107 protein-coding genes, 4 tRNA genes and 1 riboswitch (1 of these 112 running past the window's edge) are annotated in these 115343 nt (G+C 59.3%); of the genes, 43 read left to right on the forward strand and 68 right to left on the reverse strand.

Annotation, left to right across the window (positions count from 1 at the left end; all coding sequences use genetic code 11):
• The first annotated feature begins 126 nt into the window (after positions 1-126).
• Both panC and ABF757_RS01595 read left to right on the forward strand, forming a co-directional pair.
• Positions 127-975: a pantoate--beta-alanine ligase gene (gene panC, locus ABF757_RS01590; RefSeq protein ID WP_415480661.1), complete on the forward strand. Its 849-nt coding sequence runs from the start codon at positions 127-129 to the stop codon at positions 973-975.
• A gap of 50 nt (positions 976-1025) precedes the next feature.
• Positions 1026-1388 (forward strand): RidA family protein, encoded by a 363-nt coding sequence (locus tag ABF757_RS01595; protein ID WP_415480662.1) that lies wholly within the window; start codon positions 1026-1028, stop codon positions 1386-1388.
• A gap of 25 nt (positions 1389-1413) precedes the next feature.
• Here ABF757_RS01595 and ABF757_RS01600 read toward each other — a convergent pair.
• A tRNA-Asn gene (locus ABF757_RS01600) sits at positions 1414-1489 on the reverse strand.
• A gap of 118 nt (positions 1490-1607) precedes the next feature.
• On the opposite strand from ABF757_RS01600, the gene ABF757_RS01605 reads away from it, so the two are divergent.
• Both ABF757_RS01605 and ABF757_RS01610 read left to right on the forward strand, forming a co-directional pair.
• Positions 1608-2648: an ABC transporter substrate-binding protein gene (locus ABF757_RS01605; protein ID WP_415480663.1), complete on the forward strand. Its 1041-nt coding sequence runs from the start codon at positions 1608-1610 to the stop codon at positions 2646-2648.
• 281 nt (positions 2649-2929) lie between these two features.
• The gene (locus tag ABF757_RS01610) at positions 2930-3976 is read left to right on the forward strand and encodes a GGDEF domain-containing protein (protein WP_415480664.1); all 1047 of its coding nucleotides are present in this window, start codon (positions 2930-2932) and stop codon (positions 3974-3976) included.
• A 47-nt stretch (positions 3977-4023) separates the two neighbouring features.
• Here ABF757_RS01610 and ABF757_RS01615 read toward each other — a convergent pair whose 3' ends face one another.
• From ABF757_RS01615 to gluQRS, 5 genes are all read right to left on the reverse strand, one after another.
• Complete coding sequence (locus tag ABF757_RS01615; RefSeq protein WP_415480665.1) at positions 4024-4266, reverse strand: EamA family transporter; 243 nt, start codon at positions 4264-4266, stop codon at positions 4024-4026.
• Positions 4248-4919: a DMT family transporter gene (locus ABF757_RS01620; protein ID WP_415480668.1), complete on the reverse strand. Its 672-nt coding sequence runs from the start codon at positions 4917-4919 to the stop codon at positions 4248-4250. Before ABF757_RS01620 ends, ABF757_RS01615 begins: the two co-directional genes overlap by 19 nt.
• Before the next feature lie 14 nt (positions 4920-4933).
• Positions 4934-6139 (reverse strand): pyridoxal phosphate-dependent aminotransferase, encoded by a 1206-nt coding sequence (locus tag ABF757_RS01625; RefSeq protein WP_415480669.1) that lies wholly within the window; start codon positions 6137-6139, stop codon positions 4934-4936.
• Positions 6140-6143: 4 nt separating this feature from the next.
• Positions 6144-7346, reverse strand: a complete 1203-nt coding sequence (locus ABF757_RS01630) for a pyridoxal phosphate-dependent aminotransferase (RefSeq protein WP_025860293.1) — start codon at positions 7344-7346, stop codon at positions 6144-6146.
• Positions 7347-7543: 197 nt separating this feature from the next.
• The gene (gene gluQRS / locus ABF757_RS01635; RefSeq protein ID WP_415480670.1) at positions 7544-8506 is read right to left on the reverse strand and encodes a tRNA glutamyl-Q(34) synthetase GluQRS; all 963 of its coding nucleotides are present in this window, start codon (positions 8504-8506) and stop codon (positions 7544-7546) included.
• Between the two features lie 194 nt (positions 8507-8700).
• Here gluQRS and ABF757_RS01640 point away from each other — a divergent pair, with 194 nt between their 5' ends.
• Positions 8701-9264 (forward strand): HNH endonuclease, encoded by a 564-nt coding sequence (locus ABF757_RS01640; RefSeq protein WP_025860291.1) that lies wholly within the window; start codon positions 8701-8703, stop codon positions 9262-9264.
• A 48-nt stretch (positions 9265-9312) separates the two neighbouring features.
• Here ABF757_RS01640 and ABF757_RS01645 read toward each other — a convergent pair whose 3' ends face one another.
• Positions 9313-9609: a hypothetical protein gene (locus ABF757_RS01645; protein ID WP_025860290.1), complete on the reverse strand. Its 297-nt coding sequence runs from the start codon at positions 9607-9609 to the stop codon at positions 9313-9315.
• Between the two features lie 147 nt (positions 9610-9756).
• Complete coding sequence (locus ABF757_RS01650) at positions 9757-9969, reverse strand: heavy-metal-associated domain-containing protein (protein WP_415480671.1); 213 nt, start codon at positions 9967-9969, stop codon at positions 9757-9759.
• 138 nt (positions 9970-10107) lie between these two features.
• On the opposite strand from ABF757_RS01650, the gene ABF757_RS01655 reads away from it, so the two are divergent.
• Positions 10108-10758, forward strand: a complete 651-nt coding sequence (locus ABF757_RS01655; RefSeq protein ID WP_415480672.1) for a hypothetical protein — start codon at positions 10108-10110, stop codon at positions 10756-10758.
• 33 nt (positions 10759-10791) lie between these two features.
• On the opposite strand, the gene hpnR is transcribed toward ABF757_RS01655, so the two are convergent.
• Both hpnR and ndk read right to left on the reverse strand, forming a co-directional pair.
• Positions 10792-12333 carry a hopanoid C-3 methylase HpnR gene (hpnR, locus tag ABF757_RS01660; protein WP_025860287.1) on the reverse strand — a complete coding sequence of 514 codons (1542 nt, stop codon included), beginning with the start codon at positions 12331-12333 and terminating at the stop codon, positions 10792-10794.
• A 307-nt stretch (positions 12334-12640) separates the two neighbouring features.
• Complete coding sequence (ndk, locus tag ABF757_RS01665; RefSeq protein ID WP_025860286.1) at positions 12641-13063, reverse strand: nucleoside-diphosphate kinase; 423 nt, start codon at positions 13061-13063, stop codon at positions 12641-12643.
• A 134-nt stretch (positions 13064-13197) separates the two neighbouring features.
• Between ndk and ABF757_RS01670 the strand changes: the two genes are divergently transcribed.
• Positions 13198-15114 (forward strand): ABC-F family ATP-binding cassette domain-containing protein, encoded by a 1917-nt coding sequence (locus ABF757_RS01670; protein WP_415480673.1) that lies wholly within the window; start codon positions 13198-13200, stop codon positions 15112-15114.
• A 154-nt stretch (positions 15115-15268) separates the two neighbouring features.
• Here the strand turns inward: ABF757_RS01670 and ABF757_RS01675 are convergent, their stop codons facing one another.
• Entirely contained in the window at positions 15269-16471 is a 1203-nt protein-coding gene (locus ABF757_RS01675) for an MFS transporter (protein WP_199897830.1), read from the reverse strand.
• A gap of 151 nt (positions 16472-16622) precedes the next feature.
• On the opposite strand from ABF757_RS01675, the gene ABF757_RS01680 reads away from it, so the two are divergent.
• The 3 genes from ABF757_RS01680 to ABF757_RS01690 all read left to right on the forward strand — a co-directional run bounded on the left by ABF757_RS01680 (position 16623) and on the right by ABF757_RS01690 (position 19403).
• Positions 16623-17789: an AI-2E family transporter gene (locus tag ABF757_RS01680; protein ID WP_415480674.1), complete on the forward strand. Its 1167-nt coding sequence runs from the start codon at positions 16623-16625 to the stop codon at positions 17787-17789.
• A gap of 72 nt (positions 17790-17861) precedes the next feature.
• A complete protein-coding gene (locus tag ABF757_RS01685; protein ID WP_025860284.1) occupies positions 17862-18560 on the forward strand; it encodes a response regulator transcription factor in 699 nt (232 codons plus the stop codon).
• A 78-nt stretch (positions 18561-18638) separates the two neighbouring features.
• The gene (locus tag ABF757_RS01690; protein ID WP_415480675.1) at positions 18639-19403 is read left to right on the forward strand and encodes an SIMPL domain-containing protein; all 765 of its coding nucleotides are present in this window, start codon (positions 18639-18641) and stop codon (positions 19401-19403) included.
• 109 nt (positions 19404-19512) lie between these two features.
• Here the strand turns inward: ABF757_RS01690 and infC are convergent, their stop codons facing one another.
• The 4 genes from infC to ABF757_RS01710 form a co-directional block, all read right to left on the reverse strand.
• Positions 19513-20049, reverse strand: coding sequence for a translation initiation factor IF-3 (gene infC / locus ABF757_RS01695; protein WP_035370517.1), 537 nt, complete (start codon positions 20047-20049; stop codon positions 19513-19515).
• A gap of 154 nt (positions 20050-20203) precedes the next feature.
• Positions 20204-22144: a threonine--tRNA ligase gene (thrS, locus tag ABF757_RS01700; RefSeq protein ID WP_415480676.1), complete on the reverse strand. Its 1941-nt coding sequence runs from the start codon at positions 22142-22144 to the stop codon at positions 20204-20206.
• A gap of 70 nt (positions 22145-22214) precedes the next feature.
• Positions 22215-23180, reverse strand: a complete 966-nt coding sequence (locus tag ABF757_RS01705; RefSeq protein ID WP_415480751.1) for a glycosyltransferase family 9 protein — start codon at positions 23178-23180, stop codon at positions 22215-22217.
• Complete coding sequence (locus ABF757_RS01710) at positions 23180-24016, reverse strand: tetratricopeptide repeat protein (protein WP_415480677.1); 837 nt, start codon at positions 24014-24016, stop codon at positions 23180-23182. The genes ABF757_RS01705 and ABF757_RS01710 overlap by 1 nt, the downstream gene beginning before the upstream one ends.
• A 124-nt stretch (positions 24017-24140) precedes the next feature.
• Here ABF757_RS01710 and ABF757_RS01715 point away from each other — a divergent pair, with 124 nt between their 5' ends.
• From ABF757_RS01715 to ABF757_RS01725, 3 genes are all read left to right on the forward strand, one after another.
• Positions 24141-25349, forward strand: coding sequence for a glycosyltransferase family 4 protein (locus ABF757_RS01715; RefSeq protein ID WP_415480678.1), 1209 nt, complete (start codon positions 24141-24143; stop codon positions 25347-25349).
• On the forward strand, positions 25346-26152 hold the full coding sequence (locus tag ABF757_RS01720; protein WP_025860281.1) for an NAD kinase: 807 nt from the start codon (positions 25346-25348) through the stop codon (positions 26150-26152). Before ABF757_RS01715 ends, ABF757_RS01720 begins: the two co-directional genes overlap by 4 nt.
• A gap of 104 nt (positions 26153-26256) precedes the next feature.
• On the forward strand, positions 26257-27075 hold the full coding sequence (locus ABF757_RS01725; protein WP_415480679.1) for an OmpA family protein: 819 nt from the start codon (positions 26257-26259) through the stop codon (positions 27073-27075).
• Positions 27076-27104: 29 nt separating this feature from the next.
• Here ABF757_RS01725 and rnhA read toward each other — a convergent pair whose 3' ends face one another.
• From rnhA to ispH, 3 genes are read right to left on the reverse strand one after another with little or no spacing between them, the layout of a single operon-like run.
• Positions 27105-27587 carry a ribonuclease HI gene (gene rnhA, locus ABF757_RS01730; protein WP_415480752.1) on the reverse strand — a complete coding sequence of 161 codons (483 nt, stop codon included), beginning with the start codon at positions 27585-27587 and terminating at the stop codon, positions 27105-27107.
• A 13-nt stretch (positions 27588-27600) separates the two neighbouring features.
• The gene (locus ABF757_RS01735; RefSeq protein WP_415480680.1) at positions 27601-28575 is read right to left on the reverse strand and encodes a homoserine kinase; all 975 of its coding nucleotides are present in this window, start codon (positions 28573-28575) and stop codon (positions 27601-27603) included.
• A 10-nt stretch (positions 28576-28585) separates the two neighbouring features.
• Complete coding sequence (gene ispH / locus ABF757_RS01740) at positions 28586-29587, reverse strand: 4-hydroxy-3-methylbut-2-enyl diphosphate reductase (RefSeq protein WP_415480681.1); 1002 nt, start codon at positions 29585-29587, stop codon at positions 28586-28588.
• Positions 29588-29833: 246 nt separating this feature from the next.
• On the opposite strand from ispH, the gene ABF757_RS01745 reads away from it, so the two are divergent.
• The gene (locus tag ABF757_RS01745) at positions 29834-30424 is read left to right on the forward strand and encodes a hypothetical protein (protein ID WP_025860277.1); all 591 of its coding nucleotides are present in this window, start codon (positions 29834-29836) and stop codon (positions 30422-30424) included.
• A 51-nt stretch (positions 30425-30475) separates the two neighbouring features.
• On the opposite strand, the gene ABF757_RS01750 is transcribed toward ABF757_RS01745, so the two are convergent.
• The 5 genes from ABF757_RS01750 to ABF757_RS01770 form a co-directional block, all read right to left on the reverse strand.
• On the reverse strand, positions 30476-31840 hold the full coding sequence (locus ABF757_RS01750) for an ABC1 kinase family protein (RefSeq protein ID WP_415480682.1): 1365 nt from the start codon (positions 31838-31840) through the stop codon (positions 30476-30478).
• Positions 31841-31842: 2 nt separating this feature from the next.
• Positions 31843-33711 (reverse strand): M3 family oligoendopeptidase, encoded by a 1869-nt coding sequence (locus ABF757_RS01755; RefSeq protein WP_415480683.1) that lies wholly within the window; start codon positions 33709-33711, stop codon positions 31843-31845.
• Between the two features lie 147 nt (positions 33712-33858).
• Positions 33859-38406 carry a glutamate synthase large subunit gene (gene gltB, locus ABF757_RS01760; RefSeq protein WP_415480684.1) on the reverse strand — a complete coding sequence of 1516 codons (4548 nt, stop codon included), beginning with the start codon at positions 38404-38406 and terminating at the stop codon, positions 33859-33861.
• Complete coding sequence (locus ABF757_RS01765; RefSeq protein ID WP_415480685.1) at positions 38406-39854, reverse strand: NAD(P)-dependent oxidoreductase; 1449 nt, start codon at positions 39852-39854, stop codon at positions 38406-38408. The genes gltB and ABF757_RS01765 overlap by 1 nt, the downstream gene beginning before the upstream one ends.
• A gap of 173 nt (positions 39855-40027) precedes the next feature.
• Positions 40028-40990: a complex I NDUFA9 subunit family protein gene (locus ABF757_RS01770; protein ID WP_415480686.1), complete on the reverse strand. Its 963-nt coding sequence runs from the start codon at positions 40988-40990 to the stop codon at positions 40028-40030.
• Between the two features lie 281 nt (positions 40991-41271).
• Here ABF757_RS01770 and ABF757_RS01775 point away from each other — a divergent pair.
• Both ABF757_RS01775 and ABF757_RS01780 read left to right on the forward strand, forming a co-directional pair.
• Positions 41272-41358: transfer RNA gene (locus tag ABF757_RS01775), tRNA-Leu, on the forward strand.
• Between the two features lie 199 nt (positions 41359-41557).
• Positions 41558-41644, forward strand: a tRNA-Leu gene (locus ABF757_RS01780).
• 25 nt (positions 41645-41669) lie between these two features.
• Here ABF757_RS01780 and ABF757_RS01785 read toward each other — a convergent pair.
• Positions 41670-42449, reverse strand: a complete 780-nt coding sequence (locus ABF757_RS01785) for an N-acetylmuramoyl-L-alanine amidase family protein (RefSeq protein ID WP_415480753.1) — start codon at positions 42447-42449, stop codon at positions 41670-41672.
• A gap of 682 nt (positions 42450-43131) precedes the next feature.
• Here ABF757_RS01785 and ABF757_RS01790 point away from each other — a divergent pair.
• From ABF757_RS01790 to ABF757_RS01845, 12 genes are all read left to right on the forward strand, one after another.
• Complete coding sequence (locus ABF757_RS01790; protein WP_415480687.1) at positions 43132-45960, forward strand: ribonuclease E/G; 2829 nt, start codon at positions 43132-43134, stop codon at positions 45958-45960.
• 259 nt (positions 45961-46219) lie between these two features.
• Positions 46220-46963, forward strand: coding sequence for an ATP phosphoribosyltransferase (hisG, locus tag ABF757_RS01795; RefSeq protein WP_415480688.1), 744 nt, complete (start codon positions 46220-46222; stop codon positions 46961-46963).
• Positions 46964-46978: 15 nt separating this feature from the next.
• Positions 46979-48292, forward strand: a complete 1314-nt coding sequence (gene hisD / locus ABF757_RS01800) for a histidinol dehydrogenase (RefSeq protein WP_415480689.1) — start codon at positions 46979-46981, stop codon at positions 48290-48292.
• A gap of 101 nt (positions 48293-48393) precedes the next feature.
• Complete coding sequence (gene infA, locus ABF757_RS01805) at positions 48394-48612, forward strand: translation initiation factor IF-1 (RefSeq protein WP_025860133.1); 219 nt, start codon at positions 48394-48396, stop codon at positions 48610-48612.
• A gap of 49 nt (positions 48613-48661) precedes the next feature.
• Positions 48662-49273 carry a Maf family protein gene (locus ABF757_RS01810; protein ID WP_415480690.1) on the forward strand — a complete coding sequence of 204 codons (612 nt, stop codon included), beginning with the start codon at positions 48662-48664 and terminating at the stop codon, positions 49271-49273.
• Between the two features lie 35 nt (positions 49274-49308).
• Complete coding sequence (locus ABF757_RS01815) at positions 49309-50379, forward strand: ribonuclease E/G (RefSeq protein WP_415480754.1); 1071 nt, start codon at positions 49309-49311, stop codon at positions 50377-50379.
• A complete protein-coding gene (gene yacG / locus ABF757_RS01820; RefSeq protein WP_415480691.1) occupies positions 50376-50579 on the forward strand; it encodes a DNA gyrase inhibitor YacG in 204 nt (67 codons plus the stop codon). The genes ABF757_RS01815 and yacG overlap by 4 nt, the downstream gene beginning before the upstream one ends.
• Before the next feature lie 55 nt (positions 50580-50634).
• A tRNA-Phe gene (locus ABF757_RS01825) sits at positions 50635-50710 on the forward strand.
• A gap of 254 nt (positions 50711-50964) precedes the next feature.
• Entirely contained in the window at positions 50965-53163 is a 2199-nt protein-coding gene (locus tag ABF757_RS01830; protein WP_415480693.1) for a methyl-accepting chemotaxis protein, read from the forward strand.
• A 144-nt stretch (positions 53164-53307) separates the two neighbouring features.
• Entirely contained in the window at positions 53308-54618 is a 1311-nt protein-coding gene (locus ABF757_RS01835) for an Nramp family divalent metal transporter (RefSeq protein WP_415480755.1), read from the forward strand.
• Positions 54619-54793: 175 nt separating this feature from the next.
• Entirely contained in the window at positions 54794-56158 is a 1365-nt protein-coding gene (locus tag ABF757_RS01840) for a GGDEF domain-containing protein (RefSeq protein WP_415480694.1), read from the forward strand.
• 60 nt (positions 56159-56218) lie between these two features.
• Positions 56219-56420, forward strand: a riboswitch (cobalamin riboswitch).
• Positions 56421-56541: 121 nt separating this feature from the next.
• Positions 56542-58719: a TonB-dependent receptor gene (locus tag ABF757_RS01845; RefSeq protein ID WP_415480695.1), complete on the forward strand. Its 2178-nt coding sequence runs from the start codon at positions 56542-56544 to the stop codon at positions 58717-58719.
• Positions 58720-58813: 94 nt separating this feature from the next.
• Here ABF757_RS01845 and ABF757_RS01850 read toward each other — a convergent pair whose 3' ends face one another.
• From ABF757_RS01850 to flgF, 3 genes are all read right to left on the reverse strand, one after another.
• Entirely contained in the window at positions 58814-59896 is a 1083-nt protein-coding gene (locus ABF757_RS01850; protein WP_415480696.1) for a flagellin, read from the reverse strand.
• 21 nt (positions 59897-59917) lie between these two features.
• Entirely contained in the window at positions 59918-61498 is a 1581-nt protein-coding gene (flgK, locus tag ABF757_RS01855) for a flagellar hook-associated protein FlgK (RefSeq protein ID WP_415480697.1), read from the reverse strand.
• A 160-nt stretch (positions 61499-61658) separates the two neighbouring features.
• Entirely contained in the window at positions 61659-62408 is a 750-nt protein-coding gene (flgF, locus tag ABF757_RS01860) for a flagellar basal-body rod protein FlgF (protein ID WP_025860138.1), read from the reverse strand.
• Between the two features lie 333 nt (positions 62409-62741).
• Here flgF and flgG point away from each other — a divergent pair, with 333 nt between their 5' ends.
• From flgG to flgH, 3 genes are read left to right on the forward strand one after another with little or no spacing between them, the layout of a single operon-like run.
• The gene (gene flgG / locus ABF757_RS01865; RefSeq protein WP_035370459.1) at positions 62742-63530 is read left to right on the forward strand and encodes a flagellar basal-body rod protein FlgG; all 789 of its coding nucleotides are present in this window, start codon (positions 62742-62744) and stop codon (positions 63528-63530) included.
• Between the two features lie 4 nt (positions 63531-63534).
• Positions 63535-64533, forward strand: a complete 999-nt coding sequence (gene flgA / locus ABF757_RS01870; protein WP_415480698.1) for a flagellar basal body P-ring formation chaperone FlgA — start codon at positions 63535-63537, stop codon at positions 64531-64533.
• Between the two features lie 52 nt (positions 64534-64585).
• Complete coding sequence (gene flgH, locus ABF757_RS01875; protein WP_408735022.1) at positions 64586-65308, forward strand: flagellar basal body L-ring protein FlgH; 723 nt, start codon at positions 64586-64588, stop codon at positions 65306-65308.
• A gap of 74 nt (positions 65309-65382) precedes the next feature.
• On the opposite strand, the gene ABF757_RS01880 is transcribed toward flgH, so the two are convergent.
• The 4 genes from ABF757_RS01880 to ABF757_RS01895 all read right to left on the reverse strand — a co-directional run bounded on the left by ABF757_RS01880 (position 65383) and on the right by ABF757_RS01895 (position 68479).
• On the reverse strand, positions 65383-66963 hold the full coding sequence (locus ABF757_RS01880) for a tetratricopeptide repeat protein (protein ID WP_415480699.1): 1581 nt from the start codon (positions 66961-66963) through the stop codon (positions 65383-65385).
• Between the two features lie 62 nt (positions 66964-67025).
• Entirely contained in the window at positions 67026-67523 is a 498-nt protein-coding gene (locus ABF757_RS01885; protein WP_415480700.1) for a chemotaxis protein CheW, read from the reverse strand.
• 124 nt (positions 67524-67647) lie between these two features.
• Positions 67648-68055 (reverse strand): flagellar basal body rod protein FlgC, encoded by a 408-nt coding sequence (flgC, locus tag ABF757_RS01890; protein ID WP_025860142.1) that lies wholly within the window; start codon positions 68053-68055, stop codon positions 67648-67650.
• A gap of 10 nt (positions 68056-68065) precedes the next feature.
• Positions 68066-68479 carry a flagellar basal body rod protein FlgB gene (locus ABF757_RS01895; RefSeq protein WP_051542881.1) on the reverse strand — a complete coding sequence of 138 codons (414 nt, stop codon included), beginning with the start codon at positions 68477-68479 and terminating at the stop codon, positions 68066-68068.
• A 185-nt stretch (positions 68480-68664) separates the two neighbouring features.
• On the opposite strand from ABF757_RS01895, the gene ABF757_RS01900 reads away from it, so the two are divergent.
• Positions 68665-69474: a prepilin peptidase gene (locus ABF757_RS01900; protein ID WP_415480701.1), complete on the forward strand. Its 810-nt coding sequence runs from the start codon at positions 68665-68667 to the stop codon at positions 69472-69474.
• A gap of 18 nt (positions 69475-69492) precedes the next feature.
• Here ABF757_RS01900 and ABF757_RS01905 read toward each other — a convergent pair whose 3' ends face one another.
• On the reverse strand, positions 69493-71970 hold the full coding sequence (locus ABF757_RS01905) for a tetratricopeptide repeat protein (RefSeq protein WP_415480702.1): 2478 nt from the start codon (positions 71968-71970) through the stop codon (positions 69493-69495).
• 308 nt (positions 71971-72278) lie between these two features.
• Positions 72279-72527, reverse strand: a complete 249-nt coding sequence (locus ABF757_RS01910; protein WP_025860148.1) for a hypothetical protein — start codon at positions 72525-72527, stop codon at positions 72279-72281.
• Positions 72528-73025: 498 nt separating this feature from the next.
• On the opposite strand from ABF757_RS01910, the gene ABF757_RS01915 reads away from it, so the two are divergent.
• Positions 73026-73733 (forward strand): response regulator transcription factor, encoded by a 708-nt coding sequence (locus ABF757_RS01915; RefSeq protein WP_234394963.1) that lies wholly within the window; start codon positions 73026-73028, stop codon positions 73731-73733.
• Between the two features lie 79 nt (positions 73734-73812).
• Here ABF757_RS01915 and ABF757_RS01920 read toward each other — a convergent pair whose 3' ends face one another.
• Positions 73813-74481 (reverse strand): flagellar hook assembly protein FlgD, encoded by a 669-nt coding sequence (locus tag ABF757_RS01920; protein WP_415480756.1) that lies wholly within the window; start codon positions 74479-74481, stop codon positions 73813-73815.
• On the opposite strand from ABF757_RS01920, the gene ABF757_RS01925 reads away from it, so the two are divergent.
• Positions 74462-74659, forward strand: a complete 198-nt coding sequence (locus ABF757_RS01925; RefSeq protein ID WP_415480759.1) for a hypothetical protein — start codon at positions 74462-74464, stop codon at positions 74657-74659. The genes ABF757_RS01920 and ABF757_RS01925 overlap by 20 nt on opposite strands.
• Here ABF757_RS01925 and ABF757_RS01930 read toward each other — a convergent pair.
• The 9 genes from ABF757_RS01930 to flhA form a co-directional block, all read right to left on the reverse strand.
• A complete protein-coding gene (locus tag ABF757_RS01930; RefSeq protein WP_415480703.1) occupies positions 74649-76478 on the reverse strand; it encodes a hypothetical protein in 1830 nt (609 codons plus the stop codon). The genes ABF757_RS01925 and ABF757_RS01930 overlap by 11 nt on opposite strands.
• A 36-nt stretch (positions 76479-76514) precedes the next feature.
• Positions 76515-77405, reverse strand: coding sequence for a flagellar motor stator protein MotA (gene motA / locus ABF757_RS01935; protein ID WP_025860152.1), 891 nt, complete (start codon positions 77403-77405; stop codon positions 76515-76517).
• 117 nt (positions 77406-77522) lie between these two features.
• A complete protein-coding gene (locus ABF757_RS01940; protein ID WP_415480704.1) occupies positions 77523-78686 on the reverse strand; it encodes a flagellar motor protein MotB in 1164 nt (387 codons plus the stop codon).
• An 18-nt stretch (positions 78687-78704) separates the two neighbouring features.
• Positions 78705-79457, reverse strand: a complete 753-nt coding sequence (locus ABF757_RS01945; protein ID WP_025860154.1) for a hypothetical protein — start codon at positions 79455-79457, stop codon at positions 78705-78707.
• 173 nt (positions 79458-79630) lie between these two features.
• The gene (fliJ, locus tag ABF757_RS01950; protein ID WP_415480705.1) at positions 79631-80056 is read right to left on the reverse strand and encodes a flagellar export protein FliJ; all 426 of its coding nucleotides are present in this window, start codon (positions 80054-80056) and stop codon (positions 79631-79633) included.
• On the reverse strand, positions 80053-81513 hold the full coding sequence (gene fliI / locus ABF757_RS01955; RefSeq protein ID WP_415480706.1) for a flagellar protein export ATPase FliI: 1461 nt from the start codon (positions 81511-81513) through the stop codon (positions 80053-80055). Before fliI ends, fliJ begins: the two co-directional genes overlap by 4 nt.
• A gap of 40 nt (positions 81514-81553) precedes the next feature.
• Positions 81554-83308, reverse strand: coding sequence for a DUF1217 domain-containing protein (locus ABF757_RS01960; RefSeq protein ID WP_415480707.1), 1755 nt, complete (start codon positions 83306-83308; stop codon positions 81554-81556).
• 171 nt (positions 83309-83479) lie between these two features.
• On the reverse strand, positions 83480-84367 hold the full coding sequence (locus ABF757_RS01965) for a hypothetical protein (protein ID WP_415480708.1): 888 nt from the start codon (positions 84365-84367) through the stop codon (positions 83480-83482).
• A gap of 15 nt (positions 84368-84382) precedes the next feature.
• Positions 84383-86470 (reverse strand): flagellar biosynthesis protein FlhA, encoded by a 2088-nt coding sequence (flhA, locus tag ABF757_RS01970; RefSeq protein ID WP_408735023.1) that lies wholly within the window; start codon positions 86468-86470, stop codon positions 84383-84385.
• A gap of 383 nt (positions 86471-86853) precedes the next feature.
• Here flhA and ABF757_RS01975 point away from each other — a divergent pair, with 383 nt between their 5' ends.
• Positions 86854-88416, forward strand: a complete 1563-nt coding sequence (locus ABF757_RS01975) for a glycosyltransferase family 9 protein (RefSeq protein WP_415480709.1) — start codon at positions 86854-86856, stop codon at positions 88414-88416.
• A gap of 40 nt (positions 88417-88456) precedes the next feature.
• Here the strand turns inward: ABF757_RS01975 and ABF757_RS01980 are convergent, their stop codons facing one another.
• Positions 88457-89326 carry a transglycosylase SLT domain-containing protein gene (locus tag ABF757_RS01980; RefSeq protein ID WP_415480710.1) on the reverse strand — a complete coding sequence of 290 codons (870 nt, stop codon included), beginning with the start codon at positions 89324-89326 and terminating at the stop codon, positions 88457-88459.
• 208 nt (positions 89327-89534) lie between these two features.
• Between ABF757_RS01980 and ABF757_RS01985 the strand changes: the two genes are divergently transcribed.
• Genes ABF757_RS01985 through ABF757_RS02005 form a run of 5 tightly spaced genes read left to right on the forward strand, consistent with a single transcriptional unit; the run spans position 89535 to position 92782 of the window.
• Positions 89535-90743 (forward strand): flagellar basal body P-ring protein FlgI, encoded by a 1209-nt coding sequence (locus ABF757_RS01985; protein ID WP_415480711.1) that lies wholly within the window; start codon positions 89535-89537, stop codon positions 90741-90743.
• A gap of 3 nt (positions 90744-90746) precedes the next feature.
• Positions 90747-91067, forward strand: coding sequence for a rod-binding protein (locus ABF757_RS01990; protein ID WP_025860160.1), 321 nt, complete (start codon positions 90747-90749; stop codon positions 91065-91067).
• Entirely contained in the window at positions 91064-91492 is a 429-nt protein-coding gene (locus ABF757_RS01995; protein ID WP_025860161.1) for a flagellar protein FlgN, read from the forward strand. The genes ABF757_RS01990 and ABF757_RS01995 overlap by 4 nt, the downstream gene beginning before the upstream one ends.
• Before the next feature lie 51 nt (positions 91493-91543).
• The gene (locus ABF757_RS02000; RefSeq protein WP_415480712.1) at positions 91544-92254 is read left to right on the forward strand and encodes a glycosyltransferase family 25 protein; all 711 of its coding nucleotides are present in this window, start codon (positions 91544-91546) and stop codon (positions 92252-92254) included.
• Between the two features lie 18 nt (positions 92255-92272).
• Positions 92273-92782: a hypothetical protein gene (locus ABF757_RS02005; protein WP_415480713.1), complete on the forward strand. Its 510-nt coding sequence runs from the start codon at positions 92273-92275 to the stop codon at positions 92780-92782.
• Between the two features lie 59 nt (positions 92783-92841).
• Here the strand turns inward: ABF757_RS02005 and ABF757_RS02010 are convergent, their stop codons facing one another.
• From ABF757_RS02010 to ABF757_RS02045, 8 genes are all read right to left on the reverse strand, one after another.
• A complete protein-coding gene (locus ABF757_RS02010) occupies positions 92842-93597 on the reverse strand; it encodes a DUF6468 domain-containing protein (protein ID WP_415480714.1) in 756 nt (251 codons plus the stop codon).
• A gap of 77 nt (positions 93598-93674) precedes the next feature.
• The gene (gene fliM / locus ABF757_RS02015) at positions 93675-94892 is read right to left on the reverse strand and encodes a flagellar motor switch protein FliM (protein WP_415480715.1); all 1218 of its coding nucleotides are present in this window, start codon (positions 94890-94892) and stop codon (positions 93675-93677) included.
• Positions 94893-94966: 74 nt separating this feature from the next.
• The gene (locus tag ABF757_RS02020; protein ID WP_415480716.1) at positions 94967-95482 is read right to left on the reverse strand and encodes a flagellar basal body-associated FliL family protein; all 516 of its coding nucleotides are present in this window, start codon (positions 95480-95482) and stop codon (positions 94967-94969) included.
• Positions 95483-95734: 252 nt separating this feature from the next.
• Complete coding sequence (locus tag ABF757_RS02025; protein ID WP_025860164.1) at positions 95735-97432, reverse strand: flagellar hook-basal body complex protein; 1698 nt, start codon at positions 97430-97432, stop codon at positions 95735-95737.
• Positions 97433-97692: 260 nt separating this feature from the next.
• Positions 97693-98781 (reverse strand): EscU/YscU/HrcU family type III secretion system export apparatus switch protein, encoded by a 1089-nt coding sequence (locus ABF757_RS02030; RefSeq protein WP_025860165.1) that lies wholly within the window; start codon positions 98779-98781, stop codon positions 97693-97695.
• 12 nt (positions 98782-98793) lie between these two features.
• Positions 98794-99606, reverse strand: coding sequence for a flagellar biosynthetic protein FliR (locus ABF757_RS02035; RefSeq protein ID WP_025860166.1), 813 nt, complete (start codon positions 99604-99606; stop codon positions 98794-98796).
• 34 nt (positions 99607-99640) lie between these two features.
• A complete protein-coding gene (locus ABF757_RS02040) occupies positions 99641-99916 on the reverse strand; it encodes a flagellar biosynthetic protein FliQ (protein ID WP_025860167.1) in 276 nt (91 codons plus the stop codon).
• Between the two features lie 11 nt (positions 99917-99927).
• Positions 99928-100275, reverse strand: coding sequence for a flagellar hook-basal body complex protein FliE (locus tag ABF757_RS02045; RefSeq protein ID WP_415480717.1), 348 nt, complete (start codon positions 100273-100275; stop codon positions 99928-99930).
• 361 nt (positions 100276-100636) lie between these two features.
• Here ABF757_RS02045 and ABF757_RS02050 point away from each other — a divergent pair, with 361 nt between their 5' ends.
• The 3 genes from ABF757_RS02050 (at position 100637) to ABF757_RS02060 (ending at position 103041) form a co-directional block, all read left to right on the forward strand.
• A complete protein-coding gene (locus ABF757_RS02050; RefSeq protein WP_415480718.1) occupies positions 100637-101311 on the forward strand; it encodes a hypothetical protein in 675 nt (224 codons plus the stop codon).
• A gap of 163 nt (positions 101312-101474) precedes the next feature.
• Entirely contained in the window at positions 101475-102461 is a 987-nt protein-coding gene (locus ABF757_RS02055; RefSeq protein WP_025860170.1) for a flagellin, read from the forward strand.
• Positions 102462-102645: 184 nt separating this feature from the next.
• The gene (locus ABF757_RS02060; protein WP_025860171.1) at positions 102646-103041 is read left to right on the forward strand and encodes a flagellar biosynthesis regulator FlaF; all 396 of its coding nucleotides are present in this window, start codon (positions 102646-102648) and stop codon (positions 103039-103041) included.
• A gap of 61 nt (positions 103042-103102) precedes the next feature.
• Here the strand turns inward: ABF757_RS02060 and ABF757_RS02065 are convergent, their stop codons facing one another.
• From ABF757_RS02065 to fliF, 16 genes are all read right to left on the reverse strand, one after another.
• Positions 103103-103483, reverse strand: coding sequence for a hypothetical protein (locus ABF757_RS02065; protein ID WP_415480719.1), 381 nt, complete (start codon positions 103481-103483; stop codon positions 103103-103105).
• Positions 103484-103512: 29 nt separating this feature from the next.
• A complete protein-coding gene (locus tag ABF757_RS02070; RefSeq protein ID WP_415480720.1) occupies positions 103513-103935 on the reverse strand; it encodes a chemotaxis protein CheD in 423 nt (140 codons plus the stop codon).
• Between the two features lie 134 nt (positions 103936-104069).
• Positions 104070-104459: a response regulator gene (locus ABF757_RS02075; protein ID WP_025860173.1), complete on the reverse strand. Its 390-nt coding sequence runs from the start codon at positions 104457-104459 to the stop codon at positions 104070-104072.
• 83 nt (positions 104460-104542) lie between these two features.
• Positions 104543-105592 (reverse strand): protein-glutamate methylesterase/protein-glutamine glutaminase, encoded by a 1050-nt coding sequence (locus ABF757_RS02080; protein ID WP_415480721.1) that lies wholly within the window; start codon positions 105590-105592, stop codon positions 104543-104545.
• A gap of 3 nt (positions 105593-105595) precedes the next feature.
• Positions 105596-106438, reverse strand: coding sequence for a CheR family methyltransferase (locus ABF757_RS02085; RefSeq protein WP_415480722.1), 843 nt, complete (start codon positions 106436-106438; stop codon positions 105596-105598).
• Positions 106435-106902, reverse strand: a complete 468-nt coding sequence (locus ABF757_RS02090) for a chemotaxis protein CheW (protein ID WP_415480723.1) — start codon at positions 106900-106902, stop codon at positions 106435-106437. Before ABF757_RS02090 ends, ABF757_RS02085 begins: the two co-directional genes overlap by 4 nt.
• A gap of 47 nt (positions 106903-106949) precedes the next feature.
• On the reverse strand, positions 106950-109193 hold the full coding sequence (locus ABF757_RS02095) for a chemotaxis protein CheA (protein WP_415480724.1): 2244 nt from the start codon (positions 109191-109193) through the stop codon (positions 106950-106952).
• A 16-nt stretch (positions 109194-109209) separates the two neighbouring features.
• Positions 109210-109593: a response regulator gene (locus tag ABF757_RS02100; protein ID WP_207853509.1), complete on the reverse strand. Its 384-nt coding sequence runs from the start codon at positions 109591-109593 to the stop codon at positions 109210-109212.
• A gap of 3 nt (positions 109594-109596) precedes the next feature.
• On the reverse strand, positions 109597-109896 hold the full coding sequence (locus ABF757_RS02105) for an STAS domain-containing protein (RefSeq protein WP_415480725.1): 300 nt from the start codon (positions 109894-109896) through the stop codon (positions 109597-109599).
• The gene (locus ABF757_RS02110; protein WP_415480726.1) at positions 109896-111422 is read right to left on the reverse strand and encodes a methyl-accepting chemotaxis protein; all 1527 of its coding nucleotides are present in this window, start codon (positions 111420-111422) and stop codon (positions 109896-109898) included. The genes ABF757_RS02105 and ABF757_RS02110 overlap by 1 nt, the downstream gene beginning before the upstream one ends.
• 510 nt (positions 111423-111932) lie before the next feature.
• Positions 111933-112628: a flagellar type III secretion system pore protein FliP gene (fliP, locus tag ABF757_RS02115; protein WP_051542896.1), complete on the reverse strand. Its 696-nt coding sequence runs from the start codon at positions 112626-112628 to the stop codon at positions 111933-111935.
• 106 nt (positions 112629-112734) lie between these two features.
• A complete protein-coding gene (locus tag ABF757_RS02120) occupies positions 112735-113100 on the reverse strand; it encodes a flagellar biosynthetic protein FliO (RefSeq protein WP_415480727.1) in 366 nt (121 codons plus the stop codon).
• 10 nt (positions 113101-113110) lie between these two features.
• A complete protein-coding gene (fliN, locus tag ABF757_RS02125; protein ID WP_025860180.1) occupies positions 113111-113479 on the reverse strand; it encodes a flagellar motor switch protein FliN in 369 nt (122 codons plus the stop codon).
• Between the two features lie 18 nt (positions 113480-113497).
• Positions 113498-114253 carry a FliH/SctL family protein gene (locus ABF757_RS02130; protein ID WP_415480728.1) on the reverse strand — a complete coding sequence of 252 codons (756 nt, stop codon included), beginning with the start codon at positions 114251-114253 and terminating at the stop codon, positions 113498-113500.
• Entirely contained in the window at positions 114250-115296 is a 1047-nt protein-coding gene (fliG, locus tag ABF757_RS02135; protein WP_267879915.1) for a flagellar motor switch protein FliG, read from the reverse strand. Before fliG ends, ABF757_RS02130 begins: the two co-directional genes overlap by 4 nt.
• A gap of 18 nt (positions 115297-115314) precedes the next feature.
• Positions 115315-115343, reverse strand: partial view of a flagellar basal-body MS-ring/collar protein FliF gene (fliF, locus tag ABF757_RS02140; protein ID WP_415480729.1) — the 3' end only. Its footprint extends 1627 nt past the window's final position; 29 of the gene's 1656 nt are visible here — the last part of the coding sequence; the start codon falls outside the window, past its right edge; its stop codon occupies positions 115315-115317.

Below are 115343 nucleotides of genomic sequence, written 5' to 3' on the forward strand. Positions count from 1 at the left end.
CACCCGAACCGGCACATCACTCAACCCCACTCAGCCCTCTGGCTGGCCCTGCGGGCAGGCTGGAGCTAGACTGCCCGCCCGCGCTCTCTACCGCGCAGCTTGGTGTGATTGTTTTCAGGATTTTTCATGCATATCGTCCAGACCAGAAAAGACCTGCGCGCCCTTGTTGGGCAATGGCGCGATGCGGGAGAAACCATTGGTGTTGTGCCTACCATGGGGGCCCTGCACGATGGACATATGGCGCTGGTCAAAGCTCTTGACGGCAGGGTTACCCGGCGGATCGTGACCATTTTCGTCAACCCCATCCAGTTCAACAACCCCAAGGATTTTCAGCTCTACCCGCGTGGGGTGGAGGCCGATGCCGCCCTGCTGGCCGCCACAGGCAAAGTGGACGTGTTGTACAACCCGTCCGAGCAGGAAATGTATCCACCGGGCTTTGCCTCGCGTGTCATGGTTTCGGGGCTGGATTCCATGCTGTGTGGGGGGGACCGCCCCGGCCATTTTGATGGCGTGGCCACGGTTGTCAGCAAACTGTTCAACCAGACTGGTGCACAGGTCGCGGCTTTTGGCGAAAAAGACTACCAGCAACTCTGCATTATCCGCAGGCTGGTGAGCGACATGGATATACCGGTGGATATTCTGCCCGTTGCCACCGTGCGCGAGGCCGATGGACTGGCCCTGTCCTCACGCAATCGCAGGCTTAGCCCTGCCCTACGCCAACAGGCGGCCCTGCTACCCGCAGCCCTCAACACCGCCCTTGCTGCCATGCAGGCAGGCCAGCCGAGTGCCGCTGCTCTGGCGGATTGCACGACAACCCTACAGGCCGGGGGCTTTACGGTGCATTATCTGGAACTGCGCGCGCAGCAAACGCTGCAACCCGTCACGCAGGCTGAACCCGGTGCCCGCCTGTTTGTAGCCGCCACCCTTGGCGATGTCAGGCTGATCGACAACATGCCTGTGCTGGTATCCGCGTAAACCGCCCCGTGAGACACCATCAGCAAACCAAACACAAAGGAAAAACCTCCATGACCAGCCCTACCCCACTAACCCGCCTAGCCCCGGAAGAGCGCCTGAGCGGTGCGGTCATTCATAACGGCCTGATCTATCTGGCTGGACAGATAGCAGATGATTCCAGCCTTGATGCGCAGGGGCAGATGACCGACATTCTGCAACAGGTAGATGCGCTACTGGCCGCAGCCGGAACGGACAAAAGCCGCCTGATTTCCGTACAGATTTTTCTGGCTGACATGGCCGATATGGACGGCATGAACCGCGCATGGGACCTCTGGCTGGACCCCACGAACAAACCCGCCCGCGCAACGGTTGAAGCCAAGTTGGCTGACCCACGCTGGAAGGTGGAACTGACAGGCATTGCCGCTCTGCCGTAATAGATTTTTTGGAAAATATTAAGGCTGGCTCCCGAAGTAGGACTCGAACCTACGACCCAGCGATTAACAGTCGCTTGCTCTACCAACTGAGCTATTCGGGATCAGCGAGGCATCGTATAGCCGCCCTTTTGGTACGCGTAAACCCCCTTGCTGATGTTTTTTTTGCATTTTTTTGACTTCGCCGCCGACAGCCCGCCTAACTCGTAGTAAGCAGGGAGAATGAGTAACCAAGGTCTTTCTTCCGTCTCGCGTCGTGCCCTGCTTGGCGGAGCAGCAATTGCCACAACCGCCACAGCCGCGGGTCTGTTGCTTGCCCCGCAATTTCGCCACAGACACCCACGCCTGCAACCGGATGGGACTTACCGCAAGCTACGTCTGGGCTGGGCCGGGGCAGAACACTGCCCGGTTTTTGCGGCGGCGCAGCAGAAAGGCTTTTTTGCTCATTACAACCTCGATATCGAGGTTGTTTCTTCCAGCGCCAACGGCCATGAAACGCTCGACGCCATGCAGAACAAGGCGTTTGATTACGCCGTAGCCTCAGCCCTGATCTGGATCCAGTATCTTAACAACGGCATGCCTGCCCGGCTGGTTCTGGGTGTTCAGCCCGGCAACTTCCGCCTGCTGGTACGCCGCAGCAGCGGCATTACCCGGCTTGATCAGCTCATGGGCCGCACAGTGGCCATTCCCGACCGCAATGCGGCGGACAAGCTGTTTTTTGCGGTGATGATGCGCCGCAAGGGGCTGGACGCCATGAACCGGATTACATGGCAGGACATGCCTTTCGAGCAGATCAGCGAGGCCGCACAGGCACAGAAGATCGAAGCCGTGGCTGCACATGACCCTTATGCCTGGCAGCTCCTGCACGACCACCCGGACCTGTTTACCGAACTGGTTGGCAGCAATACCGGCCATTATGCCGAACGCACCAGCCTTGTAATGGGCGTGAGTGACGCAGCACTGGCCGAAGACCCGGCAGCCGCCACCGCACTGGTGCTGGCCCTGATGGATGCCGCCCACTGGGCCGATACCCACCGCGATGAAGCCGCCACACTTATTGCCGACGACACCCCGGCCCTGAGCAGCGATAGTGCTCGGGCCATGCTACATAGCGAGCCACTCATACGCCCGGTTACGGGCAGCGCCTTTCGCGACCAGATCGCCCAGTATTGCGATGAACTACAACTGATCGGCCTTATGCCTGATCTTGAGGATTCCGCCGCACTCGCACACAATTTCACCCGCAACGTGCTGCACGCCTGATCACGCCCCCCCCGAAAGAGCACACTCCCTGCCCGGCCATCAGAACCAAGACGCAAACAGGGTTTCCTACCTGCACATCAAACCATTACTCTTCACCTGTGAGTTATCCTGCCCAATGCAATCTTGTGACCCTCGGTAGATTACGGGCAATCTCTCATGCATGCCGCAAAATAACTGCGGTGGAGAAAAGTTTCACAGAACCCTAACCCCGTCCTGAAATTATGATGTATATAGGCTCTACGGTCTAAAATCAGGAGCACTGGGAAAGTATAAGGTATTGTATGGAATTTTTTTTAAAATTCAAAAACATACTCAGTCTGGAAATAATATCTTTTATCTCCGCCTGTCTGGCTTTTCTGGGAGCTTTACACGAGCGGAGCAATCATGCCTCCACGCCCGCCAGTAAAATTATAAAGGCCAGCATACCCTGTTTTATGGCAACAAGTGTATGGATTATACACCATGTTGTGCTCGTTAAAATTTTTGGCCTTTCCAGCGAAAATTTCAATATCCCTCATTCCATTCTATCTTACGCTTTCCTTGTTTGTGGGTTTTATTTCGCTTTAAAGATTATAGATTTTGGTTTTCATTTTTCAAATTATATAGCCGGAGCAACTATCGGTATATTTATTTGCATTTATCACATTTCAGATAAATATTTTCTCATTCACCACTCCGTTGCCCGCCCCTTTAAGGCGGAAATGAATGCAAATTCTGTTTTTTTGATTTTATCATTTATTATTCTCTGGTCATCTATTGTTGGTTATTTAACGGATTATTACAAAAACCGCGAACAAATATCCTATCTAAAGAAAATTGCCTATACCGACAATCTGACAAGCCTATCCAACAGAAACGCGCTGAATGACCACTTCAAAAATATACTTTCAAAAAGCACCGAAACAGGTAGCCAATTTGCCTGTATGATCATTGATCTGAATAACTTCAAAGATATCAATGATAATTACGGCCACCTGATTGGAGATGAAATTCTCACACTCATTGGTGGCAAGCTTAAAGCAGCTTTCAAGAACACAAATCATTTCCTCGGCCGCCTCGGGGGCGATGAATTTATTGTTCTGGCGCATTATCAGAATCTGTCTGAAATCGAAGCCATTGCAGATAAAATCTACAACACTGTTGTTGAAGGTAATCGCATAGGGAATGACCTGCTCAAGGTCGGGTGCTGCATAGGCATTTCCCTATTCCCGGAAAATGGCACAACGCAAAAAATACTTATGAACCTTGCAGATGTCAGTCTTTATAAAATGAAAAAACAGCGTCTGAATGGCGTATGTTTTTATAGCAGCAGCGCTACAGAGGACTAAAATAGACAGCCATCCACGCCCGGTCAGCCGGATCGTGTAACAAAAACCTAACCGGGGTTTTTGTCAGCTGCTTTCTTGCCCAACCGCATCTCACTCACCAGAACACCCAGCACAACCAGCCCGGCACCGGCCAGAGCACGCGCTGGTAGCGCCTCGCCCGCCAGCCAGCCCACAAGCCCGGCCCAGACAGGCTCACCCGCATAAATAACCGTTGCCCGGGTGGGAGAAACCGTCTGCTGCGCCCAGTTCATGGCCGTATAAATCGCGGCACTTAAACCGCCCAGCCCCATGAAAATGCAGGCGCAGCCTCATGAGCCAGCGGCATACCGCAGAGTGCAAGCACCCCCACCACCAGAAGCTGCACCACGGTCATGCGGAAACTATCAAGACCGGGGCGGGCAAAATACCCGACCAGAACAATTTCAAGCGCGATCATTGCCGCTGCTATCAACGTACCAACTTCGCCAGCGCCCAATTGCAGGCTGACAATCTGCCGCCACCCTGTCAGCAGCACCAGACCACAAAATGCGCAGCCTATACCCAACCATCCGGCAAGACGCGGCGCACGCCCGCTGAACAGCCACTGCACAAACGGCACCACCGGCACATACATACCGGTAATAAAGGCGGACTGACTGCTGGAAATGCTGCGCAACCCCCATGTCTGCAAGGTATAGGCGCCAAACATAACCACGCCGATCACACCACCCGCTACGCATTCCGCCCGGTTGAGGCCTCGCATGATCCGGGCAAAAAGCAGGCAGGTAAGCGCGCCGGCTGTCATAAACCGCGCGGCAACAAAAAACAGCGTGCCTGTGTGCTGCTCCGCGCGCTGAACCACCAGAAAGGTGGCTCCCCATAAAGCCGCAGTAATAACCAGAACTAGTTCGGGCAGAAAAGAGCCAGAACGCGGCGTGTCAGCCCCCGCCCTGGCCTCTGCCATTACCGATGCATCGTTCAGCATAAGCCACTGACAAACCGGCTGATCCGCGCGCAGGCCTCGGCCAGTGCCTCGTCAGAGGTCGCGCAAGACAACCGCAGATAGGGCGAAGCCCCGAATGCGCTGCCCGGCACCGTGGCCACATATTCCTCTTCCAGCAGGGCCTGAGCAAAATCGAGATCACTCTCCAGTAGTCTTCCGCCCGCCGTGCGGCGACCCAGACAACCCGCCACACCGGGATAGGCATAAAAAGCCCCGGCTGGCAGGGCGCAGGTCAGCCCTGGCACAGCCTGCAGGGCTTCCACCACCATGCGCCGCCTGCGGCCATAAACCTCCACCATGGCCGAAACCAGATCAGCCGGGCCATCCAGCGCCGCCGTCGCCGCCGCCTGCGCAATGGTGCAGACACCTGATGTCGCATTGCCCTGCACGCCGCGCATGGCCGCGATAAGGTCTGTCGGCCCACCTGCAAACCCCACGCGCCAGCCTGTCATGGCATAGGCCTTGGACACACCATTGAGCGTAACGGTACGGTCTTTCAGGTCGGGCGCAACTGCTGCGATCGAGGGTGCATGCGCGCCGTCAAACACTAGGTGTTCGTAAATTTCGTCTGACAGAATCCACGCATCGGGATAGGCGCGCAGCACTTCCGCAATAGCCTCGAGATCCTCCACCGTGCACACGGCCCCGGTCGGGTTGGAGGGGAAGTTCAGCACCAGCCAGCGTGTACGCGGTGTCATAGCCGCGGCCAGCGCATCGGCCCGGAGGCGAAATCCGTCTTCCTCCCGACAGGGCACGAATACCGGCTTCGCCCCGAACATACGGGCAATAAGCGGGTAGCTGACCCAGTATGGCGCGGGCACCACCACCTCATCCCCCGGATTGAGCGTGGCCATGAACGCATTGAAAATGACCTGCTTGCCCCCGTTGGACACCATGATGTCCGATAGCGCGTAATCCAGCCCGTTATCGCGGGCAAACTTGCGCGCGACCGCAGCCTTGAGGGCGGGCGTGCCATCCACGGGCGGGTATTTGGTCTGCCCGGCAAGGGCTGCTTCATGCGCAGCCTGCACAACGGCTGGAGGCGTTGCAAAATCCGGCTCGCCCAGCGCCAGAGAAATGACCGGCGCGCCCTCGACCCGCAGCGCGCGGGCCCGGGCGGCCATTTCTATGGTCGCGGGGGCAGGCAGGCCCTTGAGGCGGTCAGCAAAAACCCGCGCCATGCGCCTAGTTCACACCCGCGCAGAAACGCTGGATACGCGTGCAGGCTTCACGCAGGCTTTCCGTATCCGTTGCGTAGGAAATACGCAGATACCCCGGATACATGAAGGCCGAACCATGCACGGCGGCCACGCCTTCCTCTTCCAGCAGGGCCCCCACAAAATCTTCATCCGTGGTCATCAGGCGGCCACCGGGCGAGGTCTTGCCCAGACAATCCTCGATATTGGGGAACACATAGAACGCACCCTGCGGTGTATCACACTGCATGCCCTGCGCCTGATTGAGCATGGACACCACCAGATCGCGCCGCGCCTGATAAACGGACACCATCTCGCCAATAAAGTCCTGCGGGCCGGTCAGGGCTTCGAGTGCTGCCGCCTGCGCGATGGAGCACGGGTTGGAGGTGGACTGCCCCTGCAGGGTGTTCATGGCCTTGGTAACGGCCACAGGCGCACCCGAGAAACCAATGCGCCAGCCTGTCATGGCATAGGCCTTGGATACGCCATTCATGGTGACCGTGCGCTCACGCAGGCGGGGCTCCACCTCCACGAAGGTGGCGGGGCGGAAGCCGTCATAAACCAGCTTGGCGTAAATATCGTCGGTAAAGACCCACACATGCGGGTGGCGCAGCAGCACGTCACAGAGCGGCCGCAGGTCTTCAGCCGAATAGGCCACACCCGTGGGGTTGCAGGGAGAGTTGAGGAAAAACCACTTGGTGCGCGGCGTAATGGCAGCCTCAAGCTCCTCGGCCGTCAGGCGGAAACCGTTTTCACGGCGGCAGGGCACGATAACGGGCACCCCTTCGGCCAGCGTGACGATATCGGGATAGGACACCCAGCACGGTGCTGGAATAATGGCTTCGTCTCCCGGGTTGAGGGTCGCCATCATGGCATTGTAGATCACCTGCTTGCCGCCGGTGGACACGATGATTTCCTCGGGCTTGTAATCCAGCCCGCTATCGAGCCTGAACCGCTCGGCAACGGCACGGCGCAGTTCGGGCGTGCCTGCCACATCGGTATAGCGTGTCTGCCCGGCCTCGATCGCGGTGATAGCCGCGCTGGCAATATTCTGGGGCGTACGGAAGTCAGGCTCGCCCGCCGACAGGCTGATAATGTCGCGGCCCTCGGCTTTCAACGCGCGGGCACGCGTTGAAATAACGATGGTCTGGCTCGGGCTGATCCTGGTCATGCGGTCAGCGACAATGCTCATGGCTTCCTACTTTCCAACACGTTTACCTCAGGCCCGCGGGGTGGAGCATCCACGCTCCCGGTTATCCCTGCGGTCTGTTATGACTGCGGCACACTAATCGTGTTCGCGAGCGCGCGGAATATACGATTTCAGCCCGCAGGCGCTTTTTTCGACTACACGCACTGATTTTACCACAGCCCTTTTCGGCAACGCCCCTTTTACCATGCTCCCGGCCCCACTCTGCTTTCCTTCGCACTGGCTGGCAGCATATCTGCCATACCGGCAAGGGCCCTCACCGCCTCGGGGCTCAGCCCCACCTCACGCATGGCACGAATGGAGCGCGCGCCTGCGCGTTTGGCCAGCCGGTGTCCCTGTGCATCGCACAGCAGGGGGTGGAAACAATAGGCAGGAGTTGGCCAACCCATCAGCACCTGTATCAGCCGGTGCAGGTCAGTTGCCGGGCGCAGATCCTCCCCGCGCGTGACCAGCGTAATCCCCTGTGCGGCGTCATCATGGCAGACACACAGGTGATAGGATGCCGGAACATCGCGCCGCGCCAGCACCACATCGCCAAACAGTTCCGGGATGCAGGTCACACTGCCGCGTTCGAGGTCGTGATAGCTCAGGGGCCATTCAGCCCCACCATGCTGTCGCACCTGTTCCAGCGCCCGCGCCATATCAAGGCGCAGCACGTAAGGGTGCCCGGCCTCGATACGCCTCAGGCGCTCCGCGGCTGACAGGTGCCGACAGGTGCCGGGATAAACCACGCTGCCATCCGGAGCTGCATGGGGGGCGGACAGCATGCCTGCGCGCTCACGCTGGATATCAGAGCGTGTGCAAAAACACGGATACAGCACACCCAGCGCCTGCAAATGCGCCAGCGTTTGCCCATACTCCGCCATTCGCTCGGACTGACGCAGCACCGGCGCGCCGGAATGCAGGCCTAACCATGCCAGATCTTCCAGCAGGGCGGTTGAAAATTCAGGCCTGCACCGTTGGGGGTCTATGTCCTCCAACCTGACCAGCCACAGGCCGCCAGCACGGGCATATCGCCAGCCGAACAGGGCCGCGGCCACATGGCCCAAATGCAAAAATCCGGTGGGGCTGGGTGCGAACCGCGTGCGCCAGCCCACAGAGGGCGCATCAGGTGTAACACCATTGTAATGTAATGGAAAATTCATGGTTTTTATACCGAAAAACACCAGTACACAGCCTATATACCCCGTCGGTTTCTTTACGCTTTCTTGCCACACACCCGAAGCTCTGCAATACTGCGTGCAGTAATTATCTCGACGACGCATTGCCTGAATGGCCGTTCCCCGAGTTTTACGGCCCATCTCTGGCGGCGTTCCCGAGCATGATAGGGAGACGCGTCTTGGCGGATGGCAGTACTCTGAATTTTCCGGCCCTTGTCCTCAATGCCGATTTTAGGCCTCTCTCCTACTTTCCACTTTCCCTATGGTCCTGGCAGGATGCCATAAAGGCTGTATGCCTCGACCGTGTTTCGGTTCTGAACGAATACGATGTGGAAGTACGCTCACCCCGGCAGACATTCCGCCTGCCCAGTGTCATCGCCCTGAAAGACTTTATTCCCGCAGCGCGCAAACCGGCTTTTACGCGGTTTAATGTCTTTTTGCGCGACAATTTTTCCTGCCAGTATTGTGGCGAGCGCTACCCTACTCAGGAACTGACATTCGACCACGTTATTCCACGCTGCAAGGGTGGGCGCACAAGCTGGGAAAACGTAGTGACGGCCTGCGGTTGCTGCAACCTGCGCAAAGGCCCGCACATGCCCCAGAAAATCGGCATGATTCCGCGCCGCCCTCCGGCCCGCCCCACCTCATGGGAGCTACAGGAAAACGGCCGCGCCTTTCCGCCTAACTACCTGCATAAAAGCTGGTGCGACTATCTCTACTGGGATACCGAACTGGATAGCTGAGCCCGCACAACAAAACCCTTGAGCGCAGGCTCAGGCTCGAGCTGGCAGTCAGGGTGTGTAGCTGTAGCCGTGTTCCTGCGCGAGCTTTTGCAGGTCGGGCGCCCCTTTCAGGTTAAGGGGAATAAGCTTGGCGTCTTTCTCACCCAGCACAAAACCATGGTTGGTCAGGCGCTGGCAGGTATTGGCCGCCAGAGGAAAGCTGAGAAACATCGGTGGGGCCATCTGCTTACGCAGGCAGGATACATCGGTATCAGAGGGCAGACGCCCGATTTCGGACGAACAGCCGCCCAGCAGAATACCGCCCACGGCCAGAACGCTCAGGCCCAGTGTTGTCGTCTTACGCATTGTGGCCCTTGTCCGCCCTGTTATGCCCTATATCCCGTCTGCCCCACAGCGTGGCCGGTTGCTGCTTATGGTGGCATGTCCACCCGCTTACCGCCAGCCACAGGAGGCTTGCACCATGCCACGCCAGCGCATGGCACGGCGGCGTTTTCAGCCTACCTCGTAACCCGCGCCACGAATGGCGTTGCGCAGGGAGGAAATGCCAGCCCGCGCCGGATCATAGGTAACCGTCACTTCGCTGGTGGCCAGATTCACATCCGTGGACTCAACACCTTCAATGGCGGCAAGAGCGCGCTTCACGGCGGACACGCACCCGTCGCAGGTCATGCCCTCAACCATGAAACTTGTCGTGCTGGAACTCATTGCACCCATTTCCCTTCTAAAAATAAACGAAGTATAACCATTCAGGTCATTCGTATCCTTACCATAGCCCAATTTCCCTCCGGCAGGAAACAGGGAACGCCCCCTGCGCACCGGATGCGGACATGGTATGCTCCACCAATGACCCAGCCACCGCCCACCCTGCCCGATACCCTGACCGACAGGCTTTATCTGTCCACCCTGATCGCCCGGCTTGAAAACGCCCTGCTGGCGTCCCCCAGTGCAACCCGTGCGCTGGAAGAGTGGATAGCGCTGGCCCCTGAGCGCATAGCCGCCCCCCTGCTGGTGGAAAGAACGCACGAACCGGCTACGCCCTGCCCGGCGGCCTTCGCCCCCCTGCTGGGCGAGGCCCCGCTGCACTACCGCAAAATCCGCATGACCTGCGGGCCGCTTGTCCTGTCCGAAGCTGAAAACTGGTACAGACCCGACCTACTGGATACGGACATGCAGCAGGCACTGGACACAACCGACATACCCTTTGGCCGCGCTGTGCATGCGCTCGGTTTTTTCCGCCAGACCCTTGCGCGCGAAAGCCTGTGGTGGCCCCTGCCACAGGAAACCCTGTCTCGCGCGCAGCTTCAAACCCTGCGGGCTGGAACGGACAGGCAAACCGCCGCACAGGAAAATCTGCCCGCCTCCCCCCCCAGCGGAATTGCCCTGCCTGCGCATCTGTTCCGCCATACGGCACTGTTACGCACACAGGCAGGCAGGCCGTTCAGTCTGGTGGCTGAAACCTATACAGCCCAGAGCCTGTGGCCTTTTCTGGGCTGAAATACCGGATAAGCAGGCCAGACCTGCCTGAAATCAGACCTCCTCACCCATGCGCGTGGTATCGACAAATTTTTCGGTAGCATCATCCAGCGCGCGGGTTTTGCGCCCCCCCGGCCCATGCACATACAGGTCGGAGCGGGAAATATTGTCCACCGCATCGGGCTGGATCGGCATAAGGTAACGCGCCGGGCGCTGGTGATCCGCAAGCTGCAGGGCCGGATTGAAAACGGAATTGAACTTCCACAGCATCTTTACAAAATTCGTCTGCCCCTGCCGCAACAGGCGCACGGCTATACCCGCCGTATCTTTCAGCGCTTCCCAACCCATATGCTTGGTGTTGAGCACCTGCTGGGTCTTGACCAGTTCTTCGTAAAACTCAGGCAGCGGCAGGGTTGTGGGCAACACGGCATGCTGGATATCGAACAGGCGGTAATCGCGCGTGGTCAGGCGGCGCGCTTCCTTGTGCCAGATTTCCGTGCCCGGATAGGGCGTGGTTACGGAAATATTGACGATATCAGGAATTTCCAGACACCACTGGCGCACGGTTTCAAAGCGTTTTTTGTCCCATGAGGGATCAGCAATAATGTTGATTGCGACAATCAGCCCCAGAGAGCGGGCATATTCCAGCGCTTCGAAATTCTTGTCGAGCGATACGCGCTTGCGGAACTGTTTCAGTCCTTCCTCATCCACCGCTTCCAGCCCGATAAAGATGTAGGAAAGGCCAATCTCACTCCAGACCTTGAATACCTCCTTGTTGCGCAGCAGCACATCGGCACGGGTTTCAAGGTAATATTCCTTTTTGATACCGCGCTTCTTGATCTCGTTGGCAATGGCCATGCCGTGCTCTTCATGCACGAAGGCCACATCATCAACGATAAAAATACCCGGCTCCTTGATCTCTTCCAGTTCATCCGCAATCACCTGCGGGCTGGCCGTGCGGTAGGAGCGCCCATAGAACGTCCAGGCGGAACAGAACGTACAGTCCCACGGACAGCCACGCGCAAACTCGATAGACGCGGCGGGGTCCAGCGTGCCGATAAAATACTTGTTGCGGTGCCTGAGCAGATCGCGCGCGGGGCGCACATCATCCAACGATTTGACAAAAACCGGTGGCGGGCCTTCGCCTTTGATCGTGACGACCCCCGGCACCTCCATAAGATCCTGCCCGTCACGCATGGCGTTGAGCAGCAGCCCGATGGTGGCATCTCCCTCGCCCTTGAGGATACAGGTCACTGTCCCTTCGGCAAGGTCGAGCACATCCTTGGCAATAAACGAGACGGAATGCCCGCCTATGATCTGCACCGTGGACGGATTACGGTAATGCACCGCCCGGCACAGATCGAGAATTTCAGGCACATTGGCCAGATAATTACCCGAGTAGCAGACCGCATCAGGCTGGAAGTCATCCATAATCTTCCAGAAATCATCATGCGTTTCCACCTGCAGGTCGATAATGCGCACATCGTGACCCGCCGCGCGGGCCGCGCCCGCCACCAGTTCCAGCCCCAGAGGCTCCAGCCTGAGGAAAACCCGCGTGTACATGAGTGCGCTCGGATGAACGGCCAGAAGTTTCATGACATCCCTCTCTGCCGGTCTGACAATGGCGCGCAGTCAGGGCTGCCCGATGTCAGGCCAAAGTTTTTTCCGTATCCGGTAGTATAGAAACGATCTGTCTAGCTTGTCGTGCCTGTCAGGCAGGCACCACCCATGCGTGTGCGACCGGCTTTTAGCTGCCATGCGCCAGAGCTTTACCTGAAGCTATGCAAGCGCCCGCACCCATCGTGCGAAACTGTCCCATAAACGCAAAACGGGCGCTCCCAGCATGGCTGGAGAGCGCCCGTTTTCAAATCATCCCGCCGGGACTTGCCCGGCAGAAAAGATCTTACGGAAGGATTTCGGTTTCCGCGAAGAAGAAGCGGATTTCGTTAGCGGCGTTTTCGGCGCTGTCGGAACCGTGAACGGAGTTTGCTTCAATGCTTTCAGCAAACTGCGCGCGGACGGTGTGGGCTTCGGCCTTCTTGGGGTCGGTCGCACCCATGACGTCGCGGTTCTTGGCAACAGCGTTCTCGCCTTCGAGCACCTGCAGCACGACGGGGCCGGAAATCATGAAGGACACCAGATCGTTATAGAAGGGGCGTTCCTTGTGCACGGCATAGAAAGCACCAGCCTGCGCGGGGGTGAGCTGGACGCGCTTCTGCGCAACGATGCTCAGGCCCGCATCTTCGAACACGGCGTTGATCTTGCCCGTCAGGTTACGGCGGGTTGCATCGGGCTTGATAATGGAAAGCGTGCGTTCCTTGGCCATGGGCCTTACTCCTGTCTTGCTGTACGATCCGCCCTCAAAGCGGCTTTCACGCCCCCATCTAGAGCATATCGGCCAAGGCTGGTAGGTACCACACAGAATGTAATGTACGATTCCATCAAATAACGGGAACCGCGTTGAGCCTTCTTGTCATCTCCGAGCTATCCTTACGCATGGCAGGCCGCCTGCTGCTGGATAACGCCAGTCTATCCGTTGAACCGGGCCGCAAAATAGGGCTTGTCGGCCGCAACGGCGCGGGAAAGTCTACCCTGCTGGCCGCCATAGCGGGAGATATAACCCCCGATGGGGGCGAAATCCGCCTTTCCGCCCGCGCCCGTATGGCCCGCGTCAAGCAGGAAGCCCCGGCCGACCTTGGCTCCCTGCTGCAAACCGTTCTGGCGGGGGATGAGGAACGCACGGCTCTGCTGGCCGAGGCCGAACACGCGACAGACCCGCAGCGCATTGCCGAAATTCATGAGAGACTCCGCGCCATTCAGGCCGACAGCGCCCCGGCTCGCGCGGCTTCCGTGCTGGCCGGACTCGGGTTTGACACCGAAGCGCAGGCCCGCCCCGTTTCGGACTTTTCCGGCGGGTGGCGCATGCGCGTCTCGCTGGCCACGGCTCTGTTTCTCGAACCTGACCTGTTGCTGCTCGACGAGCCCACCAACCATCTCGACCTTGAAGCAACACTCTGGCTGGAAGACTGGCTGCGCCGATTCGCCGGGGCCGCGCTAATTGTCAGCCACGACCGCGGCCTGCTCGATTCGTGCGTGGATGCCATTGCCCATCTGGACCGTGGCAAGCTGAGCCTGACACCGGGCGGCTACGAAAATTTCGTACGCATCCGCACCGAGCAAGCCCTGCAACAGGCCCGGCAGGCTGAAAAAATCGCCACACAGCGCGCGCATATGCAGTCCTTTGTGGACCGCTTTCGCGCCAAGGCCACCAAGGCCCGGCAGGCACAGGCCCGGCTGAAAGCGCTCGAAAAGCTGCCCGTCATCGAAAGCGTGGTGGAAGACACCCCCACACGCTTCGCTTTTCCCGAACCCGAAGGGCTGCCGCCGCCTATCCTGAACATGAGCCGCGCCAGCGTGGGCTATGACGGGCGCCCCATTCTGTCTGGCCTGTCACTGCGGCTGGATATGGAAGACCGCATTGCCCTGCTGGGTGCCAACGGCAACGGCAAGTCTACGCTGGTCAAGCTGCTGGCGGGCAGGCTGGAGCCGATCAGCGGCACGGTGGAGCGCAATCCCCGGTTGAAAGTCGGCTATTTTGCCCAGCATCAGGCCGAGGAACTCCGGCTGGATGAAAACGCCATCGACCATATGAGCCGCGCACTGCCCAAGGCCACACCGCCTGCCGTGCGCGCCCAGCTTGCCCGCTTCGGGCTAGATGTGGACCGGGCCGAAACCCCCGTGCGCGATCTGTCGGGTGGCGAAAAAGCGCGCCTGCTACTGGCGCTGGCCACGCGCGACGCCCCGCAGCTTCTGCTGCTGGACGAACCCACCAACCATCTCGACCTCGATGCGCGTGACGCGCTGATCAGGGCACTCTCCGCCTTTGAAGGCGCGGTCGTACTGATCAGCCATGACCCGCATCTGGTCGAACTGGTGGCGGACCGGCTCTGGCTGGTTGCCGATGGCAAGGTAACACCCTTTGAGGGCGACATGGCGGAATACCGCACATGGCTGGCCGAACGCGCCCGCGCCGCCAACAAAGGCCGCACCACCCAGCGCCCCGATGCCGACAGCGCGGCCACACAAAGCAACCGTAAGGAAGACCGGCGCGAACGTGCTGAAGCCCGCAAGGCGCAGGCTCCCTTGCGCAAGATCATCAAGGATGCGGAAACAAAACTGGCCAAGCTGGAAGAAGAGCGCACCAAACTGGAAAGCGCACTGGCCGACCCCGCTTTGTATGCCGAAGGCAAGGCCGCCGAAGTAACAAAACTCAATACCCGTCTGGCCGCCCTGCAACGTGAGCAGGATGAAACCGAAGAGCGCTGGCTGAGCGCACAAACCGAAATGGAAGAAGCCGCGAACAGCCCCGAAACCTGAACCTGCGCGACACAGGCCCACAAAAGGCACAGACCTTGCGGGTTAGCCCTCCGGCGGATCGGAACAGTCCGCCGGGGGCTGCCAGTTCCAGCCCGCTACGGGGCCAGAAGACAGGGCGCAGGGCCAATAAAAACAGGCCCTGCATCATACAGGGTTAACCCGCCAGAGCGGCGGCCCGGTTGTTATCGCGCCGCTCCGCTGCCAAAGACAGCACGAACAACACAAGCCCGATCACTGACAGCACCATGCCCGCCCAGCCCGTAGCAGCGGAGCCAAAACCTGCTGTCAGCACCAGACCACCCAACCATGCCCCCAGCGCGTTCGCCAGATTAAAGGCGGCATGATTCATGGAGGCGGCCAGAGTCTGTGCATCCGCCGCCACGTCCATCAACCTGACCTGCATGGCTGGCCCCACCGCAATACCACCACCGAGCATGAAAACCGCCAGTGCAGTCAGCCACATATGGGTGGCCACGAGGGAAAACAGCCCAAGTGCGAGCGCATTCCACACAAACGCACCAATAGCCGTCCATTTCAGGCTCTTGTCCATCAGGTGGCCACCGGCCCATGCGCCAGTGCACATGCCTACACCCCACACAGCCTGAAACAGCGGCACGCCCCATACCGGCACGCCAGTCACCTCCTGCAACGTCACCGAGAAATAGGTGTACACACAAAACATGCCACCGCAGCCCACCGCCACGGTGCCCATGACGTACCAGACCTGCTTGCGCGTGAACGCCTGAAGTTCGGAAAGGGCCGAGCGCGCCTTGTTCGGCGGGTCATAGGGCACCCATGCCATAACCATCAGGCAGCAGAGTGCTCCCACAAGCCCGATCAGCACATAAGACAGACGCCAGCCGAAATAGGAGCCCGCATAAGTGGCAAAAGGTGCCCCCACCACATTGGCAATCGTCAGGCCAGAAAAAACACGCCCAACCGCGCGGCCGCGATAGCCCCTGTCCACCAGCCCGGCCGCCACAAGGGCAGCTACCCCCATGAACGCCCCATGGGGCAGGCCAGTTACAAACCGCGCCAGATCAAGCATGCCCAGTGTGGCAGCCAGAGTACCCAGACAGTTGGTAACGGCAAACCAGCCCATGAGTACGGCCAGCAACGTACGCCGCGAGAGTGTCGCCCCAAAAACCGCGATAAGGGGAGCCCCCACGACCACACCCATCGCATAGGCCGAAATGGCCTCACCCGTTCTGGGAATCGTAGCCTGCACGCCCTGCGCCATCTGGGGCAGAAGCCCCATGGCGGCAAACTCACCCGTACCAATCGCGAAAGTGCCCACCGCAAGGGCAAAAATAGCCTTGGAGGCCGCCGCGAGGCTTCCTTCTTTTACACCGGACATTCCTGGTGTTTACTCCCGTTTCACAAGATTCTTTCTCGACTGCGGATACGCGGCAACAAGAATTTAGAGAAAAAATTACGATATGGCGCTACCACAAACCGTATCAGACTGCCGTTACACAGACCCGCGCCTTTCCGAAAGAGCTTTTTGCATGTCTTCAGAACACCCTTCGGGACCGTCAGAACAGGTTTCCGCTCCGTCACATGCTGCGACACCGGATGAAACGGCGCCGCACGGCGCAAGCCACGGCACGCCATCCGCCACTGCCATCGTCGGCAAACAGGTAGATGCCCTGCGCATGCTGCGTATCAGCCTGAGCACCGTGGCCGCAGGCATGCTGATCTGGCTGCTAGGTGATGTGATGATGGTCATCTTTGCCTCCGTGCTGTGCGCGGTGGTGCTGCATGGCCTGTCCGCCCTGCTGGTGCGCCACCTGCGCCTTTCCTACGCATGGGCGCTGGCGCTGGTTGTGGTTGCGGTTATCAGCAGTGTGGTGCTGCTAGTGTGGAACAGCGGCCCGTCCATCGCCAACGAAGTCATGCGTCTGCAAGAAGCCCTGCGCCAGCAGGAAACCGCTCTGCGCCAGACCATGCAGAACAGCCCCACGGGCCAGCTTATTGCCAAATACCTGCCCTCATCGCTGGGCAACCCACAGGGGGGTGGCGAGAGCAGTCTGGCCTCTCTCGGCTCACGTCTGGCCGGTTCAATGACCGGCATGCTTGGCTCGGCTTTCGGCGCGCTTGGCACCATTCTGGTGGTGCTGATCGCGGGGCTTTATTTTGCCATGTCTCCCAGCACCTACGCCAATGGCCTGCTGCGGCTGGTGCCGCCCCCGCGCCGCCAGCACATGCGCGGGCTGATGATCCGGGCCGGGCGCACCCTGTGGGCATGGGTGGCCGGGCAGTCGCTTGATATGCTTGTGGTGGGCACGCTCTCCGCTCTGGGCCTGTGGTTTATCGGGGTACCGCTCGCGCTCGCACTGGGTGTGCTGGCGGGGCTGTGCAACTTCATTCCTTATATCGGTGCTATCATGGGGGCCGTGCCTGCGCTGCTGCTCGCGCTCTCACTGGGCACGCGCGAGACTGTTATGGTCGCAGCCCTTTACGCCACCATCCAGTTTTTGGAAGGCAACGTGCTGGCCCCCGTCATCCAGCGCCACGCAGTACAGATGCCACCGGCCCTGACCGTGCTTTCACAGACATTGTTCGGTGCAATCCTCGGCTTTCCCGGCCTTATTCTGGCCTCGCCACTCACGGCAGTCCTGCTATCCATTCTGGATGGCGTAACCCCGGCCCTGTCTGAAAAGGATCGCCTGTAGCCCCTATAGGTGACAAGACAGGGTTAATACTGTACCGTTCTTCGGTTTCATGCGAAACACCGAGGAGTGTCCATGCGTGTTCTGCTTGTCGAGGATGACCAGACAGTCCGCAGGTTTATCGCCAAAAGCCTGAGCGAGACAGGTCATCTGGTCGAACAGGCGGAAGACGGCCGTCAGGCGCTACTCCATGCGGGTGCTGCGGTCTTTGATGTCATCATCCTCGACCGGGTGCTGCCTGATACACCCGAGGGCCTGCATGTCCTCACCACCCTGCGCAAAATGGGCAACACTACGCCCGTTCTGCTGCTTTCCGCCCTGTCCGATGTCGAAGACAAGGTGGCGGGCCTGAAAGCGGGTGCTGACGATTACATGACCAAGCCTTTTTCTTTCGCCGAGCTTCTGGCCCGGCTTGAAGCGCTGACACGCCGCAACCGCACCATAGCCCAGCCCGCCACCCATCTTGACGTGGGTGATCTGGCGATAGATCTGCTTTCGCGCACCGTGCACCGCGCTGGACAGAAAATCGACCTCCAGCCCCGCGAATTCCGCCTGCTGGAATTTCTCATGCGCCATGCAGGAGAAGTCGTAACCCGCTCCATGCTGCTCGAAGGTGTATGGGATTACCATTTCGACCCCCAGACCAATGTCATAGACGTTCATATTTCCCGACTGCGGCAAAAAATAGACAAACCGTTCGAACACCCCATGCTGCAGACCGTGCGCAATGCCGGTTACATGCTCGCACGCGAAAGTACGCCCCCCCTGCCATGAACCTGCCGTCATGTGCAGGCGTTATGGAGCGTGATACGCAACAGAGCGCCTGCAGACATGGCGCATGGGAGTGGCTTGATGCCCACATTTTTCCGCCCGACCGGTTTTTATCTCTCCGCACGCCGTGCAGCCACCATTGCGCTGCCCGCTCTCTGCACCGCCCCCCTGCTGCTTGCCGCCACGCAGGCGCAGGCCCAGACAGCGCCCTCCGGCCCGGCCCAGACCAAGCTGACCCTGCGCGCCGAAGGACATGTGCAGACTGCCCCCGATGAACTCACCGCTACATTCCGGGTCGAATCCCGCGACAAAAGCCCCGCCAGCGCTCAGCAGGCCGTCAACAGCCGGATAGGCAAGGCCATGGAACAGGCCGCCAAGGTGGAGGGCGTTACCACAGCGGCACTGGAATACACGGTTTCCGAACAGCATCAGGAAAAAAGCAATACGTCGTTCTGGGTTGCCCAGCAGACCATCACCCTCAAGGCCCATGACAGCAAAATTCTGCTGCCGCTGGTAGGGCAGCTTCAGGCGCAGGGGCTTATTCTCGAACAGCTCGAATGGTCCGTTTCCGAGGAACGCCGTACAGCGCTGACCCTTCAGGCTGAAACCGAAGCCGTAAAGGACCTGCAAAAACAGGCCCACACACTGGCGGAAACACTGGGCCAGCAGGTCTCGCATTTTGAGCGGGTTGATGTTTCCGCCCAACCGCTGCCCCGCCCCATGCCTGTGATGCTCATGGCCGCGCGCATGGGAGCTGATGCAGCAGAGGCACCGGTTCCTTCCAGCACGGGTGAAGCCCAGACCATACGGGCCTCCGCCACAGCCACCGTGCTTCTAACCCCCTAAATAAAATGTACCCTACGCTGAGGGGCGCGCTACATCCCCCTGAAAGCACAAAACCCGCTTCCGACCTGAGGTCTGAAGCGGGTTTTGTAAACAGAGCGGAGCAGACCCTTTAGCGGGGTGCCAGCACCATGATCATCTGCCGGTTTTCAAGACGCGGCATCTGTTCAACCTTGGTGAGTTCGTCCGTTTCGGCGCGAATCCTCTCTAGAACCTTGATCCCCAGTTCCTGATGGGCCATTTCGCGGCCACGGAAGCGCAGCGTGACCTTGACCTTGTCACCATCGCCAATGAAGCTTTTGATCGCGCGCATCTTAACCTGGTAGTCATTTTCATCGATATTCGGACGAACCTTGACTTCCTTGATTTCGATAACCTTCTGCTTCTTCTTGGCTTCGTTGCGCTTTTTCTGCTGTTCGTACTTGAACTTGCCGTAGTCGAGAATCTTGACGACCGGCGGCTCCGCATTGGGGCTGATTTCCAGCAGATCAAGCCCGACACCATAGGCACGCGCCAGAGCGTCACGAACGGTCATGATGCCGATCATTTCGCCGTTTTCATCAATGAGACGCACCTGCGGAACGCGAATCTCTTCGTTCACTCGCGGCCCTTCGCGGCTCGGGGGCGCGGGAAAAGGGGATCTGGCTATGGTCGGCTCCTGTTTTTTGTTACAAATTTTGGCTCAAGCCCCAAGGGGGCTTTTTCGCGGCGGTATTATGTGCGTTCCCAATTTTTTATCAAGCCGCCCATAAGAAAAACCTGTCATTGCAGCCTTGCTGCAACGACAGCCGCTTTCCTTCCTTTTACTCGGGTGTGCGCGCTACCCGCATATCCGGCGGGGTCGCTTCCGCACCCAGCATCTGCAACGCTTCAGCCAGCGTCAGGTTCTGCTGATCCTGACTGCCAAGGCGGCGCATGGCCACGGTGCCTTCCTCCGCCTCGCGGCGGCCTACGACGAGCATGACCGGCACACGGGCCAGACTATGCTCACGCACCTTGGCGTTAATCTTGTCGTTGCGGACATCCGCCTCAGCCACCAGACCCGCATCCCGCAGGGACTGGGCCACTTTTTCGGCATAAGGTGCGGCATCGCTCACGATAGACGCCACCACCACCTGCACCGGCGCCAGCCAGAGCGGGAAGCGACCGGCGTGCTGCTCGATCAGAATACCAAGGAAACGCTCGAACGAACCCAGAATGGCCCGGTGCAGCATGACAGGCCGGTGGCGGGCCGAATCCTCGCCTACATAGCTGGCGTCAAGCCGTTCGGGCAGAACGAGGTCAACCTGCAACGTGCCGCACTGCCAGTCACGGCCGATGGCGTCACGCAGCACGAATTCCAGTTTGGGACCGTAAAACGCACCTTCGCCGGGGTTATGTTCGTAATCCACCCCCGCGACAGCACAGGCTTCTTTCAAAGCGCTTTCCGCCTTGTCCCACACATCCTCGCTGCCCGCGCGCTGCTCTGGCCGGTCAGCAAACTTCACGCGCACATGCTCGAAGCCGAGATCGCCATAGACTTCATGCAGCATCCGCACGAAGCGCACGGTTTCATCCGCAATCTGGTCTTCCGTGCAGAAGATATGCGCATCGTCCTGCGTAAAGCCACGCACGCGCATAAGCCCGTGCAGCGCGCCCGAGGGCTCGTAACGGTGGCAGGCCCCAAATTCCGCCATACGCAGCGGCAGTTCACGGTAGGAGCGCAGGCCATGGCGGAAAATCTGCACATGGCAGGGGCAGTTCATGGGCTTGAGGGCAAGTGTCTTGTCCTCGTCCTCCACGGTCGCCACAAACATGTGGTGGCGGTATTTGTCCCAGTGGCCTGAGGCTTCCCACAGCCCACGGTCAACAAGCTGCGGGGTCCGCACTTCCTGATAGCCGTGGCGGGTCTGCACGCGCCGCATGTAATCCTGCAGCACGCTGTAAATACGCCAGCCCTTGGCGTGCCAGAATACCTGCCCCACAGCTTCTTCCTGAAAATGGAACAGGCCCATTTCCCGGCCAATACGGCGATGGTCGCGCTTTTCGGCTTCCTCAAGCTGGTGCAAATGGGCGTCGAGCTCTTTCTGATCGCGCCATGCTGTGCCGTAAACGCGGGTCAGCATCGGGTTGCGATGATCACCACGCCAGTAGGCACCAGCCACCTTCATCAGCTTGAAGGCCGTACCAACGTCCTTTGTGGTGCGCAGATGCGGCCCACGGCACAGGTCCAGCCACTCGCCCTGACGATAGATGGAAATATCTTCGCTCTCGGGCAGATCGCGGATCAACTGCGCCTTGAAGCTCTCTCCGCGCTCTTCAAAAAAGGCGATGGCGTCATTGCGGTTCCAGACCTCGCGCACGAAGGGCTCTGCTCCCTCCACGATTTCACGCATGCGCTTTTCAATCGCGGCGAAATCATCAGGGGTGAACGGCTCGGCACGGTAGAAATCGTAATAGAACCCGTTTTCAATGGACGGCCCAATGGTCACCTGCGTACCGGGGAACAGGTCCTGCACGGCTTCGGCCAGCACATGGGCGGCATCGTGGCGGATCAGTTCAAGGGCTTCGGGATCTTTGCGGGTAATGAAGCGCAGGGCCGCATCATGGCGGATATCCTCGCGGATATCGCACAGGCGGCCATCCACTTCCATCGCCAGTGCGGCTTTGGCCAGTCCGGGCCCGATCGCTTCCGCCACCGTCGTCCCCGTAACCGGCCCGTCAAAACTGCGAACAGAACCGTCGGGTAGGGTGATAGCGGGCATGTTGATCCAAGCTCCAGTGTGTCGATATGGCTATTCAGGCCGCAATAAGGCGGCCCTGTGCTTAATGGCGCTACCAGAGCGCGGCTGCAACCCTCTGTACCGAAAGTAACGCCATATCACGCACCCACAGCACCCGCACCTGCCCCGGCACAAGCCCCATGGGGGCGGCCAGCGCAGGGTCGCCCTTGCCACAGAACAGGGTCAGGCAGCGGCAGCCTGTCAGTGCGGCAAGATGCATCGGGCCGGTATCGTTACCCACAGCGGCCCATGCGTGGGCCGCCAGCCCCGCTACATCTGCTATGGTCGTCAGGCCTGTCAGATCCAGTGCCGTGGGGCAGAGTGCCTGCACCCCCTGCGCCAGAGGCTTTTCGGCCATGCCCCCCACCACAACAGGTCGAATCCCCCGCTCGGCCAGAATGGTAGCCAGTTCGCCATATCGCCGCAGCGGCCAGCATTTGGCAGGATGGCCGGGCGAAGCCCCCGGCACCAGCAGCCCATAAGGCTGTTCAAGCCCCAGACTGGCAGGGGTCAGCCTGGCCTGTGCCAGCAGCCAGCCAATCTCCGGTTCGGGCACGCTCTCAATCCCGGCCATGCGCAACTGGTCTCGCTGGCGCGCACGGGTGTGCATATCGTTACGCCACGGGTTGCCATGCGCCAGAGCCGAGCACGGCACATGACCCGACCACCCGGCCGGTTTGCCCGCCAGCCGGAAATACCGTGCCGTACGCCCGGATGTTTGAAGATCGTAAACCCTGTCAAACCCGCGCAGGAACTGGCGCAATGCCAGCAGGCGGCGCGGCGTGGCCAGACCGGGGCGCTCATCTTCCACCACCTCATCAAACCATGGGCATGAGCGGGCGAGTTCAAGAAACGGTCTGGTTGTCAGCAGGGTAATACGTGCCTGCTGGTGCGCCTGCCTGATCGCCTGAAACGGCGCGAAGCTGTGAATGAAATCACCCAGCGCGCCAAGACGGATCACAAGCACATCATGCACAGGAGCAGGCGTGCCCTGCCCTGCCCGATGCGGCGTTTGTATCACGGCGAATCCGGGTCCGCCGCCATGACGGCCAGATCCTGCCGGGCCAGATCGGCCTCATGGCTGTCGGGGGCCAGTTCGAGCACCTGCTGCCAGTCCTGTCTGGCGCTGGCGGCATGGCCTTGCTGTTCGCTAATAATCCCGCGTTCCAGCAGGGCCTCGGGGTTGAGCGGATCAAGTGCGAGCGCGCGGCTGACATGGCCCAGAGCCGGGCCAATCTGCCCCATGCGCCGTTCCGCCGTGGCCAGCAGGACATAAGTTTGCGAAGACGCCTGCGGAACCACCGCCAGAAACCCCGTCAGCACATCCCGCGCCGCACCAGTCTCGTTCTGCTCCAGCAATGCCCGTGCCAGCACAATAACCAGCCCCTGATCCTGCTTCTGGCGTGCAAGGCCATATTCCGCACAGGCCTGAGCCCGAGCAGCCTGCCCCAGCGCCAGCCACGCATCCGCCGCCTCACGCGCAAGCTGGGCCTGATCCGCGCTGGATGGCCCATCCGCATGGCCTGTTGGCAGTTTTGCCAGCGCTTCCAGATCGGTCGCGGCGGTTGCCTCATCACCCGTTTCAAGCTGCGCTAACGCACGGCAGTGCCGGGCCTGCCAGCCCGCTCCGGCATGCACGGCATCCTGTGCGTAATCCAGCGCACCGGAGGGGTCTTCTCCCACCATTTTCATGCATGCGGCCACCGACCATGGTGGTGCCTTACCAGCACCCGCCCCATGGCTGCGCGTTGCTGCCACGGCCCACGACCCTGTGGCGAACAACGCCGTACCGGCCAGAACACCCCGCACAGGCAGGGATGAGGAGAGCCGCGATATCCGAAAAGAACGACACATGGTTGTTTTCATAGCAGACACCGGCCAGCACCGGTCAAGCTGAACCCATTCCCCGCTACCCTCCGGGACGCCAGACTCAGGCGCATGGTAGGCGTGCGGGCGCAAAGCATGGTAAGGGGCGAGCATGACCCAAGCCCCTGCCTCTCCCGTTATTATGCAGGTTCTCCCGGCACTTGATCAGGGCGGTGTGGAACGCGGCACGATAGAAATGGCCGAAGCCATTACCCTTGCCGGCGGGCAGGCACTGGTTGTCAGTACCGGAGGGAGGCTGGAAAGCCGCCTGCGCCATGCGGGGGGCACGCATCTCGCCCTCCCCCGTGCCAGCAGCCGCAACCCGCTGCATATCCTGCGTAATGCCCGCGCCCTTGAACGAATTATCCGCGCACATGATGTTGCGCTGGTTCATGCCCGCTCGCGCGCGCCGGCTTGGGCGGCACGGCTGGCCTGCCGCCGGGCAGGTGTTCCGCTTGTCACCACATGGCATGGCGACCACGCAGCCCGCTTTGGCGCCAAAAAGCTCTACAACGCCGTTCTGGCCAGCGGTGACAGGGTTATTGCCATCAGCGCGCATATCGCCCGGCGGCTGGCGGGGGAATACCATGTCGGCCCTGACAGGCTGCGCACCATCCCGCGTGGGGCCGATATCCGGCAGTTCTCTCCCGATTCCGTCAGCGGCCAGCGTGTGCATGATCTGGCCGAACAGTGGCGCGTGCCCCCTGATATTCCCGTCATCCTCATGCCCGGACGCCTGACCGCATGGAAAGGACAGGCCCTTGTGCTGCAGGCACTGGGGCAGATTGCCACAACCCGCCCGGAGCTTAGATGGTGCTGTGTGCTGATCGGCTCGGATTCACAAGGCGGCCAGTATGCCCGCACACTGGCGGAACAGGCTGCACAGGCCGGGGTGAGCGAGCATATCCGCTTTGCAGGACATTGCGATGACATGCCCGCCGCCATGGCCATGGCCTGCATGGTACTGGCCCCTTCACTCCGGCCCGAACCTTTTGGCCGTGTGGTAGTGGAAGCACAGGCACTGGCCAAACCCGTTATTGTTGCGCGCCATGGCGGTGCCATCGAAACCGTGCAGGACGGCGAGACCGGATTGGCCATAACACCCGGCAACGCCACCGAACTGGCCCACGCCATTGAAACCGTGCTGGACAGCCCTGAAGAGGCCCGCGCCTTCATGGGAGACAAGGCCCGGCAGGCCGTGCTTGACCACTACACAACACAGGCCATGCAATACGCCACCCTTGCAGTCTATGATGAACTGCTGGGCACGGCCCTTGCCCCCCATTTTGCGGCTGCCCTTACACCGGAAACACAGCCATGACCGCTCCGGCCCCTCTGTCACCCTTCAGCCAGCCCCCCAGCCGCCTTGCCTTCATGGCCGCACCCAGCGTCGAAGCCCGGCACGAACTGGACAGGCTTGTCGCGCGCTATGGCAACCGCCACCCCGGCGAGGCCGATGTGATTGTCTGCCTCGGGGGCGACGGCTTCATGCTGGAAACATTAAGCGGCGTGCTGGAAGCCGGGCTTGAAACACCCGTTTACGGCATGAACTACGGCTCTGTCGGGTTTCTAATGAACCCAACGGACGAGGAAAATCTGCCAGAGCGCCTGTGGCATGCGCAGGCGGCCACGCTGCACCCGCTGCGCATGAACGCCACCACCGTGCGGGGTGAGCATTTCGAGGCCTTGGCTCTCAACGATGTCTATCTGTTCCGCCAGACCCGACAGGCCGCCAAGCTCCGTATCGATGTAGATGGTCTGGTGCGCCTGCCTGAACTGATCTGCGATGGTGCATTGCTGGCCACACCCGCAGGCTCCACTGCCTATAACCTGTCCGCTCATGGGCCGATCGTGCCGCTCTCGGGCAATCTTCTGCCCCTGACCCCCATCTGCGCCTTTCGCCCCCGGCGCTGGCGCGGCGCGCTGCTGCCCTCCTCCGCCGAGGTCAGCTTTACCGTGCTGGAGCAGGACAAGCGCCCAGTGGCAGCCGTGGCCGATTCGATGGAAATTCGCGAGGTGGCGCATGTCAGCGTGCGTGAAGACCGGAGCCAGAGCGTGACGGTTCTGTTCGACCCCGGCCAGACCCTTTCCGAGCGGATCGCCAGCGAACAGTTCAATGCCTGAGCGGCAGGGCGGGCCAATGCCTGATTATTCGCAAAAGCCACGCCACAGGGCCTGACATTTTGCCCAGTTCACCCTTTTCATTTTGTGGGCTATTCTGCGCGACAATGCAAAACGTGTTCTCTCTTTCCCGCCGGTTTTCCCTGTTCTGTGCCGCAACCCTGCTGTCCCTTCAGGGTGCGCAGGCGCAGATCGTCACCAGCAATTCCGCGCTGGACCAGCTCGGCTCGGCCCCGGAAAAGGCCAGACCAGCCGCCCCAGCCAAACGGGCAAACACGACCACAACGCGCGAAAAGAGCCAGTCCCACGCAGCGGCGCACAAGCCCGCGCAGGAAACCAATACTCACGAAACCGAGGCCACAACTCAGGCTTCCACAACACCGCCAGTGACCTCAGGCACAGGTGCAACCACGGCAACGACTGCCCCAACGCCTGCAGCCACCCATACGCCGGGGCACCCGCCCCCGGCGGCAACCATTCCCGCGGCACCGCCCCCGCCGCCGGTTCTGACCCCCACGCCGGAAATCGCCCTGCACCCCTTCCCCATTCCACCGCAGCCCACTGTGGTGGTCACGGCCACGGGTACGGCCACCCCTATTGCTGGTGGGGTGCGCATCACCTTTGCTCCAGGGTCTGACGAACTGAATCCGGCCACGCATCAGGCTATTCTGACATACGGGCAGTCCTTGGCCGATAAGCCGAATGTCCGTGCCATTGTCATGGCCTATAGCTCAGGGGCACCCAACGACCCGTCCCTGCCACGGCGCATGGCGCTGCTGCGCGGTCTGGCCGCGCGCAGCGTGCTGATGAACAGCGGTATTCCCTCAACGCGGATTTATGTGCGTGTTATTGGCCAGCCTGCGGCAGGCGCACAGGGCGCCCCGCAGGACTATATCGACCTTGCCCAGTCCGACAGCCAACCCTGAGGCAACCAGCCCCTACGGGCTGGCTCCCATCAAAGCGTCTCTTCGATCTTGATCCGGGCTTCGGTGGCGAGCTGGTCCACCCGCTCGTTTTCCGGCACGCCGGAATGGCCCTTAACCCAGTGCCACGAAACATCATGCGGCTTGGCGGCATCCAGCAACCGGCGCCACAGATCCATATTGGCAACCGGGTCGCCCGAGGCGTTGCGCCAGTTGCGCCGCACCCAGCCCGTATGCCAGCGCGTAATGCCGTTACGAACATATTCGCTATCGGTATGCAGGCTGACAACGCACGGGCGCTTGAGTGCTTCAAGCGCCTCGGCAGCGGCTGTCAGCTCCATGCGGTTATTGGTGGTTGCCGTCTCACCGCCTGAGAGTTCACGTTCCTTGCCCTTGCAGCGCAGCAGAACACCCCAGCCACCGGGGCCGGGGTTTGGCTTGCAGCCGCCATCTGTCCAGATTTCAACCACCATTGTGGCAGACTGTTCAGAGGCAGCAGCCTCCCCTTGCGGCATAAGGGCTGAGGGATCAGAATCCGTAGCCACTGGCAGTCTCCGTCGCCATGTGAAAGCGCAACCGGCGGACATAGTCCATCGGGTCCTTGGGAGTAACCAGCGCTCCGTCAGGTGTGTTCAGCCAGTCATATAGCCGGGTCAGCAGGAAACGTAGTGCAGCACCACGTGCCAGCACCGGCATGGCGTTACGCTCAGCCGTTTCAAGCGGGCGCACTTCCTCATACCCCAGCATAATCTGCCGCGCGAAGGTAATGTTAAACGCCCCGCTCTGCTCAAAGCACCAAGCGTTCAGGCAGATGGCGATGTCATAGGCCAGAAAATCGGTGCAGGCGAAATAGAAGTCGATCAGCCCGGACAGGTCGTGGTTGAGAAAGAACACGTTGTCAGGAAACAGGTCGGCATGAATCTGCCCGCGCGGCAAAGCGGGCGTTTGCCCGTGGCCCGGCCATGCAGGCAGTGTCGCGGCCAGAGCGGCATCAAGCTCCGCCGCCAGACCGGGGAATGCGGTCTGCGCTGCGGGGCGGCAGCTTTGCAGCAGGCCGGCCCATGCATCTGGCCCAAGGCTGTTGGCCCGTTCAGGCGTATAGGACCGCCCAGCCAGATGCAGCCGCGCCATGGCGCGGCCCAGCGGGCGGCAATGCTCGCTGCGCACGCTGCGGGGCCATACGCCGGGCAGGAAGGTGGTAATGGCGGCAGGCCGCCCCGCCAGTTCCAGTAGCGTGCGCCCCTGCTGGTCAGCCACGGGCTGCGGGCAGGTTACCCCCTCGCGCGCCAGATGCTGCATCAACCCCAGAAACCACGGCAGTTCCGCGGCATTCACACGTTTTTCGTACAGGGTGAGAATGAAATCGCCTTCTGTCGTACGCAGATGGAAATTACTGTTCTCAACCCCTTCGGCAATACCTCGGAACGAGACCAGCGTGCCTATGGAAAAACCTTCCAGAAACGCACGCAGGTCTTCATCCCCAATGTCCGTATAGACGGCCATGAACCACCCTTTAGCCCAGCGGAGCAGGAAGACGGAAAGTGACGTTTTCCTCCTTCACGATCCGTTCCTCGATGCACAGGGTGTAACGCTTGGCCATTTCGGCCAGCATTTCCTGCACCAGCGCTTCTGGCGCGGATGCACCCGCCGTAATCCCCAGCGTGCTCACGCCTTCCAGCACCGACCAATCCAGAGAATCCAGACGAGGCACCAGCAGTGCGCGCCCGGCCCCCGAACGCTCCGCCACTTCACGCAGGCGCTGGGAGTTGGAGGAATTGGGCGAGCCGATCACGATCACCAGATCGCATTCAGGCGCGATATCCTTCACCGCTTCCTGACGGTTGGTGGTGGCGTAGCAGATATCCTCACGCTTGGGGCCTTCGATCAGGGGAAAGCGCGTACGCAGGATATCGACAATTTCAGCCGTATCATCCACCGAAAGCGTGGTCTGGGTGATGAAGGCAAGCCGCGCGGGGTCTTCAGGCTGAACGGTGCGGGCTTCTTCCGCATCGTTGATCAGCGTCATGGCGCCGGGCGGAAGCTGCCCCATGGTGCCAACCACCTCGGGGTGGCCCGCATGCCCGATCATCAGGATATGGCGGCTATCCGGCCCACCTGCGGCATAATGGCGCTCAGCCTCGCGGTGCACCTTGGACACCAGCGGGCAGGTTGCATCTAGATACAGCAGGTTGCGGCGTTCGGCCTCGACAGGAACCGTCTTGGGCACGCCATGAGCCGAGAACACGACATGGCCGTCTGCCGGCACTTCATCGAGTTCTTCGACAAAAATGGCACCCTGAGCTTCCAGTTCCTCCACGACGGTACGATTATGCACGATCTCATGGCGGACATAGACCGGCGCGCCGTAACGGCGGATGGCTTCCTCCACAACACGGATGGCACGATCCACCCCGGCGCAGAAGCCACGCGGCCCAGCCAGAAGAACCTTGAGAGAGCGGCCCTGCAGGGCATCCGAACCCTGAGGAGCGGCTTTGATTTCAGTTTGATCGGGCATGGTGTTCCCCAAAGTTGCCGCGGACTGTATAGAAGAGAGCTGGCTATGAAGAAGCATATTGAAAACCGGCTATGCCCGGAACCAGAAAAGGTAACAGCAGGTGTGGCCTACGCAAAGGACGCAAGGGATGCAACCCGTTTTGCGGCATATTTACCCCGAAAAGCACCTACGCAGGCATGCGGCCTTCATATGACCAGTGTTTTCCAGCCTGTTTTTCCTGTTTTCCTGTAACGCCGGACTGTCCTCATGTTTCATGATCTCACGCCCATGCGCCATTCCCTGCCCCGCATCGCGGCCACCGGCGGGGCTGCTCTGGCCATGCTGACAACGCTCGCCGGGTGCGGCAACCAGGATGACAAGTCCATGGTGTTTCCGCCCGCATGCCCGATTACGCATATCCCATCCGAGGCGGCGGACTATTATCTTTATGCCAATAATAGCACGAATTTCCGTGATCTGATCGCACGCGCCAGCATTACCAAGCTGCAGGGCGACTGCCTCGCCGCCGGGCCGAAAGACCTCAAGACCCGAATCGTGCTCCGAATCAGCGTCGAACGCGGCCCCGCCTCAACAGCCAGCACGCTGTCCCTGCCCTGGTTCGTAGCTGTGCTGCATGGCGACAAGATCGTGAACAAGCATGTGTTCCACCACACACTGACCTTCCCGCCCAATCTGTCCAATTTCCAGACCGATACCAAGGTTGTCAGCGTCGATCTGCCGATTGTCCCCAAGAACATCGATTCCGACTACCGTTTCGAAATCGGCTTCCAGCTCGACAAGGACCAGCTCGACTACAACAAGGTTCATCTCAAGCGCGCGAACTATCAGGCTTACTGATAAGCCAACGCCTGAAAAGGCCGCTGCTCCCAACAGAGCAGTGGCCTTTTTTTATAGAGCGGGCTGCGCGTCAGCCGGAAAACGCGCCAGTTCCAGCATTCTGGCCTGCCGTTCGGCCAATGCCTTTTCATCAAACCCGTCCACAATTTCGTGGAACAGTGCATTCCAGTTCATTTTCACCTTCAGGCGCATGAACACCGAGCCCAGCCCGATAGCCGAGCGATCCACCAGCACGAATTCACGCGGCAGGCGCACACCGCCTACTTTCTGCAGGCTTTCATGCACCCGGCCCAGAACCTCGCGCCCATGGGCGGGAGCGTTGTCTTCCTGAATGGAGCGTTCGCGGTCATCCATCAGCGGTGTGAACAGCAGACCCGCCCATTCATTGAGCACCTCCACCTTCTCGCGCGTTAGATCCTTGAAGCCCCATGCTTCATACGCATGGGCGGCAAGGTCGATATCGCCCGTTTTCAACGCCGTGTAGAGGTCGATATTCCCCTTGATGAAACTCCGCTTGAAAATACGAATCGCGCCGAAATCAAGCAGGTTCAGCCCGCCATCCTCCCGCACCGTAAAGTTGCCCATATGCGGGTCACCATGCACCACGCCGTACTGGTAAAGCGGCACATACCAAGCCCGGAACAGCGCACGGGCAATGGATTTTTTTCGCTCTTCATCCATACCCGCCTTGATGGCTGTGCCCAGACTTTCGCCCTGCACCCATTCCATGGTCAGCAGACGGCGGGTGCATAGCTCATCAACCGGACGTGGCACCGTAATCTCGGGGCAGTCAGCCAGTATGGCGTGATACAGCCGCATGTTCGCGGCTTCGCGACGGTAGTCGAGTTCTTCACGCAGGCGCTCGCTCAGCTCCTCCACCACATCATCCTGACGGATAGCGTTATCAAGCTTGTGGTAAACCCCGATAGCCATGCGGAACTGCCGCAGATCGGCCTCCACGGCGGTATTCATGTCGGGATATTGCAGCTTGCAGGCCACGCGGCGGCCATCGGCCAGCACGGCCTGATGCACCTGCCCCAGACTGGCGGCAGCCGATGCCTCGCGCCCGAAGGAGCGGAAGTGTTTTTCCCAGCCCGGCCCCAGTTCCGCTGTCATACGGCGGCGGACAAAATTCCAGCCCATGGGCGGTGCATTGGACTGAAGCTCAGCCAGTTCTTCGGCATAGTCCTCAGGCAGGGCACCGGGGATGGTGGCCAGAAGCTGGGCCGCCTTCATCAGCGGGCCTTTCAGCCCGCCCAGAACCGTTTTGAGGTCTTCCGCATGGGCGGCACCCCCGCTGTACAGGCCAATTTTATGCCCGGCCAGCCGGGCCGCAATGCCACCCACGGTACCCGTGGTCTGCACCATGCGCCGGAATTCGCCAAAAACCCCGGAATTATCGAGATCGCGCGCCATGCTCAGTCCCGCTCCAGTTCGTCAATAAAGCCGGAAATCACATCCAGCCCCTTGCGCCAGAAAGCCGGGTCCGATGCATCCAGCCCGAAGGGAGCCAGAAGCTCACGGTGGCGTAGCGTGCCGCCGGCCTCGAGCATGGCAAGGTATTTATCAGCAAAGCCCGGAGCGCCTTCGCTGTAAACACGATAGAGCGCGTTCACCAGACAGTCGCCAAACGCATAGGCATACACATAGAACGGCGAATGAATGAAATGTGGAATATACGCCCAGAACACATCGTAATCCGGCGTGAAGTTAAATACCGGACCGAGGCTTTCCGTCTGCACCGCACGCCAGATTTCACCAATACGCTCGGGCAGCAATTCGCCGCTACGGCGCTCGTCATGCACACGGGTTTCGAAATCATAAAAGGCAATCTGCCGCACCACGGTATTCAGCATGTCCTCCACCTTGCCGGCCAGCAGCAGCCGACGGCGCTGGGGGTCGGTTTCAGCATCCAGCAGGGAGCGGAAGGTCAGCATCTCGCCAAACACGCTGGCGGTTTCCGCCAGTGTCAGCGGCGTATCGGACATCAGATACCCCTGCCGCGCGGCCAGAACCTGATGCACCCCGTGCCCAAGTTCATGGGCCAGCGTCATGACATCACGAATACGCTCGTGATAATTCAGCAGGATATAAGGATGCGCCGAAGGCACGGTGGGGTGTGCAAACGCACCGGGCGATTTTCCGGGCGCGGGTGGCACGTCAATCCACGGATTGCTCAGGAAGGTGCTGATAATGCTGCCCAGACGCGGATCAAATCCGTCATAGGCCTTTTGCACGATGTCCTTGGCCTCGGCCCAAGGAATAGCACGCTCGTCACTACCCGGTAGGGGGGCGTTACGGTCCCAGTGCTCAAGCTTTTCCAGCCCCATCCAGCGGGCCTTGAGTGCATAGTAGCGGTGCGAAAGGCGGGGGTAATCAGTCTTTACGGCTGAAACCAGCGCATCCACCACCTCATCTTCCACCATATTGGACAGATTGCGCGACGAGGTGGGCCGGGCGTAATGCCGCAGCCCATCGGCAATGGACTTGTCCTTGGCCAGCGTGTTGGTAATGAGCGAGAACAGCCGCAGATTGGTGCCAAAAACCTCGCCCACGGCCTTGCCCGCCTGCTCGCGCACGGCGCGCTCGGGGGAGGACAGGCGGTTGAGCGCCTCGCCCACCGTCATCTCGCGACCATCCAGCGTGACACGCAGGGCTGCAATTGTCTCGTCAAACAGGCGGCACCAAGCCTGAGCCCCTGTGACGGATTTTTCCAGAAAGACCTTTTCCACTTCATCGGAAAGCTGGTGCTCACGATACATCCGCACATCGCGCAGGTAAGGCTGCCAGCGCGCCAGTGCGGGGTCTTTCAGCTTTTGAGCAAGGTCGCCCTCTTCCAGCCGGTTCAGCTCAAGGCCGAAAAACAGCAGGTCCGCTGCGATCGTGGTCAGCCGTTCATTCATGGACTGGCTGAAACGGCTGATGGCGGCATCCGACGAATCCGCGGCAAACAGCAAGGAAGAATAAGAGCCAGCACGGCCCAGCTTTTCTTCCACCGCCTCGAATGTTTCGAGGGCTTCGGCCAGTTGCGCGCCGGACAGGGCGGCAAGTTTCCCCTGATAATGCCCGCTGAACGCCCGCGCCTGCTCGGCAGCCTGCGTCAGATCGGCCTCAAGCTTGGGGTCGTCCATCCCCGCATACAGGGCGGAAAGATCCCAGCGCGGCAGGCTCGCCTGTATATCGGCGGCAGCCTGTTCCACCTCGGAGGAATAGGCGGCAGCACCGCAGGAGGGTGCGGCACGCCGCAGGGAAGACATGAAATGGGGGGATGACTTGGTCTGTTCCATACCCCCACTCTAACCTGCAAATTTGCCCGAGGCGAGAGCACTTGCCGGGTGCGGCACGCAGCGCCCCAATACCGCCCCCCAAATACGAAGCGGGCGAAGAGGAAGCCCCTTCGCCCGCTATCGTTCATTCACCTGTTCGCAAAGGGATCAGGCCGTTTTTTCCAGCGCCACTTCGGGAACGGAAAAACCAATCACCTTGGCGTAATCGGTGGGTACGATCTGCCAGAAGCGCGGCAGAACCTCTTCCCACTTGTGCAGCAGCATGGCCGCATAGGCAGAATCGGTTTCTTCCACGTGGCGTTCAACCAGCCGCTTGAGAGTATCGGCCCATTTCGGATCGACAACCCGTGTCCAGATCAGGGATTCGGGGTTGATGCGCTTGTCGAAGGTATTGTGCTCATCCAGCACGAAAGCCATGCCGCCGGTAAAGCCTGCGCCGAAATTGTCGCCCACATCACCCAGCACCACAACGGTGCCGCCGGTCATGTATTCGCACCCGTTCGACCCGCAGCCTTCCACCACGGCCACAGCCCCCGAGTTACGCACCGCAAAGCGCTCACCCGCCTGCCCGGCCGCATACAGCTCACCCGCCGTTGCGCCATACAGCACCGTGTTGCCGATAATGGCGTTCTGGTTGGACACCAGCGTGGAGGACACGGACGGACGCACCGTAATGGTAGCCCCCGAAAGCCCCTTGCCCACGTAATCGTTGGCATCGCCAATGACTTCGAGCTTGAGCCCCTGCACCGCAAACGCCCCGAGCGACTGCCCGGCAGACCCGCGCAGGCGCACCGTCAGGTGACCCGGTGCCAGCGTTGCCATGCCGAACTGACGCACGATCAGCGAAGACATACGCGTGCCAATGGCGCGCTGCGTGTTCTGCACATTGTAATGCAGCTGCATTTTCTCGCCATGCGAGAACAGCGGCTGGGCATCGCCAATCATCTGCGCGTCAAGCGTATCGGGCACCTCGTTACGGCCTTCAAGCGTGCAGTAGCGCGCATACGGGCCGGGGTCCGCCTGAGACAGCAGGGAGTTCAGATCCAGATCATCCAGATCATCCGTGCCACGTGAAACCTGATGCAGCAGATCCGTGCGCCCGATCACCTCATTGAGGGTACGGAAGCCGAGCGATGCCAGAATGTTGCGCACATCTTCGGCAATGAAGGAGAACAGGTTGATCACCTTCTCCGGCGTGCCTTCAAACTTGGCGCGCATGGCCGGGTCCTGCGAACACACGCCCACCGGGCATGTGTTGGAATGGCACTGACGCACCATAATGCAGCCCATGGCCACAAGGCTGGCCGTGCCGATACCGAATTCCTCGGCACCCAGCATGGCGGCAATCACCACATCACGCCCGGTCTTGATCCCGCCATCCGCACGCAGGCGCACACGGTGACGTAGACGGTTGAGCATGAGCACCTGATGCGTTTCCGCCAGACCTAGCTCCCACGGCAGACCCGCATATTTGATGGAGCTGACCGGGCTGGCCCCCGTGCCACCGCAATGGCCGGAAATCAGGATAGCATCGGCCTTGGCCTTGGCCACACCTGCCGCAATGGTGCCGATACCCGAGCGCGCCACCAGCTTGACGGTTACTGTCGCATCCGGGTTGATCTGCTTGAGATCGTAGATGAGCTGCGCCAGATCTTCGATCGAGTAGATATCATGATGCGGCGGGGGCGAAATAAGGGTCACACCCGGCGTTGCATGACGCAGCTTGGCGATCAGCTCCGTAACCTTGAAGCCCGGCAACTGCCCGCCTTCACCCGGCTTGGCACCCTGCGCCACCTTGATTTCAAGCTCGCGGCAATCATTGAGATACTGCGCGGTCACACCAAAACGGCCCGATGCCACCTGCTTGATGGCAGAGGAGGCATTGTCACCATTGGGGCGCGGCTTGGCGCGTGCCGGATCTTCACCACCCTCACCGGAATCGGATTTCGCACCGATACGGTTCATGGCGATAGAGAGCGTCTCATGCGCTTCGGGACTGAGCGCACCCAGAGAAATGGCGGGCGAGATCAGGCGCTTACGCAGCTGCGTAATGCTTTCGACCTCTTCCACCGGAATGGGCGTGCGCCCTTCACGGAAGTCGAGCAGGTCACGCAGCGCCACGGGAGGCTGTGCGCGCACGGCATCGGCATAACGCTTGTAGGTGGTGAAGCTGTCGGTTGCTACGGCGGTCTGGAGCATGTGGATCACCCCGCCGTCGAACGCATGCTGCTCCCCGGTGCGACGCATCTTGTACAGCCCGCCCACCGGCAGGGTCAGAGCGGAAGCCGCCGACCACGCCTGCTTGTGCAGACCCAGCACCTTGCGGGCAATGCCCGACAGGCCAATACCGGAAACGCGCGAGGGCATGCCGGGGAAGAACTCCGCCGCCAGCGCACGGGACAGGCCCACGGCCTCGAAATTGCAGCCGCCACGATACGACGCCACGATGGAAATACCCATCTTGGACATGATCTTGAGCAGACCCTTGTCCACCGCCTTACGATAACGCTCCATGCACTCACGCAGGCTACGCTCGCCAAACAGGCCCCGACGGTGCCGCTCGGCAATGCTTTCCTGCGCCAGATACGGGTTGACCGTGGTCGCACCGACCCCGATCGTCACCGCAATGGCATGCACATCCAGCGCCGTGGCCGTGCGTACGTTCAGCGAGGTAAACGTACGCAGCGAGGTGCGCACCAGATGCGTATGCACCGCCGCCGTAGCCAGAATCATGGGAATGGAAGCGCGTTCGGCGGACTGGTCCTCATCCGTCAGGAACACATGGGTGCAGCCACGGCGCACGCCTTCCTCGGCCTCACGGCGAATACGGGCAATGGCTTCACGCAGGCCGGCCTCGCCATCGGCAGCGGGGAAGGTGCAGTCGATCACACAGCCCGCGTCCTTACAGAACGCGCGCAGGGCTTCATATTCACCCGAAGTCAGCACCGGGCTGGGCAGTTGCAGCATGGCGCACTGCTCGGCCGACTGGTCGAGAATGTTGCCCAGATTGCCCAGCCGCGTCACGAGGCTCATGACACCCGATTCACGCAGGGAATCGATAGGCGGGTTGGTCACCTGGCTGAACATCTGGCGGAAATAATGCGACAGCCCGCGATAGCGTGAGGACAGAACGGCCAGAGGCGTATCATCACCCATGGAGCCGATGGCTTCGCTCGCATCTTCCACCATCGGGTGGAGAATAGCTTCCAGTTCCTCAAGCGTAGTGCCAACCGCAAGCTGGCGGCGGCGCAGTTCGTCGCCCGTATAATGCGCGGGCTCCGTCACATCGGAACGAACCAGATGCCCGACCTTTTGCGTGCGCTTGATCCAGTCCGAGAAATCCTGACGTTCGGACAGCACATCGAGCAGTTCGGCATTGCCGTACAGCCGTGCCTCGTCCAGATCCACGCCAATCATCTCGCCCGGGCCAAGGCGGCCACGGCTGACAATGGCGTTATCAGGCACGCGCACCATACCGGTTTCCGAACCCACGATCAGCAGATTGTCGGTGGTAATGGTGTAGCGCAGCGGACGCAGGCCGGAACGGTCAAGCCCCGCAACGATCCAGCGCCCATCGGTGGCGCACAGAGCGGCCGGACCGTCCCACGGTTCCATAACCGCGTTGCAGTAGGTGAACATATCCCGATGCGCCTGCTTCATGGAGGAGTTACCCCCCACGCTGGCCGGGATCATCAGGGCCTTGGCAGCAGGCGCATCACGCCCGGCAAAGGTCAGCAGTTCAAACACGTTGTCCAGTGTCGCGGTATCGGAGCCACCAGCCTGCACCAGCGGCTTGATATCGTTCATCCACGGATCAAGATCGGGGTGAGAAAGCCGCGTCTCATGGCTTTTCATCCAGTTGACGTTACCCGAAATGGTGTTGATTTCACCATTATGCGCCAGACGGCGGAAAGGCTGCGCCAGCTTCCATGTCGGGAAGGTGTTGGTCGAATAGCGCTGATGATAGATGGCAAAACGGCTGATAAACCGCTCGTCGAGCAGATCAGGATAGAATTCCGTCAGATGCTCGGCCAGGAACATGCCCTTATAGATAAGGGAGCGGCATGAGAGCGAGCAGATATACAGGTCAACCTGTGCTGCGATAGCCGCCTTTTCGATACGCCGACGGATCACGTACAGGTCGCGCTCGAACGTTTCCTCATCCCGGCAAGGCAGGTTGCGGATCAGGATCTGTTCGATTTCAGGCCGGGTCGCATTGGCTTTCTCACCAATGCAGGCCGTGTCAATCGGCACCTGACGCCAGCCGTAAATGCCGTAACCCAGAGCCAGAATTTCGGTTTCGATAATCTGGCGGCACTGTTCCTGCGCGCTCATATCGGTCTTGGGCAGAAAGACCTGCCCCACCGCAATCGGCCCCTTGTCCGGGCTATCACCCGTACGGCGGATGGCATCGGCAAAGAACGCCTGCGGAATTTCAACGTGAATACCAGCGCCATCGCCCGTCTTGCCGTCGGCATCGACAGCGCCACGGTGCCAGATGGCCTTCAGGGCTGCGATACCGGCTTCCACCACCTCGCGACGGCGCTGGCCGTCGAGAGCAGCAATAAGGCCCACACCGCAGGAATCGCGCTCATCAGCCGGGTCGTACAGCCCGTCCAGCGCTGTTACGTTGGCGTCCCACGCGTTCAGGAACTCCGCGCCGCTTTCCATGTTCGGAACCTGTTCCATCGTCATCAACCCTGCTCCTGCGCGGCGGGTGCCGTATTGTTTGCTTCAATCCACTGCTGAATGCTGTCGGCAGCCTCACGCCCGTCCTTGATGGCCCACACCACAAGACTGGCACCGCGCACGATATCGCCCGCGGCAAAAACGCCGGGCACCGTGGTCTGGAAATCCTGCTGGCCAACCTTGAGCGTGCCCCAGCGCGAAACCTCAAGCCCCGGCTGCGCCCAGAGCTGGGGCAGCGGCTCGGGATCAAACCCCAGCGCCTTGATGACCAGATCGGCCTCAAGCGTGAAGGAAGAACCTTCAAGCGCTTCTACGGACTGACGGCCCGAGGCATCAGGCAGACCCAGCTTCATGCGCGTGGCGCGCACACCCGTAACATGACCATCGCCCACGAACGCCTCGGGAGCGGCCAGCCATTCGAACTGCACGCCTTCTTCCTCGGCGTTTTTCACTTCACGGGCGGAGCCGGGCATGTTCGCCTTGTCGCGCCGGTAGAGGCAGCGCACGGATTTGGCACCCTGACGGATGGCGGTGCGCACGCAGTCCATGGCGGTATCGCCACCACCCAGCACCACCACGTTCTTGCCGTTGGCATCCAGCGCCTGCGCGTCATCCGGCAGGGTATCGCCCAGCGAGCGACGGTTGGAAGCAGTCAGGTAATCAAGCGCGCGCTCGATCCCGGCCAGACCTGCACCGGGGCCACCGATTTCGCGCGACTTGTAAACACCCGTGGCAATCAGCACGGCATTGTGGCGCGCACGCAGGGCGTCGAACGACAGTTCGCCTTCCCCGCTACCAATCCCCTGACCGAGGTGGAACGTAACGCCGCTTTCCACCAGCAGGTCATGACGGCGGGCCACGATATGCTTTTCGAGCTTGAAGCCGGGAATACCATAGACCAGCAGACCGCCTACGCGGTCGTAACGGTCATAGACATGCACCTGAAAACCAGCAGCACGCAGGCGCTCGGCCGCGGCAAGCCCGGCAGGGCCTGCGCCAACGATACCCACCGATTCCTCACGCTCCGCGAAAGGACGGGTCGGGCGCACCCAGCCGTTTTCAAAAGCTGTATCGGTGATGTAGCGCTCAACGGCACCAATGGTCACGCTCTCGAACCCCGGTTCGATCACGCAGTTGCCTTCGCACAGCCTGTCCTGCGGGCAGATACGGCCACAGATTTCAGGAAAACTGTTGGTGGCGGAGGACACGCCATAGGCTTCCTCCAGCCGCCCCTGAGCGGTGAGCATCAGCCAGTCGGGAATGTTGTTCCCCAGCGGGCAGTGAACCGAGCAGAACGGCACGCCGCACTGCGAGCAGCGGCTGGACTGTTCCACGGCACCGGCAGGCACGAAATCCGTATAGATTTCGTCAAAATCCGCGCGGCGATCTTCGGCCGTGCGTTTCTCCGGCTGTCTCTGCTGAACGGAGACAAATTTCAGCATCTTGTTTGTCATGCGCAATCCCCGGACGACAGGGCGCGCCAGACAGACCTCGCCCCTTAAATCAAGCGACGCGCACCCTGCCCGTTCCTGCAGGCAATAAAAAGACAGCATTGCTGTCCTTTTTGTGTTTTCTGGCAGTTTTCTGCAGAAAAATCACACATCTTTACCCTAAAAGGCACCCAGCATCACCGCTCGGGAACAAAAATACCCGCGCGACCACCCCCAGCCCGGTAGCGCTCCAGATAAAACGGCACACAGGAGGCCACACTGCGCGGCACCAGCCCGAACGGCTCAAACCCCGATTCGTTCGCGGGCATGACCGTATCACGCGAGAGCATGAGCAACTGGTCGCGCGTTAGCAGCTTGCCCGGCAGTTTTTCCAAAACCCAAGCCTGAAGCCGGGCGAGAGACAACGGCACATGCAGCAGGGATTTGTCGCGCCCAGTTTCTTTCAGCACCAGCCGTGCAATCTCGCGCATGGACATAACCTGTGGCCCACCCAGCGGCCAGCTCCGGGCCACGTAACCATCCTGCGTGGCAAGCCTACCCACCACCTCTGCCACATCGCCCACATAAACAGGCTGCACCCGCGTATCGGGTTCATAAACCGGCAAAACAGGCAGGTAGCGCGCCAACGTGGCGAACAGATTGAAAAAACGATCCTCAGGCCCAAAAATCACGGACGGGCGCACAATGGCGGCATCGGGCCGGTACTGTTTGACGGCATTTTCACCCTCCGCCCGACTGCGCCCGTAAGCGGATGGCGCATTATCTTCCGGCCCGCACCCAAGGGCGGACATATGCACGAAACGCGCCACACCCGCCTGCGCGGCTAGGCGAGCCACACGCCCCGCCCCCTCCACATTGACCGCATGAAGTGTCTGCCCGCCCGATGAACCCAACACCGCCGCAAGATTGATCACCACATCCGCCCCACGCACCACGCAGGCCACGGATTGCTCATCCCGCACGCTGGCATAGAACGGCGCCACCTGCCCCACACGCCCCAGAGGCCGCAGCAGCGCACCACGGTCCGGCCTGCGGCTGGCCACGCGCACCATGTAGCCAGCCTGCGCCAGAAACTGCACGACATACTGCCCGACAAAACCGCCGCCACCAAAAACGACCGCCGTCCCGCTTACACTCATGACCCTGCCTTTCCGCATGCCGCCAGCAGCACACCGGACACAGAACACGCGCCCGGCCCCCGACGACCGTGATGTGTAGGTGGAGTGTGACCCAATCACGCACACTCGGGAACCTCCCCACAGGGAATTCCCCCTTACCTTCACAGGAATGTGGTCAAGTGGCGGAACGGACAGGATTCTTTTTGCCTGTTTCAGAAAAAATACATTTTGTGCGTTGACGTGCCCTCACACCCACGGTAAACGCCTCTCCACCAGCCTGCTCCGAGCGGGTTGCCATTTGAGCCCAGATGGCGGAATTGGTAGACGCGCAGGTTTCAGGTACCTGTGGCCGCAAGGTCGTGGAAGTTCGAGTCTTCTTCTGGGCACCATCTCTCCCAAATAAAAATAAATACATCCCCTTTGGGGGAGCCACCCTCTCGGCTTGGGTCAGCTTTTACCTTGCTGCACACAAACCTCTGATATGGCGTAATTTATTTTCCACGCGCACCACGTTTTGCCAGTTGACGCCCACCCGCGCCCACGGTAAACGCCTCTTCACCAGCCTGCTTCAAGCGGGTTGCCGTTTGTGCCCAGATGGCGGAATTGGTAGACGCGCAGGTTTCAGGTACCTGTGGCCGCAAGGTCGTGGAAGTTCGAGTCTTCTTCTGGGCACCATCTCTCCCGAACAATAATGTAAAGCCTATCCGGCTAGCCCGGCACCCGCTGCGGCAAAGTAGCGGTTAATGGCATCGCACAGCGCACCCGCAACCATCGCCCGGTGCCCAGCCTGCTTGAGTGCTGCCTCGTCCAGCCTGTTGGACATGAAACCCATCTCCACCAGCACAGAGGGAATCTGGGCCGATTTAAGCACCGCAAAGGCGGCATGCCGGTGTGGGTGCGACAGCAGCAGCACGCGTGAGCGGAAAGAGGACACCACCGCCTGCGCCATATGCGCCGAGCCTGCACGTGTTTCTTCCGTAACCAGACTGGCCAGAATCTGCTGCACCTCGGGCGAGGCCCCATGCACCAGCGGGCCACCGTAACGATCCGCACTGTTTTCCGTGCGCGCCAGATCAGCCGTCTGCGTGTCGGATGCGCCGTGGGCATGCGTATAGACACTCGCCCCACGCACCGAAGGATTATGCAGGGCATCCGCATGCATGGACAAAAACAGCGCCGCACCATGCTGCTGCGCCAGTTCAACCCGCCCTGCCAGTGGAATGAAGTGATCGCTGCTGCGCGTCATGGCGACACGATAGCGGCCCGTTGCCAGAAGCTGGTTCCGCAATTCCTGCCCCGCTGCCTCGGCCACATGTTTTTCATACGTGCCGGACAGGCCGATAGCGCCGGGGTCCTTACCGCCATGCCCGGGGTCGAGCATGATCAGGGGCTTGGGCGGCTCCGCCCCGCCAATAATCGCAGGGGCCGCAAGCTTGGGGGCATGATGCGCCGCACGCGCCAGCGCACCAGCCCACGGCATGGCACCCCCCACCGCAACACCACCGAGAATAAGGCGCCTCGGGAGTAAAAGCCCCGAAGAGCCACGCCCGTAAAGCGCATCATCGGTAGGATAAGGCTGCATTACCCCGGAATTTTTCCCGCCATCCTGCGACATTGGCTCTCCCTGACAGCATTCCCCGCAAAGTCTAGCACCGTGCGCGCTCCCTGTGCCAAGAAATCACGCTGGATAAAATGCCCCACAGTCTACTTATCTCAGACTAACCAAAGCCTTCTGGTCGCGTTGTCATATGGCTGTCACATGAATGTCTTGCAGACAGCCAGTATTTGCGCCATGCTTATTGTGCATGGAAAAAGGGCTTTAATGCCCGCCGTGCAGACTGTGTTCCAGTTTCTGGCCCGCAACGCCCGCAGGCCGCCCGGATTGAGGGTGGCCCGGTATGGAGCATCAGAAGTCGGCGCACATAACAAAGGACACGTGACAATCGCCCGTTTCAACGCCCTGAACACGACGGACAGACCGCAGGTGGCATGCCCCCTGGCTGGTGCCGCGCCGTGGCTTCCGGTCGGTTGGGGCGCAAGCGCTATCCGTGTTCCAGTTCATGCCTCTTTTTACCCGCAGGAAGCGCCCCCGCGCCACGTTATGCCCTTGTGGCAGCAGCGCGGCACGGGCTGGCCACCTGCGCACCGGAGTTGTTTTTTTTATGTCAAAGCGGATGCTTATCGACGCGACACACGCGGAAGAAACGCGCGTGGTCGTGATGGATGGAAACAGACTTGAAGATTACGATGTTGAATCGGCTGCCAAAAAGCAGCTCAAAGGCAACATCTACCTAGCACGTGTTATCCGGGTTGAACCCAGCCTTCAGGCCGCTTTTGTGGAATATGGTGGCAACCGGCACGGCTTTCTGGCCTTCAGCGAAATCCACCCGGATTACTATCAGATCCCCGTAGCGGATCGTGAGCAGCTTCTGGCCCTGCAGGCCGAAGAAGAAACCCTGCTCCAGAACGCCGAGGACGAAGATGAGGAAGGGGACGCCCCCAGCGCCTCCGCCGAGGACGCGGAAGGTGCCGAACCCTCTGAAGAAGGCGAAGACGCCCCCTCGTCCGAACAGGCCGATGCCCCGGAATATGTGAGCGGTGAAACCGATACGGGCGAGGAAGCGCTGATCCAGAAGCGCATTGCCCGTTTCCTGCGCAATTACCGTATTCAGGAAGTCATTCGCCGCCGTCAGGTCATGCTGGTGCAGGTGGTCAAGGAAGAACGCGGCAACAAGGGTGCCGCTCTGACCACCTATGTATCGCTGGCCGGCCGCTACTGCGTGCTGATGCCCAACGCCCTGCGGGGCGGCGGTGTGTCGCGCAAGATTACCTCCGTGCCCGACCGCAAGCGCCTGCGCGATATCATCAGCGGGCTGAACCTGCCGCGCGGCATGGCCATGATTGTCCGCACCGCAGGCGCACAGCGCCCCGGACCGGAAATCACCCGTGACTGCGAATACCTGCTGCACCTGTGGGATGACATCCGCGATCATACGCTGGGCTCCATGGCTCCGGCGCTGATCTATGAGGAAGCCAGCCTGGTCAAACGCGCCATCCGCGATGTGTATACGCGTGATGTGAGCGAGATCGTGGTGGATGGCGAAAGTGGCTGGAAAGCCGCCCGCGACTTCATGCGCATGCTCATGCCCCAGCACGCCGAAAAGGTGCGGCTGTGGAACAAGGAAAACCAGCCCCTCTTCACCCATTATCAGGTGGAAGGGCACCTTGATGCCATGTTCTCCCCCGTGGTGCCGCTGCGCTCGGGTGGGTATCTGGTTATCAACCAGACCGAAGCGCTCGTCGCGATCGACGTGAACTCGGGCAAGGCCACAAGCCAGCGCAACATCGAGGAAACCGCCTTCCGCACCAATCAGGAAGCAGCGGATGAAGTGGCGCGCCAGCTCCGCCTGCGCGACCTTGCCGGGCTGATTGTGATCGACTTCATCGATATGGAGTCCCGCCGCCACAACGCCATGATCGAGCGCCGCCTGAAGGACGCCCTGCGCAACGACCGCGCCCGCATCCAGATTGGCTCCATCTCCCATTTCGGGTTGCTGGAAATGTCACGCCAGCGGCTGCGCCCCTCGGTGGCGGAAGCGGCTTTCGTGCCCTGCCCGCACTGCAATGGCACCGGCGTTACCCGCAGCGTGGAAAGCTCCGCCCTGCATGTGCTCCGCTCCGTGGAAGAAGAAGGCGCACGCCGCCGGGCCTCGGCCATTACGGTGCATGTCGCAGCCGATATCGCTTTCTATATCCTGAACAACAAACGCGACTGGCTGGGCCAGATCGAACAGCGCCACCAGATGGAGGTTCTGTTCTCGCCCGACGCTACGCTGCAGGTGCCGGAAATCCGCATCGAGCGCCGCCAGAGTGCACGCCATCCGTCGGCATCGCAGCAGGCCACTCAGCTTGCCCCGGTTGAAAACGTGGTGGCCGACGAGCCCGCTACGGAAGAAAACCTGCCCACCACACAGGCCACGCAGCCTGTGGCACAGGCACAACCCCGGCAGAATGAAGCCGAGGCTGCCGTGCAGGGTGAAGCCGGCACTCAAGGTGAGGACGAGCCGCGCCGCCGTCGCCGCCGTCGTCGTCGCCGTCGTGGTGGTGGCGGGAACGAAAACGCCCAGTCCGATGCCACTCAGCACGCGGATGCCGATACCGAGGAAGAAGCGGATGAAGGGCAGGACACCGCGCCTGACCACGAACCCGCCACAGCCCGTACTGCGGCTGAAGCCACGGACGGTACAGCCGCCAATCTGGTGCCCGGTCGCCGTCGCACCCGCCACACCCGCGTGCGGCGTGATGAGACTGAGCAGCAGCCTGCTGCACAGACCATCGCCATAGAGGAAGGGGCGGCACCGCAGCCGCGCCGTCCGGTCTGGAATGGCCCGACTCCGGCCAATCCGTTTGGTGGGGAGCCTGATATTTTCGAACTACTCGAAAATAGCGTGCAGCGGCACAATACTGCGCCGCGTCAGGCCCAGCCCGAGCGCAAGGTAGAAGCTCCGGCCCAGCCCGTAGCACCGGAACAGGAAAAGGTTGCAGCCCCCGTGGTTGCTGAGGTGGAAACCCCGGCACCCGTTGCCGAGGAAGCTGAAGCCAAACCTGCCCGCCGCCCCCGCCGTCGTGCTGCTGCAAAAACCGGCACGGATGAAACCGTGCAGGCACAAACGGCAGATCAGGCTGAGGACGAAGCCACGGAGGCCAAGCCAACCCGCCGCCGCACCACCCGCAAAAGTGCTGCCAAGGCTGAACCCGAAGCCACGGTGGAAGCCGTTGTAGAAGAAAGCGCGGAGGCCCCGGCCCCCAAGCCGACCCGCCGCCGCACCCGCAAAAGTGCTGCTTCAACGCAGGCCACAGAGGCTGAAACGGTAGCAGAAACCCCGGCGATTGATGCGGATGCAGCCAAGGCCGAACCGCTGGTGCAGCCGATCACGATTGAGGACAGCCCCCCCGCCGCGCGTCGCCGCACGGGGTGGTGGAAGCGCTAACACAGTCGGCCCCTGCCCCGCACAGCACCAGTGCGGGCAGGAACCGATGCAGTACGAACGGGTCAGAGCCGATGCTCTGGCCCGTTTTTTTATCCGCACCACACACTGTCTGGCCTGCTCTGCGGGGAGGGTTGCACCTACCCCGGTTTTTCTTCCGGCGCGCCCTGTGCTACAGAGCACCCCTTGCGTTCAGACACCCTCGTTCAGACGCCCCTGACCATGGACCGCAGCGTCCGCTACCGTGCCCGCCGGAGTTTTCATGACCAAGCCTTTCGCAACCCGCCCAACCGAAGATCTGGCCGATACGGCGCAGCACGGAACCGGGCGTGACGAGCGGCTGGTGCTGGCCCTGCCCAAGGGCCGTATTCTCAAAGCCGTGGCCCCACTTATCAGCCATACCGGCATGGCCCCTGCGCGCGACTGCCTTGAAGGCGACAGCCGCAAGCTGCGTTTTCCTACGCAGGACCCCATGGTGGATGTAGTGCGCGTGCGCTCGTTCGACGTAGCGACCTTCGTGGCCTCTGGTGGCGCACAGGTCGGTATCTGCGGGGCGGATGTTCTGGCGGAATTCGACTACCCGGAAATTTATGCGCCTCTGGATCTCGGCATTGGTGCATGCCGTATTTCCGTTGCCCAGCCTGCCGACCTGCCTCATGACCCGCAGGAATGGGCGCGCTGGTCGGATGTGCGGGTCGCGACAAAATACCCGGCCATTACGCGCCGCTTCTTTGCCGCGCGCGGGATCAATGCCTCTATCGTGCATCTGCACGGGGCCATGGAACTGGCCCCCATGCTGGGCCTGTCCCGCCTGATTGTCGATCTGGTGGATACCGGCTCAACCCTGCGCGCCAACGGCCTGAAAGAGGTCGAAACCATTTCGCAGGTCACCAGCCGGCTGATCGTCAACCGGACGGCCCTTAAAACCCGTCCCGAACAGATCGCCTCCGTGATCGCACGTTTCCGCGCGGCCCTGGCCATGGCCCCCGCCGCAGACACCGTATAAGACAGGGCACAGAGCATGAAACGGCTTGATACGCGTGACGCTGATTTTGAACCCGCCTTTGCCAGCCTGCTGAGCGGGCGCGAGGAAGGCCAGCAGGAAGTTGCAGGCCCTGTTGCCGATATTCTCGCGCATGTGCGTCGCGAGGGGGATGCCGCCCTGTGCACCCTGACCGAGCGTTTTGACCGGCTGGCCGTAACGCCGGAAAAGCTGGCCTTCACTCCCGAGGAAATTGAGTCGGCCCGTGCACAGGTCGCCCCGGCCCTGCTCGATGCGCTGGAACTGGCCGCCGCCCGGATTGAAGCCTTCCACCGCGCCCAGATGCCGCAGGACCTGCGCTATACCGATGATGCAGGCATGACGCTGGGCCTGCGCTGGATTCCGCTCGATGCAGCAGGGCTGTATGTGCCCGGCGGCAAGGCTGCCTATCCGTCATCCGTGCTGATGAACGCCATTCCCGCACGGGTGGCCGGGGTCAAGCGGCTGGCCATGTGCGTGCCTACCCCCGATGGCACTATCAACCCGCTGGTGCTGGCCGCAGCCCATAGCGCTGGCGTAACCGAAATCTACCGCGTGGGCGGTGCGCAGGCCGTAGCCGCCATGGCCTATGGCACCGATACGATCCGTCCGGTGGACCGGATTGTCGGCCCCGGCAACGCCTATGTGGCCGAAGCCAAGCGGCAGGTGTTTGGCCATGTAGGGATCGACAGCATTGCGGGCCCCTCCGATGTGGTGGTGATTGCCGATTCGGGCTCTGATCCGCGCGTGATAGCGCTTGATCTGCTCGCACAGGCCGAGCATGACGAACTGGCACAGGCAACGCTCATCACCCCCGATACCGCTTTTGCCGATGCCGTAACTCAGGCCGTAGAAGCCGAATTGCAGGTGCTGACACGCCGGGCTATCGCTGGGGCAAGCTGGCGCGATAACGGAGCCGTGCTGATCGCCCGCGACCTGCACGAAGCCGTGGAACTGGCCAACCGTCTGGCCCCCGAACATCTGGAACTGATGGTGGACGACCCCGAGGCCCTGCTGCCGCTGGTACGCCATGCGGGCGCGGTTTTCCTTGGGCGTTTCTGCCCTGAGGCCGTTGGCGACTATGTAGGCGGGCCCAACCATGTGCTGCCCACCTCGCGCACGGCGCGCTTTGCTTCGGGGCTGGCGGTGTTCGACTTCATGAAGCGCACCACCTTCCTGTCCGGCGGGCCCGATGCCCTCCGCCGCATTGGCCCCGCTGCCGTGGCGCTGGCCGATGCCGAAGGCCTGCAGGCCCATGCGCTGAGTGTGTCTGCCCGGCTGGATGCGCTAGCGCACGACACGCCCAACACCTGACATTACGGCAGCGGCAACACAGCTAATGCTTGACCCCGCTGCCCCCCTCCACCATACCTGCTCACCAAACCTCACTCAGTCCCGAACAAACGAAGGATGCAATGTCTAAAGAAGACATGATCGAATTCAGCGGCACAGTCACCGAACTGCTGCCTAACGCCATGTTCCGCGTCAAACTCGACAACGAACATGTCATTCTGGCCCATACCAGCGGCAAAATGCGCAAGAACCGTATTCGCGTTCTGGCAGGGGACAGGGTGAATGTTGAAATGACCCCCTACGACCTGACCAAAGGCCGTATCACCTTCCGCTTCAAGTAACATCGTGCCAGCCTCCAGCCCGGACACCGCCGCGGCCGCATTCGCCTGTATGGACAAGACGGGGCAGCGCCCCCTGCTGGTTCTGGCCTCTGCCTCTCCCCGTCGGGTCGAACTGCTGAGCCAGATCGGACTGACGCCGGATCGCATCTGCCCGGCGGATATTGACGAAACACCCCACCGCGCAGAACTGCCCCGCCAGTACGCCCGACGCATGGCGGATGAAAAAGCCCGTGCCGTTGCCGTGCAGATAGACGAACCCGCCCTGATTCTAGCTGCGGATACCGTTGTAACGCTGGGCAGGCGTATTCTCCCAAAAGCCGAAAGCCGGGATATTGCGCGCTCCTGTCTGGATCTGCTGTCCGGTAGGCGACACATGGTGCTGACAGCCGTCAGCCTCATGCCCAGTGCGGCATGGACACAGGGCCGCCACGCAGAACGGCTGGTCGAAACCGCCGTTATTTTCTCGCGCCTGAGCACAGCCCAGCGTGATGCGCTGCTGGATAATGGTGACTGGCAGGGCAAGGCGGGCGGTTATGCCCTGCAAGGCGCGGCGGCAAGCCTAATCCGCTTTGTTTCGGGCAGCCCCTCCGGTGTTATCGGTTTACCCCTGTTCGAAACGGCCCAGCTCCTGCGCGGGCAGGCCGGGGGCTGGCTGGCGTGAGCCTTGTGCTGCATGTCGTCCATTATCCGGGCGAGATGCATCTTGCCGTGGCCGAACAGGGCGAACTGGTGGACTTTGCCCTATGGCGACCCGGTGCGCCCGATCATGTGGGCGATTATTTTCAGGCCCGGATTGAGGCGCTGGTACCCGGCATGGGCGGCGCTTTTGTCGATCTGGGGCTGGATACGGCGGGTTTCCTGCCTTTACCCAAAGACGCACCACCCCTGACACAGGGACAAGCCATAACCGTTGCCGTTACCCGTGCGGCACTGGGCGGCAAGGGTGTGCGTGTCAAGCTGGCCACCCCCGAGTGCGCCATCCCTCCTGCCGACAGCGCCCGTCAGGGCTCATCCCGCCTGATCGCAACTGGCCCGACACCACTTGAGCGGCTTGCCGCCCTGTGGCCACATGCCAGTATTGTCGTGGATAGCCCGGCCGCGGCAGCCCTTGTGCCTCCCGCCCTGCGTGACAGAAAGCAGCAGGGCTTTCATGCCCTGCCGGAAGACATTGCCGCTGCCTGCTCTGAGCTGGAAGAGACGGATGTGGACTTGCCCGGTGGCCTGTCCGCAACAATCACCCCCACCCCGGCTCTGATCGCCATTGATATGGACGCCCCTCCCACACAGGGAGTGCTGCCTAAACAGACCGCACAATACGCCGCCAACAAGGCCGCTCTGCCAGCGCTCATGCGCCAGATCAGGCTGCGCAACCTTTCCGGCGCCCTTGTTATTGACCCTGCGGGACTGGCCATTCGCAAACGTCAGGCCCTGCTCCCCCCCGTGCAGGAAGCGCTGCAGGCTGATCCGCTGCGTCCGCGCTGCCTTGGCGTGACGGCCCTCGGGCTGATTGAAATCCTGCGCCCCAGAGTTCTGCCCTCGCTGCCGGAACTGCTCAACAGCCCCCATGGCCGTGCCCTTGCGGCCCTGCGCCATATTGTTACCCACGCCCCCGGCACAACATCCCTGCTGGTGGGCAGCCGTATCCTGCATGCACTGGAACAGGACCCGCAGGCGGTGGCAGACTGCACACGCGCCATCGGCCATGGGCTGAACGTGGTGCTCACCCCCTCCCTGCCTGACCTGCACTGGAGTCTTGCACAGCCATGACGGACAGCCCCCGCCCTGCAAAACAGCCCGCCTGCCCTATCTGCGGCCAGCCTGCGGCCCAGGCTACCCGGCCTTTCTGCTCGCGCCGCTGCGCCGATGTAGATCTGGGCCGGTGGTTTTCAGGCGCGTACCGCATACCCGGCCAACCCGGCACGGAAGACGAAAAAGACGATGACCCTGAAATAAATCAGGAAAGATGACTTGATCTCCCCCCCATGCTGGGATAAATGCTCTCTCACGCCGCAAGGCTGCGGTGCCCAAGTAGCTCAGTTGGTAGAGCATGCGACTGAAAATCGCAGTGTCACTGGTTCGATCCCGGTCTTGGGCACCATTTTTTCTTCCTAAAAAAATTAAAGCCTGAACACAGAGTAACGCTGCTGCACAAGCGCGTTTTCAACCCTGTGACATCACCCGATGCGTGGTGTTGGCAACATTCTCCCCAGAAGGTTAACAACCACGGCTTTTTTGTGGCGCGCGCCTCTCCCAACGCGCCGCCAGCTCAGCTAAAATAGTCTCTACGGCTGCCCGCACGCCCCGTTGTAGCGGCCTGTTTTGATTTGATACGGTCGCTGGGAAAACATATTCATGAAATTTGGGGCTTCACTCGGCATAAGAACACGCCTGTTCCTGGCAATTGGCGTCATGTGCCTGTTTTCCACCTCGGTGGTCATGCTGATCGGCGTGAAAGAAATGTCCTCCTCGGAACTGGAGGGGTCGCGCCAGCTTTTTGTTGAAACCCTTGCCTCCAACGCGGATACGATCGCCCAGTCCATCGGCGGCGTGACACAGGAAACCGCCATGCTGGCGGCATCTGTTTCCGGGCTGATCTCCACCCATACGATTGACCGCGATGCTCTGGGTGACATGGTAGCCCATGCGCTTGAAATGAAACGCGCCAATGTGATGGGTCATACGCTTGCGTTCGAACCCAATGCGCTGGATGGGCACGACGCCAGTTTTGTTTCGCACAAATATTCCGATTCTACCGGGCGCTTCGTCCCCTATTTCTTTTTCAAGCCCGATGGCTCCACCGGTGTAGACAAGCTGATCATGACGCCGGAAGCCGGAACCGGCTCATGGTACGATGAGCCCCTGCATGAAAACAAAACCGTTGTAACCGCACCGTATCTCTACCCAGTCAACGGCGTGAATGTTCTGATGACCACCATCAGCGTGCCGGTGCGCCGTGCGGGCAAGGCTATTGGCATGGTCACGACCGACCTGCAGCTCACCGCACTCAACTCCGCCATTGCCAGCCTCAAGCCGCTTGGCACTGGTAATGTCGGGCTGATCGGCACTGGCAATATCTGGGTGGCCAACAGCAACGCAGCCCTTGTGGGCAAACCGGTCGATGCGGAAACAGCCGCCTTTGTCGCAGGCAAGGAAAGCAGCGGACGCTTTATCTCTGGGGCGAACGGGGCCGAATGGTTTGAAGCCGCCCGCTTCATTTCCATTCCTGACACCGATGCAAAATGGGTCGTTATCGGCATGGTGCCGCGTGCAACGCTGGTGCAGAAAGCGGCTGTAACCCGCAACCGCATGATGCTGGGGGCCATTCTGTCCTTTGCGCTGACCATGGCGTGCATCTGGTTCCAGGCCCACAGCCTGAGCAAGCCTATCCGCCAGATGACCCGGCGCATGCGCGGGCTGGCCGATGGCGATACCCAATCTCCGGTTGAAGGCCTCGATCGTGGTGACGAAATCGGGGATATGGCAAAGGCCGTAGAAGTGTTCCGCGATAACGCACAGGAACGCCTGCGCCTTGAGGCCGATATCAAAGCATCGCAGGCCCAGCAGGAGCAGGAACGTCTCACCCGTGAGCGCAAGGCTGCCAAGGACGCCGCGGATATCAAGTTCGCCGTGGACAGTCTGGCCTCGGCTCTGGCCCGGCTGGCCGATGGCGATGTGTCCTACCAGATACACGATACTTTCGTGAGCGGTCTGGACGATGTCCGCAACGACTTCAACAACTCCACGGAGCAGTTGCAGGCCACACTGCGCGAGGTTGCAACCAATGCGCGCAGCATTGCCGTGGGGAGTGATGAAATCAAGGCAGCGGTAGACGATCTGGCCCGCCGGACCGAGCAGCAGGCCGCCAATACGGAAGAAACGGCCGCTGCTCTGGAGCAGATCACCACTACGGTCAAAAACTCCACCAACCGCGCGCTGGAAGCCGGGGAGCGGATCAGGCTGGCCCATTCCAGTGCCGAAAAATCTCGCCAGAACATGATCCGCACCGTGGATGCCATGCGCGAGATCGAGAAATCCTCAACAGAAATCTCGAACATCATCACGGTCATCAACGAAATCGCGTTCCAGACCAACATCCTTGCCCTCAATGCTGGAATTGAGGCGGCACGCGCGGGCGATGCAGGGTTGGGCTTTGCCGTGGTGGCACAGGAAGTGCGTGATCTGGCACAGCGCTCGGCAGATGCCGCCAAGGGTATCCGCACGATTATCAGCACCTCCATCCAGCAGATCGGCAACGGGGTGCAGCTTGTCGGCAGTTCCAATCAGGAACTCGACAGCATTGTGGCCGACGTGCAGGAAATCAACCAGCACATGGCCTCTATTGTTCAGGCTTCGGAAGAACAGTCCACCAGCCTGCAGCAGATCAACATCGCCATGGGGCAGGTTGATCAGGACACCCAGAAAAACGTGGCCATGGCGGAAGAAATTACCGCTACCACGCACACTCTGGCCTCTGGCGGGGCGGCACTCATCCGCATGCTGGAACGTTTCACGCTCGATAACGACACCAGCGCATACCGCGCGCTGCGCTAAACGCCTCTCCCTGCCAGTCTGCTCAAAGGACTGGCAGGGATAAAATACAGGGGCGTGCAGGGACACGCCCCAGCCCAAGGAGAGCTTTCGCCCATGCCGGAGCAACAGTCTTCTCCACTCCCTGAGCAGATACCGGACAGCCTGATGGACTCAGCACACACACCCGCCCGTAGCCTGTCCGGGGTGTTTGCCAGTGTCAGCGTTCCCGGCAATGACGTGCACTGGCTCAGGCGTTTTCTGGCCTATTCCGGGCCGGGCTACATGGTATCGGTGGGTTATATGGACCCCGGCAACTGGGCTACCGACCTGCAGGGAGGCGCACAGTTCGGCTATACGCTGCTTTCCGTTATCGTCCTGTCCAGTCTGATGGCCGTTGTATTGCAGGTTCTGGCAGCCCGGCTTGGCATAGCCACGGGGCTGGATCTGGCGCAGGCATGCCGGGCTTTTCTGCCCCCCGCACTAACATTACCGCTCTGGGCAGCCTGCGAACTGGCCATTATCGCCTGCGATCTGGCTGAGGTAATCGGCACCGCCATTGCCCTGCAGCTTCTGTTCGGCCTGCCGTTGATTCTCGGCAGTATCCTGTCCGTGCTGGATGCCCTGCTGGTGCTCCTGCTCATGAACCGGGGCTTTCGCTATCTGGAAGCGTTCATCATGGCGCTGCTGGGCACTATTGCGCTCTGTTTTGTCGTGCAGGTTATTGCTGCGGCACCGCCTGCCGCAGCCCTGCTGCGCGGATTGGCCCCATCGCCCCAGATCATCCGCGATCCGGCCATGCTGTATGTGGCCATCAGCATTATCGGGGCTACGGTCATGCCTCATAATCTCTACCTGCACTCCTCTATTGTGCAGACACGTGCCTATGAGCGCACCACCGCCGGGCGGCGGGAAGCCATGCGCTGGGCTTCATGGGATAGCGGGGTCGCGCTGACACTGGCCTTTTTTGTTAACGCGGCCATTCTGGTTGTTGCAGCGGCCTTCCACACCACCGGCCACCAGCAGGTGACGGAGATAGATGAAGCCTATCGCCTTATCTCACCCGTATTAGGGCTGGGGGTTGCCTCAACCCTGTTCGGTCTGGCGCTACTTGCTGCGGGGGTAAACTCCACCGTAACCGGCACGCTGGCGGGGCAGATCATCATGGAAGGGTTTCTGAGCCTGCGCCTGCCCGCATGGGGCCGCCGCCTGCTCACTCGCGGTCTGGCTATTATTCCTGTGCTCATCATCGCGTGGCTGTATGGCGCGCAAGGGGTTAACCGGCTGCTGCTGGCCAGTCAGGTCATTTTGTCGCTGCAACTGCCCTTTGCCATTATTCCTCTGGTTTTGTTTGTTTCAAGCCGCACGGTCATGAAGGAGTTTGTCATCTCCCGACCCATGGCTATTCTGGCATGGATGATTACGGCTGTGATTGTCGTGCTGAATATCCGCCTGCTGGTGGATACATTCATGAGCTGAAACGGCCTTAACGAACAGCCTTAGCCGGCGGGGTATATGGGCCTGCCCCGCGGCTACAAAGCGGTTGCGTTTGCCAAATAAAACTGTTAGCCGCGCGCAGGTGTCAATTTATTACACAGATCATAACGTCTGAGCTCATAACAAACACACTCTAGATTTGACAAAGGGAACAGCCGTGTTTTTCGACAGTCATTTCAATATGTTACCTGTTGAAAAACAATGGGAATACATTATCGCCCGAACACCGGCCTTCATTCGTTCTGGCCTGCGCGATATTGTACAAGAACATGGCCGTTCATGCGTACAGAGCTTTTATGCTGCCCTGATTGAACACCCTGATGCAGCAGTATTTCTTGAAAAGGACATGATTGAAAAACGCCTGAGCGGAAGTCTTCAGGCATGGCTGGAACGTCTTTTTCCCGCACAGGAAGACGATGTACCGGAACTGATCGCCCTGCAGCAGCGAGTGGGGGAAATCCACGCCCGGCTTGAAATATCACCGGGGCTGGTTTCCTACGCGTTCTTTTTTATCAAGGTCAGCCTTGATTCCTTTATCGAGAAAAAATTCGACACTGAAAAAAACCAGATACAAGCGATCCTGTACTGTCAGTACATGATTGATTTCGCCATGAAATACATGAACATGGCCTATAATTCCGATTTCAGGAAAAAAATAGAACAGGATCAGTCGTTCAGAATGCTCTCTCTGGGGCAGGATCTCAATTTCGAGAAAGAAACCCAGAAAACGACTTTCTTTGACTGGAGCACACAAGCCCTCTTCTGCCTGTGCGAGCAGCGCCCGGAAAACCTCCAGACCATTGGAGAATCCCAGTTCGGTTTATGGATGAGCCATAAAGGACATGGGCTGTTCAAGGGCATGGAAGACTACAACCTGCTCCAGTCCATGATCGAAAAAATAGACCAGCGTATTGATGACATTCGTAAAAACCGCGAAATACCACCCGGCTTCGCGCTTGTTCTCAAAAACAACATTTACGACCTGACCCTTCTCACAAACCGTCTGTTTCAAGGCGTGGAAGCCCTGCAGAGCGGGCTGGATCCCCTGACAAAAGCCCTGACCCGGCGTTTCCTCGATGTCGTGCTGCAAAATGAAATCACCTTTTCGCTGACCAACGACAAGGAATTCAGCCTGATCCTGCTCGATATCGACCATTTCAAGCAGATCAACGATGAACACGGCCACCTGATCGGCGATGAAACCCTGAGGTTTATTGCTGAAATGCTGATCAACACCATCCGCAGCAACGATTTTGTTTTCCGTTATGGGGGCGAGGAATTCCTGATTGTTCTGACCGAGCGAGGCCGGAACGACGCCATGGCCTGTGCCGAGCGTATCCGCACCAATCTGGAACAATCGGTCATTACCACCTCAACAGGCAGTAAACTCCGCCTGACGGTTTCTGGAGGTGTGACAACCTTCAAGGGTGAAACCAAAATCAACACACTTGTCACGCAGGCTGACCGGGCACTGTACGAAGCCAAAGTAGCCGGGCGCAACCGTATCGTGGCTTTTGCGTAACCCGAACACCTTCGTATAACGCCCCACTGCGACATGTTGTTGACATTCCACTGCTGAAACTTATCTTCCTGCCCGTCTGGTTCCTTGGAAGAAAACCTGTTTTCTCCCAAGGCTAAGAGGGAAGCCGGTGCAAATCCGGTGCTGTCCCCGCAACTGTAAGCGTAGAGCAGAGGCCATGAACCACTGAAGCCGCAAGCTTCGGGAAGGGGCCTTGATGCGATGACACGCAAGCCAGGAGACCTGCCAGGCAAGACAGCAACCACCGGCGGGGTGACCGGGAAGGAGCGCATGGCGCCTGCCCGGTCTTGTCTTCTGCCCCTGCCGGGCATGTGCAAGCGTACCTGCCCTTTTTACCCCTGCCTTATTTCAGGCAGGTTTTTTTCATGTGTTCAACATTCAGGCTTTTCTTGCCTGCGCCGCATCGCCCCGCTCGTTCGGTTCTTTACGGTCTGGCTGCCCTTGGGCTGTTCAGCGAGGTCACGCAGGCCGCAACCGCACCCAGCTCGCAGGACACGACAACACCCCACCCCAAGGCTGAACAACCCCCCAAGACAGAGCGGATCGTAGTAACCGCATCGCGCCGCAACCTCACCGGGCGTGCCGCAACCGCCAGCGAAGGCTCCATTACCGGCACGGAACTACGGCTGCGCCCTGCCTACCGCATAGGCCAGATTCTTGAAGCTGTGCCGGGCCTTGTCGTGACATCCCATTCTGGCGAGGGCAAAGCCAACCAGTTTCTGCTGCGCGGCTTCAACCTCGATCACGGCACCGATCTGGCCAGTTTTGTAGATGACATGCCCATAAACGGGGTCAGCAACGCGCATGGTCAGGGCTATACGGACCTGAATTTTCTCATTCCCGAAACACTCAGCGGCGTCGATTATACCAAAGGACCTTTCCACGCGAATATTGGCGATTTCGGGGTCGCGGGGTCAGACCATATGAAGCTGGCCTCGGAGATCCCGCGTGAAATCACGCTCAGTGCCGGCACTCTGGGCGACTACCGGGCCTATGCAGGTGGCACGGTGCATATGGCCAATGGCGACAGATGGGTAAATGCAGGCAATATCTCCCACGCCGATGGCCCATGGCGTTACCCGGATAATGCCCGCGCCATCCGCGCCATGAGCCGCTACACCCATGGTTCAGACCGCAAGGGCTTTGATATTACGGGCATGTTTTACCGTGGCCAGTGGCGCGCCACCAACGATCAGCCTCTCGAAGCCATACAGAACGGCATGATAGACCGCTTTGGCTCGCTCGACCCGACCGATGGCGGTTTTTCAGAACGCTACAGCCTGTCCGCACACCAGCATATGAGCGGAGAAAACTGGAACTGGGTCAACAGCGCCTTTGTCGTTCATGATCGCCTGACCCTGTGGAACAACTTTACCCACTACCTTGATGACCCCGTGCATGGCGACCAGCAGGCGCAGGACGAAACCCGCACCACCCTTGGCGGCAGCAGCGCCTATACCCGCCATGACAGGCTAGCGCAGTTTCTGAGCGACACCACCGTGGGCGTACAAGGCCGTTACGATTTCCTGTATGTTGACCGCCGCCATACCGAACAACGCCGGACCCTGCCTGACTGCTCTTCAAGCGTGGGGCATTATGTGTGCAATGCGGACAATATTTCCCTTGGGGCTGTGGGCCTGTACATCCAAAACACCCTGCACTGGACCTCATGGTTCCGCACCGTTATCGGCCTGCGGGAAGATTATCAGGGTGGTGTGGACAATAATCTGGTCGATGGCAGCGCAACCCATGCAAGCCAATGGCTGTTCCAGCCCAAAGGCAGTCTGATCTTTGGGCCTTGGAAAAAATCGGAACTCTATCTGAGCGCGGGCAAGGGGTATCATTCAAACGACTTCCGCTCGGTTTCCGGTTCTTACTCAGTCGATAAATTCGCCGCCGGTTCCGTTTCCGTGCCACTGATGACAGAAGCCATCAGCGGAGAAGTCGGGATCAGAAGCACGCCCCTATCTCACCTGAACGTGCAGGTAGCGGCCTTTATCATCGATTTCGCCTCTGAACTCAGTTACGATGGCGATGCAGGGGTAACCTCTCCCGGCCCGGCCAGCCGGCGGCAGGGTGTCGAATTTTCCGCCCAGTACAACCCCCTACCCTGGATCGAACTCAACACGGACCTGTCCTTCGCCAAGGCCCGCTACCGCACAAACGACCCGCAGGCTTACGGCATTGACGGCGTGTATGTCAGCAACGCGCCGGACTTTGTCTGGTCCTTTGGCCTGCTCGTAGATACACATAAACACTGGTATGGCGGGTTGCAGGTGCGCTGGCTGGGAGGCTACGCCCTTATCGAGGACAACTCCCTGCGTTCACCCGGCTACAAGGAAGTCAACATCAATGCCGGGTACCGCTTTACACCCCGCCTGAAGCTGGAACTCAGTATTTTCAACCTGACCAACAGCCACGCTTTTGCAGCCCAATATGCGTATGACTATCGCCTGACCCCGACCTCCGCCGTCTCGACGGGGGCCACCGGCCATGCGCTTGAACCCACATCGGCAAGGCTTGCGATTACCGCGGGCTTCTGAAAAGAAAAACGCCCTGCCCGGTTTTTCCGGACAGGGCGTATAGTCGTGCGCACACCGCACGCCAGCAAAGTGGCCGTGCGAGCAGAAAACAGTCTTAGAGGTAGCTTGCCAGCGACATGTTCTTCATGTCCGCCACAAGGGTAAAGGAAGCCTCAAGCTGGGTTTTCAGCGTGGTCGTAGCCGTAATGGCGGAAGCGGCATCCGCGTCACGCGCATCGGAAAGCTGGGTCTTCAGCATCGTGGTGACGCTGGTCAGCATGGTGGAGCGTGTTGTCAGCGCGCTTTGCTGCACGCCCACCTGCGCTTCCATATCGGTCAACTGCCCGACAGTCGTGTTCAGCGACGTGTTAAGCTTCGTCACCAGATCGGTATAGCCGGGGGTTTCAGACGACATCCCACCCATAGAGGCGACAACCATGAGATCGCTCATCAGGTCGCGGATGGGAGAACCCGTAGAGGTTGAGGAGGCTGAAGAGGTGGTGGAGCTTTGCGTTGCCACCAGCCCGACCTTGGAACTGGTCGTGCTCATGACCACCGATGCCTGAAGAGACGCCGCCGTGGTGGCGGAAACCGACAGGTTGGACGAGAAAACCGAGGTCCCGGCCGTGTTGCTGCTGGCAGCCGTTGTGGCCGCAGCCAACACCGAATCAACATTGGAATCGGTCAGACCGCTCACAGCCGAGGCAATCGTGGTTGCCATGGTGCTGCTACCGATATTGCTAGCATCTGTCACCGGGGCTTCCGTCCCGTCCTGCCCGGCAAAGATGTAGGTAGAGCCACTCTGCGTGTTCAGCGCGGTCCCCAGTTCCGACAGCAGGCCTTTGGCCTGTTCCACCACGGTTGCAACGGCCGTAGCGGAACTTGTGCCCGTAACACTTGTCAGACTGGTGGAGAGTGTCTGCGCCAGACTCACGATCTGCTTCATCGTGGTGTCGGTAATGGACAGGTTTGTCTGCGTATTGGTGATGTTGGTCTGCCAGGACGCAACCTGCGTAATCTTGGGGTTCAGGCTGATGGCCGTCTGCCGGGAATCGCCCACGCCCGCATAGGTTTCCGCCAGCGTGCCAGCAGAAGTCTGCCAGCTATTCTGCTGCTGCTGCAGGGTGATGTTGTCGATGGCCGCATTGAGAATGATGGATGCGCCGTCACCACCGTACTGACCGATTGTCGTGCTCATGCTCTTCTCTCCTGCCCGGCCTTAGCTGATCGCACTCATCAGCGCTTCAAACATCGTCTGAACCGTGCTGATGATTTTTGCATTGGCGGTGAAGGAATTCTGCAAGGTCACCACCTTGGCCATTTCATTATTCACGTTCACCCCGGACACATTGGCCACCTGTGCGGAAAGGGTTGTCTGCACATAAGTAGCGGAGGTGAGGTTGCTGCTCGCATCCGAAATGGTCGCACCCTGATTGGAGGTCAGGGTTGTTGCAAGGGCAACGAGGCCCTGCGAGCCGGTATAACCGGTGGACTGGCTGCCATCCGGGCCAAGGCCGCTGGTCGGCGCGGCAAGGGAGCCCGAAACATAGGTCGAAGATGTGCCAAAGGCATCGCTCAGCACTGTGGTGGCCAGCGTGGTGTCACCATCCGTCGCCAGAGAGGACGGGTCATCCGTGTAGGTGGTGCTGACGCTAAGCTGCGAAGACAGGCCAACCAGCCCGGTCGGGGCATCCTTGGTGGCCTGTGTCGGGTCGGTGGTGGTGACCGTGCCGGAGGCATTGGTGGTGGAGGCTGCCGTGCCGTTCGTGAACAGTGCCATGCCCGCGCTGGAGAAGCGGTTCATCAGCGTATAGGAGAACGAATCGAGCTGCGCCTGCATCTGCGGGTAGGTCTGATCACGCAGGGTGATGTTGGCCCCCAGCGTGCCCCCGGTCAGGTGCGAGGTAATATCCTTGCCGTTGAGCGTAATAGCGGGCACGCCACCAGAGGTGGTGATACCATCCGCCGTAACCCCGGTTGCGGAATAATACATGGACGAGGTCAGCGTGGTGTCTTCAGTCGTCAGCGGCCATGTGCTGCTGGGCAGAGTTACCGAGCTGTCATCAAGCCCGGTCTGATCCGGGCGGGTCGGGAGCTGCGTGCCATCATCCGTGGTCACGATCATGTCGCCATTCGACTTCTCGGTGTAGGAAACCGACACCTCGGAGGACAGGCTGGACATGATGCCAAGACGCTGGTTTTCGAGGGCGGAGGTATCGCCACCAACGATCTTCAGCTTGACGATCTGCTGTGAAATTTCACCGATCTGGGTCAGGTCGGTGTTGATGGTGGAAACCGAGGCGCTGATATTGTCCTGCGTGGCCTGACGCTGCTGCGTGTAGGTGGAGGCCAGCGTGTGGATTGTATCGACCAGCGAGTTGGCATCCGAAATCACGGTAGACTGCGCGGCACTCGACTGCGGGGTGGAAGTGAGTGAGGTCAGCGCGGTCTGAACATTGCCAAGCTCATCGGCCAGCGTGGCAGTGCTGCCAGAATCGGCAGAGGTAGACCCCTGCACGGACGAGACCGCAGCCAGCGAGTTGCTCGTAGCCGTATAGGCGGCCACCTTGGCATTCTGGGTATACAGCGAGGATTGCAGGGCCGTGTTGATGTTCAGCTGCGTGTTGCCCACACGCACACCGTTACCTTGCCCGGACACAACACTGGAATACAGCGTGGCGGTTTCGCTCACGTAACCCGATGTGCTGGAATTGGCGACGTTGTTGGACGTTATGGCGTATTCGCTCGAAATCGCGTTCAGACCACTGGTGGCGATTGATAACGACGATATCAGATCCATACGCTCATTCCCCGCGTGTATGCCGTTTGCCTGCCGAACCTGCCTGCCACACACATGAGCGGGCTGATACCATCAGACGTTTGTATGAAAATCGGTAGTCGGAAATAGTTTCAAAAAGGTTACCCGAGCAGGCTTTCACCCGCCTCAGCCCATGACAACATCAGGACGAAGAGGAAGGATCAGCCGTAATCTTGTCTATGGCGGTCTGCTGCCGGGTGGATTCGGTCTGGATCAACTGAAAGGTCAGGTCGTAATCGCGCTGGATTTCCACCATGCGGGTTGTTTCACCCACGGCGTTGACATTGCTGCTTTCCAGCATGCCCTGACGGATTTCCTTGCGTGCAACTTCATGCGTCTGGGTCGTGGGTTTGAGCAGATAGGCCCCTTCAGGCGTCAGGGTATTGACGTTATCCACCGTTACCAGACCGATGGTGCCGATTGCGCCATTCTGGGTGGAAATGGTCCCATCCGAGGAAACAGAGAGAATATCATCCTCCAGCCGGATAACCAGATTCTGGTTCTGCCTGTCCAGCACGGGGTTACCTGAACCATCCACAATGGTGCCGTCCATACGACGGCTGAACTGGCCGTTGCGCGTCAGACGAATACCCTGCGTGGTGCGAACGGCAAAATACCCTTCACCATTAATGGCGAAATCGGTCTGGTTGCCCGTGGTCCGCATCTGCCCCTGAAGGTGATCCTGATACGTTGCCTGATCCTGCGTGTAGGCTTCTTCCTTGCCACCCGCGACAGTATTGGCCTCTTTCTGCTTCACCACATATTGCGAAAAAAGCTCACGGCTGGCCTTGAAGCCATCCGTGCTGGCATTGGCGAGGTTGTTGGCCGTCACATCCAGCGCGCGTGTCAGCGTATCGATACGAGACAATGCAATATAGGTTGTGTTGTCCATGGGAACCCAGCCTCACGCACCAGAAATATTATGGAGTAGCGGCCCGCTCTCGCCCGTTCACTGAAGCAGACCTGTTCTGCCTTACATATATCGAATCACGGACACGGGAGCAATATGAACACGCCCCCCTCGGGTTCGGGTGGACAGCCACATCATTAAACCCTCATGTCAGCCGCAAATAGAGCTTGCCATGGCTGGCCCATAGCCTTACCTGTAGGCTAGAACAGGATATGACGCAGGATTGATCCCGCGATGTGTCCGTATACCGAAGACCCCATCCGTTAAAATATGGGGTGGCCGCACACCAAGGCACACCCGGAGGACTGTCATCCCATGATGCGTTCCCTTGACATCGCCGGCACGGGCATGCAGGCCCAGACGACGAACGTCGATACCATCGCGAACAACATCGCCAACATGACCACCACCGGCTATAAACGTCGGCGTGCGGAATTTCAGGATCTGATCTATCAGGACCTGCGCCGCGCGGGCACCATGAGTTCCGATACGGGCGATCTTGTTCCCGCTGGTGCGCAGCTGGGCCTTGGTGTCCGTACGGCTGGTATTTATCGCATTAACGAACAGGGCACGCTGGACCAGACAGGCAACTCGCTTGATATGGCCATCGAAGGCCGTGGCTACTTCCGTGTAACGCTACCTTCGGGCGAATATGCCTACACCCGTGACGGCACCTTCTCCCTTTCGCAGGACGGCACCATCGTCAGTGCGGACGGCTACCCGCTTTCGCCCAATATCTCGCTGCCGAACAACGCCGAGAACATCACGGTGGATCAGAGCGGGCAGGTGCAGTACACGATTTCGGGCCAGACAACGGCTCAGGTAGCCGGGCAGATTCAGCTCGCCACCTTCCAGAACGAAAACGGTCTGGCCGCCATGGGGCAGAACCTGTTCACGGAAACAACCTCCTCGGGCACGGCAAACCTCGGCACCCCTCAGAGCGTGGGCTACGGCTCGCTCCGTCAGGGGTTCGTTGAAGAATCGTCGGTCAACGTTGTGACGGAAATCACCAACCTGATCAGCGCGCAGCGTGCCTATGAAATGAACAGCAAGGTCATCACAGCGGCTGACCAAATGCTCCAGACGCTGACAGGCCTGAAATAAGGTCATGAATGTGAGGGCGGTCATCGGGCTACTGGTCGCGGCGGGGTGCATGGCGTATTCCATCCCTGCCGCCAAAGCCGCCACCCTCAAGACCACCTCCATTATTACCGCTGGCACCGTCCGTCTTTCAGACCTGTTTGCCGATCTGGAACCGGGGCAGGATCGGGTGCTTGGCCCGGCTCCAGCGCCGGGCTCCAGCATTCAGGTTGGTGGTGGACAGCTTCTGGCCATTGCCGACCAGTATGGTGTGGACTGGCTCGACCAGTCCGCCAGCGCTCAGGTCACCATCACCCGTGCCGGGCGTATGCTGGACAAGGATTATTTCATCAATCTTGTCCGCCAGAACCTGCCTGATACCGGGGGTGGCCCGGTTTCGGTCGATCTGATCGACTTTCACCCCATTGCCGTCCCGCCGGATGACCCAAAGCCCGTCACCCTGTCGGATCTCAACTGGGACCCCCGCAGCGGGCGCTTTACAGCCACCATCTACCGCACGCAGACCACCGGTGATTCCACGCAGGATTCCTACCTGCTGGCTGGCACCGTCCATGCCGCCCGCCGCGTTCTGGTCTTTTCCCACGCCCTGCAGCCCGGCAGTGTTGTATCCATGGCCGATGTCAGCATGAACGACGCCTATACCGGCCGCGCGCAGGACCGCACCTACACAGATGAAGCCGATATAGACGGTATGACCCTGACCCACGCCGTCATGGCGGGAGACGCCGTGCAGGAACGCGACCTGCACCGCACGGTCGTTGTCCATAAGGGCGATCCGGTGCTGATTGTTTTTACCGCACCGGGCCTGCACCTGACTGCCAGCGGCAGGGCAATAGAAGATGGCGGTGTGGGGCAATATGTGCGCGTGCTTAATCTTGCCAGCAACATGATTATCACGGGGCGACCCAATAATGCTTCTGAAGTCATTGTCGAGGCCGGTTCCAGCGGCATGCCTTCAGACGCCGCGACCCTGCGCCGCCTGACCACTTCATCTCGTGGCGGCTAAGGAGCGGATGTTTCTGTCCGGTAACACATCAATGCGCTGGAGTTTTAGTTTGATGAAAAACCGCCTGCCGGGTGCATTCCTCATCGGCCTGATGGGGCTGTCAGGCTGTTCGGGTCTGGCCGACTTGAGCGAAATGGGCCACCCCCCGCGCATGACCCGGACATCAGACCCGACGCAGGCGCCGGAATACCGCCCCGTTACCATGCCCATGCCGCCGCTCCAACCGCCACCGACAGAGGTAGGCAGCCTGTGGCGCCCCGGCAGCCGCGCCTTTTTCAAAGATCAGCGCGCGTCTCAGGTGGGCGATCTGATCAAGATCAGCGTTGTAATTGCGGATAATGCCGCCGTTACCAACAACACATCGGCCTCGGGCAGTGGCTCGGAAAACTTCGGTATTCCCAGCCTGTTCGGCTTCCAAGGTAAGGCGCTGTCCAGCTCTTCCGCTCTGGATACCAGCAGTTCCAGTGCCAATACCGCCACCGGTACCATCAGCCGCAATGAAACGGTTACCCTGGCACTGGCAGGCACCATTACGCAGGTATTGCCCAACGGCAATTTTGTCGTGGTGGCCCGGCAGGAAGTCCGCGTAAACGGGGAACTGCGTCAGTTGATGGTCAGTGGTGTTGTGAGGCCGCAGGACATTACCGAAGACAATACCGTTACCCATGACCGGATTGCCGAAGCCCGTATCTCCTACGGTGGGCGTGGTCAGTTGAGCAAACTGCAGACCCCGCGTTACGGCCAGCAGGTGCTGGACAGCATACTGCCCTTCTGAGCCAGTTCTCCTGCCCTCATTCCCTCCATATAGCGGGGGTAATGAGGGAGAGCATGTGCCGCCTTACAGCCTGATCAGGGGTGAAACTGCGTTGCCTGTCTGAGAGCGGCTGCCACTTCATCAATCATCGGTGCGAAAGAGCGCTCTTTCGCACGGAAAAGACGCATGCTCGGATACCATGCTGTTGTCTCTCCGCTATCGAGCCAGCGCCAGCAGGCATCCTGTCGGCTCATGACCCAGACAGGGCAGGCCAGCCCTGCGGCAAGGTGAGCGGGCGAGGAATCAACGGTAATCAGCAGGTCGAGATTTTTCACAAGGGCTGCTGTATCGTCCATCGAGCGAACCTGATCCATGGGGTCAATCAGTGCGTAACCGCACTGGGCAATTTCCTCGCGCTTTTTCCCATATTGCAGGCTGATAAATGTTGCATCGGGCCGGGCTTCGATAATGGGGGCCATGGCCCGCAGCGTGGTGGAGCGACGGTCGTCCATGGCGGTGCCCCGGGCACTCTGACGGCACTCCCCAGCCCAGACCAGCCCGATACGCGGCCGCCCTGCTGGCAGGCGCGCATCCCATGCTGCAACAGCCGCTGCATCCGCCACCAGATACGGCATAACAGGCGACAGCACACTGGCCTCGCACCGGTCAGCCCGCAGCACATAAGGCAGGTTCATGATCAAATCGGCATAATCAAACCCGCCGCCAAACTGCGCGCGCAGGGCCATGCTGGCGATATCCACGACCGTAACGGTAGGGAAAGAGCGCGCAATCAACCGTTGCAGGGTCGCGGGCACGGCAAGCGTAACACGGGCACCTTTTTCCGCCAGCGCGGTTACAAAACGGACAAACTGCAACGTGTCACCCAGACCGTGGTCATGGTACAGCAGCACTGAACGGCCCTGCACATCGGTTTGCGGTGTCAGGGAGGGCAGTTTTTTAAACCATGCCTCCGCATGCAGGCCATCGGGTTTCTGGGCATGCAAAGCCCAGCCCCGACCCAGTTGCCCAGCTTTGAGCAGAGCACAGCCGTAAGAAGCCTGCATGCGCTTATTACCCGGCGCCATACGCAAGGCGGCCTCATAGTACGGCAAGGATTCCGTGGAACGGTTCAGATAGGTTAGCGCACAGCCCATGTTGCTAAGCAGAGCCGCAGATGTGCAGCGATCCGCAATGGCCCCAGCCAGTACCTGCCTGGCTTCTTCCAGAAGCCCCGCCTGAAGCAGAGCTGCTGAGAGATGCTCCATCAGCGAAACACGCTGGGCAGGATAGCGCGACAGCAGCGCTCCGAAACGCTCGCTCCCTTCAGCCAACTGACCCGCGCAGATCAGCGTATAAGCGTAGGTTTGCTGGGCTTGCACGTTATCTGGCACATGGCTCAATGCCTCTCGCAGGAGCGTGAGCGCCGTATCATACCGCACAGTATGGTGGGCAATGAGCATGGCGGCGGTAATGGTCAGGGCAATATTGCCCGGCCGCCGCGCAAGCTGGTCGAGAATAAGCCCGACGGCCTCTGCCTCGCGCCCTTCAAGAAACAGGCTTTTGACACGCGCGGGAATAAGCCCCGCAGCCCTGATCAGATCGGTATCAGTAATGGAGGCCGGGCGCGCCTGCCCCCCCATGGAAGAAACAGTATCGTTAAGGGGGGCATTACTCATTGTTCACTCTGCCTGAAAACAGGCCCATGCTTCAAAAAAGGCGTGCGCCATCTCTGCCCAGCCTAGTGGCTGAGCATATTGGCCGTCACGTTGGGCAGTTCGATACCCGCGCCAAATGCGGGCAGGTCCAGCAGGCCGATAATATCATCACCGATAATAGCCAGACCACGCAGCACCTTGCAGCTTTCGCGTCCACCCGCGGCAGGAACAGGCTGGAGTTCCACACCCTGCATGGAAACGATGTCGCACACCCTGTCCACCAGCAGCCCAACCCGCACCGAACCCAGATCCACCAGAATAATGGATGTCTGGGCGGCTTTTTCCGCCCGCTCGGTTCTGTCCTTGAAAAAAATGCCCATATCGATAACCGAGAGCGCCGTGCCGCGCACGTTAATCACCCCGGCGATATAATGTGGAGCCGCAGGCAAAGGCCGGATTTCAGACCAGTTGCCTATTTCCACAACCGACAGCAGACCGATGCCATAAACCTGCCCACCAACCTGAAAGGTCAGGATTTGCGCGGGAGAATCCGTATTGCTCTTGTTTTCCGTAGAGGGCATGAAATCTGTCCATTCCTAAAAAACGGATAAAGCCACGGGCAGCGTCAGATCATACGCCAGAAAACCGGAAAACCACCCACGGGGCACACACCGCAGGCGACACCGCCCACGGCAGGCCGCCGTGTCATTTCATCAGGTTAATGGTGCGTGTCAACATGGAGCGCGTGATCTGCATGGTGTTGAGGTTGGCTTCGTAAGAATGCTGGGCCTCATGGGTATCCATGATCTCAACCATGCTGTTCACGTTGGGCATTTTAACATAGCCCTTGGCATCCGCCGCTGGGTGCGAGGGGTCGTAGCGCTGCTCGAACGGGGTCTGGTCCTGCCCTATTTCCTTTACCTTCACGCTTGAAACCCCGGTCTGCCGGTTCAGTTCCTCTTTGAAGGTAATGGTCTTGCGCCGGTAAGGGTCCGAACCATGGGTTGTTCCGGTCGTTTCCTTGTTGGCCAGATTTTCAGCCGCAACTCGCAGTCGAGACGACTGCGCGTTCATGCCAGCGGCGGAAACACCAATAGTATCGGAAAAATCCACGCTGCAGCCTTTACGCGTTTGTGCCCAGAACGGCCGAATACATGGCGATATAGGCCGTGTAGGCGGTTGTCACGAGGCGCTGCTGGTCGTTGGTGTCGGCCACCTTTTCCAGCTCGTCCTCCAGCCGCACTTCATTGCCATCGCGCGAGGTGCCAACACCGCTGCGGTTGGTCCGTGCGGTTTCGTTACGCCCTGCCATATGGCCCGGTTCGGTCTGGGCCAATGTCATGGCCATCTGGTTTTCCAGAACACCTACGAAGGGTGAGACATCCTTGGCCACATAACCCGGCGTATTGGCGTTGGCGACATTGCCAGCCAGCACCGATTCACGGGCCTGAAGCCAGTTCAGCCTGCGCTCGGCCAGACCAAGCACGTCAGTACCATGATGGGCCGACATCGCCTGCGATGACATTGCTTCAAGCATGCGAGGGGCATTTCCTTGCTGTTTGACACCGTATCAGGACATATGGCCTTAACCATATCGTGATACCGCTAGTGTCTGAATACCGCGCCCCGTGCTCCAAGGCCACTTTTTTCTCCCTTTTGGGGGAAATTCATCTGCCCTGTGGTACGAGGACACAAAGCCGCAAAAGGTAGTCATTCACGATCATGGTTCGCCTCCGCACGCCCAAGCCCGATATTAACGATATTCTGCTGTCCATCTCGGTTACGGCCATCATTGTGCTGTGGAGCCTGCTTGTCAGGAATGATCAGGCATCGCTCGGCGGGCTGCTTGTGGCGATCTGGTTCCCGCTTTCGATCATAACCTTCCGCTTTCTGCTGCGCCGCCTGCCCCTGCTTGGCGGCATACGCGCCTACCCGACAGAGAAAACGCTGGCATGGAAGCGGCTTGTCACGGCGGGCTGCCTGCTTGTGGCCTCGTTCTCCATCATTTTTCTCGCGCGCCTGTCACCTCCCGCTGCTTTGGGCAATATCATTGCCCTCAACTTCGCCTGCCTTGCGGCCCTGCTCGACCGCACCGAGCGCTGGCTCCCGCCTGCCCTGCTCGTGCCCATGCTGCTGGCCGGACTTCTGGCAGGCATCCTGCGCGACACGCCAGCACAAGCCATTCTGGGGGCCGCCATTGCGTGGGGAAGCGTCACCCTTGTTCTCATTTTTCTTTCTGCGCTGTTCAGGCGCAATGCCCTGTCTGGAGGAGAAGGCATCATGGCGGCAGCCTGCGGCGCATGGGCAGAACTGCGCGGCGTGGAGGTTTTTCTGCTCGCAAGCCTAGTACTGCATTGTGCAACATATCTGCTAACACGCCGCTTCAGCACTTCAGCGGCCTGGCCACCTTACCTTGACCGACAGATTTCCCTGCGCGGCACCCCCATGGGGCCATCGCTCGCGCTGGGGCTAGCGATAACGCTGCTGGCCGAGGCTATCCTACCCGGCACCCTGAGAGTTTTCCCTCAGTAAACCACAAGCAAGGCTGTTTTACTGCCCTGCTTCCGTTCCCGCCGTTGTCAGGGCTGCATCGACCGGCTTGGTCAGCAACTGGAACAGGCGCGCATTGTCGCCATCCATCCTGTCACCCACAAGGGCAGCAACCCAATCGAGCATCGCCCGATCGCCCGCCTGCGAAGCATCGGACGCCAGACGCAGCGCCAGCGACTGCATATCGGCATCCAGCGGGCCTTTTTGGGGGATTTCCGTCCCTGCAAGCTGGCGGACATCCTGCACCGCTGCCGGCCATTCGCCCCGTCCTTCATGAATACGCGCGCTAATATCGAGCGAAACCGGCGATGTATCGCCATCCAGCAGGGCCAGCGCCTTGTTCTGGTCGCCCGTTGCCAGCGCAATCCGCGCCATAATCCGCTGCCGCGCCGCCCGTGAGGCATCGGGCAGACCAGCACTGTCAGTTACGGTCAGGGCCTTAAGTGCATCCTGCGGGCGCTTGCGTTCCAGATTGGCATCGGCCAGCCCTTCGCCTGCCAGTGCTTTCAGGTCCGGCGTGGCCAACATGGGCACGGCAGAAGAGAAAATATCCGCCGCTTCATCCGGCAGGCCGAGCTTGAGCAGCATTTTGCCATAAGCCACCATCACCTCGCCCTTACGCGGGCCATCCGGCAGGATCGGCAGATGCGCCTTGATAAGAGCCGCATCATGCAGCAGCGTCGCCTTGTCTGTTGCCCCGCCACTTTCCTGCGCGATCCCTGCCAGAGCCTGCATCAGAATCGACGGGATCAGCTTGTCTCCCGCATCTCCGGTACCAGCCTGTACGGTGTCGATGGAGTCCAGCGCGTCTGTCCAGTCATGAGCACGCATATAGGCATCAGCCTGCTGCAAGCGCGCCTGCACCTCGCGCCCGGCCAGGCGGGCATCAGGCATAAGGGTATTATACTGCTCAGCCGCGGCATCGGGTGCCGTCTTGCCTGAAGCGAGGTTCATGGAAATGCGCTGCTCCAGCGCCTTTTCCGCAACAATCGGATCCCTATCATCCGCCAGCTTGGCGAAAAGCCCATAGGCCTGCTCACGCTGCCCCGAGCGCAGTTTACGGAAGGCATCCACCAGTTGGTAAGGCGAACCTGCAGGCAGTTTTTCCAGCGCCTCTACATCGGCCTGCGTACCGTAACGGGCAATTTCTTCCGCCACGCCCGGCAGCAACATGTCACGCAGTGGGGCGGGATAATTCTTCAGCCGCTCCACATCCATGGCGAGCAGGTGCGCCGCTTCGGCCTCATGCCCCCCTACAGCCGCCAGATAAAGCCCGCGCCAGAGCTGAACCGCGCGTTTCTGGCCATCCGGCCACGGCCCCTCCAGCAGGGACGCGCCTTCCTTGTTACCCGCCAGCAGTTCGGATGCCGCCAGCAGAAAACGCACACCGGGGCGTTCCGCCTCTTCGGGATCATCTTCCAGCGCTACAGTCAGGATACCACGGGCCTCGGTGGCACTCCCTGCGCTGAACGCGGCCTTGGCTTCTTCAAGACGCTTTTCAAAACGCTGGGCCGGGTCAGAATCGGCCGCAGCCAGAAAGGCGTCATGCAAACGCTCCCGCAGCTTTTCAGGCGGCAGGCTCTGCAAACCGAGCCATTTCAGATCCACATCGCTGGCATAAACCGCAACGCCCTGATCAGGAAAGGCCTTGCCCTCTATGCTCAGCAGAGGACCATCCGGCGTTGCACGCATGCTGATTTCGGGCGACTGAGCCGCGACCACGACACCTTCCGTGGTGGGCCAGACCTCATAGCCCTTACCCACCCTGAGAGAGAGGATACCGCCATCATCCATGGTGGATGTGCCCACAAACAGGCGCGAACCCGAAGCCGGGTCGGTAATGGACAGCACGCGGCCCGGCTTGCGCATGGGGTAGAGGATACCCCCATCACCGGGACGCGGGTTAATGACGCGGCGGTCGTCATAATCTGTAACCGGAGGCGGCTGATCGCCCAGCACCCAGCCTTCAGCCTGCTGGGACAGATAGAGTTTGCGCGTGTCTGGCAGTTGTACCTGAATGAGCGTGGCATCGGCCAGCGTACTAACTGTCAGGGATGAGAAAATACCATCGCCCCGCAAGGCGCTGGTATCCATTGGCCGCGCATTATCAACCACAATCAGGAAACGGTTAGCGCTCTGGAATGCAGCAATGCCCATATCCGATGGCACCGGAATAAGCACCCGGTTAGTGGATATGGCCGTCTGCCCGGTAGTGCTGCCATTCTGGCCATTAGCAGGTGCAGGGGCCTTGCCCGCTACAGCTCTCGCAGATTTATTGCCATTCTGGGGAACCTGTTGCGGTGGCGTGGGTTTATCCAGCACCACCGCGCGCCAAGATTCCGGCAACCCCTTGAGCAGCATGTCGCCAGAAAACGCATCGTTCGACTGGGAGTCACCACCCGCCGCCTGCCCGGCGGCAGGCTGTGCCGGGGGAGTAGGTGGGGGTGTCGGGGCTGGAGGAGGTGCCTTGGGGAGCACATGCCGTGCCCCATGGCGCACAACATGCTGGGGCGCAGCACTACCCGGCGGGGTTATAGATGAACAGGAAAGAAGCGCTGTAATAAAAACTGCGACTGAACGCCTTGCGCCTGGGGATATGCTGAAATGCACGTGTCTCTAATCCTGAAAGGGCGGTACCCCCACTGCCTGTTCAGCACGACCCCGCCCACTATATCCTAGCTCGGAACCATACGCCAAACGAGACAGGACAACCACCCCGCCACCCGGAATCAAGTAGCCGCCCTCGCCATAACCCCATGACACATGATGCACCATGGAGTGTAAATTCAGGCGAACAGGTCAACCGCGCTGGACATGGCGCTGTCTTTTTTCTGCGTATCGGAAGAAGGAATGATCTGCCCGGTCGAATCGAACTGGATGGAGGAGGTAGAACCATCCGCTCCGTGAGAGGCAATCTTTACGCCGATGCCACCAGTATGGCCGGGACGCGCGCTCTGATACGCGGCGCGGGATGCAGCCGTTGTCATTTCACGCAGGCTTGAAGCCAAAGCCGAGGCAGCAGTCGTGTCGCTCATGTTATCATTCCCTCAGGGTAAAAACCGGGTTGATGCCCGCCAGACTGTCCGCCCTTGCCTTACAGGAACACCGTATAAGACTGGCACATAAACTTCCAGTACCACGAAGATTCCTGCCAGACCAGCCGATATTCCTTGACCATGGGGGCATTATGGCCAAACAATTCTTAACCATTTTATGGAATGACTACCCCTAAGCCAAGGTGTTTTTTCTGCTTACCGCTCGGGCGCTGCCCTAGCAGAAGGCGCGAAAAGCCATGGCCTGACGACACGACCACCGCCACCTGCCCTATTCCGCGACAATGCCCTTTCTAAGCAGCTCCTTGGCTGCAAAAACGGGGCTGACTCTGAGTTTTCCGGCTGGCTGGACAAACGCATGACGAGTGATGGAAAGCGGAAATGCGGATACTTTGCATAGGTGACACTTCTGTTAAGGACGGGGACCGCCCCTGCAGCGGTCTGGCAAATGCCGCTATTGAAGGCGCTATTTCCATCACCATGTCCGGGCCGGAAGGGGTGGCGGAAACCCTGCGCCGCTCACATTACGACATTGCGGTTCTGCAACAGGCCCAACCTGATACGCGCCTTATCAAGCATGTTCGCAACAGCCGCGTGCCCACACCCGTTATTGTCATTGCCCAGGAAACACCGTCCCGCAAAGTTGCGGATGTGCTGTCTGTCGGTGCGGATGACTGCGTACCCGCCAGCATAGACCCCGTGGAACTTCTGGCCCGCCTGCGCGCCATTGTCCGGCGCATTGGTGGCCATGACAGCATGACCCTGCATATTGGTCGCCTGACTGTCTGCGTGGACCGCCGTGAGACACATATCGACGACAAGCTGGTACCGCTCACCCGGCGTGAATACGATGTAGTGGAGCTTCTGGCCCTCAGAAAAGGACAGGTTCTGAGCAAGGAAACCGTGCTGGATAGCCTGTACGCAGGCGAAAGCGAGCCTCATGGCAAGGTCATTGACGTGATGATCTGCAAAATTCGTAAGAAAATGCGCAAATTCGGCGTGGATGATCCGTTCACCACCATGTGGGGTATTGGCTACCGCCTGAACGAGAAAGCCTTCGCTCCGCTAGGTACCCGCGCCACCGCCAAAAACAGCAACACCGTGCAGAGCGCCAAGGAAACCTGCCTGCCGGTACGCTCAGGTATCAATATCCTCAGCAATGCCAACCCGATGGATATCATCCGTTAAGTCGCCAGCAAGCGTCACGGACAATAAAAAACGGCGGGACAAAGTCCCGCCGTTTTTCTTTCACCGGTAGCGTCTGATGTCAGCTTCCGGTGGTCGAGCTGCTTGTGCCGCTCGAAGAACTGCTGGTGCTGCTGGACGAGGTGCTCGTCTTGCTGGACGAAACATTGGTAACGCTCGACATCGGGATCGTGGCGCTGCCGAGCTGAACCTGCATGTCGGAGCTGCCCTTCTGAATACCCGTAATGGTGCCGGTAACCGAGAAGGCCACATCCGACGTAGTGCCCGCGGAATCCACCGTCTTGACGGACACACTGTATGCCCCGTCGGAAAGCTTGTTGCCGCTGTTATCGGTGCCATCCCATGTCCAGGTATTGGTGCCGCTGCTGGCCGTAGCCACCACATCCTTGACGATGGTGCCAGAGGAATTGGAAACGGCGATGGCCACTGTCTCGCCCGATGTGCCGGTAAAGCTGAGCGATGCGGAGCTGTTCTGCAACGGCAGCGTTGTGCTGGTAGCCGTAATGGTATCGCCCACCAGAGCCGTATCCGTGCTGAGCTGGCTGTCCTGATTGAGAGAAATCAGGGAGTCGAGCTTGGTGTTGGTTTCAACCTGCTGCTGCACACCCGCAAACTGCGCCAGTTCCGAGGTAAAGCTGTCAGAACTCATCGGGCTGCTGGGATCCTGATTCTTCAGCTGCGTTGTCAGCAGGGTCAGAAAGGACGTGTAGTTGGTGGCCAGCGAATCCAGCGACGAGGTCGAAGAAGAAGAGCTGGAACTGCTGCTGCTTGACGACGACGAATTCGCACTCGCCTTGGCCGCAGCTTCTGCCGCCTGGAGCGCCTTGTATTCGTTGGTAACGCTTGTGGACGATGTGGTTGTCATCGGCTCATTCCTCTTCCTTACCGCCCCGCCGTTCAGGCGGTAATATTAATACCGCTGCTGCCCTGCATGGCCCCGCGGGCAGTCGTGCTCGTAGCCTGCGTGGTGCTGTCCACCGCGCTGTCAGATTGCGTGCCGCCCGATGCCACGGTGGCACCGTAAGCCTGCTGCCCACTCTGCCCGGCACCATTCCCGGACTGGCCACCAGAGAGCGTGCCGCCATAAGAGGCGTTACTGCCGCTCCCGTCCTGATTATTCCCGGCATCACCACTGCCATTGCTGGCGCTGACGACATCGATCTTCAGGTTACTGACATCCACACCCGCCGCATTCAGAGCGGCCATAAGCTCATGCTTGTTGGCCGCCAGATGCCGGGCTGTCATTTCATCAGAACTCTGTAGGACAACGCCCGATGTCACGCCATCAGTGCCCGTCAGGCGCACATGCACCGGCGTTGAATCATCGGTCATAACCGTAAGGGAGACGGAGGTGGTTCCATCTTCAGACTGCTGAGCAAGCAGGCTGTTGGCTCCATCGAGCTTTTCGGTATCCGTGCTTTCGTTCAGTGCACTGGCTGACTGCGCCGTGGTTTCAGCCGTCGTCGTGGGCTCGAGCGAAAATTCTGTAGTCGTCGCCCCTACCCCTGCGGGCAGATGCACATCCGTTGATATCTGGGAGGCAAGCGCCTGTTCGCCACTACTGTCAGACTGACCATCAGATGTGCCGGAATGACCAGACGCGCTGCCATTCATCGCGGCAGCAATAGCCCCCACACCGCTGAGGGAAATTGTTGCGCCCCCCGTACCGGTCGCTGAAGAGCCGGTTGCGGAAGAGGCACCCGTCGCCAGCGCGCTCTGCACATCACGGCTATCGGCAGCCACCAGCGTTGTATCGGTCTGTGCCTGAGTATCCTGACTTTGGGCAGCATCCGCCGCAGCGCTCAGACTGGCCGAAAGATCGGTGGGAGAAACGGTGCTGCTGGAATCCTGCGTGCCACTCTGCGCGGCCGCTGCTGCCATTTTCTTGGCCAGCGCCGTATCAGCAGCACTTGCTGCCGTATCAGTCGTTTGCTGGGTTGACGCCGCACTCTGGCTTGACTGGTCCTGCGAGCCACTGAGAGCCGCCAGCAGATCAGCGGCACGCCCATCGGACTGCGTGGTTTGAGCTGCTGTGTCAGTCCCGGCCTGATCAGACTGGGCCTGCAGATCCTTCACGCTAGCCTGCAAAGTAGCTGCTGTACCCGCCTGAGCGGCGGCTTTGCTGTCACCCAACTGGACTGTGGCCGGAGCGGCCTGTTGCGTCAGTTGCGTGGAAACAGCGGCCTGCTGCTGTAACGCCAGAGCGGACAGGGCATCCTGCGTTTGGGACGTAGCACTGTCTGTGCTGCTGTCATCCTGCTTCTGGGCCGTTTTAGTCGTACCCTTGGTACCGCTTCCAGACACCGAGGTGCTTGCGGACTGAGCCGCAGCCTGCGTGCTGCTCTGTGATGTCGCGCTTTTCGTGTCGGAGGCTGAGGCTGTCGTCTTGCTGGAGCTATCGTTACGCGACGCACTCTGAGTGTTCTGCGTATTGCTGGCCGTATTACTGGCGCTGTCACTCGAAGAGGAAGAAGACGATGCCGAGAAACTGGTCTGGCTCGCGCTCTGATCCGTGCTGCTGCTCTGCTGCTGCCCACCCGAATACTGGGAAACCGACTGCAACACAGAACCAAAAGAAGGCTTTTGCGCAACGGTGGAGGATGCGCCTGCTGTCAGCAAGGAGGCAAGACTGGCCTTGTTGGAGGACAGGGCCGATGTCAGCCCCATCAGTGCATTTTCCTGCGCCTGTTCTGAAAGACTTGTCGTCTTTGCTGCCGAGATACCCATCAGACGCTCCGTTGCTCCAGCCCAGTTATAGCGGCATCAGGCTGCCGCTGCCTGAGCTGCCTGCTGGCTTGACGATTCAGCCAGCACCGCATCGAGTTCGCTGAACGACGGCATAAACGCATGCGGAATATCCTTTCTGCCGATTTCAGCGCTGACCTGCGGCGGGCTACCCTGAAGATGCGCCACAAAGACAATACGGATAATGTCTTGGTAACGACCATCCTGCATTATCACATCTTTCATGCGGGCCGCCAGTGGCGCGACCACCCCATAGGAAAGAAGCACCCCTAGGAACGTACCCACCAGCGCGCCTGCGATCATTTCACCCAGAATGGCGGGCGGCTTACTGATGGAGGCCATGGTTTTGATAACACCCAGAACCGCCGCTACAATACCCAGTGCGGGAAGGGCATCGGCAATGCTCTGCAGGCTTTCTGAAATATGCAGTTTTTCGGACAAATTCTTTTTCAGTTCGCGGGCCATTACCTCGTCCAGCTGGTAAGGCTCTTCCATGTTAAGGCTGACCAGACGCAGGTAATCGCAGATCATGTTGCGCGTTTCCACGTCGTCACGCACGCGCGGCGCCAGAGCAAAAATGCTGCTTTCGCCGGGATTTTCAACATGCTCTTCCAGCGCCATGTTACCGCGCGCCTGCGCCAGACGCATGAAGCGGAACAGCGTCACCAGCAGTTCCAGATACGACTCCTTGTTGTGGCGCGGGCCACCCAGTGTCAGCTTCAGGTCAGACAGAAGCTGCTTGAGCGCATCTTTCGAGTTGGACATGACAAAAATGCCAGCCGCGGCGCCAAGGATGGTCAGCAGTTCGAACGGCATGGACGCAATCAGCGGTGCCAGCGCCCCGCCTGAGGCCACAAACGAACCGAAGACGCAGAGCAGCGAAAAAATAAGCCCCCCGATGAAAAGCATTAAGCTGTCTCCACTTCCATCCATTCACGCCGCGCGGCCCACACGCCGGGGCGACAATTAAAACCTGTGCTCATATATTCCACGGCGGCCAGAAGAACCGCCATGTTTTTGTTAATCTTATTGAAGGCCAACCGGAGCCACTGCCTGCCCTGCATCCTGCCCGTCACCCGCCTTCTCTGGCTGTGCCGTTGCCGCAGGCGTTTCAGCAGCCGGAGCCGGAGCTGCCGCACTGTCCGGCGAGGCTTCGGCTGACGGCTGAGTTGCAGAGGCCGGATCGAAAGCCGGATCTACATACCGTCTGTGCATGATCAGCACTACTCTTCTGTTCCCTGCGGCAGCCGGATCGGCCGGCACTGCCAGTTCCCGATCTGCCCGGCCTGAAACATTAACGATATTGCCATCCGGGTAGCCTGCATGCACCAGCACTTCACGCGCATGGTCGGCCCGCAGTGCTGACAGCGTCCAGTTGGACATGCCCCACTTCTTGCCCGGACGATAAGCCGCCGCATCGGTATAGCCCACGATGGACAGTTTTTCCGGCATGGGGGCAAGCCATGCGGCAATTTCACCCAGCATCTTGCGCCCAAGCGGGTTGGGAGCAGCCGAGCCCGTATCAAACATCGGGCGGTTCTGGGAATCCTTCAGCTCAATACGGATATCATCCCGCCCGACCCGAACCGACATATTGGATACGGAAGCCTGTAGATCAGGCTGCTGCTGCATAGATTTTTCAAGCCCCTGCACCATATGCTGCAGGTTGGACTGTTCCGCTGCCGCAGCGGCTGTGGGTGAACCACCCCCCACATACCCCACCTGCAACCCCGCACCACTCTGCGGCCCACCAATGGGTATGATGCTCGGATGCGAGGAATTGAGCTGCGCTCTGATACCGGCGGTAATATCGACAGAACCATCGGCCTGGGGCCCGGTCTGCTGATATTCATGCGCACCGGCCTGCTTGTCCTTTGGCACCTCGGATGTTTCGCCATCCTTGATCCGTTTGACCGCCTCGCCGCCCGTCATGGGAGAGGGGGTCGTATCAAGCATTTCGGATGTCGGGGCGACATGGGTATCGCGGTCAGCCATGGGGTTAAAGAACTGGGCAATACCCTTACGCTGTTCATCCGTTGTGGCGTTGAGCAGCCACATGACAAGGAAGAACGACATCATTGCCGTCATGAAGTCGGCATAGGCGATCTTCCACGCGCCGCCGTGGTGGCCTTCGCCACCGCCGTCATCGCCGCGCTTGATGATAACCGGGGGTTTGTCGTTTCTTGCCATGGGGCGCTACCTCGGGCTTCAGCCCGCCTTGTGATGGGCCAGACCAACCCGCCGGGAAGGATCACCCCGGAAGGAAGCCCGCCCCGCATGGGTCAGGGAAATGGACGTATCCAGCCAGACTTCGCCACCAATGGCGCTCCAGCGGCGGCAGAACGTAAAGTCTTCGCTCAGATACGTGCCGGTTTCGGGGTCGATGCTGCCATCGAACAGGGCGTGGTATTCGGTATCGCCCCCGCTGCCTGCGGCATCAATCCGGCGGTAGGTGGTTTCAGGGTAGCTCTTGATAAGCATGCCGATAGCCTTGCGGCTGATCATCATGAAACCCGTACCCGCATAACGCGTTTTGAGCAGCGGACCCTTTTCCCAGGTCTGGTGCATTTCATCGGTTTCACCCACGTACCGGAGCGACGCTGTTTCATGCCCTTCGCCACGCAGCACATTTTCCTGGGTATCCTTGTCCCAGAAACGCTGCTTGATCGGATACATACCCGCGACCACGTCCTTGTCCGCTGCCAGCAGGCGGGCGGGCGCTTCGGCCGGGAAACCGATATCCGCATCAATGAACAGAATATGCGAGGCATCGGAACGGGTATAGAACTGGTGCAGCAACGTGTTTCTGGCGCGGCTGATCATCGCGTCGTCACCAAGAAGGGACAGCGTCATCGGCGTCTGCATGATGCTGGTGCAGGCGATAACGGATTCCATGTATTCCTGCGTGACCATTCCCCCGTAACATGGGGTGGCAATAAAAATCTTCGCGGTCTGTTGCATGCGCTTTCCTAATCACTCACGGCCAGTAAAACTGGTGCCCTACCCGATCATATTGCGGTTCGTGTAACCAGCGATAGCCGTGCAGGCCTACTTTCTCAATAACGAAACATCTTTTCCTCAACCCTCGCACCCGGTGACGCACCGCCCTCGGGCATGGCGGGCCAAACCTCCCCCTATCCGAACATATTCCTTGCCCGACGCGACAGGTCATCCACCTCGTTCTGCTCCCGGCGGGCCTCTTTCTCGCGCTCTTCTTCCTGCCATCGGGCCAGCACAGCCTCGGCAGCTTTCAGGGCGGCGTTGGCCTGTGTCAGCCCTGCACGCGCCTGATCGGTTACGTTCTGTGCCTCCAGAACCAGCCGGTGGGCACGCTCGATAGCCTCTCGCCCGGCGGGCAACCAGTCGCGGAAATCTCCCAGACTGGTCCGCCCCGCACTCACCTCGTGCTGCTCGTTTTCCAGCTGCTGCCTGCTTTGTGCAAGCCGCAGCTCGGCAGCACGTTCATGAGCCAGCACGCGCCCCAGTTCGGCACGGGCCTGATCCACCTCCGTCTTGCGCAGGCGGATCAGGGACTGGAGCGCGCGGGCCCGGGGATTCATCCAGGCACCTCAGCCACAGACAGCGCACCACGCAAAGCATCAAAACTTTCCGCCAGTGTTGCCTTTTCACCCCGCTGCTGCTTCAGCACGTTTTCAATCGCGGGCGCGACACGAATGGCCCTGTCCACCTGCGGATCATTGCCGGGGCGATAGGCGCCAAGGCGCACCATGTCCTGCATTTCTTCCCAAGTCGAAAGATCGCCCCGCGCTTCCTGCACCAGCGTATTTTCTTCCGGCGCGTTGCAGCCCGGCACAGTACGAGAAAGCGAGCGCAGCACGTTAATGGCCGGATAACGCCCGGATTCCGCAATCCGGCGTTCCATCACCACATGCCCGTCGAGAATACCGCGCACGGCATCGGCCACAGGCTCGTTATGGTCATCCCCTTCCACCAGAACGGAGAACATGGCGGTCATCTGCCCGGCCTTGCCCTCTGCATCCATCAGGCCGGGGCCTGCGCGTTCGAGCAGTCTGGGCAGTTCTGCAAACACGCTGGGTGGATACCCACGGGTAGCCGGCGGCTCCCCTGAAGACAGGCCAATTTCGCGCAGCGCCTGACAGAAGCGGGTTACGCTATCCATCAGCATCAGTACGGACTTGCCCTGATCACGGAAATACTCCGCCGCCGCCATAGCCGCATAAGCGGCCTCGCGCCGCATCAGGGGCGAGGTATCGGACGTGGCCACAACAACAACGGACTTGGCCAGACCTTCCGGCCCCAGATCGTCCTCGACAAATTCGCGCACTTCGCGCCCGCGTTCACCCACAAGGGCTATAACCGCCACATCGCACGCCGTGTTACGCGCAAGCATGCCCATGAGCGTGGATTTACCAACACCAGAGCCTGCAAACAGACCCAGACGTTGCCCCTCGCGGCAGGTCGCAAACAGGTTCAGTGCCCGCACGCCCAGATCGATCCTCGGCCCAAGGCGCGCGCGCATGGCGGCTTCCGGCGGGGGAGCATGGAGTTTCTGCACCACTCCACCGGGGGTAAGCGGTCCTTTGCCATCCATGGGGCGACCCATGGGATCAATCACGCGGCCTTTCCAGGATTCATTGACCAGCAGGGTTCCCCCTGCCCGCCGCCGCCGTTCCTCTGGGCCAAACATCTTGAACGAAGCCCGGCACCCCGAGCCAATGCCTTCGAGCGAACCAAACGGCATGGCGATAGCAATATCACCCTGAAACGCCACAATTTCAGCTTCGGTCTCGCGCCCGTCCAGCCCAAGCACCCGCACACGGTCGCCCACGCCGGTAAAATCACGCAGGCCGCTCAGCGAAATAGAAAGCCCGGAAAGCCCGGTAACACGACCTTCCAGCACCCCGATGGGCACTTCGTCATGCTGTTGCCCCACCGCACGGCGGATAGCTTCAAACACATCGGGCACGGCAGTTGCCTGAGCGGCTGCATCCTGCTGTGGCTCGGCACCTTCGCCCTTGATTGCGTCAGGCCCCATTAAAGCCGCACCGGAACAGATACACCCACTCGCCTATACCTTAGAACAGGGCAGAGTAGAGGCTGCTCGAACCGCTGGACGAACTGCTGACATCAAACAGCGCGGCAATGCCTTCACTGCTGTTGCTACCGCCGAACAGATCCATCGTGCTCAGCGCATCGTCAGAAGACTGTGGGTTAACCTGCAGCATCGCCAGATACTGCTCGGCATATTTCTTGATCCCATCAGCTGTTTTAAACTGCGAGAAATCAACCTTGCCGGTCAAAATCTGCACCTGCTGGCTGTAATCAAGTGCACCGATCTGGTCCGGGTCGTAACCCAGAACCGTTTCCACAACCTTGGTCAGCGTTGCATCCGACATAAGCTGGGTGAGCGAGGTCACACCACTGATATTACGGGTAAAATACAGCGCATTACCCACGCCATCCTTCTGGTTGGCTTTGCTCTGCTCGTATTGAGTCTGCTCGAAATCATCCACTAGCGTAGACATATCCACACCATTGTAGCTGGTGGTGGTGCTGCTATTGCTGGTGAGAGTAGATTCCGTAGCTTTCGTAGTCATGGACAGGGTGGGAGAGTCCAGATTGACCGAATAGGTCACGCCGCCCATGGTCGCTGTCAGGGCCGGAATCTTGTCCGTGGACATTCCGTTAACCTGCGACACACTGCCCGTGCTGTTAAAGGAAACCGTATAAACGGATGCGCTGGTAACCGACGTTGAATCATACGGGTTAACCAGCGACACGCTCCAGGTGGACGTGCCTGTCTGGGTCCATTTAACCGACATGTAGTTGCGTACAGAAGCCGGAATGCTGTCGCTATCATCCAGTGCCTGATCAGGATCAAGCGGCGAGGAAAGATAGGACTGGCCCGTACCCTTGGTCGTACCCAGAACAACCGAACTCATGGTGAGCGACGTACCCGATCCGCTCAGGCTATCCGCCTGCGACGTGCTGGTTGTCTGCGTATCGCTTGTAGCCATGACCGTACCGCTGTCGGTGCTATTGACCGTGCCCAGAACCAGCTTGATGTTCTGCGATGTACCGTCGCTATCCGTCAGCGTAACGGGAATAAAGGCGGTAGAGCCGTCATCCGATGACGTGACAATGCTTTCGCCCGAAATCGCGTTGGAAACAGATGCAATGGAACCATCGGTATTGAAGGTAACGCTGTAGCTGTTGTTCGCAACCGCACCATCGCCATCCGCATCATAGGCGCTGACAGTCCATGTCAGGGGGTCGCTGCTGCTGCGGGTCCACTGGAGTGCCACATTGGTGGCATTACCCGATGAATCATACGTGGTCACGCCAGCCGTCGTATAGCTGTCCTGGCTGCTGGTAGAGGAAGGCAGCGTGGCTGTCAGGGTAAGCTGGGTCGTTTCCGTCGGGGTTGAGGCGACACTGACCTTGCTATCATCCGTTGTGAAAGGCGAAACCGTGGAAACGCCATCATGCTCGCTCCACACAGCAAAGGCCTTGGCAAAGGCCTGCCAACTCGCATTACTGGATTTGGATGCAAGCGACGTGGAGGAAGACGGGTCCTGCGTGAGCAGATCCTTGATGATTGCTGTCTGGCCCGAGAGCGAACTAAGGCCATAAGCCCCCAGCACCACCTGCAGAACCGAATAATTTTTCAGCAGCCCATCGACTGTCGTGATCGACCCCGCATCCTTCTCGAAGGTTGCGACCTCGTTAGCCGTAACGGAATCAGTCTTGGCGTAGTTCTGCGCGGCCGTGGTCTCGTCCTTCTGGGCGACGAGATAACTCGTAATGGGGGAGACAGTGCTGATGGCCATCCATCCAATCCTTTATCCCTGACCGCGACCACAGGCTTAACGCCCAGAGGCTGCTTACCCTTATGGCGACTAACATAGGCTGGTTAACAAGAGGTTAAGCGGATCGTCTCCACCCCCTGCCTGATCACGGAAAATCACATGCTGGAAAAACGAGGCTACCCGAATGGTATTCTAGGCTGGCACAACCATGAGCCGACGCGCCAGCAAGGCGGCATCGCAACGAGTCGCTCCACCCCGCACGGAAGGTGAATACCCGGCATAAGTCAGCGCCAGACCACAGGCAGCAGCCGTAATAATACTGCCAATACGCCCGGCCTGATCAAGCTTGGTAGCAATCATCCGCTCTGCACCAAGCTGCCTGTAAGCGGCGGCTGTATCGGCCGCCTCCTCCGCATCCATGCCGGCAGGCAACACCACAACAGGCGAAGCACCGGTCTGCCCGAGCACCTCACCCACAACAGCAAGACCACCGGGGGCGTAAACACCCGCTTCGGGCATATCAAGCAGCACTGGCTGCGTGGCCTCCTTGCGCGCCATGACGGCCTGCACCGCTTCGATATTCGCGGCACGGAACACTGGCACACCGTAAGGCTTGAGCCATGCCGTCAGCTGTGCAGCGCCCTCCAGCTCGGCATCACACGCAATGACAAGCGGGGCGGCATCCACATGACGTTCGCGCAGAACGTGAGCAACGGCCATTCGGGCCAATGCCAGTGTCTGCCCACCACCTGATGGGCCACAAAAAGCCAGAGGGGTAGTCTTTTCGAGCGCAAGCGGCGCGAAGGCCAGCAACCGCCCAAGCGCCCCCGGCAGATCTCCCTCCGACAGCGCTTCTGCCAGCGGGACTGGCACAGAATGCCATGCCAGCACATCAGGTAGTGTCATCCCACTAGGGACGGGAAAAGGCTGCCGCGCGCTCACCCAATCCGGCACAGCGGCAGCGCTATCGGTCTCGCGCCCGGTATCCCTTACACGGGCATTACGTCGGCCTATGCCCGCCTTGCGAGTGCGCTGGCGCCCCTGCACAAGCTCGGCACGCGGCAAAACCTTATCCATCATGCGTTACGCGACAGGTCATACAATAGTGGCAATCGTCTTGATTTTTGCGCGGGGGTAGATTTCCGTCTGCGCCAGCACCGACACAGTCGGGCGCACCCGCTCCACGATCGAACGCATGGATTCACGCATCGGGGCGGATACGACAACCACCGGCACCTCGCCATTGGTCGCCAGAGAATTGAAGACCTCTCGCAGGCTGGCGACAAACCGGTTGAGCACGCTAGGCGGCATAGCCAGACGCCGTTCCTCACCCTGCCCGGTCAGGTGCGTGAGAAACTCGCTTTCCCAGTCAGGGGAAAGCGTAATCATGGGAATGTAACCGCCCGGCCCCATCAACGCGTTGCAGATCTGCCGCGCCAGACGCACGCGCACATGACTGGCAATGGCGGGCACGGTACGCATACCAAGGCCACTGGCCTCCTGAATGCTTTCCAGAATAGTCGGCAGATCGCGGATAGAGACACGCTCAGCCAGCAGCGACTGCAAAACCCGCTGAATGGTGCTGAGGGTCACCTGCGAAGGCACGAGGTCATTCACCAGCTTCTGCTGCTCGCGCGGCAGGTCATCCAATAGGGCCTGCGTGGCTACATAGGTCAGCAGATCAGGCAGGTTCTGCCGCACCAGTTCGCTCAGATGCGTAACCATGACACTGGCCGGGTCCACCACCGTGCATTTCATGGCGATGGCCGTGTTTTTCATGGCCGTATCAATCCATACGGCAGGCAGACCAAAAGCGGGCTCGGTCGTTTTATCACCCGGCAAGGGCGGGGCTGTGCCCGCAGGGCTCATGGCCATAAGACGGCCAGGCTTGACCTCGCCCATGCCAATCTCGATTTCCTTGAGCTTGATCACATACCGCTCAGGCGGCAGCAGGATGTTGTCCTGAATACGGATAGGCGGCGTAACAAAGCCCATTTCGGTGGCGATTGTCCGGCGCAGCGCCTTGATCTGCTCCGTAAGCTGCGAATTATCACCCGTTGTCAGCGGCAACAGGCCAAAGCCCAGTTCAAGCCGCAGCAGGTCAAGCTTGAGCACATCGGAAATAGGGGCCGTGGTGGGCTGGGCAGCGGCAACCTCCGTCACATCCCCATCGGCATCCTTGGTGGGGTCGTTGCGGCGCATCCATGCACCAGCACCGGCCACGACAGAAATTGCCAGAAACGGCAGCGCTGGCAGGCCCGGCAGAAGGGCAAAACACGCGGACAGCACCGCCGCCATAGCCAGAGGCTTGGGGTTACCCGCAAGCTGGCGCACCAGCGTTACGTCAGCCGAGCCATCCGTGCCACCCTTGGTGACAACGATACCCGCAGCGGTAGACACCAGCAGCGCCGGAATTTGCGAGACGAGACCATCACCCACAGTCAGGGTGGTAAACGTGCTGGCCGCCTCGCTCAGCGGCATTTCATAGCGCAGGACGCCAATAGCCAGACCGCCGACAATATTAATGGCCGTAATGATAATGCCTGCGATCGCATCGCCGCGCACGAACTTGGCTGCACCGTCCATGGCGCCGTAGAAAGCGCTCTCCTCTTCCAGTTCCTTACGCTTCTGGCGGGCCGCGCGGTCGTTGATGGCACCGGATGAAAGGTCCGCATCAATGGCCATCTGCTTGCCGGGCATGGAGTCCAGAAAGAAGCGTGCCGCAACTTCGGCAATACGACCCGACCCCTTGGTGATGACCATGAAGTTCACCACCAGCAGGATACAGAACACGATCCCGCCGATAACGACATCGCCCCCCATCAGAAAGCCGCCAAACGCCGCCACCACATGCCCGGCAGCGTAAACACCCTCGCTACCATGACTGAGGATGAGACGGGTTGTGGCAATTTCAAGCGAAAGACGCAGCAGTGTCGTCAACAGCAGCAGCGTGGGAAAAGAGGTGAAGTCCAGTGGCCGCTCAAGGAAAAGCGCCACCATGAGAATAAGCACCGAGGCGGTAATGGAAACGGACAGGCCCATATCGAGCACGAAAGTGGGCAGTGGAATGATCAGGATCGACAGCAGCAGCAGAACGCCAAGCGCCAGCCCCACGTCGGTGCCCGGTATCAGCGTCTTGCCAACACTCTTCCACGGCAGGTCGCGCCAGCCACCATTGCGCAGCAAACCGGCCGACCGCCCGAATTCGCGCGAGGCGTCCACCAGCTTCTGACGCGCGGCAGTACTCTGCGCCACCAGCTTGTTACCAGCCGATTTCCGGGCCGGGGTGCCTTCGGCTGTATCCAAGTTTCACGTTTCCCTTAAAATGACCTGTCGTGCCATCATGGCGCGCTCCATGCCTTCCCTGTCGGGGCTGATGGAACCTCCGTGCAGGACACGGACACTCTTTTCCTATCAGAAAGCGCCGCCATCACCAATGCAGAACTACGCTCTGGCGCACACGCTTTCCCGCACGGCACCACCATGACAGAACCATGCTCTTCCGGTTATGGTATGGTGCAGCACGAACCTCCCGCCGGTTCGAACAGAGACAGGACACATCAAGCATGACGGCTCAACCGGGCGCAGAGACCGCTTCCGTTACCGAAAAAGAAATAGAGGACCTGAAGGCCCATCCGACACCCCACAGCCTGTATGGCGTTGGTGTTAAACTTTTTCTGGAACAGCGGGGCACGGAAGCCTTTCCGCTCATTCTCGACATTGTCGGCAAGCATCTTGATGACACAACCATGGTCGCTGCCGCCGCCAGCATGCTGTGGGAATACACGGCCCGGCATGATGTGGTGGTGATTCTCATGCGCCATGTCGTCCAGCGCGAGCCCTATAACCTGCCCGCCAAGCTGTCTCTGGCCAATTCCCTCATTACCACTGGCGAGGAAGCCGAGGGCTATGGCCTGTTCGCGACACTGATCGAACAGAACCCCACACGCCGGGCTGACCTGTGCGAGAACCTTTCCAAAGCGTTGCTAGATACTGGCCGCCTTGATGAGGCCATCAGAATTCTAGAGTTCTGGCACCAGACGGGCGAGGAGACCTTCGCTCTTGTCAACAACATGGCCTGCGCCTTGCAGAATGTCGGCCGCTCGCGTGAAGCGCTGCCATGGTTCCGCCGTGCTGTGGAACTGGCAAATGACAAGAAGCGCCCCGCCTTTGGCTACGCCGTCTCGCAGATCAAGGCCGGAGATTTCAAGGAAGGCTGGCACAACTACGCGCAGCGCGACCCGATTGTGGATAACGAGGCGTGGTGGTTTATCACCCTGCCCCGCCTGCGTCAGGGCGATGATGTCGCGGGAAAACGGGTCATCCTGTATCAAGAACAGGGCTTTGGCGACACGCTCCAGTTCATTCGCTCCGCCGCATGGCTGATCGAGGCCGGGGCTGACCTCACCATCACCGTACCCCGTCCGCTGGTGCGCCTGCTCGCCCAGTCCTTCCCCCGCGCCACCGTAAAAGAAATCCGCAAATTCGGTGAAAACCGCGAAGAAGGGTACGACTGCTCGGCGCCCATTCCAGACCTGCCCTATATTGTGGGCGTTGTGTCAGACGAGACCATTCCGGCCAATATTCCCTACCTGCGGGCAGACCCTGCCGATATCGAAAAATTCGCTGCCATGCTCCCGCCCGGTCGCCCCCGTATCGGGTTGGTCTGGGCAGGTGCGCAGCGCATCAAGGCTGAATTTGTCCTGACCGACCGGCGGCGCTCCAGCAACCTGCAGGATATGGCCGCCGCCCTGACACCGTTAGACGCCACCCTTGTCAATCTCCAGTTCGGCCCCCCGCACCAGCAGATTCTGGCATGGGAAGGTCAGCCCATTGCCGACCCCATGCGCAGTGTGAACGACATGGCGGATACGGCTGCCATCATGGAAAATCTGGACCTGATCATTTCGGTGGATACATCGCCCCTGCATCTGGCAGGTGGACTTGGCCGCCCGACATGGCTTGTCAGCCGCAGGGATGCCTGCTGGCGCTGGCGCGACGAAGGCGATACCACGCCATGGTATCCCGGCATGCGGATTTTCCGCGCCAAGGAACTGTCATTTATCCCGACATGGAAAGAAGTCGGCGCTGCCCTGCACGAATGGGTAGCCAACTGGAAAGCGCCGTAAACTTCCAAAACTGCCCCCTTAAAAAACGGGGGCGGGCTTCTCAGTCCGTTGCGAACTTGCGAGGAACAGCCAGCGCAACGGGCGATGCCCGATAAGAGGCCAGAGAGCGGCCCCGCAGCCCTGCCGTGGCAGGCTTACGCGCCACAGGCTCCGAAAAACTCCGCATACCCATAAACGGGTGAAAGACCTGTGCAGGAGCGGGACGCTCATCAGAAGCCACCTGCTCGCCCCCCTCAGAGGGCTTGAGGATCGTGGGCTCACGGCTCGCGGCTGGCAGCACGGGCGAATTAAACAGGGGCGAACCCTTGGCCAGCAGCCCACTGCCCGTCTTATGCTCAGCATTGGCTGGCTCGTGCCCATCCTGCGGAACAGCCCAGGCTTCCAGCACCTTCCACTGATACGGCGTACCGACACCCGGTGTCTGGGAATGATAGGCTGCGGCGGCACGAGGCCAACTTCCCGTCTTGTCGTACATCTGCCGCAGGAACAGGCCAGCATACTGTGCGTTGCGCACCGGATCAAACGCTAGCTCGACCGATGGAAAAGCATCCGGGTGCTGTTGCAGGTTGATCTGCATACAGCCCACATCCAGAGAGTTTACCCCCTGATCGCGGAACGCCTGCACGGCGGCCACGGCCTCCTGCTTGCTCTGGTAATAATGCCCCACACCGGCGGCAGTAATGGTCCATGGCCATGGCGCAACCACGCCATCGGCCTCAACACGCCCGCTCTCTACCTTGCTCATGGCAAACAGAAAGCCTTCGGGTATGCGCTCGGCACGTTCAGCCTGCGCTGCTGCCGTAATGCACGACATAGCCTCGGGCGATCTGGCCTCGGCACTCTGCCCGATAGCCAGCAGCGCTCCAAGCACCATCAGGCCGAAGCGGGAATAGGGATTGAAGACGGACATGCAGCTTCCTTACAGCATTCAGGCCGCCAGAGCCAGAAAGACGGCATGCCATAATAATTTCATCATCCCGCGCGCCGTATCCGGCAGAAACCGATCTGGCGCATGGACAACTAGCCATTGAATGTCTGCGCCATGCCGAGTATCTTAATAAAGCCGTGGCCCTGATGAAAACGGCTGTGGTCAGCAATGCTAAAAGGTGAGCAGTTCTATGAGGAATCGCCTCAAGGCGAACATTGGCCCCCACAAGCGCGCCTGCTCTCCCACTCAGGGTTTTACTGCATGCCGCTGGCTTCATGTCAGATCAAAACAGGCTTTGTCCGCGCTGGTAGCGGCACTTTTCCTGACTGCTACACTCCCCCCAGCCCCCGCCCGAGCCGCCATTGTCCGTATCAAGGACATTGTCGATTATGAAGGCGTGCGAGACAACCAGCTTGTCGGGTATGGCCTGGTAGTCGGCCTGAACGGCTCGGGCGATCGTCTGACCAATACGATCTTCACCCGTGAAACGCTTATCGGCATGCTCAACCGTTTGGGCGTTAACATCCGCGACCGGCAGATCCAGTTGCAGACCCATGACGTGGCCGCCGTGATGGTAACGGCGACACTCCCCCCCTTCTCGCATGGGGGTGGGCATATTGACGTCACCGTTTCCGCTGCGGGCGATGCCCGCGATCTGACCGGCGGCACGCTGCTGGTTACCCCCCTGCAGGCAGCCGATGGTGAAGTCTATGCCGTGGCGCAGGGCTCACTTGTCACTAACGCGTTTTCAGCCGCAGGGGCCGGGGCCAGCGTCTCGCAGAACATCCCCACCAGCGGCCATATCGCCAATGGTGCGGTGGTGGAACGTGAAGTGCCAGTCTCGCTCGGTTCGGGCGGGCTCATCCATCTCTCGCTCCGCAACCCCAATTTCACAACCGCGACCCGTATTGTGGAGGCTATCAACCGCTCCATTGCCCGCAACATGGCCCGCGTTGAAGACCCCCGCACCATCGCCATCAACCTGTCCGGTCGTGATCCAGCCCAGACCCTGTTCCGCATTGGCGATCTGACGGTCGAGCCCGATACCATGGCCAAGGTGATCGTGGATGAAGCCAGCGGCACCATCGTCATGGGTGATAATGTGCGTATCAGCACGGTGGCCATCGCACAGGGCAACCTCACGATCCAGATTACGGAAACGCCGCAGGCTTCCCAGCCGGGGCCGTTCTCCAACGGCACCACCGCCATTCTGCCGCGCACACAGATCAACGCCAGCACGGGCAGTTCGCAGCGGCTGGGTATCCTGCGTGAAGGGCCTACGCTGGCCAGTCTGGTTTCGGGCATGAACGCCCTTGGCATGGGCCCGCGCGACATGATCAGCATTCTGCAGGCCATCAAGGCTGACGGCGCGCTGCAGGCCGACCTTGAGGTGAGGTAAGACATGAGTTCAGCCATTCTTTCAGCGCTGTCGAACAATCAGCAAGCGCTCTCATCCCAGTCCAGCCTGACGCCTGCCCAGCTTGAACAGGCGCACAAGGCGGCCGTGGATTTCGAAGGCGTGACAATAGGCGAAATGCTCCAGCCTATGTTCGATACCGTCGATATGTCCGATTCGATGTTTGGCGGCGGCGCAGGCGAAAAGCAGTTCCGCGACCTTCAGGTGCAGGAAATGGGCAAGCAGATCGCCAATAGCGGCGGTCTGGGCATTGCCAACAACGTGTACCGCCAGTTGCTGGCCATGCAGGAACAGGCGCAGTCATGAGCGCTACCCTGAGCAAGCAGGAAAGCCTGATCCTGCGCAGCTTTCAGAAAGTGTGCCGGGTTCTTGAAAAAGAAAACGACTTTCTGGCCGAACTGAAGTTCCAGAAAATCACCGAACTGCTGCCTGCAAAGCAGAAAGAAATCGCAGCGCTTGAAGGCGCTCTGGTCGAGCGCACGAAAATACTGGCGCAAACCGGGCAGGAAAACACAGCGCTCCCTGCAGATCTGGAAAAAGCGGCTGAAGAATTCAAAAGCCTGATCGCCATCAATCAGCAGAGGCTGCAGCAGGCTATCGACACACAGAACAGCGTCATTCAGCTTATTCTTGAAGCCGCGCAGGAAAGCATCACCGGCTATGCCGCGTCTGGTCATTACGTGCAGGACCATCGGGCGCAGGGCGCCATGACCCTGCGCAGCGACGTATAAAGCTTTTCCTGCCCACTTCTTTTTTACCTACGTGCATTTTCAGGATCATACATGGACAAGTTTTTTATCAGCCTCGACAGCGCTCCCGAACGCAGCGAGTCTTTCCAGCGCCTTAATGCCCATGTGCCTGATATTGTGCCGTTCAAGGGGCTGGACGCCACATCCGTGGATATCGCCGCCATGAAGCAGGCTGGGCTTGTTGCCGAAAGCTGCCTCTTCTCCCCCGATGCGCTCGCCAGCGCGCTCAATCATGTTTCGCTCTGGGGCACGGTCATGCGCTCCGGCACCGGTGCTTATGTGTTTAGCGACCGCACAGTGCTGTGCCGTAACTTTGTGGACGCCAGCAAGGAAATCATTGAAAAACTGCCCGCCAACTGGGACATCGTCTGCTGGGACTGGGCGGGCGACAATGTCATGCAGTATGAGCTGCTGCCCGGCGTTACCCATGCCACGACCATGTATTTTCAGGATTCCGTGCAAAAGCACGTCAAGGACTTCAACAAGGTCGGCATTGCCTCCCTGCCCTTCCGCCTTGTGCAGATGTTCGGCTTTGGCAGCTATGCCATTTCGCCCTCAGGTGCTGCCAAGCTGATCAAAAGCTGCTTGCCCCTGAATACAGAAGAAGTGCTGCATTACTGCCTAGGCGGCCAGATGCTTGAAGCAACTGACCTCAGTATTCTGATGAACCGTTACTACATGGATATCAGTGCGTTTGTCAGCGTGCCCCCACTCAGCCTGTCTGACATGTCTGCACCGGTCTGAAACCCGGAGGAGCTTCACATGCGCTTCACCTATTTCCGTGCTGATATGCCTGAACAGCGGCGCTACAGGCCTGTGGGCATGGCGTTTGCCGCCTGCCTGACACTGGCCGGATGTGCAGGCTCCCCCGCCACGCCCTATCTCAAAGAAGAGATGAAGCTGTCAGCGGCTGGTTTTGTCGCCCATGCGGCTAATACAACCGCCCGCTACGCCATGATGAATACACTCCCCCCCGGAGAGCTGACATACCGGACCTCGTCCGTTGGGCCAGTTTATGTCTATGCGGACCCCATCGCCTGCGGTTGTGTCTATATGGGATCAGACATTGCTTACCGCACGCTGGTTTCCGCGGCTGAGGCCGAGGCACGGCAGAATAAACAGAACTACAAGCCTGATTACACCCTGCCCAGCATGCCGCAAATGGCCGATGAAACCCGCCGCGATACAGCGGAATGGGACTGGAGCGCATGGTCTGCCAGCGCTGATCCAGGGCCAAGCCAGCCCCAGCATGTCATAGGCGCTTACTGGTAAATACGTTTACCTGACAGCAGGAAATAAAAAACGGGAGCGTGCATCGTAACGCGCGCTCCTTACTCTCCCTGCCTGCCCAGAAAAGTCTGTTCCAGCATCTGCATATACGGGCGTTTGCGCAGCCGTGCATTGCCCGATGCCGCCTTGCCACCAGTAGCAACCGTAGTGGTGCCACCAGCATTACCGCCAGCGTTACGCGATGCAGCAGGAGCGGCTTTTTTACCATCCCGGCTGGCCGCATCCGTTTTTTTGGTAACGGTCTCGCCCTTATCTTTCTGCCCAGACGCGGCTTCTTCCACTGCCTTGCCTGCCACGGGCTGTTCCGCATCAGCCGGATCACCGACCTGCTTTTCCAGCGGTTCTTCGCCCTGCGGTGCCGATACCTCAGACTGTTCGGCTTCCTGCGCTGCGGTTTTTTCTTCACGCAGTTGCTCAAGACGCAGATCAGCCGCTTTCTCGATCAGGTTTTCGAGCCTTTTTTCCTGAACCGGCAACTGCGTTACCAGTGCTTCCAGCCTGTCTGCTGCGGCATCCGCCTTATTGACCACACTGTCGAGTTCAACCCCGGCGAGCTTAGCCTGCTCCACCATACGGCTGAGCGGACGCCCGCTGACCTCGCCTGCAATACGCAGCTTTTCAACGCCCTGATCAGCACTTTTGACGCTGCTTTCCAGTTTTTCAACCAGACCCAGCAGGCTTTCACGGTCACGCTTGAGGTTGGACAGCACCCGGCCAAGATAGAAACTGTAGACTATTCCCAAAAACAGGAAAATCGACAGCACGACCTCAATGATCATCTGGATCTGTGTCAGCATCTGTCTGGTGTCCTTCAGTCTGACCGGATTGACGGGTTACGCATCGGATACAGACATATCCTTGCGCCGTATAGCATTTAAGCCGTTTTAGCGACGGCCTCGGCCGGGGCTGGCGTTGCAGCCGGGGCATCGGGCGCCGGGGGGTGCGGAAGATGCGGGTCTGGCGGCAGCAGACGCCGCTCTATCTTGACAGCGGAACTCCCGTGCAACTGCCCAAGACGCCCCTGAAACAACTGCGTCTGCCCGCACTGGAGCCTGACATGGATAGGCGTGCCGGCGCGATGCGGGAAGGTTATCTGCATACCGGGTTTGATACCCAGCACTTCCGCCAGCGGCACGGTTCTTTCTTCCAGCACGGCGGAAACCTCGACATCCGTTTCCATGATTTCGGATATCAGGTGATTTTCCCATATTGAATCACGACCAAACCGCTCGCCCATGAACTGCTGGGAAAGCTGGTCACGCACGGGTTCAAGTGTTGCGTAGGGGATAATCAGATCCAGATTGCCGCTACGGTCTTCCATGTCGATATGCAGCTTGGTCATGACCACGGCGTTGGACGCACGGGCAATCGCCGCAAACCGGGAACTGACCTCCAAGCGCTCAAACGCCAGATCAATCGCACAGACAGGACTGAACGCCGAGGACAGATCATCCAGCGTGAGCGTAATCAGTTTTTCGATCAGCGCACGTTCAATGGCGGTATGCGGGCGGTTTTCCGGCCCGGCATGCCCGGTGCCGCGTGGGCCACCCATAAGGATGTCGATAATGGAATAGGACAGCGAGGAATCAACAACCACAAGCCCGTAATTCTCCCACTGCACCGCTTTGAACACAGCAAAGAGCGAGGAAGAAGGAACGGTGTTCATGTAATCGCCAAAACACATGGAGCGCATGCTCTCCATCGTGATTTCGACGTTGTCATTGGTAAAGTTACGCAGCGTGGAAGACAGGAGCCGCACTAGCCGGTCGAAAACGATTTCGAGCATCGGCAGGCGCTCGTAAGCAACAAACCCTGCCTTGATGATACGCTCTATGCCTGTTTCTTCACGCACAGGGTGAGCTGAAAACGTATTGCCCAGCAGACTGTCGATTTCGGACTGGTCGAGCACATGCCCGCTCATGGAACCAGCATCATGCTCCGCATCATCGTGCTCATCCTGTGCGGAGGCTGCGGCCTCTGCATGATCAGACTCTTCGGCATGCGAGGCCTGCGTGTCCGCGCCGACATGAGCCTCATCCGTGGTTGCCTCATGCGGCTCGCCACCAGCCATCGTGTCTTCTGCATCCTGCATGTCGTTTTTCGCCACGGTTTTAATAAATTAGCCCAAATGCACCAGAAAACCCCACCCACAAAAAGACCACGGGCCTACTGGACAAGGAATTCGACAAAATACAGGTTTCTGACTTCCAGCGGCGCCAGCTCCACCCTCAGGCGGCGCATAATGGCTTCATGCAGCCGGTAAATACCGTTGCCACGGATATCCTGCGGGCGGGTTTCGTGCAGGTATGTCTGAAAAATATCCTGAATCTGCGGCACGATATTCTGCAAGGCCGCCTCGTTCGAGGCTCCGACAACTTCCACCTTGGCGGTCAGTTTGACATAAACCGGCCTGCCATCGCCACTATCAAGGTTGGAGACAATGGTGGGGATACCCAGAATGATCGGCGGATGCAGAGCATCCTGTGCCATCTTGCTATTGCTGGCCATTGTGCCGCCAACAGATTTGAAGAACCTGTCCTTCGCCCAGAAGCCACCGCCCACCAGCAGAAGAAGCACGACCACAACCACGCCGATAATGACCAGCTTCTTTTTCTTGGCCGCACCCGCATGTGCATCCGCGGCATTAGCGGCAGCTGCGCCGTCGGTTACAGTTTCACTCATTTCTGGGCGGCTCCGGTATCATGAGAACACGTATGTAGTACGGTCACTCTAGCGAGAGTTCCATGCGGGCTCAATGGCTTCGATCTGCCATGAACCGTTAAATCATGAATGAAACGACGGCTCACAGCGGCACAAAGTTCGGAACCGGAAATGTAAAACGGCCTTACACTTCTGCACGAAGCATAAAGCCGCATTACTCTGCACCAGACACAAGGCGGAAAGCCCGAAGCCCCCCGCCCGTTCAGCCCCAGCTTACTGGATCATTGCGATCGTTGCCTGAAGCATCGTGTTGGCTGATGTCACCACCTTGGTGTTAGCCGTGTAAGCTTCCTGCGCCACGATCATGGAGGACAGATCTTTCGTCAGATCGGTTGTTGAGGATTCAACATAACCGACCGAAAGCGTGCCCGTGCCATTTTCGCCAGAAACACCAATATTCGCATTACCTGAAGACGTTGTCGCCACATAAGCCTGCCCGTCCACAGCTTCCAGACCGTTCACATTGGCAAAGTTAGCCAGCGCGATCTTGCCAATCAGCTGCGTGCCGGTGCTGAACTGCGCCATCACGGAACCATCGCTGGTGATTTCCGCACCTTCATAGGTGCCGGTGGAAATGCTGTCGCTGGTAATCGCAGTGGTATCGGTATAGGGCGAAGAACTACCGAGTTTGACCGAACTGGAGGTCAGGTTCATCGTTTGGGTCGTGCCACTGGAATCCGTAAAGGAGATGCTGCCGGTGGTGGAACCATTGATGGTGTCGATGGAGCCATCGGACTTGAACGTCACCTGAGCCGTGGTCGAGTCAGACGTGGAGGTTGAATACGGGTCCACCAGCTTGACGGTCCAAGTCTGTTCGTCGTTCACGGTGGAGGCTGTCGTCGTATTCTTGGTCCATAGGGCCGAAACCGTGCTACCGTCAGACAGTGTCAGCGGCGTGGTCATGTAGGTGTCGTCCGTGCCGGTTTCCGCAGCAATATTGACCGCACCACTCGTGGAATCCATGGTCAGGGTATTGCCGGTGCCCGCAACCAGAGTGCTACCCTGCGACGTGCTGGCCGTGCCGCTGCTCGAAGTCGCAACCACTGTGCCGCTGGTGGAACCAATGCTCCCCAGATCAAGCTTGATGGTCTGGGCCACGCCGTTATACGTCGCGGTGATAGGAATTTCAGCAGAGGTGCCGGTTGTATTGGCCACAACCGAACCGGTTGCATCCGTAACCGACGTCATGGCGCCAGTGCTGCTGTCGAAGGTGACGATGTAGGGCGAAGGCGATGCGTTGCTGATCGCCCCGCTACCATCGGCATCATAAGCCTGCACAGTCCATTTGGAGCTATCAGACGTGCTCTGCGTCCATACCAGACCGATCTGATGCGCCGTGCCCGTGGAATCATAAACGGTGGTCGGAGCCGTGGTGTAGGTCTGATCCGTGCCCGTTGACGTACCCACCGTGGAGGTTGATGTCAGGGTCGTGGTTTCCGTCGGCTTGAACGTCACGTTGGAAACGTTGAGCTGCGTCAGCGTTGTGCCAAGTGTGCCGGTGGACTGATCCACCATATAGCCTTCGAGGTAATACCCACTGGTGTTGACCAGATAACCGGACTTGTCCTCATACACTTCGCCGTTGCGGGTGTAGTAGGTCTGGCCGCTGCTTGTTCCCTTGGAAACGACAAAGAGCCCGTCGCCCGAAATCGAGGTCGCCAGCGCATCGGTGCTGGTGGAGGACGTCCCCTGGTTATCCACGTGCTGGATGGTCAGGGCAGCGACAGAATCGGAAACATCGGCCGAGGCGCTGTTACCGCCCGCACCCGCCACAAAGTCCTGAAAGGCCGTTGTGGTCGCCTTGTAGCCAACGGTCTGGCTATTGGCGATGTTATTACTGAGATTGGTAAATGCGGTCGACTGCGCGTTGATACCGCTTACGGCCGTTGAAAGGGCATTGAAAACCGACATGAGCTGTCCCTGCCTTGCGCGCGCTGCTGTCCGTCCCGTCCGCTTTTCAGCAGAATGACCGTTTACCCTGTCACTATCACCCCCGCACGGGGAAAGCAGAAACCGGATTCCCGACCACACGAGCATGGAATGGCGGCTGAAACATTCCCAGCGCGACACATACTGCCTTGCGTTTGATTAGTGAGTAGCATGCCTGCCATGAAACGCAAGGTTTTCCTAACCATTACCCCCAGAAAACTGCGCCTTCGGGTCAGGAACGCTTAATTCCGTCGCACAACCCGAGATCCGGGGGTTTTGAGCTTCATCACGTAGGCAATAATCGCCGCGACGGGTTGAAAATATTCGGGCGGGATCTCGGAATCCACTGGCAGGGTATACAGGCCACGAGCCAGTGTCGGGTTACGCACAACGGGCACTTTTGCATCTTCCGCTGTCATACGGATACGCGCCGCCAGATCATCCATACCCTTGGCCACGATCCGGGGGGCTGTATCGGTGCCGCTCTGATATTCGAGCGCCACGGCGTAATGGGTCGGGTTAGTGACCACAACCGTGGCGTTTTTGACTGCCTGAAGCATACGCTGCCGCGCCCGCCTGCGGCGAATCTGCTGCCGCTTACCTTTGATATGCGGATCACCCTCGGTCTGCCGGGTTTCTTCCTTGATATCCTGAAAGCTCATCCGCAGCCCGGTCATACGGTGATAGCGGGTCCACATGTCATCCAGCAGGGCAATGCCGCTCTGCACCACCAAAATTGTGAGCGTTGCGTACAGAAACCACGACACCAGTTCCGATGTCAGATGCGTAAAGCTCCAGCGCTCAGCCTCGGGCGCAACATGAACCGTACCTTTGGCCACCCCATACAGCAGCAGACCAAACACACAGAACTTGATCAGGCTTTTGAGCACTTCCACCAGATTGGTGACACTGAATACCCGTTTGATCCCTTTCAGGGGGGAAAGGCGCGTGATGTCGAATGCAACAGCTTCCGGCCTAAACAGAAAACCTGTTTGTATAAAACCAAAGACTACAACCGTAACCATAATGACCAGAACCAGAGGCCCGGCTAGTCGCGCCCCTTCGATCAGCGCCTGCATGGTTGCGCCATATATGGCGGCATTATCTTGGGGAATACCGTCAAAATGTTCCATGAGCGCGCGCATACGGTGCACAAACACCCGCGCCGCTTCTGCTGTTTCCATGGTGAAAACCATAAGAAACAGGGCCAGAACAACAAACATCTGCAATTCGCGCGACTGGGCAACATTGCCCTCCTCGCGCGCGGTTTCAAGCCGTTTGCCTGTCGGGTCTTGTGACCGCTCGCCCCCGCCGGCTCCTTCTTCCGCCATGGCCGCCCGCCCCTAATGCCGCGTTGGGCCTGCCCCAATACCGGGCAACCCCAAAAGCAGATCGCCCATTTTTTCCTGCCAGACCCCGGACATAACCTGCAACAGCACGGCCAGCAGCAGAACGCCCCCAAGAATCTGGGCAGGCATGGCAATGCCATACACCTGTATCGTGGGAAGCAGACGGTTAAGCACACCCAGCATGGCCGGCCACAAAGTGCCAATCAGCACAAAAGGTGCGGCAAGCTGCATGGCCAGAGCAAAACTCTGCGCCGTGGTGCGGATTACGCTGCTGGCCATATCGTCAATCATGGGCATCTGTCCGGGCGGGAACAGGGTGTAAGACCCCACAACAGCAGCTAGCGGCAACACATAAAGCCCGGTAGACAGGAAAATGACCGGCACCATGGAGGCGCCCAGATGGCTGAGCGCCGTGCTGCCCGCCCCCAGTTCAGCATCCGGCTGCAAAACGCTGGCCAGGCCGGTCAGCACTGCGATGATCTGCATGGCGATGTTCATAGCCAGCGCAATCAGCTTGGCAAGCCAGCCGATAAACCCGCCACACAGCAGTTCACCCGCAATAATCGCCACAATCAGGAACGGGCGGTGTATGGCCGCCCCCGTTACTAGAGACAGCTTGTCCTGCACGACTGGCAGAATGGCAAAAGTTGTTACGAGCGCCACCCCTGCCCGCACCTGCATGGGCGATGTCTGCTCCCCCAGACCGGGAGATGTCATGACCAGAGCACTCACCCGGCAAAGCACCACCAGAAACATGGCGGCCAGTTCGGCCACGGAGCCACCGGGAAAAAGGGAGGTTATAGCCATGTCCACACCAGCCCCTTACGCGCTGGCCACCCCATTACGAACCGCCAACCAGAATCATCTGATCGAAAATGGTGTGGGCATAGGTATTGAGCGTGGAATACATGAAAGACCCTGTCAGAAGCAGGGCCCCAATGGCAGCAATAAATTTCGGCACAAAGGAAAGTGTTGCTTCGTTGATCTGCGTCATGGCCTGAAACAGCGAGACGAGAACACCAGCACAGAGGGACGCCAGAAGCGACGGCGCCCCCATTTTTACGGCAACAACCAGCGTCTGTCGCAATATTTCATGGACATCGACCGTATGGTTCACGGAACCATGCCTTAGATCGACATTTTCATGACATCCTGATACGCCTGCACGATCTTGTCGCGCACGGTCGTAACGCTCTGCAGGGTCAGTTTGGCTTCTGCTACCGAGGTAGCGATATCAGTCAGGTTACCCTGCCCGGACACACCAAGTGCTGTCTGGGCTTCGGATGTTTTCTGGGTCTGGATCGCGCTCTGAATGGCCCCGTTGAGCACGGAACCGAAGCTGGAAACAACGTCGGAAGAAGACCCCGTACCCTCATCACCCGCCAGACCATCGGTGGACGCATTAAGGGTCTGCTGTGTCTGCCCGTAAGCATTAAGCGCATCAACACTGCGCGTCGCGAGGTCGCTCGTTATCATTTCAGGCCCTGTGTCTGATCCGCCAAAATCGCCACCGGCAGGGCAAAACCCCGCCTGATACGTACCGCATGTAAACTAGCCATTAAGACATCACAAGACCAGAGTCTTTTCACCACCACGCCACACTGTCACACTCTTTTCCCGCCCTGTGTGATAGCGACGAAACAGCAGACAAAGACCACACCCACCGGCAAGACAGGCAAATCCCTCGGCCCTTTAGCCTGCATAGTCATGGCAAGATTTTGCAGGATACGGTACTCTGCCGCCCAAGACAGACATGCTCCACTCCGATCAGGGCGCGACAGCCAGCCCGGCAGACCACGGGCCAGCAAGGCCATTCGAAAGCAGGAATTTTAAACGCATGAGGCATTCACTCCCGCTCGCAGGCATCGTGGCACAGTATAAAGCCATACGCACGGCATCCCTGCTTGGCGGCATGGTCACTCTGGGCCTGCTCGCATCGCAAGCCCATGCAACTGGCAAAGCTGCACAGGACATGCCAGCAGACATGGCTGGCCACCACTCCGATATTCCCAATGTTGGTGATGATGGACTGCGCTGCCCCGCCGGAGCCGTGCATATTGCGGAAGTGCGCGGCATACTCCGCCAAGGGGGCGATTCCGGGCAGGATCAGCTTCTTGGCGCTGCCTCTGTCGAAGTCTGCGCCAATGATGCCACCAAGTTTTCCGATATCGTCATACGCGGGGCTTCCACGGCTGATACGGGCAACACATCAGCAGGCGAAAAAACCGGCGTGGATGGCACGATCCAGATACGTGGCCGTACCGCACAGATGGACTCCAACATCTATGCCCCCATCAGCGCTGCGGATCTGGCGCAGTGCGCCCAGCAGCAAGACTCCGCCCCCCCGGCCCAGGATGGAGCCGCCGTCTGCAAACCCCACCCCTTTGTGGCCAGTTTTTCCGGCACATGGGTTTTCGGCATCGGAAAATGGACAAATTTTCACGTGGGAACGGACACCGCCGGAAACCCCATAACGCTGATGGTCCGCATTTCCAACGGACCGCTTGAATAAGAAAATCCATTTATTTCAGTGCGTTATAAAAAATATCGGGCTTTTTTGTTTTTTTCGTCCTGACAGAATGAAAGTCAAAATCTGGTAACTTTCTCTTAGCCATTTCGGGCTTTACTGACCAAGAACTGGCGAGGGCCAGTCCGATTTGGCATGGAGAATACTCGTGACTCTTTCAATTAACACCAACGCCTCCGCACTGGTCGCCATCGAAACCCTGGACGCAACCCAGACCTCGCTGAGCAACACCGAAAACGTCGTTTCGACCGGTAAGAAGGTCAACAACGCTTCTGACAACGCCGCTGCTTACTCCATCTCCCAGCAGCTGAGCGGTCAGAACTCCGGCCTGAGCGCCGTGAACTCCGGCCTGACCTTCGCCGCCCAGGTTGTTAACACCACGACGACCGCCGTCAGCAGCATCCTGACCGACCTGAAGTCCATCCAGGGCCTGGTCAATACGCTGACCAACAACCAGACCAGCAGCAGCAGCATCAGCGACACCAGCGACTCCATCACGCAGACGCTGAACGCCATCAACGTTATCGCTCGTAACGCCACGCTGAACGGTGTTAACCTGCTGGTGAACAGCGCCACCGACGGCGTTGGCATCCAGGGCACCAGCCTCACCTACCTGACCAGCCTTGGTGGTGACACGAACGTCATCAGCGGCCTGCACACGGAAATCTCCGGCGCCATGACCTCCGGCGCTCTGGGCACCTCCTTCACCTACGCTGCTGGCTCCGGCTCCAGCCTGACGGACGCCCTGGGCCTGACGAGCGGTCTGGCTTCCAGCGACGCCGCCAGCGCCAACATCTTCGTGACCTCGGGCAACAGCCTGAACACCACGACGTTCGCTTCCGGCGCAGCTGGCAGCACGGCTCAGCAGATGGTGGCCCTGATCGAACAGGCCATCACCGCGATGACCACGATCGCTTCCAAGCTGGGTTCCAACTCCTCCATCATCTCCAGCATGTCCAGCTTCGGCACCACGCTGTCCGACAACATCACTCAGGGCGTTGGCGCTCTGACCGATGCGGACATGTCTGCCGCCAGCGCTCAGCTGACCTCGCTGCAGACCAAGCAGTCGCTGGCCATCAAGTCGCTGACGATCGCGAACTCCCAGTCCCAGAGCATCCTGTCGCTCTTCCAGTAAGAACGACACTCGCTTTAGGGCGCGTTACGGAGCACCCCCGGCCATTTGGCCGGGGGTGTTTCTTTTTGTACTCTCGCGCAAATTTTATATGCCATCTGGTCAGTATCGCCGGAGTAGGATATTTCTTCTGTAGGCTGGTGCATTTCTTTAGCTGCCAGCAAAACAGGCTACAGATGGTAACACGATGATCCACCCGGCAATGAGAGCCTATCAAGCTGTCAGTGAAACCGCCATTAGCGGCAGAGAGGCCGACGCAGCCTGTTTCAGGCTCCTGCTGGTCGAACTGGAAAAAGCCCGCGACACCACAGACCCTGTCATACGCAGCGCCGTGCTCGACAAGCATCAGAAGATGTGGGGCATTATCATGAAAGCCAATATCAGCGAGACAGGTGCAGCCACGCCGCTGGAAGACCGGGAACTATTCATACGTCTGGCCGATCAGGCGCAGCGTTATGGTATCAAGTTATTGGTTGACCCGTCGCTCAGCTTTGACCCGCTGATCGATATTGCACAAAATGTGCTTGAGGGTCTGGAAGCATCGTCCGTTGTCGAAAGCGACATGTCTTACGGCGCTTTATAAAGCCCTTACTCTCGCAGCTTATGCCCAAAACGGAAGTTAACTGGCATGAGCTGCCGGGAAGTCAGAACAGATCGACTTCCCCAGCCGGGATCGGCACATGATCGCCCGGCTCCCCCTTCAGAATCCTGACAATCTCGCTCAGCTTCACACCTGAATACAGGCTAGGCAGAGGCATGTCTGCTGACAGATCAAGTGCGGGATCAGCCAGAATATTTTTTAAAATTGATACGACTGCCTCGACAGTCTGGGTCGCAACATCGAGTTGTTGCAGGCTCTGTACTTCCTGATCGCACAGGACCAGTGTCTTGGTGCATTCACCCACAGTATTCTGTGCATCGAGAAAAGAGGCGCCAGCTGTTTCGAGCAGTCCCGTCACTTTTTCAAGCGCGTGCTGAACGGAAATCGTTTCAGACGGGAGAGCGGTGTTCATAACAGACGACATTCTCTTTGCATCCTTTTCAGACCCGGCACTCAAAACAGTTCCACATCGGATATTGCTTCTTTTGCCCATTTGCGGCCCGCTTCCGTTTCGCGCCGGTTATAGGCTTCTTCCTGTCGCCCAATAGCCTGAGTATCCTGCACCAGATTCTGCTGCGCCCGGCCTGTTGTCGGCCAGAATCTGACCCGCCTAGCCAGAAAACCACCAAGACTATGCGAAATACAATCTATACCTTCATCAGCAAGGTATTGTTTTACAAAATGACAGTTCTCATGGCCAACCCGCCCGAGTGACGGAACAACCGCCGCCCCCCCAAATACCTTGCAAACCAGCGTATTGCGGTTGCCCCCGGCTTTCAGGATGCCATTGATCAGCATTTCCATGGAATTCACGCCAAAGCGCAACGCCATGCCATCCTGACCGCCGCCGCCACCAGGCAGGAGGAAATGGTTCATCCCTCCCACATGAGCGGTCGGGTCAAACATACAGACTGAAATACATGAACCCAGCAGGGTCACAAGCACAGTGGAAGGGTTATCCGAGATAACCACCTCCCCCTGAATAACAGTCGTAGCGCCCTCAATATGCCTCACGTGATAGGCCCGAACACTTTTTCCAGAACTTCACGCAGTTTCGCTACCGTATAAGGCTTGGCCAGAAAGTTATTAACGCCCGCCTTCACGGCTTCCTGCACCAGATCCTTGCTGGCTTCACTGGTCAGAATAATAAAGGCGACCTTCTGGGTCTTGGGGTTGGCACGCACCGCTTTCAGCAGCGCCAGCCCATCCATAACCGGCATGTTGAAATCGGAAATAACAAGATGTGCCGGGTTCTGATCAAGATACTCGACAGCTTCCTTGCCATCCTTACGCTGGGCAATGTTCGTAAACCCAAGCTGGGCAAGGCTATTGGCCAAGACCTGCCGAATAGACGACTGGTCATCAACAATAAGAGCCCTGATCTGCGATGCCGCTGGCATTGTCTAACCCTTTTCCCGTTTTTTATTTACGGCCAACACGCCGTTCCCGCCATCGCAGGCGGTATTCCACCCATATAGTTCTATTAATGCGCCCGCATGGCCATGGCTGCCATCGCAATCTGACTCAGGGGAACGATATGCTCCGCCGCCCCGATTTCAGCCGCGACCCTCGGCATGCCATAGACTACCGAGGACGCCTTGTCCTGAGCAATCGTCTGCGCTCCTGCACGGCGCATGGCAAGCAGTCCTTCTGCACCATCCTGCCCCATACCGGTCAGGATAACACCAAGAGCTTCCCGCCCTACCGCCTCCGCCACGGAATCGAACAGCATGTCTACCGAAGGACAATGGCCATTTACTGGCGGCGCGCTCAGCAAGCGCGTCATATAATGACCATCTCGCCGTTCAACCACCATATGCCGTTCACCGCCAGGTGCAATCCTGACATCCCCATGGTTCAGAACCTCACCATCCTTACCCTCGGCAATGGAAAGCGCCGTGATTTTCTGATTAAGCCGGTTCGAAAAACTGGCCGTAAACAGCGCAGGCATGTGCTGGCAGATCACGATAGGTGGGCTCTGCCGTGGAAAACCCGACAGCACCTGCTCGAGTGCTTCCACTCCGCCGGTTGAAGAACCAATGGCCACCAGTTCAAACGCCCGGGCCCAGTTCCGTTCAGGACCATGCGGCACCGCGCTGGCTGATGCCGCTTGTGAGGCCCCGGCCCGTGCACCGGGGCAAGAATGCGCCGCCTGAATAACAAGCCGTGCCAACCCCGCAAAGGCATCTGTTCCCATAACCGAAACTGGTTTGGGAAAGCAGTCAAAGGCCCCCATCTGCAACGCGGTAATGGCCGTTTCGGCACCACGCGCGGTCAACGCTGAAACCATAACAACCGGGATCGGCCGCAGGCGCATGATTTTTTCAAGAAACTGCAGCCCATTCATACCGGGCATTTCAACGTCCAGAGTAATGACGTCGGGCTGGTCCTTGATAATCAGATCGCGCGCTTCAATCGGATTAGCTGCTTCGCCACAGATAACAATCTGGGGGTACTGCTCAAACGAGCGGCGGATAAGCGCGCGTATTGTCCGTGAGTCATCGACCACGAGAACCTTTACAGGTTGCTCCATGGTTTACGAGTCCTTTCTATAAATAGTGGGGGCAACCTGTTCCAGACGGCACTGTGTGGTTGTGGCAACCCGCTCCGAATGGCCGACATACAGGAACCCGCCCGGCTCCAGCCGATCCGCCAGACGACGCCACAATTTCTCGCGCGTTTCGTCGTCAAAATAAATGACCACGTTCCGGCAGAAAATGGCGGAAAATGTACCCTTGATCGGCCATTCAGCATTCAGGTTCAGAACCCGAAAAGCAGGCAACTGGCAGATAGGCCCTGTAAAGCGCAGGTTACCGTCTCCACAGGGTTCCATAAATTTCTTACGGTTTTCCGCCGAGATACCATCCGTCTCTGAAGGCGGGTACGTACCGCTGGCAGCCTGAGCCACCACTTCGGAATTGATATCGGTGGCCAGTAGCCGGACATCGTGCGAGGCCGCATCAGGAATGACCGACATGACGGACATGGCCATGCTCCATGGCTCCGGCCCGGTTGAACAGGCTGCGGACCATAAACGCACACGCCCACCACTACGGGCTGTGCGGGCAAGGCGGGGCAGCACTTCGGCCTCAAGGTGCTCAAAGTGCTTTTTTTCTCTGAAAAAGCTCGTCACATTCGTGGTCAGGGCGCAGATGAGCTTTTCCATCTCCGGCTTGCCAGCGGAAGTTTTCACAAAGTCCAGATAACTCTGGAACGAGCCATAACCCAGCTCCCGCAACCTGCGGGAAAGACGCGAGTAAACAAGCGTTTTTTTGGAATCGGGTAGGCTGATTCCCGCTTCCTCAAAGGCTATACCGCGCACCCGTTGAAAATCAGCGTCGGTATAATCCGTCTCCGCTCCCGGCATCAGGGACTTCATTCGGTGACCATGTCCCCAACGAGTTCACCCACAACGGTTTCAAGCTGCAGCACGCCAATCATCCGGTCATTAACCATGACAAGGCCGCTCAGGCTGCTGCTTTCCTCGGACACCGCCTGCACGTCGTTCATGTCTATGTCGGCCATGTCGATCACGCGATCAACCAGCAGGCCGCAGACAACGCCGTTTTTAGATTCGACAATAATCGCAACACGGCGCGGGTTATCAGCCTGCGGCTGGATGTTGAGATAAATGGCCAGATCAATAACTGTCAGAATAATGCCGCGCAGGTTGATTGCGCCACACACATAATGAGGGGCAAACGGCAGGGCCGTGGTTTTTTCAAACCCACGGATTTCGCGCACGCTCAGGATAGGAATACAGTATTCCTGATCCCCGATGGCGAACACGATCATTTTGACAATCTTGGCGTCCACGCCGTCTTCTTTGTTTTTTTCCGTCATCCCCGGCTTCCTTGCTCAAACACAGCGCGCCCCATCAAAAAATCCGCTCAGGCTGCCAGCCCGGTGCGGACATTCGATGGCCTGTTATCTATCTTGCGGATCGCTGTACCAATCAGCGCCGGTACATCCAGAATAAGAGATACACTCCCATCTCCCAGAATGGTGGCGGCGGACACGCCAGAGATCTGCCGGTAGTTCTTTTCGATACTCTTGATCACCACCTGTGTCTGATCGCGGATTTCATCCACCACCAGTGCAGCCCGACCACCGGATTCGTTCTCGACCACCAGAATAACTGCGTTGGCCAGAGCCTCCTGCGTGGGGGCTTTCGACAGCCCCAGTTCCGCCGCAAGCGGAATCAGCGGCATGCAGGTTCCACGGATGGAAATGATGTTTCCACCATCGGGCAGCAGATACACATCACGATGGTCGATCATCATGGTTTCCACCACCGACGAAATCGGAATGACCATGGTGGACTCACCGGCTTCGATCAACATGCCATCCAGCACGGCCAGCGTCAGCGGCAGGCTGAGGCTGAAGGTCGTGCCCTCACCCGGCACGCTCTGAATGGTCACGCGGCCGCCAAGGCTGAGAATAGCCTGTTTGACAACATCCATGCCCACGCCGCGCCCGGAAAGGTCGGATACGGTAGCCGCCGTTGAAAAGCCGGGAGCGAAAATCAGGTTATTGATCTCATCATCGCTCAGCACCGCATCCGGTGCCACAATCCCGCGTTTGACGGCAGTTTCCAGCACGCGCTGACGGTTGATGCCACCCCCATCATCCTTGATGGTAATAAGGATACGGCCAGAACGATGCCCCGCTGAAAGCAGGATATGCCCTTCCGCCGGTTTACCCGCGGCAAGACGGTCTTCCACCTTTTCGATACCGTGGTCCACGGCATTACGCAGCATGTGCGTCAGCGGGTCGGTCAGTTTTTCGACCAGCGTGCGGTCAACCTCGGTGTCTTCACCTTCCAGCAGAAGGACAACGTCCTTCTTGGTCATGGAGCAGGCTTCACGCACAACGCGCTGCATACGCTGGAACACACTACGCACCGGCTGCGCGCGCACCGCCATGACAGCATCCTGAATGTCACGCGTCAGAGACTGCATGCTGTTGATGCTCTGCGTCAGTTCCTGCTGGATGGAACCATCATTCCGGCGCGACAGGGCTTCAATCGCAGCCTGAGCAATAACCAGTTCACCCACCAGATCCATCAGGTCGTCAATACGGTGCAGATCAACACGGATGGAGGCAACCTGCTCGGCCTTGCGGGCCGGAGCCTGTTGATTACCTGCAATGGCGTTTGTAACAGCGGCGGGTGCCACATCATGCACGGGGGCTGCGGGAGCCACCACAGGGGCCGGAGCCTGTGCAACCGGAGCGCTGACCACAACCGGCGCTGCCACGGGGGCAACCGGTTCAGGTGCGACTATCGCTGCCGGTTCTGGTTCAGCGGGGGTTTCTTCAGCAGCACCCTCATGGGTAATGCTGAAGTCACACACATCGCTAACCCAGTCAAAAACACCATGCACACTTTCTTCCGACACGGCAGCGGGCAGGGCAACCCGCCAAGACAGGCAGGAACGCGTAGGTGACAACGCATTGAAAGCAGGCAGGCCACTGGTGTCGCAGGTGGCTGTCATAGCCCCGCCTTCCACCGCAACCGCGAGATCACGCAGGCCGATCAGAAGGTTGCGAGCATCGTCACCACGTTCGTACATAGCGTCATGCGGGCGGAAGCTCACCACCAGATCGGACGTTGCCTCTGGGGCATCAAACCCGAAATCCATGTCTACGGGAATGGGCTCGAAGTCCATGGGAACCGGGACGAAATCCATCGGCACAGGCACAAAATCCTGCGGCACGACATCTTCCGCCGGCTTGGGCGCGCCATCGCTGTTGATGATCGCCTCAAGTTCGGACTGGCTTTCCGCCACCCGGACATGATCCACCCCGGCCCCGCCCCGCGCTTCCGATACCAGATCGCTCAGAACATCCATGGCCTTGAGAAAGGTCTTCATGATGTCATGCGTGGGGACAATCCGCCCCGAGCGCAGGCCATCAAGAGAGCTTTCAAACACATGCGCAAAGCGCACAAGATTTTCGAGACCAAAGGAGGCAGCCCCCCCCTTGATCGAATGAACGGCCCGGAAGACGGCATTAATGGTCTCGTGATCCGAATCCCCGTCAGACAGGGCACTCAGACCGCGTTCCAGCTCCTGTAGCTGTTCGTCACACTCCTGGAAAAAAACCAGAAGGATATCGTCCATGTCACCACTCATTCCGGCGCCCTTTCCTTCAGGCCGTAACCCGGCGGATTGCCGCCAGCAGACTTTCAGTACTGAACGGTTTGACAATCCACCCTGTGGCGCCAGCCTCACGGGCACGGGCCTTCTTTTCTGGATCGCTTTCCGTTGTCAGGACAATCACAGGCAGGTGCTTGTACTGATCAAGCTTGCGCACGGCCTCGATCACCTCGAAACCATCCATGCGCGGCATGTTGATGTCGGTAATCACGGCCTTGGGCGGCGGGTTCGCTGCCTGCAGAACTTCAAGGCCCTCAACGCCGTCTCCACCCTGGATCACGTCGTAGCCGGCACCTTCCAAAACCTTGCGCAACATGCCCTGCATGGTTCTGGAGTCATCAATTGTCAGGACACGCACGCCCTTATTATCCGTCATAATCTATTGCTCCTTGGAGGAGGCTGGCTGTCCGGGCAAAAACGCGCCAACCCCAAAAAGGGCGTATGCTTCCCTGAACGGCTCGGACGGAGCCGCCACAGTACATCCACTTGCAAGAAGAAGCTGCAAGCAAAGCCCACCAACATAAGTCACGCCTGACGCATCCAGGCTGACAGCTTCAGGCGCGGCCTGAGCCAGCGCATCTTCAATCAGTTTTTTCAGACCAGCCGCCCCTGCCGTATCCAGTCGTTCGGGCAGGGTTACGGTCACGGCCGACACAGCAGCACCTGAAGCATTTGCCATTAGAACTCCTCCCAACCCTGGTCAGAAGAGGTTGTCGGGAGAGAGGAAGAAACCGCAGGCACCGGGCGAGAGGGGGCAACCTCGCGGCTGACCGGCTTCAGCGCCACGGTTTCACGCGGCCGGGGCGGCGGAGGCGGCGGAGCGCTGTTGTCCGGGCCATCTTCCTTGCGGCGGTTGATACGGAAGCGGCTCAGCGTCTGTGTCAGCGTGCGGGTTTCGGCAGTCAGATTATGGCTGGCGGCGGTTGTTTCTTCCACCATCGCAGCGTTCTGCTGCGTCACCTGATCCATATCGCCGATCGACACTGTGATTTCAGACAGGCGGGTCGCCTGATCCTGCGTGGCACCAGAAATTTCTTCCACGCGGGTCGCAATGTTCTGGGTGCTGCCGGAGAACTCGCTCAGATAGCGGCCCGTCTGCTGCACCAGATCCACACCCTTGTCGACCTGTTCTGCCGAAACGGAAATCAGATGCTTGATTTCGCTGGCTGAAGTAGCGGACTGCTCGGCCAGTGAACGCACTTCCTGTGCAACCACGGCAAAGCCACGTCCGGCTTCGCCCGCACGGGCAGCTTCGACACCGGCATTAAGCGCCAGAACATTGGTCTGGAAGGCAATACCATCAATAACGGAAATGATTTCACCAATGGAATCGGAGGATTTTTTGATCCCGTCCATGGCCTTGGTGGCCTCTTCCATAACGTCGCTGGCCAACCGCACTTTTTCGAGCGAGCGCTTGCTTTCGGCGCTGGCATCCGTGCAGGCCTTGGCAGTCAGCTGCACGCCATCGCGGATGGTCCGCACCGTAGCTGCTGCCTGCCCCAGATTGGCAGCCTGTTTTTCCGTACGCTTGGCCAGATCATCAGATGCCGTGGCAATTTCTGTGGCACCCGTTGCAATCAACTGGGAGTTATTGGCAACCGCGAGCAATGCGCCATTGAGGCGCGTAACGGAATTATTGAACGCCTTGCGCAGAGGATCGAATTCGCCATCGAAGATCGGGTCAGTCAACTGCTTGCGCAGATCGCCCTGAGCCATCTCCTCAAGAGCACTGCCCAGCGCTTCGATAATCATGTGCGTCTGGCGGTCACGATCCTGACTGAGGGCAAGAGACTTCTTGATTTCTTCAGCCATCGCTTCCTGACGGGATTTAGCGTCGGTCTGTTCACGCACGCTACGGGCGAATTCGACCATGACGCGCGACAGCCTGCCGGATTCATCACGGTTATCAAGAAACTGCACGTTGTTGTCACGGACTTCGCCCCGGCCAAGCTGCTCGCCAACAACGACCAGACTTTCCAGCGGCTGAGTGACCACGCGGGTCAGCATCACCCAGATCATGAAAACAACGACTTCGCCGAAACCGAGCGCGCTCATGTTCATCAGGAACATGTGTTCCACGGGCTCATGCACCAGATAGCCGGCCCCCTCAATCAGGATCTGGAGCATCAGATACGCTTCCAGACAGAGCATCACGGTCCTGATTTTGACGCGGAAGGTGGCGTCCTTGTACAGCCAGTTCAACATGCCAATCTAACTTCCCTTCATGCTCGCGGGGTGCTGCAAAAAACCGCGCCCACACGCATTACCACCACGGGCAACACATCGGCAGGAGAACCTGCGCACCATCCGCGCCCATTAGTCAAAAGACAATACTGCCTTACCAACAATCCAGGCTTCCCCAAGGGACTTGGCCGTGTCCGCTTTCAGGCCGACTGGCAGCAAGAAAACAGGACCATTCCCCCGTTCCGCATACCTGATTGTTGCGCCATTGCAGGTGTGGCTCCGATGTGATTCAGGGCACCCACCAAAACAGAAAATATAATCAACAGGCTACAATCAGAAGCATCAAACAGGAATCCTTAAAATCCTTGCTTAGATACTACATGGAAATAAACATTGGACAACCCGTTGCGGCATGGGCCTACGCCCGTGAAGCGCTGAAAACAGCCCCGTGAGAAAAGGGTTTTGGCAAAGAGTTTCCGCAATATATCCGGCAACATGGATGAAATTTAACGTCTTTATAACAAAGCCGCCCTACCCGCCGAAACTGCGCACCAATCCACCCGCCACCATCTGCCATCCATCCACCATGACAAAAAAGATCAGCTTGAACGGCAGCGAAATTGTTGCTGGGGGCAACATCATCATACCCAAGCTCATCAGCACACTGGCTGTCACAAGATCGATGACGAGAAACGGCAGGTAGAGCAGGAACCCCATCTCAAACCCGCGACTCAGTTCCCCGATCATGAAGGCCGGCATGATCACGCGCCACGGGGTTTCCGATGGCACCTTGGGGGTAGGCAGATTGGCCAGATGTAGGAATGTTGTCACATCCGCCGGGCGGGCATTGGCCAGCATGAATGTTCTGAACGGCTCCGCTGCGGCCTTCAGCCCATCCATCTCGCTCATATGCCCATCGATCATGGGAGCTACGCCCTGCACCCATGACTGCTCAAAAACCGGCTGCATGACAAAAAATGTCAGAAACAGCCCCAACCCGATCAGAACCGTATTGGGCGGCGTACCCTGCGCCCCCAGCGCACCGCGCAGGAGCGAAAGCACAACAATAATCCGGGTAAACGCCGTTACCATCACCAGCAGGCTAGGTGCCAGCGACAGGATGGTAATCAGCGCCGTAAGCTGGATAAGCCTGCTGGCGGTTCCGGTATCCCCCGTCCCCTTACCCAGATCGAGCGTTACGGACTGGGCAACGGCCTGCCCACCCATGACCGTAATGGCAACCGCCACGACAACCGCAAGCAGTGAACCCGCCAGCAGCCATTTCTGCCCGCCTGACAGAATACCCGCCAGAGTCCTTTTACCGGTAAGCCTGTCAGTCATGCGGAACCATTGCTGAAAATTGGGGCGTATTTTCCAAAGTGGCTTCATCGTCTGTCCACCCCAGAAAAACATCTGTGCCGCCCCCAGTCAGGATCACGCCTGTTCGGGCACCGCAGCGGATCAGGCTCAGTCTCCTGCGCTGATCAAGGGCCAGACTTTCCAGAACAGCCAGATGCCGGGTCTGCCGTTTGGCGGCAACATAAGGCAGCAGTTTTTTCAGCACTTTCTGGCTGAGCAGAATAAGGGCAATGACCAGAACGAACGAGCCGCAATACACCAGCCATGGCATGATGAAAGCACCTGTTCCCGCGGCGAGGCTCCCTGCGGGTGCTACGCCACTTGCCGCCGTTCCGGACATGGCCGCCCCTTTAGTTGGATGTAGGGGTCGAGGACAGGATTTCCGTCATCGTGACGCCAATGTAATTGTCATCCACCACCACGATTTCGCCTCGGGCGATCAGGCGGTTGTTGGCATAGATATCGACAGCCTCACCCAGCTTCTTGTCCAGTTCCACAACCGCACCACGCCCAAGACGCAGCAACTGGCTGACTGGCATGGTAGCCGTACCGATAACAGCCGTGATCTTGACCGGAATATCGTATACGGCCTCCATCTGACTGCCGCCGCCCGCCGCCTTGGCGGCCGTATCGTCCTGACCGGCTGTATCCGCAGGCTGCTCCGGCGCCGCGGAGGTTGCGAAATCCTCTAACCCGATGGGTTCGTTACCTGAAGTCATGATCCTCTCCGCCTTGTCTTATTCCGCCGGTTTATTCAGCTTGATCCGCTGCTTTGCCAGAGCCGTAACGGCAGCAACAATCTTTTCCGTAACGGACTTACGCCATTGCTGCGGGTCAATGACAATGGTGTTCGCTGGCGATGCAATGCTTATCGCACCTTCCGCCTGCTCTGGCACCATTTCAATCCGTACAGCCGCACTGTCCTTGAAAATTTCCTGTAGGCGTGCCCCGTCCACAGGGCCACAGCGCACTGTCACAGCCCCTTCGCAATCTCTCACGAAGGCTGCGGCGTCCGCCACCAGATCACGCCGGACACCCTCAAGCACATCCTCATGCAGGGCAGCAAGCTGCGCCACAATATCCACTACCGTGCTGACAAATGAATCTGCCGCCGTTTTCAGCGCCTCATCACGTCGGGCATCTTCCGCCAGAAACTCAGCCTCAAGCGCAGAAAAATTGCTGGTATAAGCAACACGCAGCGCTTCTTCCTTTTCGGCAGAGCCTTTTTCAAACCCTTCCTGAAAAGCCGCAGCCTTCAGCTCTTCAAGCTGTTCGGGCGTCATGGACACCAGATCAAGATCGGGTTCCGGCTCTTCCTCAGGCTCTGGCTGCTTGACGACAACAGGCGTTGCGTTCAGATCCGCGCCAAAATCTTCCAGTTCGATCGGTCGGCCGCGCCCCTGAACAATACCGCCTTCAGGGACAACAAAATGCGCGATCTCACCTGCCACCTGTTTTGAAACAGGGTGAAAGGGCACAAAACCATCCGTCACGGAATAATCTCGTCGTTGCCACCGCTTTCGGTCAGGTCGATCTCGCCTGCATTGGCCATGTTCTTGATGGTCGCGACGATTTCAGACTGCGCCGTATCCGCATCCTTCACGCGCACAGGGCCAAGGGCTGAAATTTCTTCCATAAGAATACTGCCCGCACGCTTGGACATGCACTGCAGGAACATGTTGCGCACCGTCTCGGAAGCACCCTTGAGCGCCAGAGGCAGTTTTTCACGGTCGATCTCACCAACAATGCGCATAAGCGCTTCGTGCGGCAGACGTTTGATATCTTCAAAGGTGAACATCAACGCCTTCACCTTTTCCATATCCTCGTGATTTCTCTTGTCCATCGCTTCCATCAGACGGGTTTCCGTCTTGCGATCGAAGTTATTGAACACTTCAGCCAGCAATTCGTAACTGTCGCGCTTGGCCGAACGACCCAGCGAGGAAATGAACTCGGAGCGCAGCGTGGATTCGACGCTGTCCAGCACCTCGCGCTGCACGGTTTCCATATGCAACACACGCATCATCACGTCTGTTGCATAGTCCTCGGGCAACAGGGAAAGGATGCGCGCGGCATGGGCAGGCTGCAGGCGGCTGAGAATAACTGCGGCGGTCTGCGGGTATTCGCTGCGCAGGTAGTTGGCCAGAACCGTTTCCTGCACATTGCCCAGCTTGTCCCACATGGTGCGCCCGGCCGGACCACGGATTTCGTCCATGATCTTGTCGACCTGCTCCGAAGGCAGGGCCTTTCGCAGAAAATCTTCCGTCGTTTCGTAAGTTCCCACCAACCCTTCGGGAGATTCGAAGTTTTTGGTGAACTCGTGGCAGACAGCCTCAACCACTTCCGCCCGCACCACGCCCAGACTGGACATGGCTACGGAAATATCACGCAGCTCATCCTCATGCAGCAGCTTGAGCACTTTGGCAGCCTGATCACGCCCGATCGCAAGCATGAGAACGGCGGCTTTCTGCTTGCCACTCAGTGCATGCGCGGCATTGGGATGCGCAAAGGAGTTGTTACCGTTTTCAAACGTGGTCAGACCTGCCTCAGACACGCGTCATGCTCCTTTCTTGGGGTCAGGCATGG

It is taken from the genome of Acetobacter papayae (genome assembly GCF_047721125.1).
GTDB lineage: Bacteria > Pseudomonadota > Alphaproteobacteria > Acetobacterales > Acetobacteraceae > Acetobacter > Acetobacter papayae.

Excerpts from the sequence above, each read along its gene's own strand:
- flgA (WP_415480698.1), top strand. The coding sequence starts at position 63,535 with ATGAATGTGAGGGCGGTCATCGGGCTACTGGTCGCGGCGGGGTGCATG.
- ABF757_RS02090 (WP_415480723.1), bottom strand. The coding sequence starts at position 106,902 with ATGACGGAAAAAAACAAAGAAGACGGCGTGGACGCCAAGATTGTCAAA.
- ABF757_RS01630 (WP_025860293.1), bottom strand. The coding sequence starts at position 7,346 with ATGAGCATTGTCGCTGACCGCATGACCAGGATCAGCCCGAGCCAGACC.
- ABF757_RS01815 (WP_415480754.1), top strand. The coding sequence starts at position 49,309 with ATGCATCTTGCCGTGGCCGAACAGGGCGAACTGGTGGACTTTGCCCTA.
- hpnR (WP_025860287.1), bottom strand. The coding sequence starts at position 12,333 with ATGAAACTTCTGGCCGTTCATCCGAGCGCACTCATGTACACGCGGGTT.
- ABF757_RS01830 (WP_415480693.1), top strand. The coding sequence starts at position 50,965 with ATGAAATTTGGGGCTTCACTCGGCATAAGAACACGCCTGTTCCTGGCA.
- ABF757_RS02075 (WP_025860173.1), bottom strand. The coding sequence starts at position 104,459 with ATGCCAGCGGCATCGCAGATCAGGGCTCTTATTGTTGATGACCAGTCG.
- panC (WP_415480661.1), top strand. The coding sequence starts at position 127 with ATGCATATCGTCCAGACCAGAAAAGACCTGCGCGCCCTTGTTGGGCAA.
- ABF757_RS01940 (WP_415480704.1), bottom strand. The coding sequence starts at position 78,686 with ATGGCAAGAAACGACAAACCCCCGGTTATCATCAAGCGCGGCGATGAC.
- ABF757_RS01655 (WP_415480672.1), top strand. The coding sequence starts at position 10,108 with ATGACCCAGCCACCGCCCACCCTGCCCGATACCCTGACCGACAGGCTT.
- ABF757_RS01765 (WP_415480685.1), bottom strand. The coding sequence starts at position 39,854 with ATGACAAACAAGATGCTGAAATTTGTCTCCGTTCAGCAGAGACAGCCG.
- ispH (WP_415480681.1), bottom strand. The coding sequence starts at position 29,587 with ATGCCCGATCAAACTGAAATCAAAGCCGCTCCTCAGGGTTCGGATGCC.
- ABF757_RS01610 (WP_415480664.1), top strand. The coding sequence starts at position 2,930 with ATGGAATTTTTTTTAAAATTCAAAAACATACTCAGTCTGGAAATAATA.
- ABF757_RS02070 (WP_415480720.1), bottom strand. The coding sequence starts at position 103,935 with ATGAACCATTTCCTCCTGCCTGGTGGCGGCGGCGGTCAGGATGGCATG.
- ABF757_RS02050 (WP_415480718.1), top strand. The coding sequence starts at position 100,637 with ATGAGGCATTCACTCCCGCTCGCAGGCATCGTGGCACAGTATAAAGCC.
- rnhA (WP_415480752.1), bottom strand. The coding sequence starts at position 27,587 with ATGCCGCAAGGGGAGGCTGCTGCCTCTGAACAGTCTGCCACAATGGTG.
- ABF757_RS02085 (WP_415480722.1), bottom strand. The coding sequence starts at position 106,438 with ATGAAGTCCCTGATGCCGGGAGCGGAGACGGATTATACCGACGCTGAT.
- ABF757_RS01885 (WP_415480700.1), bottom strand. The coding sequence starts at position 67,523 with ATGCCCTCTACGGAAAACAAGAGCAATACGGATTCTCCCGCGCAAATC.
- ABF757_RS01990 (WP_025860160.1), top strand. The coding sequence starts at position 90,747 with ATGAGTTCAGCCATTCTTTCAGCGCTGTCGAACAATCAGCAAGCGCTC.
- ABF757_RS01620 (WP_415480668.1), bottom strand. The coding sequence starts at position 4,919 with ATGGCAGAGGCCAGGGCGGGGGCTGACACGCCGCGTTCTGGCTCTTTT.
- ABF757_RS02000 (WP_415480712.1), top strand. The coding sequence starts at position 91,544 with ATGGACAAGTTTTTTATCAGCCTCGACAGCGCTCCCGAACGCAGCGAG.
- ABF757_RS01735 (WP_415480680.1), bottom strand. The coding sequence starts at position 28,575 with ATGGCCGTCTATACGGACATTGGGGATGAAGACCTGCGTGCGTTTCTG.
- ABF757_RS01650 (WP_415480671.1), bottom strand. The coding sequence starts at position 9,969 with ATGAGTTCCAGCACGACAAGTTTCATGGTTGAGGGCATGACCTGCGAC.
- ABF757_RS01790 (WP_415480687.1), top strand. The coding sequence starts at position 43,132 with ATGTCAAAGCGGATGCTTATCGACGCGACACACGCGGAAGAAACGCGC.
- ABF757_RS01930 (WP_415480703.1), bottom strand. The coding sequence starts at position 76,478 with ATGGGTATCTCGGCAGCAAAGACGACAAGTCTTTCAGAACAGGCGCAG.
- ABF757_RS01960 (WP_415480707.1), bottom strand. The coding sequence starts at position 83,308 with ATGGCCATCAGCACTGTCTCCCCCATTACGAGTTATCTCGTCGCCCAG.
- flgG (WP_035370459.1), top strand. The coding sequence starts at position 62,742 with ATGATGCGTTCCCTTGACATCGCCGGCACGGGCATGCAGGCCCAGACG.
- fliM (WP_415480715.1), bottom strand. The coding sequence starts at position 94,892 with ATGCAGGATGCAGAAGACACGATGGCTGGTGGCGAGCCGCATGAGGCA.
- ABF757_RS02100 (WP_207853509.1), bottom strand. The coding sequence starts at position 109,593 with ATGACGGATAATAAGGGCGTGCGTGTCCTGACAATTGATGACTCCAGA.
- flgH (WP_408735022.1), top strand. The coding sequence starts at position 64,586 with ATGAAAAACCGCCTGCCGGGTGCATTCCTCATCGGCCTGATGGGGCTG.
- ABF757_RS02110 (WP_415480726.1), bottom strand. The coding sequence starts at position 111,422 with ATGTTGAACTGGCTGTACAAGGACGCCACCTTCCGCGTCAAAATCAGG.
- yacG (WP_415480691.1), top strand. The coding sequence starts at position 50,376 with ATGACGGACAGCCCCCGCCCTGCAAAACAGCCCGCCTGCCCTATCTGC.
- ABF757_RS02020 (WP_415480716.1), bottom strand. The coding sequence starts at position 95,482 with ATGAGTGAAACTGTAACCGACGGCGCAGCTGCCGCTAATGCCGCGGAT.
- ABF757_RS01645 (WP_025860290.1), bottom strand. The coding sequence starts at position 9,609 with ATGCGTAAGACGACAACACTGGGCCTGAGCGTTCTGGCCGTGGGCGGT.
- hisG (WP_415480688.1), top strand. The coding sequence starts at position 46,220 with ATGACCAAGCCTTTCGCAACCCGCCCAACCGAAGATCTGGCCGATACG.
- ABF757_RS01745 (WP_025860277.1), top strand. The coding sequence starts at position 29,834 with ATGTTTCATGATCTCACGCCCATGCGCCATTCCCTGCCCCGCATCGCG.
- ABF757_RS02005 (WP_415480713.1), top strand. The coding sequence starts at position 92,273 with ATGCGCTTCACCTATTTCCGTGCTGATATGCCTGAACAGCGGCGCTAC.
- ABF757_RS02080 (WP_415480721.1), bottom strand. The coding sequence starts at position 105,592 with ATGGAGCAACCTGTAAAGGTTCTCGTGGTCGATGACTCACGGACAATA.
- ABF757_RS01675 (WP_199897830.1), bottom strand. The coding sequence starts at position 16,471 with ATGTCCGGTGTAAAAGAAGGAAGCCTCGCGGCGGCCTCCAAGGCTATT.
- ABF757_RS02095 (WP_415480724.1), bottom strand. The coding sequence starts at position 109,193 with ATGAGTGGTGACATGGACGATATCCTTCTGGTTTTTTTCCAGGAGTGT.
- ABF757_RS01965 (WP_415480708.1), bottom strand. The coding sequence starts at position 84,367 with ATGATGGATAAGGTTTTGCCGCGTGCCGAGCTTGTGCAGGGGCGCCAG.
- flgK (WP_415480697.1), bottom strand. The coding sequence starts at position 61,498 with ATGGATCTGATATCGTCGTTATCAATCGCCACCAGTGGTCTGAACGCG.
- ABF757_RS02120 (WP_415480727.1), bottom strand. The coding sequence starts at position 113,100 with ATGTCCGGAACGGCGGCAAGTGGCGTAGCACCCGCAGGGAGCCTCGCC.
- ABF757_RS01625 (WP_415480669.1), bottom strand. The coding sequence starts at position 6,139 with ATGGCGCGGGTTTTTGCTGACCGCCTCAAGGGCCTGCCTGCCCCCGCG.
- ABF757_RS01750 (WP_415480682.1), bottom strand. The coding sequence starts at position 31,840 with ATGGCGCGCGATCTCGATAATTCCGGGGTTTTTGGCGAATTCCGGCGC.
- ABF757_RS01980 (WP_415480710.1), bottom strand. The coding sequence starts at position 89,326 with ATGTCCGTCTTCAATCCCTATTCCCGCTTCGGCCTGATGGTGCTTGGA.
- ABF757_RS01895 (WP_051542881.1), bottom strand. The coding sequence starts at position 68,479 with ATGCTTGAAGCAATGTCATCGCAGGCGATGTCGGCCCATCATGGTACT.
- infA (WP_025860133.1), top strand. The coding sequence starts at position 48,394 with ATGTCTAAAGAAGACATGATCGAATTCAGCGGCACAGTCACCGAACTG.
- ABF757_RS01915 (WP_234394963.1), top strand. The coding sequence starts at position 73,026 with ATGTCCGGGCCGGAAGGGGTGGCGGAAACCCTGCGCCGCTCACATTAC.
- ABF757_RS01755 (WP_415480683.1), bottom strand. The coding sequence starts at position 33,711 with ATGGAACAGACCAAGTCATCCCCCCATTTCATGTCTTCCCTGCGGCGT.
- ABF757_RS01725 (WP_415480679.1), top strand. The coding sequence starts at position 26,257 with ATGCAAAACGTGTTCTCTCTTTCCCGCCGGTTTTCCCTGTTCTGTGCC.
- fliP (WP_051542896.1), bottom strand. The coding sequence starts at position 112,628 with ATGGGTGGGCAGGCCGTTGCCCAGTCCGTAACGCTCGATCTGGGTAAG.
- fliJ (WP_415480705.1), bottom strand. The coding sequence starts at position 80,056 with ATGAATCCCCGGGCCCGCGCGCTCCAGTCCCTGATCCGCCTGCGCAAG.
- gltB (WP_415480684.1), bottom strand. The coding sequence starts at position 38,406 with ATGACGATGGAACAGGTTCCGAACATGGAAAGCGGCGCGGAGTTCCTG.
- ABF757_RS01715 (WP_415480678.1), top strand. The coding sequence starts at position 24,141 with ATGACCCAAGCCCCTGCCTCTCCCGTTATTATGCAGGTTCTCCCGGCA.
- ABF757_RS01710 (WP_415480677.1), bottom strand. The coding sequence starts at position 24,016 with ATGTGTCGTTCTTTTCGGATATCGCGGCTCTCCTCATCCCTGCCTGTG.
- ABF757_RS02010 (WP_415480714.1), bottom strand. The coding sequence starts at position 93,597 with ATGCTGACACAGATCCAGATGATCATTGAGGTCGTGCTGTCGATTTTC.
- ABF757_RS02060 (WP_025860171.1), top strand. The coding sequence starts at position 102,646 with ATGATCCACCCGGCAATGAGAGCCTATCAAGCTGTCAGTGAAACCGCC.
- ABF757_RS01770 (WP_415480686.1), bottom strand. The coding sequence starts at position 40,990 with ATGAGTGTAAGCGGGACGGCGGTCGTTTTTGGTGGCGGCGGTTTTGTC.
- ABF757_RS01595 (WP_415480662.1), top strand. The coding sequence starts at position 1,026 with ATGACCAGCCCTACCCCACTAACCCGCCTAGCCCCGGAAGAGCGCCTG.
- fliI (WP_415480706.1), bottom strand. The coding sequence starts at position 81,513 with ATGGGGCCTGACGCAATCAAGGGCGAAGGTGCCGAGCCACAGCAGGAT.
- ABF757_RS02025 (WP_025860164.1), bottom strand. The coding sequence starts at position 97,432 with ATGTCGGTTTTCAATGCCCTTTCAACGGCCGTAAGCGGTATCAACGCG.
- ABF757_RS02065 (WP_415480719.1), bottom strand. The coding sequence starts at position 103,483 with ATGTCGTCTGTTATGAACACCGCTCTCCCGTCTGAAACGATTTCCGTT.
- ABF757_RS01835 (WP_415480755.1), top strand. The coding sequence starts at position 53,308 with ATGGACTCAGCACACACACCCGCCCGTAGCCTGTCCGGGGTGTTTGCC.
- ABF757_RS01945 (WP_025860154.1), bottom strand. The coding sequence starts at position 79,457 with ATGCAACAGACCGCGAAGATTTTTATTGCCACCCCATGTTACGGGGGA.
- ABF757_RS01615 (WP_415480665.1), bottom strand. The coding sequence starts at position 4,266 with ATGGGGCTGGGCGGTTTAAGTGCCGCGATTTATACGGCCATGAACTGG.
- ABF757_RS01845 (WP_415480695.1), top strand. The coding sequence starts at position 56,542 with ATGTGTTCAACATTCAGGCTTTTCTTGCCTGCGCCGCATCGCCCCGCT.
- ABF757_RS01690 (WP_415480675.1), top strand. The coding sequence starts at position 18,639 with ATGCCCACATTTTTCCGCCCGACCGGTTTTTATCTCTCCGCACGCCGT.
- ABF757_RS02035 (WP_025860166.1), bottom strand. The coding sequence starts at position 99,606 with ATGGCTATAACCTCCCTTTTTCCCGGTGGCTCCGTGGCCGAACTGGCC.
- ABF757_RS01900 (WP_415480701.1), top strand. The coding sequence starts at position 68,665 with ATGGTTCGCCTCCGCACGCCCAAGCCCGATATTAACGATATTCTGCTG.
- ABF757_RS01810 (WP_415480690.1), top strand. The coding sequence starts at position 48,662 with ATGGACAAGACGGGGCAGCGCCCCCTGCTGGTTCTGGCCTCTGCCTCT.
- ABF757_RS01995 (WP_025860161.1), top strand. The coding sequence starts at position 91,064 with ATGAGCGCTACCCTGAGCAAGCAGGAAAGCCTGATCCTGCGCAGCTTT.
- ABF757_RS02045 (WP_415480717.1), bottom strand. The coding sequence starts at position 100,275 with ATGATAACGAGCGACCTCGCGACGCGCAGTGTTGATGCGCTTAATGCT.
- ABF757_RS01880 (WP_415480699.1), bottom strand. The coding sequence starts at position 66,963 with ATGAGTAATGCCCCCCTTAACGATACTGTTTCTTCCATGGGGGGGCAG.
- thrS (WP_415480676.1), bottom strand. The coding sequence starts at position 22,144 with ATGCCCGCTATCACCCTACCCGACGGTTCTGTTCGCAGTTTTGACGGG.
- ndk (WP_025860286.1), bottom strand. The coding sequence starts at position 13,063 with ATGGCCAAGGAACGCACGCTTTCCATTATCAAGCCCGATGCAACCCGC.
- ABF757_RS01975 (WP_415480709.1), top strand. The coding sequence starts at position 86,854 with ATGACGGCTCAACCGGGCGCAGAGACCGCTTCCGTTACCGAAAAAGAA.
- ABF757_RS02030 (WP_025860165.1), bottom strand. The coding sequence starts at position 98,781 with ATGGCGGAAGAAGGAGCCGGCGGGGGCGAGCGGTCACAAGACCCGACA.
- flgF (WP_025860138.1), bottom strand. The coding sequence starts at position 62,408 with ATGGACAACACAACCTATATTGCATTGTCTCGTATCGATACGCTGACA.
- ABF757_RS01785 (WP_415480753.1), bottom strand. The coding sequence starts at position 42,449 with ATGCCGTGGGCTGGTGCGCTGGCGCGTGCGGCGCATCATGCCCCCAAG.
- ABF757_RS01605 (WP_415480663.1), top strand. The coding sequence starts at position 1,608 with ATGAGTAACCAAGGTCTTTCTTCCGTCTCGCGTCGTGCCCTGCTTGGC.
- hisD (WP_415480689.1), top strand. The coding sequence starts at position 46,979 with ATGAAACGGCTTGATACGCGTGACGCTGATTTTGAACCCGCCTTTGCC.
- ABF757_RS01685 (WP_025860284.1), top strand. The coding sequence starts at position 17,862 with ATGCGTGTTCTGCTTGTCGAGGATGACCAGACAGTCCGCAGGTTTATC.
- ABF757_RS01850 (WP_415480696.1), bottom strand. The coding sequence starts at position 59,896 with ATGAGCACGACAATCGGTCAGTACGGTGGTGACGGCGCATCCATCATT.
- ABF757_RS02105 (WP_415480725.1), bottom strand. The coding sequence starts at position 109,896 with ATGGCAAATGCTTCAGGTGCTGCTGTGTCGGCCGTGACCGTAACCCTG.
- fliN (WP_025860180.1), bottom strand. The coding sequence starts at position 113,479 with ATGACTTCAGGTAACGAACCCATCGGGTTAGAGGATTTCGCAACCTCC.
- ABF757_RS01720 (WP_025860281.1), top strand. The coding sequence starts at position 25,346 with ATGACCGCTCCGGCCCCTCTGTCACCCTTCAGCCAGCCCCCCAGCCGC.
- ABF757_RS01910 (WP_025860148.1), bottom strand. The coding sequence starts at position 72,527 with ATGAGCGACACGACTGCTGCCTCGGCTTTGGCTTCAAGCCTGCGTGAA.
- ABF757_RS01680 (WP_415480674.1), top strand. The coding sequence starts at position 16,623 with ATGTCTTCAGAACACCCTTCGGGACCGTCAGAACAGGTTTCCGCTCCG.
- motA (WP_025860152.1), bottom strand. The coding sequence starts at position 77,405 with ATGCTTTTCATCGGGGGGCTTATTTTTTCGCTGCTCTGCGTCTTCGGT.
- ABF757_RS01985 (WP_415480711.1), top strand. The coding sequence starts at position 89,535 with ATGAGGAATCGCCTCAAGGCGAACATTGGCCCCCACAAGCGCGCCTGC.
- gluQRS (WP_415480670.1), bottom strand. The coding sequence starts at position 8,506 with ATGAATTTTCCATTACATTACAATGGTGTTACACCTGATGCGCCCTCT.